Source organism: Bradyrhizobium sp. JR3.5 (assembly GCF_054057015.1).
The window spans coordinates 3022021-3134453 of record NZ_JBSRYV010000002.1; the positions used below are offsets into that span (position 1 = coordinate 3022021).

The following is a 112433-nucleotide window of genomic DNA, read 5'->3' on the forward strand; positions in this document are numbered from 1 at the left end:
TGACCGGCTGCGACGTGGTCGATTCGTCGTCGGCGGAGGAATTGCTGAAGAAGGTCTCGAAGTTCAACGACGCGGTGCAGGCCTGGATGTTCAATCCGGATGCGCTGGCGCCGACCTTCCCCGAGAGCATGATCACCAAGCCGTTCCCGTTCAACGCCTATTACGATCTCGACGATGCGCCGGAGATTGCAGGCGCGGACTGGAAGCTCGAGGTGCGCGGGCTGGTCGAGAACAAGAAATCGTGGACGCTCGACGAATTGTACAAGCTGCCGCAGGTCAAGCAGGTGACGCGTCACATCTGCGTCGAAGGCTGGAGCGCGATCGGCAGCTGGACCGGCACGCCGCTGCGCGATTTCCTCAAGCTGGTCGGCGCCGACACGCGCGCCAAATATGTCTGGTTCCAGTGCGCCGACAAGGACGGCTATAATTCGCCGCTCGACATGCGCACGGCGCTGCATCCGCAGACCCAGATGACCTTCAGATTCGGCGACGAGATCCTGCCGCGCGCCTACGGCTTCCCGATGAAGATCCGGGTGCCGACCAAGCTCGGCTTCAAGAACCCGAAATACGTGCTCTCGATGGAAGTCACCAACGACTACAAGGGCGGTTACTGGGAAGACCAGGGCTACAACTCGTTCAGCGGGAGCTGACGCGAAGCGTCATTCCGGGATGGTCTGAAGGACCAGACCCGGAATCTCGAGATTCCGGGTTCGATGCTAACGTATCGCCCCGGAATGACTCAGGGAGTCACCTTCCTCTGAAACGCCGCCAGCACCGCTCCGAGCGCCAGCATCGCGGCCGAGACGTTCAGCGCAAATGACAGGCTGCCGACGGCGTCGGTGATGGCGCCGACCACGATCGGGCCGAGCGTCTGGCCGATGCCGAAGGCGATGGTCATCGCCGCAATCGCGGTCGGCCAGGCTTCCGGCGGGTAGTTGAGACGCACGAAGGCGGTGGTTGACCCCACGACGGCGAAGAACGCGACGCCGAACACCAGCGCCGAGATCGCGAGCAGCAGCGGCGAATGCCCGAAGATCGGGAGAGCCGCGCCGAGCGCGTTGACGCCGAGGATGATGGTGGTGGCGAGCCCGCCGCGGTCGAGCGCCAAAACCCGCCGCCAGACCCAAGGCGTGACGAACGCGCTGACGCCGATCAGGCTCCAGAACGCGCTCTGTGCAACCGCGCCGCCACCACGGTCGCGGACATAGGCGATCATGAAGGTCATGTAGGCGATGTAACCGGCGCCGAACAGGAAATAGGCGGCGAGGTAGATCAGGACCGGCGTGATCGCGAACTTGGTCCGCACGATGCCGCCCGCGGCAGTATTGGCGTGGAATGGCGCAAGCATCAGCGGCACGGTCATGATCGCGGAGAGCAGCGTCATCGCCCACCACACGATCCACCATGAGCCGGCGCCAAAACCCTGCAGCACGAACGGCGCGATCAGGCCGGATGCCAGGATGCCGACGCCCGGCCCGGCATAGAACAGGCTGAGCAGGAAGTTGGCGCGCTCCGGTCGCGATTGGGCGATGGTTGCCGCCAGCGCGCCGCCGCCGACGAAGCCGATCGCGGCGGCGAAGCCGACCAGCAGGCGGGCGAAACTCAGCACGGCGAAATTGCCCGAGATCGCGCACAGCGCCAGCGACAGCGCACAGGCCACCGTCGACCAGCGCACCGAGGTGGCCAGCCCGAAGCGCTGGATCAGGCGCGAGGCGAACAGCGCGCCGAACAGGTAGCCGGCGGCGTTGATCGTGTTCATGAAGCCGGCGGCCGAATAGGACCAGGCCAGCGAGTCGCGCATGTCGGGCAGCACCAGCGAATAGGCGAAACGGCCGATGCCGAGACCGACCGTCGGTGCGAGCGACAAAATAAGGATCAGCCGCGCGGGATGCGGGTAGGACGGGGCGGGGGCTCTCACAATTCACTCCGGCAACGCAGGCATTGTGGCAGGCCGCGCCGGTCCTGCCCAGCGCCACAGGCAGCAACACTGTCTTGCGTATCGGGCAATCAGGCGATCAGGACCAGCGCGACGCCGGCGACGGTCAGCAGGGTTCCGGCGACGATCCGCGCGGTGATCTCGACATGCTTGAGCATCATCGCGCTCATCGCCACGGTCACCAGCGGGTAGATCGCGGCGAGCGGCGCCACCAATGTGATGGGGCCATTGCGGACCGCGGCGAACAGGCTGAGCGCGCTGAGCCCGTTGCTGATCCCGGTCATTGCAAACCAGAACCGGCCGTCGCGCGGCGCCTGCACCATGAAGCTGCCCTTGCGGATCCGCTGCACGGTCAGCACCACCAGCGAGGACGTGACATAGCCGATCAGGCAGGCCCATAGCGGGCTCGGCCAGATCGCCAGCCCGAGCTTGGCAATCGGTGGCACGATGCCGCGCACCAGCGCGCTGGTGAGCGGCAGCAGCAGGGCCCAGCTCCGCCAATGACCGAGGTCGCGGGGCCGGGTCACGGTAATGATCGCGGCACCGGCCACCGCGACCACGAGCCCGATCAGTTGTTGCGGCGCGAGCGGCTCATGCAGCAGCACCACGGCGGCGGTGACCGCAAACAGCGGCGCCAGATTGCCCAGCGTCGAGGTGATCACCGGCCCAAGCGCATGGTTCGATGCGAATGTCAGGAGCGTCAGCGAGGCCGGGAAGAACAGGCCGATCGCGATGAAGATCGGCAGGCCGCGCCAGACCACCGGCTCGCCATGCAGGATCAGCGGCGACAGCACCAGGAACAGCAGGGTGAAGGACGGCACGCTGATCGCGGCGCCCGACAGCGGCTCGACCGTGCGCAGGCCAAGCTGCGCCAGCACGACGCCGGCGCCGAGGAAAATGGCCGAGGCGAAGGCGTAGGCGATGGCTGCGGTCATGAGGTCCGTCTTGTTGGCTTCTTTTGGGGCGCGGTTGGCTCTTTGCGGGTCATTTTGGCCTCGTCCGAGGCGCCTTGCCAATCCGCCCGGGGCGTTTTAGCACTCCGGCCGGATTTTCCTCCGCTCGTCATGCCCGGGCTCGACCCGGGCATCCATCTACCTTGTAAGGGCTTCTTCGAAGCGGGATGGATTGCCGGGTCAAGCCCGGCAATGACGACAAACAGCTACCTAGAGGTAATGACCATGGCGACCCATAAACTGCTGCTTCTCCCCGGCGACGGCATCGGCCCCGAAGTGATGGCCGAGGTCCAGCGCGTGATCGACTGGCTGAATGCGCAAGGCATCGCGAAGTTCGAGACCGAGCAGGGCCTGGTCGGCGGCTCGGCCTATGACGCGCACAAGGTGTCGATCTCCGAGGGCGACATGGCCAAGGCCAATGCGGCCGATGCCGTGATCTTCGGCGCGGTCGGCGGTCCGAAGTGGGACAGCGTGCCCTACGAGGTGCGCCCGGAGGCCGGCCTGCTGCGGCTGCGCAAGGATCTCGGCCTGTTCGCCAATCTGCGTCCCGCGGTGTGCTACCCGGCGCTCGCGGATGCCTCCAGCCTCAAGCGCGAGGTGGTCGAAGGCCTCGACATCATGATCGTGCGCGAGCTCACCGGCGGCGTCTATTTCGGCGAGCCGAAGACCATCACCGATCTCGGCAACGGCCAGAAGCGCGCGATCGACACCCAAGTCTACGACACCTTCGAGATCGAGCGCATCGGCCGCGTCGCCTTCGATCTGGCGCGCAAGCGCAAGAACAAGGTGACCTCGATGGAAAAGCGCAACGTCATGAAGTCGGGCGTGCTCTGGAACGAGGTCATAACCCAGGTCCATGCGCGCGAATACAAGGACGTCACGCTGGAGCACCAGCTCGCCGATTCCGGCGGCATGAACCTCGTCAAGACGCCGAAGCAGTTCGACGTCATCGTGACCGACAATCTGTTCGGCGACATGCTGTCCGACATCGCGGCGATGCTCACGGGGTCGCTCGGCCTGCTGCCGTCGGCTTCGCTGGGCAAGGAGGACGCCAAGACCAAGGAGCGCAAGGCATTGTATGAGCCGGTGCACGGCTCGGCGCCCGATATCGCCGGCAAGGGCCTCGCCAATCCGATCGCGATGATCGCCTCGTTCGGCATGGCGCTGCGCTATTCCTTCGGCATGGGCGATCTCGCCGACAAGGTCGATGCCGCGATCGCGGCCGTGCTCGCCGGCGGCTTGCGCACCGCCGACATCAAGTCACAGGGCACCACGTCCGTCAGCACCGCGCAGATGGGCGAAGCGATCCTGAAGGAATTGCAGAAGCTGCACGCGTAAGGCTGCATCGTCGCGCCGGGGCATGCGCCGCATCGCCCCGGAATGACAGCAAAACAAAAATGCCCGGCCGGAGCCGGGCATTTTCATATCGGCTGTTCGCCGAAATTCTCAGTACAGCGGGAAGCTCCGCGGATAGCCGCCGAGATCGGCCGGCGGGCTGAGCGGCTGGCGGTCGATCGGACGGTTGTTGTTCTCTCGCGCGAACGACGGGTAGCCGACATCCGGCGGATAGGCGTAGTCGTTGAACTTGCGGTCGCCCGGCAGCACTTCGGTGCCGGCGTCGAGCCACGAGCGCGTGGTGACATAGACGCGGGTGCGCGGCCCCTGCTGATAGACCCGGTTCGGACCCTGCGCGCCGTAGTACCGGCGGCCGTCGCGGTCATACTGCTCTTGCTGCTTGCGCTTGTTGGGGCTCTGCTGCGCGCTGGCCGCAGTCATGCCGAACGCGGTTGCGGTGACGGCAGCCGCGGCAAGCAACACCACGAGCTTGTTCGCGGCAGGGAATTTCAAGGTCATCGCATCCTCGTCATTACGGCCCCCATCGGGGGCTGGCGTGTCAGCCAAAATCACTCGGAACACATTGTAGCCATGGAGGGTGGGGCGTCACTAGGTCAATTGCGCCACACCATCAGAGATAATGCGTGTCCAAGCGCAAAAGTTTCATGAAAAACCAGTGCCTTGCCACGGTCTCGCCACTAAAGCGCGCCGCGCAGAAGCGGGTTCTCGCTGCCCATCACCCAGTCGGCCGACAGAGCGGGCGGGCCGGAGGTAACGCAGTCGGTGCGCCGCAGCTCGGCATGCGCGAACAGTGCGGCGAGCCGCGGGTCGTTGCCCGCCGCCAGAAGGGTCAGCCGGTTCAGCATGCAAACGATCGCGGCGCGCTGGGCCGGCAGGCTGGCGCCCTGGCAAGTCCAGCCGGACATCCGCAGGTCGGGCGCGTCAGCCTGTTTGAGGAAGCCGAGGCAGGCGCGGCTGCCGTCCTGTCGCGCCGGGCGCAGCAGGGTGACGCCGCCGAACTTGCTGTCGACGATGCCGGCGGCCTCGAGCTCGCGGACGCCGCCGGGGTCGAGCCGCCCGGCAATCTCAGTGCCTGCGGATCCCATCGCCTCGCCGCCGGGGCGGTAGATTTCCAGCTCGGCCGCCGGCGCGCCATTGGCGTCGGCCCAGCGGAAGACGTCCTTGCGGCCGCCTTCGGGATGCCGGAGGATTTCGTAAGTATCTGTTTTATCTCGAAGATCGATCTTGCTGATGGCGAAAGCCGGCGCCGAGCGGCCGGCTACGCTCCAGCCTGCAGCAGGAGGTGCTGCCATCGCGGTTGCTTGCGACAGCTGCCTCCATAGATAGGTGCCGAGCACGACGAACAGCGCGAGCACGGCGACATAGGCGAACAGCCGGGAGAGCGTGGCGTACACCTCATCGACGAAACTCGTCAGCGCTGACGGATTTCCCGTATGATGGGGCGAGGCCGGATCGGCCCGGAATAAACGCATCAAAATGCTCAAAAGCTGCGCAACGTTGTCTTGATGGGGTTTCTCGCATAGAAGCGCTGCCTCTTCCCTTTCCGCAGCTTGCGGGGGAACGGGCATTTTTCGTCGGAGAGTGAACGATGGGTTACAAAGTCGCGGTGGTCGGAGCGACCGGCAATGTCGGGCGCGAAATGCTCAACATTCTCGACGAGCGCAAATTCCCCGCCGACGAGGTCGTCGTGCTGGCCTCGCGCCGCAGCGTCGGCGTCGAGGTCTCCTATGGCGACCGCACCCTGAAGGTGAAGGCGCTCGAGCACTATGACTTCTCCGACGTCGACATCTGCCTGATGTCGGCCGGCGGTTCGGTTTCCAAGGAATGGTCGCCCAAGATCGGCGCCGCCGGCGCGGTCGTGATCGACAATTCCTCGGCCTGGCGCATGGACCCCGACGTGCCGCTGATCGTGCCGGAGGTGAACGCCGATGCGGCCGCCGGTTTCACCAAGAAGAACATCATCGCCAACCCGAACTGCTCGACCGCGCAGCTCGTCGTGGCGCTGAAGCCGCTGCACGACAAGGCGACGATCACGCGCGTCGTGGTCGCGACCTATCAATCGGTGTCGGGCGCCGGCAAGGATGCGATGGACGAGCTGTTCTCGCAGACCAAGGCCGTCTACACCAATGACGAGCTGATCAATAAGAACGTTTCCGAAGCGCATCGCCTTCAACATCATTCCGCAGATCGACGTCTTTATGGAAGACGGCTACACCAAGGAAGAGTGGAAGATGATGGCGGAGACCAAGAAGATCCTTGATCCCAAGATCAAGCTGACCGCGACCTGCGTGCGCGTGCCGGTCTTCGTCAGTCACTCCGAGGCCGTGAACGTCGAGTTCGCCAACCCGATCACGGCGGACGAGGCGCGCAATATCCTGCGCAACGCGCCGGGCTGCCTCGTGATCGACAAGCACGAGCCCGGCGGCTACGTCACGCCGTATGAGGCGGCCGGCGAGGACGCGACCTATATCAGCCGCATCCGCGAGGATGCGACGGTGGAGAACGGCCTGTCGTTCTGGTGCGTGTCGGACAATCTGCGCAAGGGTGCCGCGCTGAACGCGATCCAGATCGCGGAAGTCCTGATCAACCGCAAGCTGATCACCGCGAAGAAGAAAGCGGCCTAAAGGCGGGGACCAACGGGGGGCGCAACCATGTCGGAACAGCTGGCTCCCACCCCATCGAGCCCCCCGACGCCGCGCATCATGCGCGGCTTCGAATATGTGCTGTTCAACAGTCGCTGGCTGATGGCGCCGTTCTATGTCGGCCTGGTGGTGGCGCTTGCCGTGCTGCTGCTGAAATTCGCGCGCATGCTCTGGGAATTCGTCCTGCATGCGTCCGGCTACAAATCGACGGAAGTCATCCTCGATGCGCTGGCGCTGATCGACGTCACGCTGGTCGCCAACCTCATTCTGATCGTGGTCTTTTCGGGCTACGAGAACTTCGTCTCGCGCATCGACACGTCGGGCAATCCGAACTGGCCGATCTGGATCACCAAGATCGATTTTGCCGGGCTGAAGCAGAAGCTGCTGGCGTCGATCGTCGCGATCTCCGCGATCCACGTGCTGGAAGCGTTCCTGAACATCGATGCCGCCTTCGACGCCACGCGGATGACCTGGCTCGTCGCCGTGCACCTGGTGTTCGTGATCTCAGCGCTTTTGCTTGCGCTCTCGGATCGCCTGGGCGGCGATCACGGTGATGGCTAGCGGTAGCTACGCGCCGGCCTTCACGGCATCGGCGACGCTGATGAACTCCTTCGCGACCCGGTCGAGCACGAACAGCGAGCCCTCGGCGACACCGAAATAGGCGCCGTGCAATTGCATCTCGCCGCTCTCGACGCGCTCACGCACGAACGGGAAGGTCATCAGGTTCTCCAGCGAGCGGAACACCGCGGCCTTCTCGATGCGGGTGACGAAGTCCTGCATGCTCTCATGGTCGCGCTGCTCGACGATCTCGCCGGGCTTGATGAACATCTGCATCCATTTGCCGATGAAGTCGCCCGGCGTGAGCGGCTTGATCTTGTCGACAAAGGCGCGGATGCCGCCGCACTGGGCATGGCCCAGCACCACGATGTTCTTCACCTTCAGCACGGTCACGGCATATTCCAGCGCGGCCGAGACGCCGTGCGCATTGCTGTCGGGCTGATAGACCGGAACCAAATTGGCGATGTTGCGGACCACGAACAACTCGCCGGGGCCGGCATCGAAGATCACTTCCGGCGAAACGCGGGAATCGCAACAGCCGATCACCATGGTCTCGGGGAACTGGCCGCGCTCCGACAGGTCCCGGTATCGCGACTGTTCGGTCGGCAACCGCTGGGTCGCGAAGGTCCGGTAGCCGTCGATCAACTGCTTCGGAAAGAATTTCATGGCCTCTGGCTAACCACATGCCGGTGACGGGAACAAGACTTTCGGCGTGCATCCTGAGATGATACGGCAGCGTTGAAAGATGGTTCCGCCCAATGCCCAAACAATGGACAGTGGCGGAGCCCGAGCCCCCAGGAGAATGCCGATGACCCGTCCGCGCCGCAGCCTGTTGTTCATGCCAGGATCGAATGCACGGGCGCTGGAGAAGGCCCGCACGCTGGCGGCGGACGGTATCATCCTCGACCTTGAGGATTCCGTTGCCCCCGACGCCAAGGCCACAGCGCGCGAGCAGATTGCCAAGGCGGTCGCCGCCAGGGGCTTCGGCAAGCGCGAGGTTCTGATCCGCATCAACGCGCTCGACAGCCCGTGGTGGGTCGACGACATCGGCATGGCCGGCAAGGTGCAGCCGGACGGGATCCTGGTTCCGAAGATTTCCACGGTCGACGATCTCAACGCAGTCGCCGATCGCCTCAGCGACATCAATGCCCCTGCCTCGATCCGGGTCTGGGCGATGATCGAGACCGCACGCGCCGTGCTCGACGCCGACAAGCTTGCCGCGGCATCGCAGGACTCCGAGGTCCGGCTCGCCGGCTTCGTGTTCGGGCCGAACGACATCGCGCGCGAAACCCGGATCCGAATGAAGCCGGGCCGCGCCGCGATGATCCCGCTGATCACGCATTGCATCCTGGCGACCCGCGCGCACGGGCTGGAGATCCTCGACGGCCCCTATGGCGACATCAGCAATATCGACGGCTTCGCGGAAGAATGCGCGCAGGGCCGCGATCTCGGCTTCGACGGCAAGACGCTGATCCATCCGAGCCACATCGACGCCTGCAACGCGATCTTCACGCCGCCCGAGGCCGAGGTTGCCGAGGCCCGCAGGATCATCGCCGCCTTCGAACAGCCGGAGAGCGCCGCGCGCGGCGCGATCCAGCTCGACGGCCGCATGGTGGAGCGCTTGCATGCCGAGATGGCGAAGCGCACGATCGCGATCGCGGATGCGATCGCTGCGATGGGGCATTGACGATCATCGGTCGTGACATGCGCGCTAAAGCATGATCCGGAAAGGTGCGAAGCGGGTTTCCGAAAAGATCATGCGCAAACAAGAAGCTAGAGCGCGATGACGATTCAACCTGATCGCATCGGGCTTTAGTCGCGCTTCAGGCTCATAATGTAATTCGCGAGATCATCGGCCTCGCTCGGCCCGACAATGATGTTCGGCATTGTCGGGTGGCTCGTCTTCAGGAACACCTTCAGCCAAAGCGTGGTGGTGGAGGGCCGGTTGGCGATGGCGATGAAGTCCGGCGGCACTTTCTTCACGCCCGTGGCAATCGGGCCGACAACGTGGCATTCCATGCACCATGCCTCTGCCAGCCGGTGCCCGGCAGTAATGCTCTCTGAAGGCTGCCCAGCGCCATTGGCCTGATGCAGGCGTAGCAGAAAGAGCGCAGCCATCGCGATCACGACGATCGGCAATGCACGGCGCCAGACGATGTGCTGATTCAGCATCGACGCACCATCACGACGCCGGCTTGCGACCTGCAGCCTCATCCAGCGCATCGATCGTCGCGGCGTTCAGGCAGTATTGATGATAGTGCGCGCTGGACGTGCCGGCGGCGAGATCATGGTCGCACTGTCGCTTGTGATTGCACAAGCTGCAGACCCGCTCCATGTCGCGCAGCACCAAGTACTCGGTGCGTGCCAGCTTCTGTTGATCGATTCCGAGTGCCATGAGCAGCTTGGGCAATTCGTCGGCGCTGTGCGGCCCTTGGCGCACCAACGCCGTGAGGTCGTCAGGGCTGACCCGCAGGTCGCTTGCGATCTGCTTGAAACTCGCATCGTCCAGTTCGCGCAGCTCGCCAAGCTCCCGCCGGTGCTTCAGCCAGTCGCCGAACACATCGATCAGATACTCGACGACAGGGTACATCCGAGCTTCGGTGGTCATGGGTGCCTCCAACATAGAGTGGCCGTCCCATATGAGACCTTCTACGCAGCCTGACCTTGCGGCAGATCAAATCGGCTCAAGTTCGCCCAAACCTCTCCGTCGCCCAAGCATAGAGGCTGCCGGGGATCGGCGCCTCCTTGCCGCGTCCCTTTGGCGAGATGTGCAGGCCGATGATTTCGGGATCATCAAGGTAGCGCGAAAAATCCGACGGCTCGAAGAACAGTCTTGGCTCGGCATGCACCGCGTAGAACGAGCGCTTCGGCAGTGCGTACTGCAACTCGCCTTCGCGGCGCGCGAGCGCGGTCAGCGCCGCCGGGCCGTAGATCGCGACTCTGATATCGGCAAGGCGGTTCGACTTGCCGCGCAGCCGGCGCATTGCAAAGGTCAGGCGGTGACGCAGCGCCAGCCAGTCCGGGATGAGCTCGTCCTGTTTCATCAGCGCCTCGAAGGCGCGGACGATCGGATCGTCAGGCGGCAGGTACAGCACGGAATTGCCGAGCTGCCGCGGCCGTTCCCAGGCGAAATAGGGCTTTGCCGGATCGATCACGACCGGCTTCAGCAGCAGCACATCGGCGTCGAGCCAGAGCCCGGCGCGCTGCGTCATCAGCCGCATCCGGAAGAAATCGCTGAATTGCAGGATGGTCCAGTCGCGCCACGAACCGTCGCGCTCGGCCGGACGCAGCTTCTCGGCAAACGCATGCGGCAGCACCGCTTCGGCCTCGGCATTGCCGACGCCGTCGGGCAGGCCGGGAATCGGATCGAAGCTGTAGACGGTCACCTTGTGCCCGGCCGCCACCTGCGAACGCAGGCAGGTCCGGCGCAGCGCGTCCATTGAGCCGTGCCAGAAGGTGACGATGTCAGGCAGCATGCGCGTCAGCTATCAGCTGGTCTGCGAAGAGGCAAAGGAAAACCCCGGCGCCTGAAGGTGCCGGGGTGCGATGATACGCCGAGCCTCAGGCCCAGGCGCGCTCCTTCAGCTTGGCCTCGTAGGTGTCAATCGACGACTTCTTCTCCATCGTCAGGCCGATGTCGTCGAGGCCGTTGATCAGGCAGTGCTTGCGGAACGGATCGATCTCGAACTTCACCGTGCCGCCGTCGGGGCCGCGGATCTCCTGGTTAGGGAGATCGATGGTCAGCGTCGCATTGGCGCCGCGCTCGGCATCGTCGAACAGCTTGTCGAGGTCCTCCTGCGACACGCGGATCGGCAGGATGCCGTTCTTGAAACAGTTGTTGTAGAAGATGTCGCCGAACGAGGTCGAGATCACGCAGCGGATGCCGAAGTCGAGCAGCGCCCACGGCGCGTGCTCGCGGCTCGAGCCGCAGCCGAAATTGTCGCCGGCGACCAGCACCTTCGCATTGCGATAGGCGGACTGGTTGAGGACGAAATCGGGGTTCTCGCTGCCGTCATCCTTGTAGCGCTGCTCGGAGAAAAGCCCCTTGCCAAGGCCGGTGCGCTTGATGGTCTTGAGGTACTGCTTCGGAATGATCATGTCGGTGTCGACATTGATGATCTTCAGCGGTGCCGCGACGCCTTCCAGCGTGGTGAACTTGTCCATCGGTGCTTTTCCCGGGCAAAAATAGGGGATAGGGGCCGGATCTTTATCGCGAATGTGACAGCGGTAAAAGGGCCATTTCTGCAAAGCTAGCCCGCATCGGCCTCAATCGCCTCCATATCGGCGTCCGAGAGGCCGAAATGATGCCCAATCTCGTGGACCAGCACGTGGCGGACGATGTGGCCGAGGGTCTCGTCGTGCTCCGCCCAGTAATCCAGGATCGGCCGCCGGTAGAGCCAGACCAGGTTGGGCAGCCGGGCCACATCGCCATAGCTCTGCTGCGGCAGGCCGATGCCGTGAAACAGGCCGAGCAGGTCGAACTCGCTCTCGGCGTCCATCTCGTCGAGCACCTCGTTGGTCGGGAAGTCGTCGACACGGATGATCAGGCCCTCGCAGAGGGCCCGGAACGTCGGAGGCAGGCGCTCGAAGATCTCGTGCGCCATGGCCTCCATCTCGGCGAGCGAGGGGGCTTTGGCTGTGGTCCACATGACACTCCTTTAGCGCGAGTGGCTTAGCCGGCGCCAGCGCAGTTGACCTTGGCGGTGCAATGGGAGACCGTGCGGCCCAAGATTGAGGCTCAAGAATGGGGCTTGGGTGGCGTGATGAAACGGATCGTGGCGGCAACGCTGTTGGCGGTAGCAGTCGGGCTTTCGCTTCCGGCCGGAGAGGCGCGGGCACAGAGCGCGGCGGCCGAAGCACGCATCGGTGAGACGGCGCCGGTCGTGCGCGAGCGGGTCGTCGAGCACCGCCGGCTGAAGCGGGTGCCGATCTACCGGTCGCGGCCCGATCATTGGGAACCGGATGTCATCCCGCGCTACAATCCCGGTCCGAACGCCGTGCGCGATTGCACCGCGACGTATGTGCAGGAGCACCGGCCGAGCGGCACCGTGATCACGCCGCGCATGAATTGCTTCTGGCGCCCGGGCTAGAGCGGCTGCGAGCGACGCGGAAGCTAGCGCAAATGACGGCGCGCTGCGCCGATCAGTCCGGCAGCGGCGACCGCTCCTACCGTTCCATAGACCGCGAGCGCCATCAGCATTTGTGTGAGATGGCTCGCCGTTCCTGTGCTGCCGCGCGGTCCTTGCGAGGCGAGTGCGACATCGGCGTTCATGATTGAACCGCTGAATGTCGCAATTGCAGTACGAAGCAACCGCCGGCGTGTGCCTGTCTGTGTCACGGCAATCTCCTGCAACAGAGGACACGCAAGATGCGACCATAGTCTATGCCGGGTTTTGCTCATCATCGCGAAAAATCGCGCGCCGTGTCGGAACCTGCGTGCGCCAGCGGCATTCACAATCGTGGCGCAGTCATTCACATCCCATTCACGTCGTCCGCATTCTGCTTGCGATCTGCGTCGCGGCAACGGGGGTCGATTCGAACCCGAGTCGTCGTTGCAAGACGTGACATCAAGGGATCAAGGAGAAGACGCATGAAGGTGATGAAAGTTCTGGGGCTTGCGGCCGTCGGTGCCGTGCTGGTTTTTGCGGCGCCGGCCGAGCGCGCGAACGCGATGTCGCTTGCGACGCCGGGCACCGCCGCAACGGTTCAGGACAACGCGAACCAGACGACCACGCAGGTACGCTATGGTCATGGTCATGGCTGGCACCGTGGCTGGGGTCGCGGGCATCACCGTGGCTGGGGCCATCGTCGCCACTGGCGCCGCTGATCGCGCGGCGTATCAGCGCAGTTGAGACACAGGCCCGTGAGCAGCGGGCCTGTTGTCGTTTCCAGCCATCAAACCGGCAGATTCGCGCGCCCGAGATGATATCAATCGCAATCTGCAGGAGGTTGATCATGATGAAATGGATCGGTGTTGCCGCGGTCGCTTGTGCATTCGCATTGACGGCACCGGCATCGGCAAGTGCCGCGACATCAGCCAAGCCGCAGGCCGCAGCACAGCAGCGGCAGGCGGGCAAGGCGACGGACTTCAGCGCGCAGCGCCATCATCGCCATTACCATCGTCACCACTATCACCGCGGCTACCGGCTCCATTACCGGCCGTACTACCAGCCCTATTCCTATTACCGGCCGTACGGCTCCTATTATTACGGGCGGCCTTACTACTATCGGCCGTATCCATACGCGGTGCCGGCACCGTTCACCTTTGGCTTCGGGTTCGGCCCGTTCTGGTGATGTAGCCGGCCGCGCTGCGCGCGTCGTCGACATTCCCGCTCGGACTTTTCGTCGCACGGTTTCGCGCGTTCATGACGCATTCACTCGGGGCTTTCAGCGTCCTGCCGGGAGCGACTGCAATGAACGCATGAGGCCGGCTGCCATGCAGCGCGGTTCTCAGCGCTGTTGTCAGGGAGGTTCCGAGATGAGGGAGAGCTCTTTGCGGCGTGGACTGCTGCGCCGTCTCGGTGTTGCGGCGGCTGCGGTCTTCGCATTGTCGATCGCCTCGCAGCAACGCGCCGAAGCGCTGTCGCTGCGAGGCCAGGCACCGTGCCTGCGGCAAAGTCCGCGGCCGATGCCATGACGACCCAGGTTCGGCATGGCGGTGGCGGCGGCCACGGCCACGGGGGCGGAGGTTTTCATGGCGGCGGTTTTCGTGGCTTCCATGGCGGCGGTTTCCGCGCCGCGCCGGTGTTCCACGGCGGCTATCGCTATGGCGGCTTCCATCGCCACTACGGCGGGTACCACCGCTTCTATGGCGGCGGTTACCGCTACGGCTACCGCCGGCACTTCCATCACCGGCGCTACTTCTACGGATCGTCCTACTTATTACCCGGCCTACTACCATCACCGCCGCTGCCGGGTGGTCTGGACCTATTACGGACCGCGCCGGATCTGCCGGCCGTATTGGCATCACCGCCATTACTGGCGGCCGTACGGGGTCTATTGGTAAGGGCTGAAACGACAGCGGGCGCCTCACGGCGCCCGTCTTTTTCAGCCTAGTCCCAGTTCTTAAGCTTCCAGGACTTTATCTTCCACGGCGTCAGGTTTTCCATCCGCCATTGCGTCCAGCGCTCCGGCGGCCAGTGGCTGAGGCGCGAGGTTTCCTTCACCTCGGGAAGCGGATCGATGATGCGCGGCGCGGCGCGGCGTCGCTTCTGCCGCGTCGCCTCACTGATCATGTCGACGAATTCGCTCTTGTCGGCCACGTCCGGCTCCCCATGAAGCTTGTGTTCGCAAGGAGCCAGTGTGCGTGCGCCCCGTTAACGAGCCGTTTCCGAAACGGCTCGAGCTTGAGGCGAAAACCGCGCTTACCTTACCGCCACTCCCGGACGTCGACGAAGTGGCCGGCGATCGCGGCCGCCGCGGCCATCGCGGGCGACACCAGATGGGTGCGGCCCTTGAAGCCCTGGCGGCCCTCGAAGTTGCGGTTCGAGGTCGAGGCGCAGCGCTCTTCCGGCTTCAGCTTGTCCGGGTTCATCGCCAGGCACATCGAGCAACCCGGCTCGCGCCATTCGAAGCCGGCCGCAACGAAGATCTTGTCGAGGCCTTCGGCTTCCGCCTGCTCCTTCACGATGCCCGAGCCCGGCACGATCATCGCGTTGACGTTGGCGTTGACGGTCTTGCCCTCGGCGACCTTCGCGGCGGCACGCAGGTCTTCGATGCGGCCGTTGGTGCAGGAGCCGATGAAGACGCGGTCGAGCTTGATGTCAGTGATCTTGGTGCCGGCGGTCAGGCCCATATATTTCAGCGCACGATGCTTGGAGAGCCGCTTCGCCTCATCCGCGATCTTGTCGGGATCGGGCACGAAGCCGGTCACCGAGATGACGTCCTCAGGGCTCGTGCCCCAGGTGACGATCGGCGGCAGCTTTGCGGCGTCGAGCCGGAGCTCGTGGTCGAAATGCGCGCCCTCGTCGGAGCGCAGCGTCTCCCAGTAGCGCATCGCGGCATCCCAGGCCGCGCCCTTCGGCGCCTTCGGGCGGTCGCGCAGGAAGTCGAACGCCTTCTGGTCGGGCGCAACCAGGCCGGCGCGCGCGCCGCCTTCGATCGACATGTTGCAGACCGTCATGCGGCCTTCCATCGAAAGCGCACGGATCGCCTCGCCGGCATATTCCAGCACATAGCCGGTGCCGCCGGCGGTGCCGATCTCGCCGATGATCGCCAGGATGATGTCCTTGCCGGTCACGCCGTCCGGCAACTTGCCGTCGACGATCGCGCGCATGTTCTTGGCCTTCTTCTGGATCAGCGTCTGCGTCGCCAGCACGTGCTCGACCTCGGAGGTGCCGATGCCGTGCGCGAGCGCGCCGAACGCGCCATGCGTCGAGGTGTGGCTGTCACCGCAGACGATGGTGGTGCCCGGCAGCGTAAAGCCCTGCTCCGGGCCGATGACGTGGACGATGCCCTGACGCTTGTCGAACTCGTTGTAATATTCGATGCCGAATTCCTTGGCGTTCTCCGCCATCACCCGCATCTGCTCGATGCTTTCCGGATCGGGGTTCGGCTTCGAGCGGTCGGTGGTCGGGATGTTGTGGTCGACGACGGCGAGCGTCTTCTCGGGCGCGTGCACCTTGCGGCCCGCGGCGCGCAGGCCTTCGAACGCCTGCGGCGAGGTCACCTCGTGCACCAGGTGGCGATCGATATAGAGCAGGCAGGTGCCGTCCTCGGCCTCGTGAACCAGATGGTCGTTCCAGATCTTGTCGTACAGCGTGGTCGGTTTGGACATGAGCTTCAGCTCCAGAAGAAATTCAGTGGTGAATGACGTTAAGCGCGTCTCGGCGCGCGAGCAGGCGACAGCGTCCAGGCAGCGTTACACTGCGCGCGTAAGCTCTGATGTTGCCGACGTCGCAAAGCGTCCGAAGAAGCGGCCGGGCAGCCGCGAGCGATCGTCGATCACGACGCGCTTGCAGGTCTGACTTGGGCAGCGCTGGCATGCTTGATCCGGAACCATTCTAAATTTCTAACACAGCGCTTGCGCCCGCGACAATCGATCGATGCGCGGGCCTGTCCATCAGATAGGTATGCCGCAACGAAAAAGCGCGGGGCAGGCCCCGCGCTTTTGGTCACATCCCCTGAAGGGAAACGTTACTCGCCAACGGCGGTCTGGCGGTCCTGCTTCTCGACGATGCGGGCCGACTTGCCGCGCAGGTTGCGCAGGTAATAGAGCTTGGCGCGACGCACCTTGCCGCGACGCACGACCTTGATCGAGTCGATCATCGGCGACATCACCGGGAAAACGCGCTCGACGCCTTCGCCGTAGGAGATCTTGCGCACGGTGAAGCTCTCGTTGAGGCCATGGCCGGAACGGCCGATGCAGACGCCTTCATAGGCCTGCACGCGGGTGCGTTCGCCTTCGACCACCTTCACGTTGACGATGACGGTATCGCCGGGTCCGAATTCCGGGATGGTCTTGGTGGCGGCGAGCTTGTCGAACTGCTCTTTTTCGAGCTGCTGAATCAGGTTCATCGAAATCTCCATCGGCGGCGCGCCCAGCCTGTGCGGGCTGCGCAAACGTCCATCTATCCTGCGCGTGTGCGGATTAGGCCGTGCCTATAAGGCAAAGCGCAGGGTTTGTCACCCGTCTGTCGTGTTTTTTGTCCCCCTCGGAGCGGCTTTTTGGCCGGCCTTCCGGGCCAAGAGATCGGGCCGCCGGGCCGCCGTCAGGGCCTCGGATTGGGCCAGCCGCCAGGCCGCCACCTTGGCGTGATCGCCGGAAATCAGGATTTCCGGGATCTGGCGGCCCTCGAACTCCTGCGGACGGGTGTATTGGGGGTATTCCAGTAGTCCCTCAGAGAAGCTCTCCTCGGTTCCCGAGGCCAGCTTCCCCATCACCCCCGGCAACAGGCGAACGCAGGCGTCGATCAGCGCCATCGCGGCGATTTCGCCGCCGGACAGCACATAATCGCCGATCGAGACCTCCTCGAGCCGGCGCGCCTCGATCACCCGCTGGTCGATGCCCTCGAAGCGGCCGCAGACGATCAGGGGCCCGGGCCCGGCCGCGAGCTCCGCGACGTGGGTCTGGGTCAATGGCCGACCCCGCGGACTCATCAGCAGGCGCGGGCGGTCGGGTGCGATGGCCGCAGCATCGATCGCTGCCGCCAGCACGTCGGCCCGCAGCACCATGCCTGGACCGCCGCCGGCCGGCGTGTCGTCGACACTGCGGTGCCTGTCGGTCGCCGACGCCCGGATGTCGCGCGCCTCCAGCGCCCAGAGACCTGTTGCAAGCGCCTTGCCGGCCAGGCTGACGCCGAGCGGTCCCGGAAACATGTCCGGGAACAGGGTCAGCACGGTGGCGCGCCATGGGATCGCTTGGGATGGGGTCTCTTGCGATGTCATGGCCTCTGGTTACGGCACCACAGCCGTGAGGTCGAGGCTCTGCATCATCGCGGCCGCGTCGACTGCACGGCGGAAGTCGGCGAGCTTGAACGTCGCGACGTTGATCTTGCGCAGATCCAGCAGGCCCTCGGCGGCAAGGCCGGCGAGTTGGCCGGGCGCGGTGCGGTCGTACATGAACTGCCCGACCACCTCCCAGTCGTTGGCCAGCATCTCGCGGAACGACAGCTCGAGCGGCACCTCGGCGCTGCCCATCAGCACCATCCGGCCGCCACGCCGGAGCGTGCGCAGGCAGGACAGCGTGGTCGAGGTGCTCTTGGCGGCGCCAAGCAGGTCGAGCGCGACATCGGCGCTGCCGCCGGCGGCGTGGCGGATGATCGAAAGATCGGCGGCGGCATCGCCGGTCACGACAGCGGGAATGACGCGCGGGCCGAATGCATCGCGCAGCTGCTCGAGCGCGGCCTGCTTGCGTCCGACCGCAACGACGCGGCCCGCACCCATCGCGACCGCGAGCATCACGCCGCCCGAACCGAAATAGCCGGTCGCGCCGTTGACGATGATGGTCTGTCCGCCGCGCAGGCCGGAGCGCTGCAATCCGCCGAACGGCACGATCAGTTTTGCCAACCCGATCAGCTCGGTCGCCGGCTTGTCGTCGAGATTGGCAAGTGGCGTGACGCAGGCGGCCGGCCAATGCGCGATTTCCGCGAACACGCCGTCGCGCCAGCGTGCCTGCAATGCGAGAGCCTCCGGCGTCGTCACCGTGGCGGTGAGGCCGATCAGGATCTGCGGCGGATCGCGATCCGGCACGTCGCCGCGCAGATGCGGGCTGAGGAACACGCGGTCGCCCTCCCGAACGTGCGTGACGTTCTCGCCGGTGGCGACGACGCGCGCGATCGCGTTGGTGCCCGGCACGAACGGCATCGGCGGCAAGCTGTAGGGCAGCGCGCCCGACAGCAGCTTGTTGGTATAGGACAGCACCATGCCGGCTTCGACCCGGACCACGACGCCATCGGGCGCAGGCCGGGGCGTTGCGACATCCTCGAAGCGGAGATCATTGTGGGCGTGCAGCCGCCAGGCCTTGTGCGTGCTTGTCATTGGGATGCTCCGTGACACCATTGCTTAAGTAGCCCGGATGGAGCGAAGCGCAATCCGGGAATCATGCAAGCAACGAGGAGCGGCCCCGGATTTCGCGGAGCCTGTCATCGGGCGCGCATTCGCGCGACCCGTTGGCTTCATCCGGACTACGGACTTCACGCCGTCGTTGGGTCGTCGGCCAGATGCCGCGCGAGCGCCCCTGCAAGCGGGCAGATCGCCAGCGCCGTGAGCGCGGTCGCCGTGGTCGCGAGCGTCGGGCCGAGCGCGTCACCGAGCAAGCCGTAGAGCACCGGCGCGATCGCGCCCGATCCGATCGTCCCCGTATAGAACAGCGCGAAGGCGCGCTCGGCCTGATGCGGCGGCGTGAGCTCGGGCACCGTGCCATAGAGCACCGAGGAGGTGCCGTTGAGCATCACGCCGAGCAGCGGTAGCAGCACGATGGCGGGTGCCAGCGGTAACGCCAGCACCGCAAGGATCAGCGCCGCCGTGCCGCCTTCGGTGATGAGCACGGTGCGCAGCGTGCCGACGCGTTCGCCGAGCCAGCCACAGGTGAATTTTCCCGCGGCGCCGCCGATGAAGACCAGCGCCAGCGCGAGGCCGTTGGTCGGCAGCGAGGCACCCTTGTCGCGCAACAGGAACGGCAGGAAGGTGAGAAAACCCATCCTGACCGCGGTGTCGAGAATACCGATCGCGAGCAGCCAGTGAAAACCGTCGCCGGCGCCTTCGCGACGCGACGCGGCGGTTGCCTTGTGCTCAGCGCCCTTGCCGACCGAGGGCATCCAGAGTGCGATGCAGATCGCGACGAGCAAGCCTGCAAGCGCGAGCACGAGCAGCGTGTGCCGCCACGACATGATCACGAGCAGGATCGAGGTCAACGCCGGGATCGCGGCCTTGCCGAGATCGCCGGAGAAATTGTAGATGCCGAGCGGGCCGCGCGCTGTCGCGCCATAGGCGCGCGACACAGCGGCCGATGCGATCGGATGCTGCGTGCTCGAACCCGCGCCGGAGAGCGCGAGCGCCAGGCCAAGTCCGATGACGCCGCCGGAGAGCCCGGCGAATACATAGCCGAGCGCCGACAGCGCCGTGCCCGCGATCAGGATGACCTTGCCGTCGATCCGCTCTGCGATGCGCCCGACTGGAATCTGCAGCCCGGCCATGGCGCCGGCATAGAGCCCGCGCAGCAGCGCCAACAGCCCGTAGCTCAGCGCGAACTCCGCCTGCCAGACCGGCAGCAGCACGTAGATCAGGTCGGTGTAGCCGTCATGGAGGGCGTGGGTGAGGCCGGTCACGGACAGCGTTCGCGTCGCCCGGGCATGGCCAAGACGGGACGTGCCGGCTTCGGCGGATACGCTCATCGTTGCCATCCAGAGCAAGAAAATCTAACGGTGGAGCGGCTGCGCATCGGAGGGGGCCCTCGAAAAGAGGAGATATGTAAGTAGCTTGCTGCGCAATATGCGCCCGAACGGCCGCTGTCACAAATCAGCAATAATCGGGCTATGCGTTAGAAAATCTGGTATTGAGCAGTCATGTTCGTCCCGCGCCGCAGTCTGCCGCCGCTCAATGCGGTCCGCGCCTTCGAGGCCGCCGCGCGGCTCGGCAGCTTCAAGGAAGCGGCCGCCGAGCTCAGCGTGACCCATGGCGCCGTCAGCCAGCAGATCCGGCTGCTCGAGGAGTGGCTCGGCGCGCCGGCGCTGTTCCGGCGATCGGTGCGGCGCGTGGTGCTGACGCCGGCTGGCGCGGCGTTGCTCGCGGAATTCGCTCCGGCGCTCGACCGGATTTCCGCCGCCGTGCAGCAGCATCGCGAGCGGCGCGGCGATGCCGCCGTGGCGGTGTTGCGCGTCAACGCGCTCGCGACCTTCAGCCTGCGCTGGCTGCTGCCGCGGATGAGCCGGTTTCGCGCCGAGCATCCTGATATCGAGGTGCGCTTGAGCACGTCGAACGATCCGGTGGACGCGTTGCCGGAATCATTCGACGTCGTGATCCGCGGTGGTCCCGACACGTTTCATGGCTTTTCGTCGCGCTTCCTGGTGTCGGAGCGGAGATTGCCGGTGTGCAGTCCGTCGCTGCTCGAACGACTGCCGCTGCACGAGATCGCGGATCTCTCCAAGCATACGCTGCTGCATGTCACGTCGATGCCGCGGCTATGGCGCGACTGGCTGACCGAGGCCGGGCAGTCCGCGCTGGAGCCGGCGGCCGCGCTGACCTTCGATCATTTCTATCTGACGATCCAGGCCGCGCTCGATGGTCTCGGCGTTGCGATGGGCCCGACTGCGCTGATATCGGACGATCTCGCGGCCGGGCGCCTGGTGACGCCGTTCCCCGCGATCAGCCTGCCGGCGCGGAGCTATTTCGCCTATTTTCCGGCGGGCCGCAGCAACGATCCGCACAGCGCGGTGTTCTGCGACTGGCTCGAGCAGCAGGGCCGGATGACGAGCTGAAGAATGTCTTGATCAGGATCAGGCTGCCGACGGATCGTCGCCGTCGATTTCCTGCGGCAGGTCGATCACGACGCGGCCGCCGTCGAGATCGACTGATGGCACCACGGCATTGGTGAAGGGCAGCAGCATGGTCGCGCCCTGCGGCGGGGCGATCTCGATGATGTCGCCGGCGCCGAAATTATGGATCGCGATCACCTTGCCGAGCGGCTGACCTGATGGCGTCACCGCGGCGAGGCCGATCAGATCGGTGTGGTAGTATTCGCCGTCGTCGGTTTCCGGCAGCCGGTCGCGCGGAACGTAGAGCTCGAGCCCATTGAGCCGTTCGGCATCATCGCGGCTGGCGACGCCCTTCAGCGTCACCACCAGATGGTCCTTGGCCTCGCGCGCATGCGTGACCTCGAACTGGCGCGTGCCGTCCTTGGTCATCAGCGGGCCGTAGTCCTTCACGGCCAGCGGGTCTTCGGTGAAGGTCCATAGCCTGACGGCGCCGCGCACACCGTGCGCAGCGCCGATACGGGCGACACAGACCGGTGCAGTCACCGTGGTCGCCGATCAGCTTTAGGCCTTGGCGGCGGCTTCAGCCTGCGCCTTGCGCTCCTTGCGCGGCACGGCCTTTTCCGGGTTGTTGCGCGCGGTGCGCTTCACGACGCCGGCAGCGTCGAGGAAGCGGGTCACGCGATCCGACGGCTGCGCGCCCTTGGCGAGCCAGGCCTTGACCTTGTCCATGTCGAGCTTCAGGCGGGCCTCGTTGTCCTTCGGCAGCAGCGGGTTGAAGTGGCCGAGACGCTCGATGAAGCGCCCATCGCGCGGGAAGCGCGAGTCGGCGACGACGACGTGATAGACCGGACGCTTCTTGGTGCCTGCGCGGGCGAGGCGGATAACAACGGACATTTAGTTCTCCTTCAAAGGTCGATGTGTTCGATTGATTGGCATTCCGCGTCGCGCCGGCCGCATGTGAGCCGTCGCGACGAATTCCTCATTTCTTCTTGCCCGGGAAGCCGCCGAGGCCCGGCAGTGTCGGCTTGCCGCTGAGGCCGGTCAGGCCCGGCACATTGGGCAGGCCGCCGCGCAGCCCAACGGGTAAATCCTTCGGCAAATTGGGCAGGCCGCCGCCGGCACCGCCCTGCATCTTCTCGGCGAGCGCCTTCATCTCCTCGGCCGAGGGCGGCTTCATGCCGCCGCCAAAGCCCATCGCCTGCGCGATGCCGGCGAGCGGGCCGCGCTTGCCGCTTCCCATGGCCTTCATCATGTCGGCCATGTTCCGGTGCATCTTCAAGAGCTTGTTGACCTGCTCGACGCTCTGGCCGGCGCCTGCCGCGATGCGCTTCTTGCGGCTCGCCTTCAGGATGTCCGGATTCTTGCGCTCCTGCCGCGTCATCGAATCGATCACCGCGACCTGGCGCTTGATGATCTTGTCGTCGATACCGGCCGCCGCGATCTGGTTCTTCATCTTGGCGATGCCGGGCATCATGCCCATCAGGCCGCCGATGCCGCCCATATTCGCCATCTGTTGCAGCTGTTCGCGCATGTCGTTGAGATCGAACTGACCCTTGCGCATGCGCTCGGCGGTGCGCGCGGCTTTTTCGGCGTCGATATTGGCTGCGGCCTTCTCGACCAGCGAGACGACGTCGCCCATGCCGAGGATGCGGCCGGCGATGCGGTTCGGGTGGAAGTCTTCCAGCGCGTCGGTCTTTTCGCCGGTACCGAGCAGCTTGATCGGCTTGCCGGTCACCGCGCGCATCGACAGCGCAGCGCCGCCGCGGCCGTCGCCGTCGACGCGCGTCAGCACGATGCCGGTGAGGCCGACGCGCTCATCGAATGCGCGCGCGAGGTTGACTGCGTCCTGGCCGGTGAGGGAGTCGGCGACCAGCAGCACCTCATGCGGATTGGCGGCGGCTTTGATCTCGGCCGCCTCCTTCATCATGTCTTCGTCGAGCGTGGTGCGGCCGGCGGTGTCGAGCAGCACGACGTCATAGCCGCCGAGCTTGCCGGCCTCGAGCGCGCGCCGGGCGATCTGCGGCGGCATCTGGCCGGCGACGATCGGCAAGGTCGGGATGTCGAGGTCGCGGCCGAGCACCGCGAGCTGCTCCATCGCCGCCGGGCGGTAGACGTCGAGCGAGGCCATCAGCACCTTGCGCTTGTCGCGCTGGACCATGCGGCGCGCGAGCTTTGCGGTGGTGGTGGTCTTGCCGGAGCCCTGCAGACCGACCATCATGATCGGCACCGGCGGCACGGAATTGATGTCGATGGTCTGGCCGTCGGAACCGAGCGTGGCGACGAGCTCGTCGTGGACGATCTTCACCACCATCTGGCCCGGCGTCACCGACTTGACGACGGTGGCGCCGATCGCCTGCTCGCGGACCCGGTCGATGAAGCTGCGGACGACCTCGAGCGCGACGTCGGCTTCGAGCAGCGCGCGGCGCACCTCGCGCATCGCGGCATCGACGTCCTTTTCGGTCAGCGCACCGCGCCCCGTCAGACGATCGAGAATGCCACCAAGCCGTTCCGACAGATTGTCGAACAATGCCGTTGTCCTGCTTTGAACCTCGCCCCGCTTGCGGGGAGAGGTCGGATCGCCTCGGCGATCCGGGTGAGGGGGTACAGGGCTAACCGCACGCCTCATGCGCGGAGAGAGCCCCTCACCCCGACCCTCTCCCCGCAAGAGCGGGGCGAGGGAGAACGAAAATCCAAACACTTTCGCGCCCGAGGGCGCATCGCGCTGTCGGGCGTTGGCCTCTGGCCTCCAGGGCCAGTCGGCGGGTCGAAAAGACGGATCTTTCCGAGAAAGTGGCGGCGTTAAACGCTGCCGGGCGAAGAAAGTCAAGGAAAGTTTCGTCGCAATTCGCTCGGCTGAGACCCTAAGGCATTGAAATTGCGTCAATTTGCCATGTTGGTTCCAAATTCGTCGCTATCGCCCATATAAGCGGAGCCTGCCTCCTGTTTGGGAACCCGCGTGCCCATCATCACTCGCCGCCGCCTTCTTGCAACCTTGACCGGAGCCGCTGCCGCGCTCGGCGTGCCCTCGATCTGGATGTCCCTGATGAAAACCTATGACGGCCCCGTCTCCGATCATTTCGACGGCCTGCACTTCTTCGATCCGGACGGCGCGCCGCCGAAATCGCTTGGCGAGGTGTTGCGCTGGCAGTTCGGGGGCAGGCGGCAGCGCGCGGTCTGGCCGGAATGGGCGCCGAGCCCCTATGCCGATACGCCGCCGCCGCGCGTCGACGGCGACAAGGTGCGGCTCTGCTTCGTCGGCCATGCCAGCTGGCTGATCCAGACCGTAGGCCTCAACATCCTGGTCGATCCCGTCTGGTCGATGCGGGCCTCGCCGTTCGGCTTCGCAGGGCCCAAGCGGCACAACGATCCCGGCATTGCTTTCGAGAAGCTGCCCAGGATCGACGTCGTGCTGGTGTCGCACGGCCATTACGATCATCTCGATGTCGCGACGCTGTCGAAGCTGACTGCGGCGTTTGCGCCGCGCGTGATCACGCCGCTCGGCAACGACGTCACGATGCGCGCCTCCGATGCCGCGATCAAAGCCGAGGCGTTCGACTGGCATCAGCGCGTCGAGCTCGGGGGCGGCGTTGCCGTGACGCTGGTGCCGACGCGGCACTGGTCGGCGCGCGGCCTGTTCGATCGCAACAAGGCACTGTGGGCGAGCTTCGTGCTGGAGACGCCCGCCGGCAAGCTCTATATCGTCTGCGATTCCGGCTATGGCGACGGCCGGCACTTCCGCCGGGTGGCCGAGGCGCACGGTCCGTTGCGGCTCGCGATCCTGCCGATCGGCGCTTACGAGCCGCGCTGGTTCATGCAAGACCAGCACATGAACCCGGAGGATGCGGTGCAGGCGCTGGCCGATTGCGGCGCGACCCAGGCGCTGGCGCATCACCACGGCACATTCCAATTGACCGACGAGGCGATCGACGCACCGGCGATCGCGCTCGGCGAAGCGCTCGATGCGGCCAGGGTGCCGCGCGAGAAATTTGCGACGTTGAAGCCGGGTCAGGTGTTCGAGATTTAGAAGCTGTCGTCCCTGCTTTCGCAGGGACGACAATCACTGCTACTTCTCCTTGATCGCCCAGGAGACGGTCACATTGACGGTGAGCGTTTCCTCGCCCTGGGCGACCGGCGTGGGGGCGGCGAATCCAGCCGTCGCCATCTTGGCGCGGAACATCGGGACCGGCGCCGAGCCGACTTCCGCGATGTTCAAGGGCGCGCCGAGCGTGACGCCAGCGGCCTTGGCGTAGATCTCCGCCTTGCGGCGGGCGTCGGCAATCGCCCGTTCGCGGGCGTCATCGAGCAGCTTCGACGCCTGCGACACCGAGAAATTGAGCCCGCCGATATCGTTGGCGCCGGCGCCCACCAGCACGTCGATGACACCAGCGACCTTGCTCACATCGTGCAGCTTGATCGTGACGCGATTGCTCGCGTGATAGCCGACGATGCTGGGCGGGGCGTTCGGCGACGACGGCGTACGGTTGGCGAATTGCGGCGACAGCGACAGCCGCGAGGTCTGATAATCCTTTTCCGCGAGGCCGGCGCCCTTCAGCGCGGCCAGCACCTTGCCCATCGTCACATTGTTGGCTTCGGCGGCTTCGCGTGCGGTCTTGGCATCGGTGGTGACGCCGGCATCGAGCTGCGCCTCGTCGGGCGCCGCCGATACGGTCGCCTCGCCGGTGACCGAGATCGCCGGTGGAAAGTCGCTGTCGGCGAGTGCGGGCGCAGCCAGCAGCGTGGTTGCGATAAGGGTGGCAGCGATGGGGAGGCCGAGGGGGAGGCGACGGGTCATCTGGCTCACTTCAGGGGTACGTAGACGTTGATCACAAGCTTGTCTTCGGCGGTCTTCAGCGGATCGGTGATGTATTCCTCGATAAAGGTGTCCTTGGCTTCGAGCTTCTTGTCGTCGAGGTGATTGGTGATCGCCTCATAGGTATTGTCCATGTTGTCGTAGGACCCGCGATGGACGAATTTCAGCGCCTTGCCATCGGGCGAATTGCCCAAGCTCATGTTCTTGCCGAGGTTCTTGACGTCCTGGTCGACCGGGATTTCGGCGATGAAGGTGAAGCCGGTGTCGTCGGTCGAGGTGTAGACGATCATCGGATTGCCCGCTGCCTTGACGCCGTCCTTATCGAGCAGCGCGGTGAGCTGCTTGAACGCTTCGATCAGCGCGTCGAAGGCCGAATCCCAGTTGGCCGTGCCCTTCAGCATCACAACCTTCTTCGGTTCCAGCGTGAACGGCTCGCCGAACGGGTCGGCGGTCTGCACCGGGGCGGCCGGCGGCGGCGCCGGGGTCTGCGATGCGGCCGGGCTGTCGGCCGGTGACTTGGTCTCGGCCGGCGGGGGCACCGGTGTTGCCGATGGCGCAGGCGCGGGCGTTGGGCTCGGGCTTGCCGCCGGAGCGGGCGAGGCTGACGGCGACTGGGCAGGCGCCGGGCTTGCCAGGGTGATCGCGGCCAAAGGGAGCAGCGCGACCAGGGCCGCGCGGAGCGTGTTGATACGGTTCATTCGGTATTTCTCCATCCCCTTCCTCAAACGGCCGCTCGATCTGTCCCGGCGCGCGCGGTCCCTGAGGTGCGATATTCCTAACACGCGAGTTCTGCATTCGTCCCATGACAGATGTGTCATAGGGCCATTCTGACTGGCCATCTGGCCACCACTCGCCATATAACCGGGCGGAATTTAGGAAAATCGATGAGCGCGCTCGCCAATCACGCATTCGCCAAGATGAACGGCATCGGCAACGAGATCGTCGTCGTCGACCTGCGCGATTCCAAAGCACAGGTTTCGGCTGATGAGGCGCGCGCCGTGGCATCGCCGGCCGGCGGCGTGCCCTATGACCAGCTGATGGTGCTGCAGCCGCCGCGGCTCGATGGCACGGAAGCGTTCATCTCGATCTACAACAATGACGGCTCGGAGGCCGGGGCCTGCGGCAACGGCATGCGGTGCGTGGTGCGGCGGATCTTCGAGAAGACCGGCCAGACATCCGCGACGTTCCAGACCCGCGCCGGCCTGCTCAATTGCTGGCAGGGGCCGGCGCCCGATCTCTACACCGTCGACATGGGCGCGCCGAAGTTTGGCTGGCAGGACATTCCGCTGGCTGAGGAATTTCGCGACACCCGCTACATCGAGCTGCAGGTCGGGCCGATCGACAATCCGGTGCTGCATTCGCCCTCGGTGGTCTCGATGGGCAATCCGCACGCGGTCTTCTGGGTCGATGACGTCAATGCCTACGACCTCGAACGGTTCGGGCCGCTCCTGGAAAACCATCCGATCTTCCCGGAGCGCGCCAACATCACGCTCGCTCATATCGTCGATCGCGACCACATCACGATCCGCACCTGGGAGCGCGGCGCCGGCCTCACCAGGGCGTGCGGCTCGGCGGCCTGCGCGACGGCGGTTGCGGCGGCGCGGCTGAAGCGCGCCAACCGGATGGTCGAGATCACGCTGCCCGGCGGCAAGCTCGGCATCGAGTGGCGCGAGCGCGACGACCACGTGCTGATGACCGGCACGGCCGATTTCGAATATGAGGGCCGCTTCGATCCGGCGCTGTTTGCCAACGTCGCATAGCCGGGCATGAAGGCGGTCTTGGGATCGGTTATGAGCGTCGAAATCGTCACCTTTGGCTGCCGCCTCAACGCATTCGAATCCGAGGTGATCAGGCGCGAGGCCGAGCAGGCGGGGCTCACTGAGACCATCGTCATCAACAGCTGCGCCGTCACCAATGAGGCGGTGGCGCAGGCCCGGCAGTCGATCCGCAAGTTGAAGCGCGAACGCCCCGCGGCGCGCATCGTCGTCACCGGCTGCGCGGCGCAGACGCGAGCCGACATGTTTGCAGAGATGGCCGAGGTCGATCGCGTCGTCGGCAATGACGAGAAGATGCGCGGCGACGCCTGGCAGGCGACGCGCGCAGCTTTCGACATCGGCGCAAGCGAGAAGGTCGCGGTCGCCGACATCATGGCTGTGACGGAGATGGCGCCGCATCTGCTCGACGGCTTCGAGCGCGGCCTGCCGCGGGTGTTCGTGCAGGTGGCAGAACGGCTGCGATCATCGCTGCACCTTCTGCATCATCCCCTACGGCCGCGGCAATTCGCGCTCGGTGCCGATGGGTGCGGTGGTCGATCAGGTTCGCACGCTGGTCGAGCGTGGCCATGCCGAGATCGTGCTGACCGGCGTCGATCTCACGAGCTATGGCGGCGATCTCCCGGGTACGCCGAAGCTCGGCCAGTTGACCCGGCAGATCCTGCGCCATGTGCCCGAGCTGAAGCGGCTGCGCATCTCCTCGATCGATTCGATCGAGGCCGATCGCGACCTGCTCGATGTCATCGCCGACGACGCGCGGCTGATGCCGCATCTGCATCTGTCGTTGCAGTCCGGCGACGACTTGATCCTGAAGCGGATGAAACGCCGGCATTCACGCCGGGACGCGATCGATTTCTGCGCGCAGGTCCGCCGGCTGCGGCCGGACATCGCGCTCGGCGCCGACATCATCGCGGGCTTCCCGACCGAGTCTGAGGAGATGTTTGCGCGCTCGCTCGATCTGGTCGCGGAATGCGATCTCACCTTCCTGCACGTGTTTCCCTATTCGAAGCGTCCGGGCACGCCGGCCGCACGAATGCCGCAGGTCGAGGGCGGGGCGATCAGGGAGCGCGCCAAGCGACTGCGCGCAGCCGGCGAAGCCGCGCTGGTGCGGCGGCTTGCTGCGGAAGTCGGCGCGACGCGCGAGGTGCTGATCGAGAGCAACAGGCAGGGCCGCACCGAGCACTTCCTGCCGGTTGCGATCGATGACGATGCGCCGGGTATGGTGCGTGCGATGTCCATCAGCGGACATGACGGCGCGCGCCTCACTGCATCGGTCGGCGACGTCCGTTGAGACGACGCCCTGCGCGTTATTTCGGGACGACGCGCCTCACCATTCTCTCGTCATTCCGGGGCGGTGCGCAGCACCGAACCCGGAGTCCATTGAGCCGCATAACTCGTGGAAGAATGGATTCCGAGGCGCGGATAGAAAGTTTGACTCATCGCCGCGCCAACAACCTCGATGTCGTCCCTGCGAAAGCAGGGACCCATGACCACGAATGGTTGTTGTTGGGCGATGCCGGAACGAGTCCCGTTCACAATATCCGCTGCGGAGTACGGGTCCCTGCTTTCGCAGGGACGACATCGGGAGTAAGCCGTGGCCTCTCGGCTCGAACACCGACGTCTCTAAAATACTGGATCACCCGCATACGCATAGGCGGGTGATGACACCGAACCAGCTGTTTGACAGGTTGAAATCAGAATCCGTCGCGCCATCGCGCATGACGCACTCAGTGCGCGCGGCCGCCGGGCTTTGGCGGCTGCGACGCGCGAACCTGCCAGAACCGCAACAGGCGGTCGGCGTCGCCGCGGGTCATTTTCGTGAACTGGTTCTTCGCATGGGCGAGCTCAACGGCGCCCATCGAGCCGGTCGCATAGCGGCATTCCATCACCGCGGCGGTGGTCGCCCAGCTCAGGCCTGCCGCCCGGCACGGCACCAAAAGGCCTTCACTGCGCACGCTTTGCATCAGGGAGCGGATCACCTCGATGTTCGACTGCGCAAGATCCGCCAGCGCAACGACGGTTTCTTCATATCTTCGCTGCCTGGCGAAGCCGAGCAGGGCGGCCTCGTCGAGCTCGCCGCTGTCCTTCAGCTTCGCGACGTGGCGCTTGGCTGCGGTGAAATCCCGGACCTGCGACATGTCGCGCTCGACGCCGGCGGCGACTGCGGCGATCGCGTGGCGGATTTCCTCGTACAGATACGGCGGGGCGCGTTCCAGCAAACGGCCGCGAACCTCTTCCGTTGCCTGGCGCAGGAGCTTAAGACGGAGCTCCGCTGGCAGGTCCGCGCGGATGCCGGTCTCGATTGCGAGGGTCGGATCGTGCTCGGCCTGTGCGAGGATGACGGCAAATCCGCCAGGCGATACTTTGGCGCCGGGATTGGTGACGAGGCGGTGGCTCACGCTCGCAAAGCGACGAGCCAGAAGCGCGTCGGTGACGACGTCCTTCAGCCACCAGCGGCCGGCGACGGCGAGCAGGTGCTGCTCGCTCTTGGTCTGCGCGATCTCGACCAGATCCTCGGCACTGAGGCGCGAGGATTCCTGCAGCATCGGCCGCGCGATCCGGATCTCGTCGTTTTTGGCGAGGCGGCGAACGATCGCGGGCGGTGCCTGCGCGACCGGGGCGAGCTGCTCGCTGATCTCGGCAAGCGCCATCCGGGCGCTGATCTCGGCGAGCGCGCGCAGCTCGATGGTCTTGACCAGCCGTTCGAGCACATTGTCGAACAGTTCGATCTGCTCGCTGTTGATGCTGCCGGCAGAGTGGAGGAAGAGATCAGTGACGCGCTTCGCCGTCGCTATGCATTTTTCGGCGGAGCCGGCGCGTATCGCAGCCTCGACCTCGTCGACAATTGCCTGCCCGGCAGTCAGCATTGCTCGTCCTGAGCCCGTCCCGATTGCTTGTTCTAAGCCGGCTTGCAGCTTTATCGGGCGGACCTGAACGTTTCGTAAGGATAATGATCAGTAGAATCCCGGAGGAAGCTCTACATTTTGACGCGTTTCTTTACGCGAGCCGGTATCCACTTCGCTGGAAAACGCTCTATTCGCCGTTCCAGCCGCAGGCCTTGAGCCGCTCCTGCATATGCGCCGGCGCCGGCGCGACGACATGCACCGGCTCCTTGTTCCTGGAGATCGGGATGCCGATTTCGCGGGAATGCAGATGCAGGGTCGGCTCGCCGAAGCGCGGGCCATTCCCATAGATGTTGTCGCCGACGATCGGCCAGCCCATCGCCGCCGAATGCACCCGGAGCTGATGGGTGCGGCCGGTGACCGGCTCCATCGCGAGCCAGGCAAGGCCGTCGCCGCGTCCCAGCACCTTCCAGTTGGTGATGGCCTTCTGGCCATCCGGATCCGGCTTCTGCCACCAGCCGCGCTCGGCGTTGAGCCGGCCGAGCGGCATGTCGATGGTGCCTTCGTCCTCAGTGGGGCCGCCCTCGACCACGGTCCAATAGGTCTTTTGCGATCTTGCTGTGCTTGAACAACAGCCCGAGCGAGGCGGTCGCCTTGCGATGGCGTCCCAGGACGAGGCAGCCGGAGGTGTCCTTGTCCAGCCGATGCGCCAGCACCGGCGGCCGCGGCAGGCCGAACCGCAACGCGTCGAACGAGGCCTCCAGATTGGGGCCGCCCTTGGGGCCGCGATGCACCGGCAGGCCCGCCGGCTTGTCGATGACCAGCATCAGCCCGTCGCGGTGGAGCACCCGGCCTAAGATTTCTTCCGCGGTCAATTGGGGAACATCGATCAATTCGTCGAGACTTTCGTTTATGGGCCGAAACGGCTAACACGTCCGCGCCATGAACGATACCACTGCAGGAACTCCAAAACAGAGCTGGTGGCAGCGGCTGAAAGGCGGCCTCAAGCGCACCTCGGGCGCCCTCGGCACGGCCGTCGCCGATCTCGTCACCAAGCGCAAGCTCGACCGAGCCATGCTCGATGATATCGAGGACGTGCTGCTGCGCGCCGACCTCGGTACCGAGGTCTCGGTGCGGATCGCGGAGGCGGTCGGCAAGGGCCGCTACGACAAGGCGATCTCGGCCGACGAGGTCAAGGACGTGGTTGCGACCGAGGTCGAGAAGGTGCTGGCGCCGGTGGCAAAGCCACTGGAGATCGATGCGACGCTGAAGCCGTTCGTGATCCTCGTGGTCGGCGTCAACGGCTCCGGCAAGACCACGACGATCGGCAAGCTGGCTGCGAAATTCTCCGCCGAGGGCCGCAAGGTCATGCTGGCCGCAGGCGACACCTTCCGCGCCGCGGCGATCGAGCAGCTCAAGGTCTGGGGCGAGCGCACCAAGTCGCCGGTCATTGCCGGGGCCCAGGGCTCGGATTCGGCAAGCCTCGCCTTCAGCGCGCTGACCGCGGCAAGGGAGCAGGCGCGCGACGTGCTGCTGATCGACACCGCCGGCCGGCTGCAGAACAAGTCCGAGCTGATGAACGAGCTCGAAAAGGTCGTGCGCGTCATCAAGAAGGTCGATGCGTCGGCGCCGCATGCGGTGCTGCTCGTGCTCGACGCCACGGTGGGACAAAATGCGCTGTCGCAGGTCGAGGCGTTTCATCGTACGGCAGGTGTCACCGGCCTCGTGATGACCAAGCTTGACGGCACTGCACGCGGCGGCATCCTTGTCGCGCTGTCGGAGAAGCACAAGCTGCCGGTGCATTTCGTCGGCGTCGGCGAAGGCGTCGAGGACCTCGCGCCCTTCACGGCGAAGGATTTTGCCAAGGCGATTGCCGGGATCGAATAATTCATCCTTCGAGACGCGCGCTAGTGCGCGCATCCTCAGGATGGCGGTGGGATACGAAAGGTCGTCATCCTGAGGAGGCGCGGAGCGCCGTCTCGATGGATGGCCAAGACACGAATTCAATGGACTGAATTGATGGACAAGACCCAGCCACATCCGCTGTTCAAGCTTGCGACCGAGCTCGGGCCGCTGCTCGTGTTCTTCATCGCGAACGCCAAATACCATTTATTCTTCGCGACAGGCGCGTTCATGGTCGCGATCGTAGCTGCCATGATCGCATCCTATGTGGTGACCAGGCACGTGCCGATCATGGCGCTGGTGACCGGCGCGGTCGTGCTGGTGTTCGGCACCCTGACCTTGGTGCTGCACGACGAAACCTTCATCAAGGTCAAGCCGACCATCATCTACGGCCTGTTCGCGGCCGTGCTCGGCGGCGGACTGCTGTTCGGCCGCTCCTTCATCGCCGTCATGTTCGACCAGATGTTCAATCTGACGCCGCAGGGCTGGCGCATCCTCACCATGCGCTGGGCGCTGTTCTTCGCCGGCATGGCTATTCTCAACGAGATCGTCTGGCGGACGCAGACCACGGATTTCTGGGTGAACTTCAAGGTGTTCGGCGTGACGCCGCTGACCATGGTGTTTGCCATCGCCCAGATGCCGCTGACCAAGCGCTATCATCTGGAGCCGGTCTCGCTGGAAACCAGCGAGGCGGAAGCCGGCGATCTAAGAAAGTAATCCGGACGCAGCGCGGGCGATTGCGCCGCGCTGCGTCCGACGCTTCGGAGATCAACTCTTCAGAGCTCAGCTCTTCTGCTTGGCGACGATCTTGTCCTTGATCTTGTTGTAGGTCGCCTGCGGCAGGATGTTCTTCTGCACCAGTTCATCCTTGCCCTTGTACGGGCGGCCCTTGATGATCGCGGCCGAATAGGCCTTGCCGACACCAGGCAGCGCGTCGAGCTGGTCGGGGCTGGCGCTGTTGATGTCGAGCAGGTCGTCTTTCGCCATTCCCGTCGTCTTCAAGTCAGGGGTGGCGGCTTTCGGGGCAGGAGCCATCTTGCTCTCCGACTTCGCGGCGGGCGCAGCCGGCTGCGGAGTCTGGGCCATCGACGGCGATGCCGTGATCATGCCGAGTGTGAGCGCGGTGGCGAGAAGTGAAGCGAGCGTGGTCTTGCGCATATGTCCCCTCCTGAGGAACGTTGATGTCAACGCTGCTGAGTTGGGGGTTGCGTTCGTGGCGTTGCCGTGGCCGCGAAATGAACCGCAGATAAACGTGTCGAATTATTTTGTCGCAGGTTTGCGCGCGATCTGTTCGCGCTTCGCGTGTGGGTGACGCGATTACTTGTCCGCGCGCAGCGCCTTCTCGATCTCGGCCTTGAGCACGGTGTTGACATTGTCAGGCGTCACCGGGCCGACCAGCTTGTAGACGATCTTGCCCTCGCGCCCGACCAGGAAGGTCTCGGGCACGCCGTAGACGCCCCACTCGATCGAGGCGCGGCCGTTGCCGTCGACGCCGACGATGCCGAACGGATTGCCGTAGCGGCCGAGGAAGCGCCGCGCGTTCTCGGGCGAGTCCTTGTAGTTGATGCCGATGATCTGGAAGCGCTTGTCCTTGCCGAGCTCGGTCAGCAGCGGCGCTTCGTCATGGCAGGGCACGCACCAGGACGCCCAGACGTTGACGATTGAGACCTTGCCCTTGAAGGCCGCGGGATCGAGACCGGGGACAGGCGCGCCATCCTTCACGAGGCCGTCGAGCGCGGGCAGCGCGGTCTGCGGCGCCGGCCGGCCGATCAGTGCTGACGGAATTTTGGAGGGATCGCCGCCATAGAGCCGCAGCAGGAAAAGCCCGGCAAGACCGAGGAAAACCATCAGCGGCAGCACCACCAGCAGGCGGCGGGCTTGCGGCGGGCTGTTGGTCGTCTGATCGCTCATCTTATATCCGCCGCGCTGCGGCCGGAGCGGCGCGTGATGCCGCTGGCCTCGATCTCCTTGAGGTGCGCCTGCTGGCGGCGATAGTCGGCAATGATCCAGACGATCAAGAGCAGCACGACCGCCGCGACCAGCGCATAGGACGTCACGATGAAAGAGGCGTAGGGACCAAGCGACATCGTGTCACGCCGCTCCAATTTCTTGTGACGCGTTTCCGTCACGCGAACCGGTGCCCACTTCGCTCGTAAACGCGACGCGGTTCGCTTGCATCATCTGCAAGCTGCGCACGCGCCGGCGCAGGATCTCGTTGCGCATTGCCGCCAGGTGCAAGGTGATGAAGAGCAGCGAAAACGCGATCGCCATCACCAGCAGCGGCCACAGGAACGCCTTGTCGAGTGTCGATCCGCCCATCCGGAGCACCGAGGCCGGCTGATGCAACGTATTCCACCAGTCGACCGAGAACTTGATGATCGGGATGTTGATGGCGCCGACCAGGGTCAGGACCGCTGCCGCCCGCGCCGCGCGCGAAGGGTCTTCCACCGCGCGCCACAGCGCCATCAGGCCGAGATACATCAGGAACAGGATCAGCACCGAGGTCAGGCGCGCGTCCCACTCCCAATAGGTGCCCCACATCGGCCGTCCCCACAGCGAGCCGGTGACCAGCGCGAGAAACGTGAAGGCGGCGCCGATCGGAGCTGCGGCTTTCGCGGCGACGTCGGCGAGCGGATGCCGCCACACCAGGGTGCCGAGCGCGGCCACGCTCATGACGCCCCAGACGAACATCGACAGCCACGCATTCGGCACGTGGATGAACATGATCTTGACCGTGGCGCCCTGCTGGTAATCGTCGGGCGCCATTGCCGACTGGTAGAGCCCGATCGCGAGCAGGATCGCGGTCACGCCCGCCAGCCACGGCAGGATCCGCGCGGTCAGCGCCAGGAACTTGGTCGGGTTGGCGAGGTCGGTCAGCGTCATGGCACCGTGATAGTCGTCCGATGTGTCGCAGGCAATTGGCCGAATTTCTCTCGGCGAGATTTGATCGGGCTCATATTGCCGGCCAATTTCAGTCCAGCCCGTGCCGCAGGCTCGCGGCGGCGGCAAACGGGCCGATCACGAGGCTGGCAAGTGACAGCGCGCAGAGGATCGAGAACGGTGTTCCAAAGGGCAGGGACCCCGATATCGCCGCCTGCGAGGCCGCGACGCCGAAGATCAGCACCGGGATCGACAGCGGCAGCACCAGCACCGCGAGCAGCAGCCCGCCGCGATGCAGCGTCACCGCCAGGGCCGCGCCGATCATGCCGGTGAAGGTCAGCGCCGGAGTTCCCGCCAGCAAGGTCGCCGCAACCGCAAGCGTCGCCGTGCCGTCGAGATTGAGCAGCAGGCCGAGCACCGGCGTCGCGATGATCAGCGGCAGCCCCGCGGCGATCCAATGCGCCAGCGCCTTGGCCGCGCAGGCGAGTTCCAGCGGCGTCCGGCTCATCACGATCAGGTCGAGCGAGCCGTCCTCGTGATCGGCCGTGAACAGCCGGTCGAGGGTGAGCAGGCTCGCCAGCAGCGCGCCGAGCCAGAGGATGGCGGGGCCAAGTCGCGACAGCAGCGCCAGATCGGGCCCGACCGCGAACGGCATCAGCACCGTGACGGTGAGGAAGAACAGCACGCCGATCAACGCCCCGCCGCCGACGCGCAGCGCGATCTTGATGTCGCGGCGGATCAATGCGGCCAGCGCGCTCATGCTGTGCCTCCCATCCGCAAATCGCGCGCATCGATGCCGAGCGGCAGATGGGTCGCGGCGACGATCAGGCCGCCGCTCGCGAGATGGTCGCGCATCAGGCCGACGAAGAGCGCCTGTCCGGCCGCATCGAGCGCCGATGTCGGCTCGTCCAGCAGCCACACCGGCCGCCGCACCGAGAGCAGGCGCGCGATCGACAGGCGGCGGCGCTGGCCGGCGGAGAGGTAGGCCGCCGGCAGATGCGCGGCATGGTCGAGCGCCACGGCGGCTAGGCAGCGGCCGGCATCCTCCGTCTCGCCGCCGAGGAATTCCCGCCAGAAGGAAAGATTTTCCGTGACGCTCAGCGCCGGCTTCAGCGCGTCGCGGTGGCCGAGATAGTGGGCCTGTTCGGGCAGGCTGAGCTCGGCGTCGCCGCCTTCGAGCACCATCGACCCCTCGGCGGGAACCAAGAGCCCGGCGAGGACGCGCAGCAACGAGGTCTTGCCCGCGCCGTTGGGCCCGGTGACGGCAAGCGCCTCACCGGCCGTCGCCGACAGATCGAGGCTGGAGAACACCTCGCGTCCGCCGCGCACGCATTTCAGATTTCGTCCCGAGAGCCGCATGGTTCGTCTTGTCACAGCCCTCTGAAATCTTTCGCTACCGCGTGAGAATTTTTGGGTCGCGCAACGCTGTCGCACGCTTGTCGGTGTGGCGGTGCTTCTAGAAAGGTTCTATAAGCCCGGAACTTGATGCAGCACACACAATCGGCGGCCGCAAGCCATCCAGGCCATCCCCTTGGCCCGTGTCGATCGCCGGTGTTTAGTTACCCTTGCTGGGTATAACTGAAAATTGGGATTCCTCGCATGACCTCGCTCGACAGCTTCAAATGCCGCAAGACCATGAAGGTCGGCGGCAAGTCCTACGTCTATTACAGCCTGCCCCAGGCAGAGAAGAACGGACTGAAGGGTATTTCGAAGCTGCCGTATTCGATGAAGGTTCTGCTCGAGAACCTGCTGCGCAACGAGGACGGCCGCACGGTCAAGAAGGAAGACATCGTTGCGGTGTCGAAGTGGCTGAAGAAGCGCCAGCTCGAGCACGAAATCGCGTTCCGCCCGGCGCGCGTCCTGATGCAGGATTTCACCGGCGTTCCGGCCGTGGTCGATCTTGCGGCGATGCGCAACGCGATGCAGAACCTCGGCGGCGACGCCGAGAAGATCAACCCGCTGGTGCCGGTCGATCTCGTCATCGACCACTCGGTGATCGTCAACTTCTTCGGTGACAACAAGGCGTTCGCGAAGAACGTCACCGAGGAATACAAGCAGAACCAGGAGCGCTACGAGTTCCTGAAGTGGGGCCAGAAGGCGTTCTCGAACTTCTCAGTGGTGCCGCCCGGCACCGGCATCTGCCACCAGGTCAATCTCGAATACCTCGCGCAGACGGTGTGGACCAAGAAGGAGAAGATGACGGTCGGCAAGAAGACCGGCACCTTCGAGGTCGCCTATCCGGACTCGCTCGTCGGCACCGACTCGCACACCACGATGGTCAACGGCCTCGCCGTGCTTGGCTGGGGCGTCGGCGGCATCGAGGCGGAAGCCTGCATGCTCGGCCAGCCGCTGTCGATGCTGCTGCCGGAAGTGGTCGGCTTCAAGCTCAAGGGCCAGCTCAAGGAAGGCGTCACCGCGACCGACCTGGTGCTGACCGTCACCCAGATGCTGCGCAAGCTCGGCGTGGTCGGCAAGTTCGTCGAGTTCTTCGGCCCGGGTCTCGATTTCCTGTCGGTCGCGGACAAGGCGACCATCGGCAACATGGCGCCCGAATACGGCGCGACCTGCGGGTTCTTCCCGGTCGACGCCGCGACCATCGATTACCTGAAGACCTCGGGCCGCAAGGCCGATCGCGTCAAGCTGGTGCAGGCCTATGCCAAGGCGCAGGGCCTGTTCCGCACCGCCAAGTCGGCCGATCCGGTGTTCACCACCACGCTGACGCTCGACCTCGCCGACGTGGTGCCGTCGATGGCCGGACCGAAGCGCCCCGAAGGCCGCATCGCGCTGCCGGCGGTCTCGACCGGTTTCGCGACCGCGCTGGTCAACGAGTACAAGAAGCCCGATGGTGAGCAGAAGCGCTTCGCGGTCGAGGGCCGTAATTTCGACCTCGGCCATGGCGACGTCGTGATTGCCGCGATCACCTCCTGCACCAACACCTCGAACCCGAGCGTGCTGATCGGCGCCGGCCTCCTGGCGCGCAAGGCGGCCGCCAAGGGCCTGAAGGCCAAGCCGTGGGTGAAGACCTCACTCGCGCCGGGCAGCCAGGTGGTGGCGGAATATCTCGCCAATTCCGGCCTGCAGGCCGATCTCGACAAGGTTGGCTTCAACCTGGTCGGCTTCGGCTGCACGACCTGCATCGGCAATTCCGGTCCGCTGCCGGAAGACATCTCGAAGTCGATCAACGACAACGGCATCGTTGCTGCCGCCGTGCTCTCGGGCAACCGCAACTTCGAAGGCCGCGTCTCGCCGGACGTGCAGGCGAACTACCTCGCCTCGCCGCCGCTGGTGGTCGCGCATGCGCTCGCCGGCACCGTGACCAAGGATCTCGCGGTCGAGCCGATCGGCATCGGCAAGGACGGCAAGCCGGTGTTCCTCAAGGACATCTGGCCGACCACCAAGGAGATCAACGCCTTCATGAAGAAGTACGTCACCGCGACGATCTTCAAGAAGAAGTACGCCGACGTATTCAAGGGCGACACCAACTGGCGCAAGATCAAGACCACGGAAAGCGAGACCTATCGCTGGAACATGAGCTCGACCTATGTGCAGAACCCGCCCTATTTCGAAGGCATGAAGAAGCAGCCGGAGCCGATCGTCGACGTGGTCGACGCGCGGATCCTCGCGATGTTCGGCGACAAGATCACCACCGACCACATCTCGCCAGCCGGTTCGATCAAGCTGACTTCGCCCGCCGGCAAGTTCCTCAGCGAGCACCAGGTGCGCCCCGCCGACTTCAACCAGTACGGCACGCGGCGCGGCAACCATGAAGTGATGATGCGCGGCACCTTTGCCAACATCCGCATCAAGAACTTCATGCTGAAGGGCGCCGACGGCAATATCCCGGAAGGCGGTCTGACCAAGCACTGGCCCGACGGCGCGCAGATGTCGATCTACGACGCGGCGATGAAGTACCAGCAGGAGAACGTGCCGCTGGTGGTGTTCGCCGGCGCCGAATACGGCAACGGCTCGTCGCGCGACTGGGCCGCGAAGGGCACCCGCCTGCTCGGCGTGCGTGCGGTGATCTGCCAGAGCTTCGAGCGCATCCATCGCTCCAACCTGGTCGGCATGGGTGTGCTTCCGCTCACCTTCCAGGACGGCACGTCGTGGTCCTCGCTCGGCCTCAAGGGCGACGAGAAGGTCACGATCCGCGGGTTGCAGGGCGATTTGAAGCCGCGCCAGACGCTGACGGCCGAGATCGTCTCCGCTGACGGCGGCAAGCGGGACGTCCCGCTGCTCTGCCGCATCGATACGCTGGACGAGCTCGACTACTATCGCAACGGCGGCATCCTGCATTACGTGCTGCGCAAGCTCGCGGCCTAGCGCGCGGATTTGTGATCAGTGCCTCACTGCTTAGTGAGTAGCGGCTAAAAAGAAGGCGGCCTATGACAAGGCCGCCTTCCGGCGTTCTGGGGCACGCAAGTTCAAGGGACAACTTCATGCTCCGTAAAATTACGGATAGAAATCATCACGACTGGTTCGCAGTATGACAGCGATGATGGCCTATAATTCTATCTCGCGATGGTCCAGCGCCCTTGGTTTCTGCGCGATCGTTGCGATCATCCGCCCCGCTCACGCCGATCCGCGTGCTGTCGTCGAACTCTTCACCTCGCAGGGATGCTCGTCCTGTCCGCCCGCGGACAAGATCATCGGAGACCTCGCGAAGGACCCCAACGTCATCGCGCTGAGCATGCCGATCGACTATTGGGACTATCTCGGCTGGAAGGACACGCTGGCCGATTCCCGTTTCAGCGCGCGCCAGAAAGCCTATTCGCATATGCGCGGCGACCGCGACGTCTACACGCCGCAGGCCGTGATCAACGGCTCCGCCCATGTGATCGGCAGCGACCGCGCCAGCATCGAGGACGCTATTAAGGACACCGAGAAGAGCGGCAGCGTGATGTCGGTGCCGGTGATGATGACGCTGACCGGCAAGCAGATCAACGTTTCAGTGGCCGCATCGAAATCGCCCGCGGTGTCGCGCGGCGAAGTCTGGATCTGCTCGATCTCGAAGTCGGTACCGATCTCGATCGCGCGCGGCGAGAACCGCGGCCGCGAGATCACCTACCACAACGTGGTGCGCAATCTCCTGAAGGTCGGTGACTGGAACGGCTCGTCCGGGAGCTGGACCGTGCCGCTCGAGAACATCACGCGCGATGGCGTCGATGCTGCGGCCGTCTACGTCCAGGACGGCAATCGCGACAAGCCGGGCCCGATGCTGGGCGCCGCATTCACCTCGCTTCACTAGAGCCTTTCGGTTCGGATTGATCAGAACCGAAGCTCTGGATTCTTGTTTGACGCGTTTTCTTCGCGCGAACCGGTGTCCACTTCGCTCGAAAACGCTCTAACGCTGCGCGGCTAGCTCCTGCCAATCGCGTCGTTGGGCCGCACGCATGTAGTCGTGCGACTCCGTGCGGCGGCAAGCGTGCATCCAGTGATCTGCTGAGAGGGAAGCGCCGAGGCTTTGCGGGTCTTGATCGCGCGTAATCGAGCAGGGCCCCAAAAACAAAAAGGACCAACTTTCGTTGGCCCAGTGTGTTGGGATTTGACTCCCCTGCGAACAGGCCCGATCCCGACGGCCCCGGGGGGCTGGGGGCTGAGGAATCCGGAACCGAAAGGACCGGGCCAACGCAGGATTTTCTTTTCGCAGGGCAGCGGGGCGGGCGATGGGCGGAAGTGGGGCAGCAATATGATTCCTCTAACGTTCCCGTGACTCTTCGGTTTTCCGGACAATCCGTCGCGCCTGACCGTGGTTAAGGGCTGGTTGCACTGTGAATGGCCCCTTGCAGGCTCCGTCGCTTAGCGCAATCATGTCACTCTCGTGACGATCCCGAAGTGGGGGCACCGGCCTTCGGATCCCGATCGTCACCGGGATGACAGGAGGCGCTCGATGAGTTTGATCTCGGAGGATAGTGATCCGAGTGGGAATCGTGCCGCGGCGCGTCCCGCCGCCGCGACCCTTCAGCCCAACCGCGTGACATTCAATCGACTTGAGCTCAACCGCATTCTCAATCTCTACGGCCGCATGGTCGCCGATGGCGAGTGGCGCGATTATGCGATCGACTTCCTGAAGGACCGTGCCGTGTTCTCGGTGTTCCGGCGCGCATCCGAAATGCCGATTTACCGGATCGAGAAGGATCCCCGGCTGGCGCGCAAGCAGGGCATGTACAGCGTGATTTCGGCGACCGGCCTGATCCTGCGCCGCGGCCACGAACTCGAACGGGTGCTGTTCGTGATCGATCGCAAGCTGTCGCTGGTATAGGCGCGGCAAATTCAGCAGACCGTAGCCCGGATGAAGCGAAGCGCAATCCGGCACAAGTTCATCTGCGGTTTCGGCGGCCCCGGATTGCGCTGCGCTGCATCCGGGCTACGGACTGTAGCTCAGTCCGCTGGCGCCCTCGCCGAGCGCGCGCTGCATCATCACGGTGTCGAGCCAGCGGCCGAACTTCAGGCCGACCTTCGGGTGCGTCCCGATCATCTGAAATCCGCAGCGGCGGTGCAGCCCGATCGAGCCGGCATTGGCCGAGTCCCCGATCACCGCGATCATCTGCCGGAAGCCACGTCCGTCGCATTCGGCGATCAGGCGCTCCATCAGCCGGACGCCGATGCCGCGGCGATGGACCGCAGGGTCCAGATAGACCGAGTTCTCGACCGTGAAGCGATAGGCCGGCCGCGGCCGGTAGGGACCGGCATAGGCATAGCCGGCGACGTGGCCGTCGAGCACGGCGACGAAATAAGGGAAGCCGCCATCGATCAGCGCGCTGTACCGGCGGGTCATCTCGGCAAGGTCGGGCGGGATCAGCTCGAAGGTTGCGGTGCCGAAGCGCACCGCGTGCTCGTAGATCGCCGTGATCGAGGGCAGGTCCGCCTCGACGGTTAGCCTGATTTCCGGATTGGACCCCGCAGGATTGGACATGGGTGCGACAGTATTTTTGCCCTGCGCAAAAGAAAAGCCCCGGCCGCAAGGCCGGGGCTTGGATTGGATCGATCGTCTCGCTCGAGGCGCTTAGTCGCGCTGGCCGAGCAGCTGCAGCAGCAGCGTGAACAGGTTGATGAAGTTCAGGTAGAGCGACAGCGCACCAGTGATTGCCGCACGCTCTGCCATCACGCCACCCTGCGAGGCGTAGCCGTAGATGTAGTCGTTCTTCAGCCGCTGGGTATCCCAGGCGGTGAGGCCCGCGAACACCAGCACGCCGACCACCGACACGATGAACTGCAGCGCCGAGCTCGCCAAGAACAGGTTGACCAGGCTCGCGATGATGATGCCGATCAGGCCCATGAACAGGAACGAGCCCATGCCGCTCATGTCACGCTTGGTGGTGTAGCCGTAGAGGCTCAGCGCACCGAACGTCGCCGCGGTGATGAAGAACACGCGCACGATCGAGGTGTGCGTGTACACCAGGAAGATCGACGACAGCGACAGGCCCATCAGTGCCGAGAACACCCAGAACAGCAGCTGGGCGGTCGCGGGCTGCAGGCGGTTGATGCCGGCAGAAATGACGAACACCATCGCCAGAGGGGCGAGGATGAACAGCCACTTCAGCGGGCTCACGAACATCGCGTAGCCGAACTGCGTCAGATAGGCGTTGCCAAACTTGGCGACGGCGGCGGACTGGTCGCTGGTCACCGCACCCATGTAGACACCGAGCGCGGCCAAGCCTGTGATGGCGAGGCCGATGCTCATGTAGTTGTAGATGCGCAGCATGTAGGCGCGCAGACCGGCGTCGACGGCCGCAGCGTCAATGCGCCCGGCGGCCCGGCCGAAAGGAGAAGCGTAGTTGCGGTCTAGGTCCGACATGGTCGAATTCCCGTGGTTGGTCCCGGTGGAGCGCAAGGGATTTGCGGCGCCGGTTCTAAATCTATCTCAGATGGCTCGGTTTGCGGAACATTAATTGCGTGTCATTCAAACCGACTATCCGACCCGAGTGGTATGTGGGAAATTAACACATCCGACGCAAGCTTCCACGCGCGGCCGAATGTCGCTCTAGCCTAGCATTTATAGGCAAAACGGCGCTGCCGCCGCTACAAATTGTCACAAATTCCGCAACACCGAGGCCGGCTTCTGGTTCAGCGCGAGCAGCGTTCCGGCCAGCCCCAATCCGACCGTGACGACCAGCGCGGCGACCACGACCAGCGCGGCGCTGCCGGCCTGCCAGATGAAACTCAGCGTCATCAGCCGCGTCACGATCAGCCAGGCCGCGACCGAACCGGCGATCACCCCGAATATTGCGGTTGCAAAGCCGATCATCAGATACTCCAGCGCGTAGGCGCCGAGCAATCGCACCCGCGTGGCGCCGAGCGTCTTGAGGATCACGGCGTCATAGACGCGGTGGCGGTGCCCGGCGGCGAGCGCGCCGCCCAGCACCAGGATCGCCGAGATCAGCGTCACGGCGCTGGCGCCGCGGATCGCCAGCACCAGGTTGCTGACGACGGTGCCGACCGTCTCCAGCGCCTCGCGGACGCGGACGCTGGTCACCATCGGGAACGCGTCGGCGACCTGCTTGATAATGCGCGCATCATCGGTGGTGTCGGCATGGGGTTCCGTCAGGGTCGCGACGTGGCTATGCGGGGCGCCCTTGAAGGCATTCGGCGAGAACACCAACACGAAGTTGATGCCGAGGCCCTGCCAGTCGATGTTGCGCAGATTGGCGATCTTGGCCGGCACGTCGCGGCCGAGCACGTTGACCACGATCTCGTCGCCGATCTTCAAGGACAGGCCGTCGGCGATCTTCTTCTCCATCGAGACCAGCGGAGGTCCGCTGTAGTCCGGTCCCCACCATTCGCCCTCGACGATCTTTGAGCCCTTGGGAACTTCGCCGGTGTAGGTCAGGCCGCGGTCGCTTTGCAGTACCCATTCCGAATCGACTGACGGCTTGAGCTGGTCGGCCTTGACGCCGCGGGCGGCGACGATGCGCCCGCGCAGCATCGGCACGTCCTCGACGGTCGAGCCGGCAGCGATCTGCGCCAGGAAGGCGGCAAAGCGGTCGGCTTCGGTGGAGGGGATGTCGATGAAAAAGAACGACGGCGCCCGCTCCGGCAATGCGGCCAGGAATTGCCGGCGCAGATTGCCGTCGATCTGGGTGATGGTGACGAGCACCGCGAGGCCAAGGCCCAGCGACAGCACGACCGATGGCGTCAGCGCGCCCGGCCGGTGGATGTTGGCGATTGCCAGCCGCAGCATGGTCATGCGGCTGCGCGGCAGCCGCCGCGCCACCGCCATCAGGATCTCGGCGATCCCGCGCAGCAGCAGGAACACCGCGATCGACGAGGCGACGAACACCGCGGCGACCCGCTTGTCATAGGCAAGCCCGATCGCAACCCCGATCAGGAGCGCGACCACCACCGCCATCAGCGCGAGATAGCTCCAGCGCGGGCGGTGCCATTCGCTGGCGACGGTCTCGCGGAACAACGCGGCGACCGGCACGTCGTGGACCCGGCCGAGCGGCCACAGTCCGAACGCCAGCGCGGTAAGCTGGCCGTAGAGGAAGGAGAGCGCGAGCTCGTCGGGATGCAGGGCCGGCACCACCGGCAGCGGCAGCAGCTTGCCGAACAGGCCGACGATGACGAAGGGCAGCGCGGCACCGAGCACCAGCCCGATCACCGAACCGATCCCGGCCAGCACCACCACCTGCGTGCAGTAGATCGTGAAGACGTCGCGGCCGGTGGCGCCGAGCGCCTTGAACGAGGCGATGACGTCGCGGCGCCGGTCGATATGGCTCTTCACCGCATTGGCGACGCCGACGCCGCCGACCAGCAGCGCGGCGAGGCCGACGAGGGTCAGGAACTGGGTGAAGCGGTTGATGGTGCGTTCGAGCTGCGGCGAGGCGTTGTTGCGGCTGCGGACTTCCCAGCCGGCCTCCGGCGCGGCAGCCCGTGCGCCGTCGATCAACGCAGTGGTGGCGCGATCGTCGTTGGCGCCGTCGGGCAGCTTCACCCGGTAGATCCAGCGCACCAGGCTGCCCGGCTGCAACAGGTCGGTGGCGCGCAGGCTGGCTTCGCTGATCAGGAAGCGCGGGCCGAGGCCGACGCCGCCGGCAAGCTTGTCGGGCTCGGCCGCCACCACGCTGCGGATCTGGTAGGTCGCGCTGCCGATGCTGACGCGGTCGCCGAGCTTCAGGTCGAGCCGCGCCAACAGCGTTGAATCGGCGGCCGCGCCATAGGCGCCGTCGCGTTCGGCGAGCAGATCGGCGACCGGCATGTTCGGCTCGAGCGTCAGCTCGCCGAGCATCGGATATTTGTCGTCGACCGCCTTGAGCTCGACCAGCGCCAGCTTGCCGTCGCCGCTGCGGGCCATCGCGCGCAGCGTGGCTGCCACCGAAACCTCACCGCGGGTGCGCAGATACGCGACCTCGTCGGGCTTGGCCTCGCGCGAGATCAGCGAGAATGCGACGTCGCCGCCGAGCAGCGTGCGGCCCTCGCGCGACAGGCCGTCGCCGAGGCTCGCGGCGACCGAGCCGACGCCGGCAATCGCCATCACGCCGAGCGCGATGCAGGCGATGAACACGTAGAAGCCGCGCAGGCCGCCGCGCAATTCGCGCAGTGCGTAACGGAAGGCAAGCGACGACGCGCGGCCCTGCACCGCGACTTCGGACGCAATGCTCATGTGGTGGATTGTCCGTCGATGCGGCCGGAGCGCAGCCGCACCACACGATCGCAGCGCTGTGCGAGCGAAAGGTCGTGCGTCACCAGCACCAGCGTCATGCCGCGCTCGGTGTGCTTGGTGAAGAGCAGGTCGATGATCTGCTTTCCCGTCGTCTCGTCGAGATTTCCGGTCGGCTCGTCGGCGACCAGGATCGCAGGATCGGGCGCGAGCGCACGCGCTATCGCGACGCGCTGCTGCTCGCCGCCGGACAGCTGCGTCGGATAGTGGTGCAGCCGTTCGCCGAGTCCGACCGATTGCAGCTCCTGCGCGGCGCGCGCGGCGGCATCGGGATTACCGGCGAGCTCGAGCGGCACGGCGACGTTCTCCAGCGCCGTCATGGTCGGGATCAGATGGAACGACTGGAAGACGATGCCGACCTGGCGGCCGCGGAAGCGCGCCAGCGCATCTTCATCGAGGGCATTGAACGACGTGCCGTCGACGACCACTTCTCCGCTGTCAGGACGTTCAAGCCCCGCCATCACCATCAGCAAGGTCGACTTGCCCGAACCCGACGGGCCGATCAGGCCGATGGCCTCACCCGCTGCCACACGAAGGCTGATATCCTTGAGGATATGGACCCGTGCCGCGCCGGTGCCGAGCGAGAGATTGACGTTCCTGACGGCAATGGTGTCCGGCTCGACGTCGGTCAGTGAAGAGGATTCGATGAGACTGTCCATGGTTCGGTCATATGGCACTTCCGCTGCTGCGGTCGAGGGCCGGTTGAGAATCTTCGTGCACATACTCGTGTTGCTTATGGGCTTGATGACGGCGGCAAGCGCGCAGACGCCAGGACCGGAGAATGGCCCGGCGAAACCGATCAAGATGGTGGTTCTGGGCGATTCCCTGAGCGCCGGTTACGGCCTTCCGGCCGCGGCGGCATTCCCGGTCCGGCTGCAAAAAGCCTTGGAAACCAAGGGGGTAAAGGTCAATATGACCAATGCCGGGGTGTCCGGCGACACCGCCTCAGGGGGGCGCGAGCGGCTCGACTGGTCGGTGGCTGACGGAACTGACGCCGTGATCGTCGAACTCGGCGCCAACGATGCGCTGCGCGGCATCGATCCCGCGGTCACGCGTGCCGCGCTGTCCGACATCATCACAAAGTTGCAGTCGCGCAAGATCGCCGTGCTCTTGTGCGGCATGCTCGCGCCACCGAACTATGGCAGTGAGTATGCAGCGAAGTTCAACGCGATCTATCCGGATCTCTCGAAGTCGCTGGGCGTGCCGCTCTATCCGTTCTTCCTTGACGGCGTTGCTGCCGATGCCAAGCTCAATCAGGCTGACGGCATGCATCCGACGGCGGAAGGTGTGGACATCGTCGTGAAGAACATGCTGCCCACGGTGGAGGCATTTCTCGGCGCATTATCAGGGCAACGCAGTTGAAATGCAGGCAGCGCGCCGAGTTGTGCCCGTAGGTTTACGAGCTGTTAACGGGTCATGCTTCGCAGAGTCACATATCTCGGGTACAAATAGGCATCGGTGATTCGTCGCCGGGCTTGTTACAGGGGCGGGCTCCCAAAACCCGCGCCAAGCATCGAGGATTATTGCGATGCCGCGTCTGTTCACTGGTCTGGAAATTCCGGCCGATATCGGCCAAACCCTCTCCAGCTTGCGTGGCGGCCTTCCCGGCGCACGCTGGATCGATCCCGAAAATTATCACGTCACTCTGCGCTTCATCGGCGACATCGATGGCCTCTGGGCCAACGAGATCGCGACGATGCTGTTTCGGGTAAATCGAAAACCGTTCGAGGTCAAGCTGCAGGGCCTGTCGAGCTTCGGTGGACGCAAGCCGCGCGCGGTGGTTGCCGCCGTCGAGCCCAGTCGGCCGCTGATCGAACTGCAGGCCGAGCTCGAGCGGATGATGCAGCGGATGGGGTTCGATCCCGAGGGCAGGAAATTCACGCCCCATGTCACGCTCGCGCGCCTGCATGACGCATCGAGCCAGGACGTCGCGGATTATCTGTCGGTGCGCGGCTACTTCCCGAGCCGCAGCTTCATGGCGGACCGCTTCGTGCTGTTCTCGTCGCGCGCGTCGACAGGCGGCGGCCCCTACGTGGTCGAGGATTCCTACGCGCTCTGCGCGTGAGGTTTTCTTAGGATCGCGGCTTGAGGTGTCAGGCAGCGGTCGGTGCGGTCGGCCGTGGTATGCAAGGGCTTGCGCTTGCATACCCCATTGGCGCAATTCACCGGCTTGCAATTTTCCGCGCACTAGGGCCGTAAGGTGGGCTCATGCTGTCCACCTCGCCCAGTTCCTTTCTCGAGCACTACAAGTCCCTGGTCGCCTCCGGCGCGATCGAGGCCGATCCGGCGCAGGCGCAAGCCGCCGAGGCGTTCGGCGCGCTGGAGGAGCGGCTCGCGAGCTACAAGCCGCAGCGCAAGCAGAGCCTGCTCGGACGGCTGTTCGGCGGCGACAAGGACGACACGCCGCCGCGCGGCCTCTATGTCCATGGCGAGGTCGGCCGCGGCAAGACCATGCTGATGGACCTGTTCTTCCAGCAGAGCCCGGTCGAGCACAAGCGCCGCGCCCATTTCCACGAATTCATGGCCGAGGCGCATGAGCGCATCTATGGCTACCGCCAGCAGATCGCGCGCGGCGAGATCGCGGACGGCGACGTGATCGCGCTCACCGCGCAGGCGATCTTCGACGAGGCCTGGCTGCTCTGCTTCGACGAATTCCACGTCACCGACATCGCGGATGCGATGATCCTCGGGCGGCTGTTCGCAAAGCTGTTCGATCTCGGCACCGTCGTGGTCGCGACCTCGAACGTCGCGCCTGACGATCTCTACAAGGGCGGTCTCAATCGCGCGCTGTTCCTGCCGTTCATCGCGCAGATTTCCGACCACATGGATGTGCTGCGGCTCGATGCACGCACCGACTTCCGGCTCGAGAAGCTCGTCGGCGTGAAGATGTGGCTCGTGCCCGCGGATGACGCGGCTCGCGATGTGCTCAATGCGGCGTGGCGCAAGATGACCGGCAACGCGCCGTGCAAGGCGCGCCTTATCGAGATCAAAAAGCGTTTGCTGACTGTGCCGTGCTCGTCGCATGGCGTCGCGCGCTTCAGCTTCGCCGATCTCTGCGAGAAGCCGCTTGCCGCGTCCGATTACCTCAGGCTCGCGCACGACTACCACACGATCCTGATCGACCATATTCCGGTGATGGATTACGCCGAGCGCAACGCCGCCAAGCGCTTCATCTCGCTGATCGACACGCTCTATGACAATGCCGTGAAGCTGATGGCCTCGGCCGATGCCGATCCGGTGTCGCTGTACCTTGCGACCGACGGCATCGAGGCGATGGAGTTCAAGCGCACGTCCTCGCGCCTGATCGAGATGAGCTCGGAATCCTATCTGGCGCTCCCGCACGGCCGCAAGGACTCCGCGGCCAGCGGCTCGTCGACCGGCCTGGTCGAGACCTGAAACTCAGTCTTGAAATTCAGCCTCGAAATTCGGTCTTGCGCGCGGTCCGGTTCGGAGCAACTTTTCGTGTCTCCCGGCGGATGTTGCTGGCATGCCTGATCGAATTCCAGGCAAGGCCTCCAATCGGGCAGGCCGCGACTTGAATGGATCATTCGAAAGGGATAACCACCCTTGCAACCGACTTCCCTCCCTCCTGCACCAGTTCAAAGGACTGATTTCCCATGGCACGCGACAAGATTGCACTGATTGGCTCCGGACAGATCGGCGGAACGCTGGCGCACCTCGTTGGCCTCAAGGAACTCGGAGACGTCGTGCTGTTCGATATCGCCGAGGGTGTGCCGCAGGGCAAAGCGCTCGACATCGCGCAGTCGTCGCCGGTTGACGGCTTCGACTCCAACCTGGTCGGCGCCAACTCCTATGAAGCGCTCGACGGCGCCAAGGTCTGCATCGTCACCGCGGGCGTGCCGCGCAAGCCCGGCATGAGCCGCGACGATCTGCTGTCGATCAACCTCAAGGTCATGGAGCAGGTCGGCGCCGGCATCAAGAAGTACGCGCCCGACGCCTTCGTCATCTGCATCACCAACCCGCTGGATGCGATGGTCTGGGCGCTGCAGAAGGCCTCGGGCCTGCCGCACAAGAAGGTGGTCGGCATGGCCGGCGTGCTCGACTCCGCGCGCTTCCGCTATTTCCTGGCCGACGAGTTCAACGTCTCGGTCGAAGACGTCACTGCCTTCGTGCTCGGTGGCCACGGCGACACCATGGTGCCGCTGACCCGCTACTCGACCGTTGCCGGCATTCCGCTGCCCGACCTGGTCAAGATGGGCTGGACCTCGCAGGCCCGTATCGACGAGATCGTCGACCGCACCCGCAATGGCGGCGCCGAGATCGTCAACCTGCTCAAGACCGGCTCGGCCTTCTACGCGCCGGCGGCGTCCGCGATCCAGATGGCCGAGAGCTATCTGAGGGACAAGAAGCGCGTGCTGCCTTGCGCCGCCTATCTCAACGGCGAGTACGGCGTGAAGGACATGTATGTCGGCGTGCCGACCGTGATCGGCTCCAAGGGCGTCGAGCGCATCGTCGAGATCGAACTCGCCGGCAAGGACCGTGAGGCCTTCGACAAGTCGGTCGGCGCGGTGCAGGGCCTGGTCGACGCCTGCAAGAAGATCGCGCCTGATCTGCTCGGCAAGTAATCTCGATCGGCAATGGCCCGATAGGCGATTTCAATCGCCTGTCGGGTACAAGGTGATGAAATTCCGGCGGATTTTGTAGTTGCGCGAGCTTTGGTATATGGTATGCCAGCGTCAAGGCTGACTTGAAGTTCGCCGCACGAGGGTTTGGAGCGTCTTTCCATGAATATCCACGAATACCAGGCCAAGGCTCTACTGCATGAATTCGGCGTGCCGATCTCGCGCGGCGTGCCGGTGCTGAAGCCGGAAGATGCCGATGCGGCGGCCAAGCAGCTTCCCGGCCCGATCTGGGTGGTGAAGAGCCAGATCCATGCCGGCGGCCGCGGCAAGGGCAAGTTCAAGGAGGCATCCGCCGGCGCCAAGGGCGGTGTCCGCATCGCCAAGTCGGTTGCCGAGGTCGACGAATTCGCCAAGCAGATGCTCGGTGCGACGCTGGTCACGGTGCAGACCGGCCCGCACGGCAAGCAGGTCAACCGCCTCTACATCGAGGAAGGCTCCGACATCGACAAGGAGTTCTATCTCTCGATCCTGGTCAATCGCGAGACCTCCGAGATTTCTTTCGTGGTGTCGACCGAGGGCGGCGTCAACATCGAGGACGTCGCGCATTCGACGCCGGAAAAGATCGTCTCGTTCTCGGTCGATCCCGCCACCGGCATCATGCCTCACCACGGCCGCACGGTTGCCGAGGCGCTGAAGCTGAAGGGCGATCTCGCCAAGCAGGCCGAGAAGCTGACCGGTCAGCTCTATGCAGCGTTCGCCGCCAAGGACATGGCGATGCTCGAGATCAATCCGCTCGTCGTCACCAAGCAGGGCCAGCTTCGCGTGCTCGACGCCAAGGTATCGTTCGACAGCAACGCGCTCTACCGTCACCCCGACGTGGTCGCGCTGCGCGACGAGTCCGAGGAGGACGCCAAGGAGATCGAGGCGTCGAAATATGACCTCAACTATGTCGCGCTCGACGGCACGATCGGGTGCATGGTCAACGGCGCCGGCCTCGCCATGGCGACGATGGACATCATCAAGCTCTACGGCATGGAGCCGGCGAACTTCCTCGACGTCGGCGGCGGCGCCAGCGCGGAGAAGGTTGCGGCTGCCTTCAAGATCATCACCGCCGATCCGAACGTGAGGGGCATCCTGGTCAACATCTTCGGCGGCATCATGAAGTGCGACGTGATTGCCGAGGGCGTGGTCGCCGCGGTGAAGCAGGTCGGCCTCAAGGTGCCGCTCGTGGTGCGCCTCGAAGGCACCAATGTCGAGCAGGGCAAGAAGATCATCCGCGACAGTGGCCTCAACGTGGTGCCCGCCGACAATCTCGATGACGCCGCACAGAAGATCGTGAAAGCCGTCAAGGGAGGCTAACGATGGCCGATCATCTCGACGCTCCGACCCCGCTGGACGAACACCGCAAGCTCGCGGTTTTCGCGGGCGAGTGGAGCGGCGACGAGATGGTCTATCCGTCGCGCTGGACCGCAGGCGGTCGGGCCACCTCGCACGTCGTTGCGCGCATCGCGCTCAACGGGTTCTACCTGATCCAGGACTGCGTGCAGACCCGTGACGGCAAGGAGAGCTTCGCCACCCACGGCGTCTTCACCTACGACCGCGAGGATCGGGCCTACCGATTGTTCTGGCACGATTCACTCGGCTACTACCCGCCGTCGCCGGCGTCCGGCGGCTGGGCGGGCAAGTCGCTGATCCTGGTGCGCGGCTCGCTGCGCGGCAATGCCCGTCACGTCTACGAGGTCGTCGACGACAACACCTACAACATGAAGATCCAATTCTCGCCTGACGCGGAAGGGTGGGCCGACGTGCTCACCGGCGTGTACCGGCGTATCCACTAAACCCTTCACCGACCGTCTCGCGAAAGCATCTCGAACCATGTCCATTCTGATCGACAAGAACACCAAGGTCATCTGCCAGGGCTTCACCGGCAAGAACGGCACGTTCCATTCGGAAGCGGCGATCGCTTACGGCACCAAGATGGTCGGCGGCGTGGCGCCGGGCAAAGGCGGCTCGACCCATCTCAACCTGCCGGTGTTCGACACCGTTGCGGACGCGCGCGCCAAGACCGGCGCCGACGCCAGCGTGGTCTATGTCCCGCCGCCGGGTGCGGCGGACGCGATCTGCGAGGCGATCGATGCGGAGATCCCGCTGATCGTCTGCATCACCGAGGGCATTCCGGTGCTCGACATGGTGCGCGTCAAGCGCTCGCTGTCGGGTTCGAAGTCGCGGCTGATCGGGCCGAACTGCCCCGGCGTGATGACCGCCGGCGAATGCAAGATCGGCATCATGCCGGCCAACATCTTCAAGCCCGGCTCGGTCGGCATCGTCTCCCGCTCCGGCACCCTGACTTATGAAGCGGTGTTCCAGACCACCCAGGAGGGCCTCGGCCAGACCACCGCGGTCGGCATCGGCGGCGATCCGGTCAAGGGCACCGAGTTCATCGACGTGCTGGAGATGTTCCTGGCCGACGAGAAGACCAAGTCGATCGTCATGATCGGCGAAATCGGCGGCTCCGCCGAGGAAGACGCCGCGCAGTTCCTCAAGGACGAGGCCAAGCGCGGCCGCAAGAAGCCGATGGTCGGCTTCATCGCCGGTGTCACCGCACCTCCCGGCCGCCGCATGGGTCATGCCGGCGCGATCATCTCCGGCGGCAAGGGCGATGCCGGTTCCAAGACCGCTGCGATGGAAGCCGCCGGCATCAAGGTGTCGCCGTCCCCGGCGCGGCTCGGGCACACGCTCGCGGAGATGCTCAAGTAACCTCCGTCAGGCCAAGTTCCCCTCGAGCTTTGGCGTGGTTTTGGGCGGGTTCTCATTGGAGAACCCGCCCTTTTTATTGCGTTTTGCCGCCAGAATGCCGATCAATAAAATATGAAAATAAGTTCATTTCTTGGTTCTTTTAGGCAGGAATATCTGTCCTAGATAGGGTAAAGGGTATCGATCCAGCCGGCGCACTTCCAGACCGGCACCAGCGCCGTCTCCTACGCGCGAACCGAAAAAAATCACCAGGACTGCCCCATGTCTCGCCAAGACGCGAATGCTGCTTTTGCTCTCTCATCATTCCTGCAAGGCACCAACGCCACCTACATCGACGATCTCTATGCCCGCTACGAGCAGGACCCATCGTCGGTCGACGCAGAATGGCAGGATTTCTTCAAGAGCCTGAAGGACGCTCCGGCCGACGTCCAGAAGAACGCCGAGGGTGCCTCGTGGGGCCGCGCCAACTGGCCGGTGACGCCGCGTGACGAGCTGACTTCGGCGCTCGACGGCAACTGGGCCCAGGTCGAGAAGGCGGTCGGCACCAAGCTCGCCGCCAAGGCCCAGGCCAAGGGCGCCGAGCTGTCCGACGCCGACGTGCATCAGGCCACCCGCGATTCGGTTCGCGCCCTGATGCTGATCCGCGCCTATCGCATGCGCGGCCATTTCCACGCCAAGCTCGATCCGCTCGGCATCGAGGCGCCGCGCGACCGCGAGGAGCTCGATCCGCGCTCCTACGGCTTCACCGAGGCCGATTTCGACCGCAAGATCTTCCTCGACCACGTGCTCGGCCTCGAATACGGCACGCTGCGCGAGATCGTCCAGATCTGCGAGCGCACCTACTGCCAGACACTCGGCGTCGAGTTCATGCACATCTCCAATGCCGCGCAGAAGGCGTGGATCCAGGAGCGCATCGAAGGTCCGGACAAGGAGATCAGCTTCACGCCCGAGGGACGCCGCGCGATCCTCAACAAGCTGATCGAGGCCGACGGCTTCGAGAAGTTCTGCGACACCAAGTTCACCGGCACCAAGCGCTTCGGCCTCGACGGCGGCGAATCGCTGATCCCGGCGCTCGAACAGATCATCAAGCGCGGCGGCAATCTCGGCGTGAAGGAGATCGTGGTCGGCATGCCACATCGCGGCCGCCTCAACGTGCTGACCCAGGTGATGGGCAAGCCGCACCGCGCGCTGTTCCATGAATTCAAGGGTGGTTCGGCCAACCCGGACTCGGTCGAAGGCTCCGGCGACGTCAAGTATCATCTCGGCGCGTCATCGGACCGCGAGTTCGACGGCAACAACATCCATCTGTCGCTGACCGCAAATCCGTCGCATCTCGAGATCGTCGATCCGGTCGTGATGGGCAAGGTGCGCGCCAAGCAGGATCAGCACGGCGATCCGCCGGACATGCGCATCTCGGTCCTGCCGCTCCTGATGCACGGCGACGCGGCGTTCGCGGGCCAAGGCGTGGTGGCGGAATGCTTCAGCCTGTCCGACCTGAAGGGTTACCGCACCGGCGGCTCGCTGCACTTCATCGTCAATAACCAGATCGGCTTCACCACCTATCCGCGCTACTCGCGCTCGTCGCCCTATCCGTCCGACGTCGCGAAGATGATCGACGCGCCGATCTTCCACGTCAATGGCGACGATCCGGAGGCCGTGGTGTTCGCGGCCAAGGTCGCGATCGAGTTCCGGCAGAAATTCCACAAGCCGGTCGTCATCGACATGTTCTGCTACCGGCGCCACGGCCACAACGAGGGCGACGAGCCGGCGTTCACCCAGCCGGTGATGTACAAGAAGATCGCCTCTCACCCGTCGACGCTGGAGATCTACGCCAAGCGGCTGGTCGCCGACGGCGTGTTGACCGAGCGCGAGGTCGAGAAGGCCAAGGCCGACTGGCGCGCGCGGCTCGATGCCGAGCTCGAAGCCGGCTCGGGCTACAAGCCGAACAAGGCCGACTGGCTCGACGGCAAATGGGCCGGCTTCAAGTCGGCCGATCAGGAAGAAGACGCCCGCCGCGGCGTCACCGGTGTCGATGTCGCCGTGCTCAAGGAGATCGGCCGCAAGATCACCAAGGTGCCGGACGGCTTCCGCGCCCACCGCACCATTCAGCGCTTCCTCGACAATCGCGCCAAGGCGATCGACACCGGTGTCGGCATCGACTGGGCGACCGGCGAGGCGCTGGCGTTCTGCACGCTGCTGCAGGAGGGCCATCATGTGCGCCTGTCCGGCCAGGATTCCGAGCGCGGCACCTTCTCGCAGCGCCATTCGGTCCTGATCGACCAGGAGGACGAAAGCCGCTACACGCCGTTCAACCATCTCGGTGGCGAAGATACCGGCCATTACGAGGTCATCAACTCGCTGCTGTCGGAAGAGGCGGTGCTCGGCTTCGAGTACGGCTACTCGCTGGCCGAGCCGAATGCGCTGGCGCTCTGGGAAGCCCAGTTCGGCGACTTCGCCAATGGTGCGCAGGTGGTGTTCGACCAGTTCATCTCCTCGGGCGAACGCAAATGGCTGCGCATGTCGGGCCTCGTCTGCCTGCTGCCGCATGGCTATGAGGGGCAGGGACCGGAGCACTCCTCCGCACGCCTCGAGCGTTATTTGCAGATGTGCGCCGAGGACAACATGCAGGTGGTCAATCCGACCACGCCGGCAAACTACTTCCACGTGCTGCGGCGCCAGCTGCATCGCGAAATCCGCAAGCCGCTGATCCTGATGACGCCGAAGTCGCTGCTGCGTCACAAGCGCGCCGTGTCGCGGCTCGACGAGCTCGGCAAGAACGCCACGTTCCATCGCATCCTGTACGATGACGCGCAGATGCTGCCGGACGAGAAGATCAAGCTGGTGCCGGACGACAAGATCCGTCGCGTCGTGCTGTGCTCCGGCAAGGTCTACTACGACCTGTACGAGGAGCGCGAGAAGCGCGGCGTTGACGACATCTATCTGATGCGCATCGAGCAGCTGTATCCGGTGCCGCTGAAGGCGCTGGTGCAGGAGCTCGGCCGCTTCAAGGGCGCCGAGGTGGTCTGGTGCCAGGAAGAGCCCCGCAACATGGGCTCCTGGCACTTCATCGAGCCCTATCTGGAATGGGTGCTCAATCAGACCAACGCAGCCAACAAGCGTCCGCGCTATGCCGGCCGTCCGGCATCGGCGGCGACCGCCACCGGTTTGATGTCGAAACATCTCGCGCAGCTCAAGGCGCTGCTCGACGACGCTCTGAACTAACGACCTTCACTGAAGCCATGCCCCGCCTTGTGCGCAATTGCGCACTGGAGCGGGGCATCCGGTATCCCGGGTCATCCAGCCTCACCGCTGTCGTCACGGAGTACCGGGTCGTCCGCTTTGGCGGACGGTGGCTGGACCAATTTTTCGACCGCAAGGTTATCGAGGAAAAGATCATGACTGAAATTCGCGTTCCAACGCTCGGCGAATCCGTAACCGAGGCCACGATCGGCCGCTGGTTCAAGAAGGCCGGCGAGGCCGTCGCGGTGGACGAGCCGTTGGTGGAGCTGGAGACCGACAAGGTCACCATCGAGGTGCCCGCGCCGGTCGCCGGCACGCTCGGCGAGATCATCGCCAAGGATGGCGAGACCGTCGCCGTCGGCGCGCTGCTCGGCCAGATCAATGACGGCGCTGCCCCGGCCAAGTCCGCGGCTGCCGCAGTCCCCGCCAAGGCCGCCGCGCCTGCGCCGGCCGCTGCTCCCACATCAGCTCCTGCCGCTGCGCAGAAGGCGCCACCGGTGGATGCGCCGCTGGCACCCTCGGTGCGCAGGCTGTCCGTCGAAAGCGGCGTCGACGCCTCCACCGTTCCGGGCTCGGGCAAGGATGGCCGCTCGTGACCAAGGGCGACATGCTGGCCGCGATCGAGAAGGCCGCCTCGGCGCCGACCCCGGTCAACCAGCCGGCCGCCGCCGTGCAGGTCCGTGCGCCGTCGCCGGCGGACGATGCCGCGCGCGAGGAGCGCGTGAAGATGACCCGGCTGCGCCAGACCATCGCACGCCGCCTCAAGGACGTGCAGAACACCGCCGCGATGCTGACGACCTTCAACGAGGTCGACATGACCGAGGTGATGAAGCTGCGTGCGCTCTACAAGGATACGTTCGAGAAGAAGCACGGCTCGAAGCTCGGCTTCATGGGCTTCTTCACGAAGGCGGTGGTGCAGGGGCTGAAGGACATTCCGGCCGTCAACGCCGAGATCGACGGCTCTGACCTGATCTACAAGAACTACTACCACATCGGCGTTGCGGTCGGCACCGACCGCGGTCTGGTGGTGCCGGTGGTGCGCGACTGCGACCACAAGTCGATCGCCGAGATCGAGAAGTCGATCGCCGATTACGGCCGTCGCGCCCGCGACGGTCAGCTCAAGATCGACGAGATGCAGGGCGGCACCTTCACCATCACCAATGGCGGCATCTACGGCTCGCTGATGTCGACGCCGATCCTGAACGCGCCGCAGTCCGGCATCCTCGGCATGCACAAGATCCAGGAGCGGCCGATGGTGGTCGGCGGCAAGATCGAGGTGCGGCCGATGATGTATCTGGCGCTGTCCTACGATCACCGCGTCATCGACGGCAAGGAAGCGGTCACCTTCCTGGTGCGCGTCAAGGAAAGCCTGGAAGATCCGGCCCGCCTGGTGCTGGACCTCTAAGGTCATATCGCGCGCGGCGCCCGATCGGTTCGGGCGCCGCGATTTGTTGGGTGCTCACGTTTGGGGATCAATGTGACGGACAAGGTCGTTGTCATCACCGGCGGCAGCCGCGGCATCGGCCGCGCTACCGCACTTGCAGCTGCCGCGCGCGGCTATCGCGTCGTGGTCGGCTACGCTACAAACCAGGCTGCGGCCATCGAAGTCGTCGCCGCGATCGAGGCCAGCAACGGCAAGGCGATCGCGGTGAAGTGCGACGTCGGCAGCGAGCAGGATATCCTGGCGCTGTTCAAGGCGGCCGACGGGTTCGGCACGCTCGGCGCGCTGGTCAACAATGCCGGCATCGTCGGCAAGAGCGGCGTGCGTGTGGACGAGATGTCGGCCGAGCGCATCCAGCAGATGATGGCAGTCAACGTCACCGGCAGCATCCTGTGCGCGCGCGAGGCGGTGAAGCGCATGTCGACCAGGCACGGCGGCCAGGGCGGCGTCATCGTCAACCTCTCCTCGGTCGCGGCAAGGCTCGGCGCGCCCAACACCTATGTCGACTATGCCGCCTCCAAGGGCGCGATCGATTCCTTCACGGTCGGCCTCGGCTACGAAGTCGCGGGTGAAGGCATCCGCGTCGCCGGCATCCGGCCGGGCCTGATCGACACCGACATCCACGCCGCGGGCGGCGAGCCCGATCGCGCGCATCGGCTTGCCCATATGGTGCCGATGAAGCGTGTCGGCACCGCGGACGAGATCGCCAACGCCATCGTCTGGCTGATCTCGGACGAAGCCTCCTACGTCACCAGCGCGATCCTCGACGTGTCGGGCGGTCGCTAGAACACGATCAAGCAGCGGGAAGCGGCCTTCCGATCGGACCGCGCCCGCCCAACTGTCACAGAGTTTAGCTACAGGACCTCAATCATGGCTTCTTACGATCTCGTCGTCATCGGCACTGGCCCCGGCGGTTACGTCTGCGCGATCCGCGCGGCGCAGCTCGGCATGAAGGTTGCCGTCGTCGAGAAGAACGCGACGCTGGGCGGCACCTGTCTCAATGTCGGCTGCATGCCGTCGAAGGCGCTGCTGCACGCCTCCGAGATGTTCGAGGAAGCCGCGCACTCCTTCGCCAAGATGGGCGTCAGCGTCCCCGCGCCGAAGCTCGATCTGCCCGCGATGATGGACTTCAAGCAGCAGGGCATCGACGGCAACGTCAAGGGCGTCGAGTTCCTGATGAAGAAGAACAAGATCGACGTCCTCAAGGGTACCGGCAAGATCATCAGTGCCGGCAAGGTCGAGGTCTCCGGCGGCGGCAAGTCTGAGACCGTCGAGACCAAGAACATCGTGATCGCCACCGGTTCCGACATCGCGCGGTTGAAGGGCATCGACATCGACGAGAAGCGCATCGTGTCGTCGACCGGCGCGCTATCTCTGGAGAAGGTGCCGTCAAGCCTGCTGATCGTCGGCGCCGGCGTGATCGGGCTCGAGCTCGGCTCGGTCTGGCATCGTCTCGGTGCCAAGGTCACCGTGGTGGAATTCCTCGACCGCATCCTGCCCGGCATGGATGGCGAGGTGGCGAAGCAATTCCAGCGCATCCTGGAAAAGCAGGGCTTTGCCTTCAGGCTCGGCGCCAAGGTCACCGCGGTCGACACCTCGGGCAAGACGCTCCAGGTCAAGGTCGAGCCGGCCGCGGGCGGTGCTGCGGAAACCATCGAAGCCGACGTGGTGCTGGTGTGCATCGGCCGCGTGCCCTACACCGAGGGCCTCGGGCTGAAGGAAGCCGGCGTTGCGCTCGACAATCGCGGCCGCGTCGAAATCGACACGCACTTCTCGACCAATGTGAAGGGCATCTACGCGATCGGCGATGTCGTGGCCGGGCCGATGCTGGCGCACAAGGCGGAAGACGAGGGTGTTGCCTGCGCGGAGATCATCGCGGGCCAGGCCGGCCATGTGAACTACGACGTCATTCCAGGTGTTGTGTATACCACGCCGGAAGTGTCGTCGGTCGGCAAGACCGAGGAAGACCTCAAGCAAGCCGGCGTCGCTTATACCGTCGGCAAATTCCCGTTCACCGCGAACGGCCGCTCCAAGGTCAACCAGACCACCGACGGGTTCGTGAAGGTTCTCGCAGATGCGAAGACCGATCGGGTGCTCGGCGTGCACATTGTCGGCCGGGAAGCCGGCGAAATGATCCACGAAGCCTGCGTCCTGATGGAATTCGGCGGCTCGGCCGAGGATCTGGCGCGCACCTGCCACGCACATCCGACCCGTTCCGAAGCGATCAAGGAAGCCGCGCTTGCGGTGGGCAAGCGCGCCATCCATATGTGATCGAACATCCCGGCGCGAGCCGGGTAGAGATCATAGTGATGTTGCGCCGCCTGCTTCAGCCGTTCTGGGTCCTGCTTGCGATCATCTTCCTGATCGAGGCCTGGCTATGGGATCACGTCGAGCCGATCGTGGCCCGGGTGGTGGCGTGGATCCCGCTGCGCGCGCTCAAGCAATGGCTTGCCGACCGGGTCGATTCGCTGTCGCCGGCGATGACGCTGATCGTCTTCGTCGTGCCGCTGATCCCGCTGTTTCCGCTCAAGCTGGTCGGACTCTGGCTCCTGGCGAACCAATACTGGTTCAGCGCGGTCTCGCTGATCCTGTTCGCCAAGATCGTCGGCGTCGGCGTCACCGCTTTCCTGTTCGACGTGACGCGATCGAAACTGCTGGAGATGCCCTGGTTCGAGGCGCTCTATAATTTCGTGATGGCGCTGCGCGCCAAGGCCACCGAGCTGGTCGAGCCGGTCAAGCGGCGCATCCTCGAGATGGTCAGTGGCGATGGTGACGGCTGGACCGCGCGCACGCTTCGCCTGATCGCGCGCTTCCGCAAAAGCGTTCACCAGACCAGCAAGGTGCTCTAGGCAACGACCCTTTCCCCGTCATCCTGAGGCGCGAGCGGAGCGAGCCTCGAAGGATCGACGGCCACCAGCCGGGCCGTTCATCCTTCGAGACGCGCGCAATGCGCACTCCTCAGGATGACGGAGGGAAGGCGGAGCCCCGCCGCTTCAATGCAAGGGCAGCAGATGCGGCTGGAACAGGCCGAACAAGGTCATCACGACGCCGGCGAGCGTCACCAGGCCGGACACCCAGGCCAACGCGGCGATGCCGGTGATGATGGTCGCGGACGCCAGAACGATGGCGATCTGGAAGGCGGCAGAGGCAAGCTCGAAGTGATGATATTTCGCGGTGGCCTCGTCGCGCTCATGCTCGGCGTGCTTGGCGCGTTCGGAGAGTTGCTCTGACCCCTCGCCGGTCTCCGGCTCCGAGCGGTAGCGTGCCGCGGTCTTCTGCCAGTCGTCGATCTGCTTCTGCAGCGCGGCCTTGGCCGCCTCGTCGGCGGTGGTGGCGAGATTCAGCTTGCCCTGTTCGGCCGCGGTCTGCACCGCGGTGCGGCGGATGCTCTTGGCCTGGAAGAAGGCCCAGAGGTTGGAGGCTTCGACGTTCTTGCTGATCGATTCGGTCTGGGCTCCCTTGCCGAGCGTTTCCGACAGCGCCAGGCAGAGCGCGATCACGGCGATCAGGAGGGCGATCTTCTTGTTTTCGCCCGACGCATGCTCGGCATGCTCCGCTTGCTCCATACTTTCATGCGCGCTCATGATTCCCCCATCCGGATGAGACCGCGCCACGATTGCTGAATGCGGCGCACAAGGCAAGTGCCGAGCGATTTGTGGCAGCCGTATGAATATGAACGGCGCAAGATGAAACGGCGCATCGGTGCCGGCCCGGCGTCGTATTTTGAACTCAGGTCCGGGCGCTCAGCCGCGCGGGTGCGCGGAGCGATAGACTTCCAGCAGGCGCTCGCTGTCGATGCCGGTGTAGATCTGCGTGGTCGACAGCGATGCGTGGCCGAGCAATTCCTGGATCGCGCGCAGGTCGCCGCCGCGGCTGAGCAGATGGGTGGCGAAGGAGTGCCGCAGCGCATGCGGCGTTGCGCTGTCGGGCAGGCCGAGCGCGCCGCGCAGCCGCTCCATGGTAAGCTGGATGATGCGCGGGCTTAAGGGTCCACCGCGCGCACCCACGAACATCGGCCCGGTCGGGCTGAGCTGATGCGGACAGATCGCCGCATAGTCAGCGATCAATTGCAGCACGTTGTGCAGCACCGGCACCATGCGGGTCTTGTTGCCCTTGCCGGTGACGACCAGCACGTCGCCTTCGCCCGGCTTCGGCACGTCGCGGCGCTTCAGCCCCAGCGCCTCGGAGATGCGCAGACCGGAGCCATAGAGCAGCGCCATCACGGCGGCGTCACGCACCAGGATCCAGGTCTCGCGGGTTTCGCCGGCGCGCTCGTCGGCATCGGCGAAGCGTTTCGCCGCTTCCATATGGATCGGCTTCGGCAGGCTCTTCGCCACCTTGGGGGCGCGGATCGCCGAGAGCGCACCGACCTTGCCCTTGCCTTCGCGTTCCAGGAAGCGTCCGAACGAGCGCAGGCCCGCCAGCGCCCGCATCAGCGATCGGCCGCCGATCTCCTCGGCACGGCGCATCGCCATGAAGGCGCGGACGTCGCTGGCCTCGAGCGCGGAAAATGCCGCAAGCGTCACGCGCGCGCCCCAGTGCCCGGCCAGGAAGGCCAGGCATTGACGCACATCGCGGGCGTAGGCCTCGAGCGTCTTCGGCGACAGCCGCCGCTCGGCGCGCAGATGCGACAGCCAGCGCGTCATCTCCTGCGTGACCGACACGTCGGCGCAGTCGAGCTCGAGCGGTTGCATGGGCTGATCGGTCCGGGCCATGTCTTGAGCGGGCATCTCTTGAGCGGGCACGTCCTTAAGGGCTATTGGCGCTGCTAATCTCCTGATTATATCGCACTGCCTTCGTTTACGGTTCGCTAAGACCGCGCAGCGGTGCTAGCCCGGCTCAAAGCTCTGATTCAATGGACCACACCACACGCCCCAGCCCAGCTCCCGCATCGACGACCCGCGTCGTCGACGTGCTGGTGCCTGTCGCGCTGAACCAGACCTATTCCTACCGCGTGCCGCGCGGCATGGAGCTTGCGCCCGGCGATGTGATCTGCGTGCCGCTGGGGCCGCGCGAGGTCGTGGCGGTGGTGTGGGCCGAGAATGCCAAGCCGGATCCGCGGCTGCACAACCGGCTCAAGGACGTCAGCGAGAAGCTTGATGTTCCGCCGCTCAGGGCCGAGCTGCGCCAGCTCGTCGACTGGGTCTCCACTTACACTTTGTCGGCGCGCGGCATGGTGCTGCGGATGACGCTGCGGATGGGCGAGAACCTTGGACCGGAGCGGACGCGGCTCGGGGTGCGGCTCGTGGGTGAGCCGCCACGGCGCCTGACACCGGCGCGTCGGCGGCTGATCGAGGTGCTGTCGGATGGCTTGCTGCACGGCAAGTCAGAGGCGGCGCGGGAGGCCGGCGTCAGCTCGGGCGTGGTCGACGGCCTGGTCGACGAGGGCACGCTGACGGTCGAGGCGATGCCGCCGCCTGCACCGCCACCCATTCCCGATCCCTCTTATGCGCAGCCGGATTTCTCGCGCGAGCAGCGCAGCGCGGTCGACGTGATGCGGACGCTGGCCGCGAGCGGCAGCTTTCACGTCGCACTGCTCGACGGCGTCACCGGCTCCGGCAAGACCGAGGTCTATTTCGAGGCGATCGCGGAGAATATCCGCCGCGGCAAGCAGACCCTGATCCTGATGCCGGAAATCGCGCTGACCGGCCAATTCCTCGACCGTTTCGCGCAGCGCTTCGGCGTGCGGCCGCTGGAATGGCATTCGGAGCTCACGCCGCGCACGCGGGCGCGAAACTGGGCGGCGATCTCCGAGGGCAAGGCGCCGGTCGTGGTCGGCGCCCGCTCCGCGCTGTTCCTGCCCTATGCCGATCTCGGCCTGATCATCGTCGATGAGGAACACGACCAGGCCTACAAGCAGGACGAGGGCGCGCATTATCATGCGCGCGACATGGCGGTGGTCCGGGCGCATATCGCCAAGATTCCGATCGTGCTGGCGTCGGCGACGCCCTCGGTCGAGAGCGAGGTCAATGCGCGCAAGGGGCGCTACCAGCGCGTCGCGCTGCCGTCGCGGTTCGGCGGCCAGCACATGCCGCACATCGAGGCGATCGACATGCGCCGCGCGCCGCCGCCGCGCGGGCGCTTCATCTCGCCGGTTCTGGCCGAGCAAATTCGCCATGCGATCGAGCGCCGCGAGCAGGCGCTGCTGTTCCTCAACCGTCGTGGCTATGCGCCGCTGACGCTCTGCCGTGCCTGCGGCCACCGCTTCGCCTGCACGATCTGCGACGCATGGCTGGTCGATCATCGCTTCCGGCAGCGGCTGGTCTGCCATCACTGCGGCTTCTCGATGTCGCGTCCGAACATCTGCCCGCATTGTGCGGCCGAGGAATCGCTGGCCGCCGTCGGTCCCGGCGTCGAGCGCCTGCAGGAGGAGGCCGCTCACATTTTTCCCGAGGCCCGCACCATGGTGCTTTCGAGCGATCTCATCACCTCGATCGAGACCATGCGCAGCGAGCTCAACGAGATCGCCGAGGGCCGCGTCGACATCATCATCGGCACCCAGCTGGTGGCCAAGGGGCACAACTTCCCGCGGCTCAATCTGGTCGGGGTCATCGATGCCGATCTCGGCTTGAGCAATGGCGATCCGCGCGCCGCCGAGCGGACGTTCCAGTTGCTGAACCAGGTGGTCGGCCGTGCCGGCCGCGAGCAGGGGCCGTGGCGTCGGCTATCTGCAGACCCACCAGCCGGAACATCCGGTCATCAAGGCCTTGATCGCGAACGATCGCGAGGCGTTCTACGCCAGCGAGATCGATATCCGCGAGCGCACCGGCTATCCGCCGTTCGGCCGGCTGGCGAGCCTGATCGTCTCCGCCGGCGACCGACCGACAGCAGAAGGATTTGCCCGCAAGCTCGCCGCGATGGCGCCGCTCGACGAGCGGATCCAGGTGCTCGGCCCCGCCGAGGCCCCGCTTGCCGTCATCAAGGGCCGCTACCGCTTCCGCCTGCTGGTGAAGTCGCTGCGCAATGTCGACCTGTCGCAATATCTGCGCGAATGGCTCGAGGCCGGTCCGAAGACCAAGGGCAATCTGAAGCTCGAGGTCGACGTCGATCCGCAGAGTTTCTTGTAGGGATGCCTGTAAAGAAAAAGCCTGCCGTCATTCGCGACGGCAGGCCTTTTGGCGCGAAGCAGGCCTCGCGGCCGTTACGCAACGCAACGCTTACTGAAGCGCTTACGAGACGACCTCGGCGGTGACGCGGCCGACGCCGGCACCGGTCAGGCCGATGGCGCGGGCTGCGCCGGTTGAGAGGTCGAGCACGCGGCCGCGGATGAACGGGCCACGATCGTTGACGGTGACGACGACGCTGCGGCCGCCGTGGGTGACACGGAGCCTGGTGCCGAACGGCAGCGAGCGGTGGGCGGCAGTCATGGCGTTCTGGTTGAAGCGCTGGCCGGAAGCGGTGCGGCTGCCCGACTCATTGCCGTAGAACGAGGCCATCCCCGAGAACGTGTGGCCGCCGGAGGGCTGGATCGATGCATTGGCGTCGCGCCAGGACGAACCTTCAGCGCGGGCCTGGTGATGATGGTGGTGGCGATGATGGTGGTGCCTGGACTTCGCGGACGCCTCCGTCACGCTGCCCCCGACCAGGATAGTTGCGGCGACAAACGCGAGCGCCGTACGCGAGCGGGTTATATTGCCCGCCGCCTTCTTGATATTCAGCATTGATAAGACCCTCAGACAGTATTGCCACTAACGCGGCAAGTGGAACCCCCGTCCCTTCGTTGACCAAAGCCGTTTGGTTTCGCAATGAGGCACGAATTGGGCAGTAATTCCCTATTATCTCGGGCTGAAATATCTTGTTACCGCTTTGGGGTATTCAATCGAGGTTCCGTAACCTTGGCCTTTAACGAATATTTAACCAATAATATACTTATGAATACTGATTAGTAGGCCGGCGGTAAGTTTTCGGTAAGTAATCGCCAAATGAAACGGCGGCCCGTTTTGGGTTCCCTGCGCACTCGGCCATGGGCCCATGCAAATTTCGATGGAACAAATCCGCGTGGTGCGAATCGGGGGCCGCGCGCTGAATTTCCGCGCGCCGAATTTTTCTGATTCGAGCGCCGGCTGCGGTCGCCAAAAACCGCATGCGACAAGGCGGCTCGCACGATGCCGTCATGTTGCACCTGCGCGATTGCTATGTTAGCAAAGCCGCGATTTTAACGATCCCGGCATGTCCTGTGCCGGTCGAAAATCGAAGTCCCGCTTGAATTCCAAGGGCTTGGATCGCTAGGCGCTGCTTTGGTGGCGACGGTTTTTCCCTTGCGAATTTGACAGCAAAAAAGAGCGAGCTCGTGGCTGCTGAAGATCCGTCCGTTTCGGGAGTGTCCGGTCGTTACGCAACGGCCCTGTTCGAGTTGGCGCGCGACGAGCAATCCGTCGATCAAGTCAGGGCCGATCTCGACAAGTTCGAAGGCATGCTCAACGAGAGCGCCGATCTCAAGCGCCTCGTCCGCAGCCCGGTATTTGCCGCGGACGCCCAGCTGAAGGCGCTGACCGCGGTGCTCGACAAGGCCGGTATCGCCGGCACGTCGGCGAAATTCCTCAAGGTGCTCACCGCCAATCGCCGGCTGTTTGCCGTGGCCGATGTGATCCGCGCCTATCGCGCGCTGGTGGCGAAGTTCAAGGGCGAGGCGACTGCGGAAGTCACCGTCCGCCGAGCAGCTCAGTGACAAGAATCTCGACGGGCTGAAGGCCGCACTGAAATCAGTGACGGGCAAGGACGTCGCGCTCAACGTGAAGGTCGATCCCTCCATTATTGGTGGCCTGGTGGTCAAGCTCGGCAGCCGCATGGTGGATAGTTCGCTTCGCACCAAACTCAATTCGATCAAGAACGCGATGAAAGAGGCAGGCTGATGGACATCCGCGCCGCAGAAATTTCTGCGATCCTCAAGGACCAGATCAAGAATTTCGGCCAGGAAGCCGAAGTCACCGAAGTTGGCCAGGTGCTGTCGGTCGGTGACGGTATCGCTCGCGTCTACGGTCTCGACAACGTCCAGGCCGGTGAAATGGTCGAGTTCGAGAACGGCACGCGCGGCATGGCGCTCAACCTTGAAACCGATAACGTCGGTATCGTGATTTTCGGCGCCGACCGCGAGATCAAGGAAGGCCAGACCGTCAAGCGCACCCGCGCGATCGTGGACGCCCCGATCGGCAAGGGCCTGCTCGGCCGCGTCGTCGACGCGCTCGGCAACCCGATCGACGGCAAGGGCCCGATCCAGGCCACCGAACGCAAGCGCGTCGACGTCAAGGCGCCCGGCATCATTCCGCGCAAGTCGGTGAACGAGCCGATGGCCACCGGCCTGAAGGCGATCGATGCGCTGATTCCGATCGGTCGCGGCCAGCGCGAGCTGATCATCGGTGACCGTCAGACCGGCAAGACCGCGATCGCGCTCGATACCATCCTGAACCAGAAGCCGCTGAACGCCCAGCCGGACGAGAACCTCAAGCTGTATTGCGTCTACGTCGCGATCGGCCAGAAGCGCTCCACCGTCGCGCAGTTCGTCAAGGTGCTCGAAGAGCAGGGCGCGCTGGAATACTCGATCATCGTCGCGGCCACCGCGTCCGATCCGGCGCCGATGCAGTACATCGCGCCGTTCACCGCCTGCACCATGGGCGAGTACTTCCGCGACAACGGCATGCACGCCGTGATCATCTATGACGACTTGTCCAAGCAGGCCGTCGCCTATCGCCAGATGTCGCTGCTGCTGCGCCGCCCGCCGGGCCGCGAGGCCTATCCGGGCGACGTGTTCTACCTGCATTCCCGCCTGCTCGAGCGCGCCGCCAAGCTCAACAAGGAGCATGGCTTGGGCTCGCTGACGGCGCTGCCGGTCATCGAAACCCAGGCCAACGACGTGTCGGCCTACATTCCGACCAACGTGATCTCGATCACCGACGGCCAGATCTTCCTGGAAACCGACCTGTTCTTCCAGGGTATCCGTCCCGCGGTGAACGTCGGTCTGTCGGTGTCGCGCGTCGGTTCGTCGGCGCAGACCAAGGCAACCAAGAAGGTCGCCGGCAAGATCAAGGGCGAGCTCGCGCAGTACCGCGAAATGGCGGCGTTCGCGCAGTTCGGCTCGGACCTCGACGCCTCGACCCAGCGCCTGCTCAACCGCGGCTCGCGCCTGACCGAACTCCTGAAGCAGCCGCAGTTCTCGCCGCTGAAGATGGAAGAGCAGGTCTGCGTGATCTGGGCCGGCACCAACGGCTACCTCGATCCGCTGCCGCTCAACAAGGTGAAGGCGTTCGAGGACGGCCTGCTCTCGCTGCTGCGCGGCAAGAACGTCGAGATCCTCGACGCGATCCGCACCAGCCGCGATCTGTCCGACGACACCGCCGCCAAGCTCAAGACGGTGGTCGAGGGCTTCGCCAAGACGTTTGCGTAAGAAGACGTTTGCGTAAGAAGAACTTCGCACAAGGGCATCGCCTGGCCGTTGGCCGGGCGATAGGAACAGAGAGGCTTGCGATCTGACCGTTGCGGTCGGATTGCCGGGGTGGACGAAGAATGGCGTCACTGAAAGACATGCGGGTCCGCATCGCCTCGACCAAGGCGACGCAGAAGATCACCAAGGCCATGCAGATGGTCGCAGCCTCGAAGCTGCGCCGCGCGCAGAACGCCGCCGAGGCGGCGCGGCCCTATGCCACCAAGATGGATCTGCGGTGATTTCCAACATCGCCGCCGCGGCCAACGGCTCGCCCGGCGCGCCGGCGCTGCTGGCGGGCACCGGCAACGACCAGGTGCACCTGCTTCTGGTCTGCACCGGCGAGCGCGGCCTGTCCGGCGCTTTCAACTCCGCCATCGTGCGTCTGGCGCGCGAGCGGGCGAACGCGCTGCTCGCGCAAGGCAAGGAAGTCAAATTCTTCTGCGTCGGCCGCAAGGGCTACGAGCAGCTGCGGCGGACGTTCGAGAAGCGGATTGTCGAGCACCTCGACCTGCGTTCGGTCCGGCAGATCGGCTTCGTCAACGCCGAGGACATCGCAAACAAGGTGCTGGCGCGATTCGAGGCCGGCGAATTCGATGTTTGCACGCTGTTCTATTCGCGCTTCCAGTCGGTGATCGCGCAGATCCCGACCGCGCAGCAGATCATCCCGCTCGAGGTGGTTGCACCCTCGGCCAGCGTGGCTCCCGCGACCTCGTACGAATACGAGCCGGAAGAGGACCAGATTCTCGGCAGCCTGCTGCCGCGCAACCTTGCGGTGCAGGTCTTCCGCGCGCTGCTGGAGAACAACGCCTCGTTCTACGGCGCGCAGATGAGCGCGATGGACAGCGCGACGCGCAACGCCGGCGAGATGATCCGTAAGCAAACCCTGATTTACAACCGAACCCGTCAGGCCCAGATCACGAAGGAGCTGATCGAGATCATCTCCGGCGCTGAGGCGGTCTAAGGCAGATTTTCGAAGGAGAATAGTCCATGGCTACAGCAGCCAATCAGATCGGTCGCGTTACCCAGGTCACGGGCGCCGTGGTCGACGTGCAGTTCGAAGGCCACCTTCCGGCGATTCTGAATGCGCTCGAGACCAAGAACGGCGGCAACCGCCTGGTGCTCGAAGTCGCGCAGCATCTCGGTGAATCGACCGTCCGCACCATCGCGATGGATATCACTGAAGGTCTGGTGCGCGGCCAGGAAGTCACCGACACCGGTGAGCCGATCCGGGGTGCCGGTCGGCGAAGGCACGCTCGGCCGCATCATCAACGTCATCGGCGAGCCGATCGACGAAGCCGGTCCGATCAAGTCCGAAGGCCTGCGCGCCATCCACCAGGAAGCGCCGAGCTACACCGACCAGTCGACCGAAGCGGAAATTCTCGTCACCGGCATCAAGGTCGTCGACCTTCTCGCTCCGTATGCCAAGGGTGGCAAGATCGGCCTGTTCGGCGGCGCCGGCGTCGGCAAGACCGTGCTGATTCAGGAACTGATCAACAACGTCGCGAAGGCGCACGGTGGTTACTCCGTGTTCGCCGGCGTCGGCGAGCGGACCCGTGAAGGCAACGACCTCTATCACGAGTTCATCGAATCGAAGGTCAACGCCGATCCGCACAATCCGGATCCGAGCGTGAAGTCGAAGTGCGCGCTGGTGTTCGGCCAGATGAACGAACCGCCGGGCGCCCGCGCCCGCGTCGGTCTGACCGGTCTGACGGTCGCCGAGCACTTCCGCGACCAGGGCCAGGACGTGCTGTTCTTCGTCGACAACATCTTCCGCTTCACCCAGGCGGGTTCGGAAGTGTCGGCGCTGCTCGGCCGTATTCCTTCGGCGGTGGGTTATCAGCCGACGCTCGCGACCGACATGGGCGCGCTGCAGGAGCGCATCACCACCACCCAGAAGGGCTCGATCACCTCGGTGCAGGCGATCTACGTGCCGGCCGACGACTTGACCGACCCGGCGCCCGCCACCTCGTTCGCGCACTTGGACGCCACCACGGTGCTGTCGCGCGCGATCTCGGAAAAGGGCATTTATCCGGCGGTGGACCCGCTCGACTCGACCTCGCGCATGCTGTCGGCGCTGGTCGTCGGCGAGGAGCACTACAACACCGCGCGTATGGTCCAGCAGATCCTGCAGCGCTACAAGTCGCTGCAGGACATCATCGCCATTCTCGGCATGGACGAATTGTCTGAAGAGGACAAGCTGACGGTCGCCCGCGCCCGCAAGGTCGAGCGCTTCCTATCGCAGCCGTTCCACGTCGCCGAAGTCTTCACCGGCTCGCCGGGCAAGTTCGTCGACCTCGCCGACACCATCAAGGGCTTCCGCGATCTCTGCCAGGGCAAGTACGACCATCTGCCGGAAGCGGCGTTCTACATGGTCGGCACGATCGAAGAAGCCGTCGAGAAGGGCAAGAAGCTCGCCGCCGAAGCGGCCTAAGCTTTGGGGTGTCGTCATCGCCGGACGTGATCCGGCGATCCATCGAACGAGAAGTATTTTGACTGATGGACCCGCGGGTCGAGCCCGCGGGTGATAGCGCAAAGAACGGAAAGACCATGGCCACCTTCCACTTCGATCTCGTCTCTCCCGAAAAGCTCGCCTTCTCCGGCGAGGTCGATCAGGTTGACGTCCCCGGTGTGGAGGGTGATTTCGGTGTGCTCGCCGGACACGCTCCGGTCGTCGCCACGATTCGTCCGGGTATCCTGACGATCACGACCGCGGGCAAGCGCGAGAAGGTGATCGTGCTCGGCGGCCTTGCCGAGGTGTCGGACAAGGGCCTCACCGTGCTCGCCGACGTCGCCACCACGATTGCGGATCTCGATCGCGCGAAGTTCGCCGAGACGATCAACGAAATGCAGGAGAAGCTCTCCGAGAAGGAAGGCTCCGAACTCGATCACGAGATCGAGCGGCTCGATCACTTCAAGAGCATCCAGCACGAGCTCAACGCGACGGCTATGCACTAAGGCGCGATTGCCGACCAGCGATCGCGCCATAGCGTCGAGTGAGCCGGCTCTCTTTGTGAAATCGCTCACACTTTTCCAGTCATCGTCTGCCAAGACCTGAACAATTCAACGCTCGCCGTACCCTGCTTGCGCGCGGACGCTTGCGGCCTCGCCAGGATGAGGTCCGTGCCGCGCTGCATGCCGGCTACCTCCATGCCGCGCGAGAATTCCTGCTGCGCGATCTGCATCGCGCCTCTCTCACGCCGGCCGCGGTCGCCACCGAACTTGGCATTTCGCTGCGGCAATTGCATGCGCTGTTTGAGCCGACCGGCCTGTCATTTGCGCGAACGCTGACGGCAACAAGATTGAAGGAGGCGAGGCGGCTTCTCTCATCGATGCAGGAACGCGGCATCGACGAGATCGCCTTCTCATGCGGCTTCGACAGCATCGCGACCTTCTATCGCGTGTTCCGCGCGACCTACGGCATGACGCCGGGCGATGCGCGGCGCCTTCCGCCGCAGGATCAGCCGGCGAATTCCGCGAACCGGATCGCGACCGCGCGATAGACCTCGCGGCGGAACGGCACCACCAGATCGGCGACGCGATCGAGACGCTCCCAGCGCCATTGATCGAACTCGGCGGGCTGGCCGTTGCGCGGGGTCAATGGATCGATCTCCTCGTCGCGCCCGGTGAAGCGCAGCGCAAACCATTTCTGCCGCTGGCCGCGGAATTTGGCCAGCCGATGCGATGCCGGCCCGTCATAGGCCGGGAATTCGTAGGTCATCCAGTCGGTCTCGCCCGAGATAGTCGGCGTTGACCGCCCCGGTCTCTTCCCACAATTCGCGCATCACGGCCTGGCGCGGGTCCTCGCCATCGTCGATGCCGCCCTGCGGCATCTGCCATTCGAGGCCGGGCAGCACGATCTCCGGGCCGTCGTCCTTGATCCGGTGGCCGATCAGCACGCGTCCGTCGCCGTTGAACAGCGCGATGCCCACATTGGGGCGATAGGGCTTATCTGATGACATCTCGACCGGTGCCGCCGCGCGTTTGTCTGGCCGATCATATGGCCGTCTATTTGGCCGCCAGACCGGCGAATTCCTTCACGACGCGCTCATAGACCGGACGCTTGAACGGCACAATCAGCTCCGGCAGATTCTTCATCGGCTCCCAGCGCCAGGTGATGAACTCGGCCTTGTGGCCGCCGCCGGGGTGGGCGACGTTGATCTCGTTCTCGTCGCCGGTGAAGCGCAACGCGAACCACTTTTGCCGCTGGCCGCGGTAGCGACCCTTCCAGGCGCGGCCTGCGACCGTGCGCGGGATATCGTAGATCAGCCAGTCCGAGACCTCGCCGAGCTTCTCCACCGACTTGACGCTGGTCTCTTCATAGAGCTCGCGCCGTGCGGCCTGAAACGTATCCTCGCCGGGATCGACGCCGCCTTGCGGCATCTGCCAGACATGCGCGTCGTCGACATGCTCGATGCCGCCGGCGCGGCGTCCGATGAAGACCAGTCCCGCCGTATTCAGCAGCATGATGCCGACGCAGGTTCGATAGGGCAGGTCTTCATAACGTGCCATGCCGCCGCTACCTCGCACAGTTCCTGGCGCCGCCTGACCCGGCCCCCCGGCAAGGTCTTAGGTTGCACCAACAGATTGATCTCTAGCCCGATTTTGATTTCAGCATCGCCGTTGTCAATGGCACAAGCATGATGCCCTTGGAGTCCAGTGTCTTGAGCCAGGCGCCGAGCCGCTCGATCGAGACCGGCAGCGCCGAGGCGACGCCCACGGCCGTGCCGCGTTCCTTGGCGATCGTTTCCAGCTTGACCAGCGCGCGGTCGATTTCCGCCGATGTCGGCACCACGTCGATGGCGAAATCGGCCTTGGCGAACGGCAACGATTGGCCGGCCGAGAGGCTCTGCGCGACGCTGCGCGGGGTGGAACCGTCGTCGAAAAAGCTCAGGCCGCGCTTGGCCGCCTCGCGCACGATGGGCTGCATCACGGGATCGGTTGCGACGAACCGGGCTCCCATGAAATTGGCGATCCCGGCATATCCCTGCAGGCGGCTGAGGTGCCAATAGAGACGGTCGAGATTCTGCTCGCTGCTCAATGTGGTCAGCAGGGTCTGCGGGCCCGGATCGTTGTCGGGATAGTCGAACGGCTCCATCGGGATCTGCAGCAGGATCTCGTGGCGCTGCGTCCGGGCGCGTTCCGCGAGCTTGCCGGGGTCGGCGCCGTAGGGCGTGAAGGCCAGCGTCACCGCCGGCGGCAGCTTCATGATGGCGTCAGTGGTCTTGGCGGCGCCCGACCCCGAGGCCGGCGACCACGATGGCGACCACGGGCATCCGGGCCGCCTTGGCGCGGTCGGCTTCGGCCGCATAGACCGTGAACGGCTTCAGGCCATCGGCGACCGCCGGGATCATGCCGTAGCGCGATTTTTCCAGCAGGCGCGGGTCGATCCCGGTCATCGCGAGCGGCGGTGCATCGCCATCCGTCGTCTTTTCGGCCGGATCGCCGGCGCCGATCACCACGTCCTGGCGCTTGCCGCTGGAGCCGTCGATGATGGTGACGGTCTTGGCGTCGCTCGCTCCGGCCGGCGCCTTGGCGGCGGATTTGACCACCGGTTCGGCCGGGGCGTGTTTATCGTCGGCAGCTGCCGGCGCGGGATTACGGAGCGTGATGCGGGCAATCGGTTCGCCGGCGAGCGGATTGTCGTTGAACAGCGCGACGCCGGCGAAGCCGACCAGCACGAGCCCCAGCAGCACGGCGAGCGCCTGCATCGCCGTGAATGGCAAGCGGACACGGCGCGTCCTGCCCGCGGTGTTCTGCCCAAGCGGCGTGCTCAGTTCGTCGGCCGCTTCTGCCATGACCCTCCCCGAATCAACAGCGCGAACGATAGCACGATGCGGTGCATTCCCGCGCGCCGGCCTCCCCGTCAAAGCACGGCAGGCGGTGGACGGCGAAAGCAGAAAGGGCGGCCCGAGGGCCGCCCTGTTCGCCTAAACCATTGGATGGGATCAGTTCGCGGCCTTGTTGCCAGGCTTGTCGACCGCGGCCTTGTCGCCGGGCGCTGCCGGTGCCGGCGTCGCGCTCGAGGTCGACTTGATGCCGTGCAGCAGGTCGTCGGCCATCTTCAGCGCCTTGTCGTCCTTGGCGTCCGGCGGGACGTAGGACTGCGAGCCGGTCTTCTCGTCGCCGTCGTTCTTCAGATGGCCGCGCAGCGAGGCCTCGCCCTTGGTGTCGGTGCGCGCCTTCAGCTCTTCCGGCACGTCCTGCAGCACCTCGATGTCGGGCACGATGCCCTTGGCCTGGATCGACTTGCCCGACGGCGTGTAATAGCGCGCGGTGGTCAGGCGCAGCGCGCCGTTGCCCGAGCCGAGCGGGATGATGGTCTGCACCGAACCCTTGCCGAACGAGCGGGTGCCGACCAGCGTCGCGCGCTTGTGGTCCTGCAGCGCGCCGGCGACGATTTCGGAGGCCGATGCCGAGCCGCCATTGATCAGCACGATGACCGGCTTGCCCTTGGTCAGGTCGCCGGGGTGCGCGGCGCGGCGCTGGGTTTCCTCGGCATTGCGTCCGCGGGTCGAGACGATCTCGCCGCGCTCCAGGAAGGAGTCGGACACCGTGACGGCCTCTTCGAGCAGGCCGCCGGGGTTGTTTCTGAGATCGATGATGTAGCCCTTCAGCTTGTCGCCGATCTGGCTCTGCAGGTTGGCGACTTCCTTCTTCAGGCCTTCGGTGGTCTGCTCGTTGAAGGTGGTGATGCGGATATAGGCGATGTCGTCGGCCTCGACGCGCGCCCGTACCGAGCGAACGCGGATGTTGTCGCGCACCAGCGTGACGTCGATCGGATTGTCCTGGCCCTTGCGGATGATCTTGAGCTTGATCTTGGTGTTGACCGGACCGCGCATCTTCTCGACGGCCTGGTTCAGCGTCAGGCCCTGCACAGCTTCGTCGTCGAGATTGGTGATGATGTCGTTGGCCATGATGCCGGCCTTCGAGGCCGGGGTGTCGTCGATCGGCGAGACGACCTTGATCAGGCCGTCTTCCATCGTGACCTCGATGCCGAGACCGCCGAACTCGCCGCGGGTCTGCACCTGCATGTCGCGGAAGCTCTTGGCATCCATGTAGCTCGAGTGCGGATCGAGTCCGGACAGCATGCCCGAGATCGCGGACTCGACCAGCTTGCTGTCATCCGGCTTCTCGACATAGTCGCTGCGCACCCGTTCGAACACGTCGCCGAACAGATTGAGCTGGCGGTAGGTGTCCGACGTCGCGGCGCGCGCGCTCGATCCCATCAGCACAGCGCGGGGCTGCGTGACGAAAAGCGTCAGGGCCGCGCCGGTGGCGGCGCTAAGGAGAATTACCGAAGTCTTGCGCATCATCCGCGAACCTTTTCGCCTTCATTTGCGGCCCACCATGGACCTGGATCGATTGGAGTGCCGTCTTTCCGGAACTCGACATAGAGCACTGGCTGGCTCGCATTGGTCGCGAGAATGGATGCAACCTGGGACGTCGACCCCATGGTCGCAACCGGCTCCCCCGTTAGCACAAACTGGCCGATGTTTACCGAAATACGCTCCATCCCGGCGATCAGGACATGATACCCGCCCCCGGCATTGAGGATCAAGAGTTGTCCGTAGCTGCGGAAAGGACCAGCGTAAACAACCCAGCCGTCACACGGGGTTGTGACCTGCGCGCCCGGTTTGGCGGCCAAGGAAATGCCTTTTTGTACGCCCCCCGCGCCGTCGGAACCGCCAAATTCGCGAATCTTGGTGCCGTTCACGGGATAGGAGAACAGGCCTTTGGCCGAGGCGAAGGCGACTGCCGGGCTCATGCGGGCCGGGTCCTTGAGCGCCCCCAGATTGGGCTTGCCGTTCACGGTCGCGGGGGCCCCCTGGAGGCTGGCCGTGGCGGCGGCCTTGGCCGCGCTCTTGAGATCCTGCTCCATCTTGGCGATCAGGCTCTGCAGATCGGCGGCCTGCTTCGACAGCGCGATGGCGCGAGCGCCTTCGGCCTCCATGTCCTTTTCGGCCGCGCTCTGCTGGCGCTGCCGTTCGTCGACCAGCGCCGCCAGGCGGGTCTGGTCTTCCCTCAGTTTGTCGCGGTCGGTCGCCAGCGCATCGCGCTCGGTCGAGATGGTCTTGCGCAGCGCCACCAGTTCGCCGAGATCGGCCGCAAGCTTTTCGGCGCGGACGCGCAATTCCGGCACCACCGCGCCGAGCAGCATCGCGGTGCGCAGCGATTGCAGCGCGTCCTCGGGCCGCACCAGCAGCGCCGGCGGCGTGCGCCGCCCGGCGCGCTGCAACGCGGCCAGCACCTCGATCACTTCGGAGCGGCGTGAATCGAGCGAGCCGCGGATTTCGCGCTCGCGGCCGTCGAGCGGCTGCAGGCGCGCCTCGGCGTCGGCGATCCGCGTCTCGACGCCGCGCACCTGGCCGGCAATGTCGATCAGCTGTTGATTGAGCTTGCTGCGGTCCTGGCCGATGGCGGCGATGTCGGCCTTCAACTTCTCCTGCAACTCGGTGGCCTTGCGCTGCTGTTCGCGCGCAGCCTCGAGCTCCTGCTCGCGCTGCTTGATGGCGTCGGGCGACGTCTCCGCTGTTGCGGCCTGCTGTGCCGGCGGGGCGGACTGTTGCGCGGGTGGTGTCGCCTGCGCATGCGCCGCGGTCAGCGGATACGCGGCGAGCATAGCGATCGACAGAGGCAGGGATGCCGGCAACCAGCGGCGGCGCGCGGTGCCGAGATGCGAATCCGAAGCTGTGTCCCGCTTGTGCTGCATTCGCGTGCGTTCAGCGCTTTCGACTGTCCGTCACCGCGCCTCAGACGCGATGGTAGGGGTGGCCGGCCAAAATGGTCGCGGCCCGATAAATCTGTTCCAGAAGCATGACGCGGACCATTTGGTGCGGCCAGGTCGCGGAGCCGAATGCAATACGCAACGAAGCCTTGCGCTGCAATTCAGGCGAAAGTCCGTCCGCGCCGCCGATCACGAAGACAGCATGTGCTGCCCCCTCGTCGCGCCAGCGGCCGAGCTGCTGCGCAAAGCTTGCGCTGTCGATGCTCTTGCCGCGTTCGTCGAGCGCGACCAGCATGTGCTTTTCCGGCAGCAGCGCCGCGATCGCCGCGGCCTCCTCGGCGATGCGCGCGGCCGTATCGCGCGCGCGGCTCTCCGCAATCTCATGGATGTCGAGGCCGCGAAAGCCGAGCTTGCGGCCGATATCCTCGAAGCGTTCGCGGTAACGCTCGGCGAGCTCCCGTTCAGGGCCCTGTTTCAGGCGGCCGATGCAGATCACGACAAGGCGCATTAAGAGCGTTTTCCGGCAAAGTGGAAGCCGGTTTGCCGCAGAAAACGCGTCAAATTCACGGCTCGCGCGCTGGAAGCGCGCGTGCAAGCTATATGCGCTGCAGCCGATTCGCATCGGCTTCGATACGCCTTAGACCGCCGCGACCGCCGGGTTCTGAGTCCACAACCGCTCGAGGTTGTAGAACTCGCGCACCTCAGGCCTGAACACGTGCACGATCACTTCGCCGGAATCGATCAGCACCCAGTCGCAATTGGGCAAGCCCTCGACATGGATGTTCTTGATCCCGTTTTCCTTGAGGCTCTTCGTCACATTTTCCGCGATCGCGCCAACGTGCCGGTTAACCCGGCCGGTGGTGACGATCATGTAGTCGGAATATGCGGATTTGCCGCGAAGGTCGATGGTGACCGTCTCTTCCGCTTTCATGTCGTCGAGGCGGGAGAGGATCAGGCTCAGCGTCTTGTCGGCATCCGGTTTGTCGGCATCCGGTTGCGCCTGCAAGGCCGCGGTTTTCGTCGATGTTTTACGCGCAGTCTTGGGACCTGAAGTCTTGGGAACCTTGGGTAAAACAGACTTTGACAATACAGATGTGGCCAGGGACCATTCCTTTCACTGTATCGCGGGTGCCGAATCCTCGGCCCCACGCGCCATATTACGCATGTGGGGTTAATGGTTTCAATATTCCAGTAACCCTTTTGCGCCTCACGCCGTTCTCCAGCTCCCGTCCGGGTTCCGCAGTCCGGTCGAAGACAGATTGGATTTCATTCCTGTCAGGAAGACCCAGGCCGGCGCCTGCTGATCGGCCAGCCGTGTCGCCTGATTTTCGGGCAAGCGATAGCGCATGAGCGCCTGCGCCGCCGGTGCGGCTAGGGCGCGGAAACTCTGGGGCGGACGGTCGATCACGGCAATCGGCACATCGGACGCGATGCGCCGCCAATCTTTCCAGCGATGAAATTGCGCGAGATTGTCAGCGCCCATGATCCAGACGAAGTGCACGCCGGAGACACGGCGGCGCAAGTGGATGATCGTGTCGACAGTGTAGCGGACACCGATGACAGCTTCGAGACAGCTGATGTCGATGCGCGGATCGTCGGCAACGCGACGCGCGGCCGCGGCACGCTCGTTGAGCGCATGCAGGCCATCATGGTTCTTCAGCGGATTGCCCGGCGTCAGCAGCCACCATACGCGGTCGAGCTGCAAACGCTTGAGCGCGAACTGGCTGATGGCGCGATGCGCGGCGTGCGGCGGATTGAACGAGCCGCCGAGCAATCCGATGCGCATGCCGTTGGTATAGAACGGAAGCGCCTGGGCTGGGGACAACGGCACGGTGGAAGCTTGTTGCAAGGGTCTACCGTGCGCGTGCGACAATGATCACGGCCGTGTCTGCCCGGTGCCGTGGACGCGGTACTTGAAGCTCGTCAGCTGCTCGGCGCCGACCGGCCCACGGGCGTGGAATTTGCCGGTGGCAATTCCGATCTCGGCGCCGAAGCCGAACTCGCCGCCATCGGCGAACTGGGTCGAGGCATTGTGCAGCACAATCGCCGAATCGACCTCGTTGAGAAATCTCTGCGCGGCAGCGGCATCCTCCGTCACGATCGCATCGGTGTGATGCGAGCCATGATTCTGAATATGCGCGATCGCTTCATCGAGACTGCCGACGATCTTCGCCGAGATGATCGCGTCCTCATATTCGGTGTCCCAGTCCTCGTCGGATGCGGGCTTCACCCTGGCATCGGCGCCTTGCACGATGTCGTCGCCGCGCACCTCGCAACCGGCATCGATCAACAACTCGACCAGCGGTTTCAGCTTCGTCGCAGCAGCGTTGCGATCGATCAGCAGGGTCTCGACCGCGCCGCAGACGCCGGGACGGCGCATCTTGGCGTTCAGCACGACCTCCTTGGCCATATCGAGTCTTGCGCTGGCATCGACATAGATGTGGTTGACGCCCTCCAGATGCGCGAACACCGGCACGCGCGCCTCCGCCTCGACACGCGCGACCAGGCTCTTGCCGCCGCGCGGCACGATCACGTCGATGCCGCCGTTCAATCCCGTCAGCATCAGGCCGACGGCCGCGCGGTCACGGGTCGGCACCAAGGTGATCGCGGCCTCAGGCAGACCGGCTTCACGCAGGCCTTGCACGAGACAATCATGGATCGCGCGGCAGGATCGGAAGCTGTCTGAGCCACCGCGCAGCATCACGGCGTTGCCGGATTTCAGGCACAGCACGCCGGCGTCGGCGGCGACGTTGGGGCGGCTCTCGAAGATCACGCCGATCACGCCCAGCGGCACGCGGACGCGCTCGATGGTCATGCCGTTGGGTCGCTGCCAGCTCTCGGTGACGGCGCCGACCGGATCAACAATCTCGCGCACGGTGGCAACGCCATCGGCCATGCCGGCGACGCGCGCCGGCGTCAGTGTCAGACGGTCGACGAAGGCAGCGGTCATGCCGGCAGCGCGCGCTTCGGCGACATCCTCGGCATTGGCGGCGAGAATGGCCGGCGCATTGGCCCGGATCGCGCGCTCGATCGCGGCGAGCGCCCGGTTCTTCTGCTCCGGCGGCGCCAGCGCCAGCACGCGCGCGGCAGCGCGGGCCTTGGCGGCGAGGTCGGTCATCAGGGCGGCGAGATCGGCGTTGCCGTCGATCGCCTTCAGGGGCGCGCTCATGGAAGTCCCGGCTTTGGATTAAGGCCATGTTCTAGCATGGCAATTGAGGGGTGGCGAGGCGCGGAACCGGCATGGCAGGTGGGCGGCCGCGCCCCGGGCCGTCCGCCCTGTCGGTTATTTGGGCCTACTTGGCCGGGATCGCGCCGGCCGGGCCGATCACGAGGTCGTCGCGGTGGATCATCTCGGAGCGGCCGCTGATGCCCAGAATGGCCATCACGTCCGGCGAGGAGCGGCCCTTGATCTTCTCGGCATTCTCGGCGTCGTAGGCGACCAGGCCGCGGCCGATCTCATGGGTGTCGGGGCCGCGCACCACCACGGCGTCGCCGCGGGCGAACTGGCCGTCGACCCTGACGACGCCGGCCGGCAGCAGGCTCTTGCCGGCGCGCAGCGCCGCCACCGCGCCGGCATCGATCGTCAGCGTGCCCTTCGGCTCGAGCGAGCCCGCGATCCAGCGCTTTCGCGCGGTGACGGGATTGGCCGGGGTCAGGAACCAGGTGCAACGGCCGCCGTCGGCGATCGCCTGCAAGGGATGCTCGATCTTGCCGGAGGCGATCAGCATATGGGTGCCGGCGGTGGTCGCGATCTTCGCCGCCTCGATCTTGGTGGTCATGCCGCCGCGCGACAGTTCGGAGCCGGCCGAGCCGGCCATCCCCTCGATCTCCGAGGTGATGCTTTCGACCACCGGGATCAGCTTCGCGTCGGGATCGACCGCGGGCGGCGCGGTGTAGAGGCCGTCGATATCGGACAGCAGGATCAACAGGTCCGCGCTCGCCATGGTGGCGACGCGGGCGGCGAGGCGATCATTGTCGCCGTAGCGGATCTCGGTGGTCGCGACCGTGTCGTTCTCGTTGATGACGGGCACCGCGCGCCATTCCAGCAGCTTGGCGATGGTCGAGCGCGCATTGAGATAGCGGCGGCGCTCCTCGGTATCCTGCAACGTCACGAGGATCTGTCCGGCGCCGATGCCGTGATGGCCGAGCACCTCCGACCAGATCCGCGCCAGCGCGATCTGGCCGACTGCCGCGGCGGCCTGGCTCTCTTCGAGCTTCAGCGGGCCGCGTGGCAGCTTCAGGCGGCTGCGGCCGAGCGCGATCGAGCCCGACGACACCACCATGACCTCGCAGCCTCGCTTGTGCAGCTTTGCGATATCGTCGACCAGCGCGGCGAGCCAGGACGCGCGGACCTCGCCGGCCTGCGAGTCGACCAGCAGCGACGAGCCGACCTTGACGACGATACGGCGAAAGTTCTTGAGCGAGGGGCGTTTCATGGGTTTGGTCTGGCAGGAAGCTGGAAGCAAGAGGCGCCACGAGGTGGCCTAGAAGTAAGGTGGCTTGGGAGATTCGATGTGCCGCTCAACCCTGCGGCACCGGCACAGCCCACGGCTCCGTCTGGCCCTTGGCCTTGTTGGACACCGGCGCCTCGCCGATCACCTCGACCAGCGCGCGCAGCGCGTCCTGAACGCCTTCGCCGGTCACGCCGGAGAGCAACAGCGGCGTCTTCTTCGCCGCCCGCTTGAGGCGATCCTTCTGCTTCTTCAGCTCGTCCGGCTCCACCGCGTCGATCTTGTTGAGCGCGACGATCTCGATCTTGTCGGCGAGCTGGCCTTCATAGGCTTCGAGCTCGGTGCGCACCGTCTTGTAGGCCTTGCCGGCGTGTTCGCTGGTCGCATCGACCAGATGCAGCAGCACGCGGCAGCGCTCGACATGACCGAGGAAACGGTCGCCGAGGCCGGCACCTTCATGCGCGCCCTCGATCAGGCCGGGGATGTCGGCGAGCACGAATTCGCGGCCACCGTAATTCACGACGCCGAGCTGCGGATGCAGCGTGGTGAAGGGATAGTCGGCGATCTTCGGCCGTGCCGCGCTGACCACCGACAGGAAGGTCGATTTGCCGGCGTTGGGCAGGCCGACCAGACCGGCATCGGCGATCAGCTTCAGCCGCAGCCAGATCCAGCGTTCCTCACCCGGCGCGCCGGGATTGGCGTTGCGCGGCGCGCGGTTGGTGGAGGATTTGAAATGCGCATTGCCGAAGCCGCCATTGCCGCCTTTGGCGAGCACGAAGGTCTCGCCGAGCTCGGTGAAGTCGTGCAGCAGCGTCTCGCGGTCCTCGTCGAACACCTGGGTGCCGACTGGCACTTTCAGCACGATCGACTTGCCGTTGGCGCCATGGCGGTCCTTGCCCATGCCATTGCCGCCCTTCTGCGCCTTGAAGTGCTGCTGGTAGCGGTAGTCGATCAGCGTGTTCAGTCCGTCGACGGACTCGATGATGACCTCGCCGCCGCGGCCGCCATTGCCGCCGGAGGGACCACCGAACTCGATGAACTTCTCGCGCCGGAACGCGACGCAGCCGTTGCCGCCGTCGCCGGAGCGAATATAGACCTTGGCTTCATCGAGGAATTTCATGATCCGTACTAGTTAGGGCAGGCCGGTCCCTGCGGCAACCCGCAAGCGCGCCGACTTCGGCGAAAAGCCTTAATTTTCGGGCCTTTTTGCGGCCCTTGGCGGCTAAACAGGGCGTCGGCGCACCAGGAATTTCTGCATCCCCTCCAGCACCAGCTCGCGGCGTTGGTTGTGCACGGTCGAGCGCAGTGTCACGACGCCCGTGGTCCGGCCGGGTGCGAGCTCGACCACCTCCAGCGCGGGGTAGATGGTATCGCCGGCATAGACCGGTTTCAGGAACTTGCTCGACTGTTCCAGGAAGCCGACCAGCGACTCCTCCACGACATAGGGAAACAGCCCGGCGCCGGGCGCGGTGTGCACCAGGGTCTGGAAGCCGTGCGCGAGCAGGTCCGGCATGCCCCGCGTGCGGCAATATTCGACGTCGTAATGGATCGGATGGGTGTCGCCGCTCGCGGTCTGGAACGCCGCAAAAACGGCCGAGGTCTGGGTCCGGCTCGGAATCACGAAGCGCTCGCCGAGCACGAAATCCTCGAACCACCGCTGCGCGGGGACCATGCGATGCTGGGTGGGGTCGAATTCGCTCATGCGGCGTTTCCTGCTCTGCTTCTTGAATGGCTGCCCTACCGGTAGCGCAGGCGCCGCACTGCGACAATTGGTTCGATCTGCCGCCGCCGGGGTTGTCCTGCGCAACGACGTCGGTAAAACCGGCGACAGGACCGGCCCGACTCAGAGGCGGCGACAACAAGAGAACAATGAGCCTGTTCGCAAAACTGTCCTCCTACGACGATCGATCGGCGCGGCTCGCCGGCATCGGACTGATGCTGCTGTCGATCTTCATGTTCTCGTTCGGCGATGCGATGGGCAAATTCATCGTCGCCACCTATTCGGTCGGGCAATTGCTATGGCTGCGCGCCTGCGCGGCGCTGCTCGTGCTGCTACCGATCGTGTGGCAGCGGCGCGCGGATTTCCTGCATCTGGAGCGTCCGTGGCTGCAATTGCTGCGCGTCACGCTGTCGACGCTGGAGGTCGCGGCGTTCTTCCTGGCGACCGTCTATCTGCCGCTCGCCGACGTCATCACCTACTATTTGGCCGGACCGATCTTCGTCACCGCGATGTCGGGTCTCGTGCTCGGCGAGCATATCGGCTGGCGGCGCTGGACCGCCATCCTGGTCGGCTTCTGCGGGGTGCTGATTGCGCTGCGGCCATCGGCGCAGACCATCAGCTGGCCGGCGATGATCGCGCTCGGCGGCAGCCTGTCGTTTGCGGTGCTGATGCTGATCACGCGCTCGCTGCGCGCGACGCCCGATATCGTGCTCGCGACATCGCAATTCGGCGGCACGTTCGTCCTGGGTCTCGTGCTCTCGCCGTTCGGCTGGGTGACGCCGACCCCCGGCAGCCTCGTGCTGTTCTTCACCGCCGGCATCATCTCGGTCGCGGCGCTGCTGTGCGTGAATCGGTCGCTAAAACTTGCGCCGGCGAGCGTTGTGGTGCCGTACCAGTATTCGATGATAGTCTGGGCGGTGATCTTCGGCTTCGTGGTGTTCGGCGACGTGCCGTCCTGGGCCACGATCATCGGCGCCGCCATCATCATCGCGGCCGGCCTCTACATCTTCGTGCGCGAACAGCAGCTCGGGCGCCCGGATTCCGCGATCAATCCGCCGGCATGATTCTTACCCTCCCCTGGAGGGGGAGGGTCGACGCGAATGCAATGAGCGGCGGGGTGGGGTGAAGGTCTCTCCTCATCCGACAGCGCCAGATGGGAGAGATCACCCCACCCCGTTGCGCCTTCGCTGCGCTCCACGCGCAACGACCCTCCCCCTCCAGGGGAGGGTGAAATCAGGGAGGGTGAGGACTCAGCTCTCCCGCCGGGTCGAGTTGTTCCAGCTCTTCAGCGAGGCCCAGACGCCGCGCGACAGCCGGAAGGCGTCGACCGGGCTCGATGAGCCCAGCGCCTCGAAGCGGTGCAGCTCGACGCCGCTCCACTGAAAGCCGCACTTCTCGAGGATGTTGCGCGACGACGGGTTGACGACGCGGGCGCCCGCGATCAGCTGGTCGAGATCGAATTCCTCGAAGAAGTAGTCGATCACCGCGCGCGCGGCCTCGGTGCCGAAACCCTGGCCCCAATGGTCGACGCCGAGCCAGTAGCCGAGTTCGGCCGCGGCTTCCTCGCGCCAGTCGATGCCGACCATGCCGATCGGCGTGTGATTGTTCTCGATCAGGAAGACGGTTTCGCGTCCGCCGGCGCCGAGCGCGCGCACGAAGTCGATGGCGTCGTCCTGGGTATAGGGATGCGGCAGGCGGCGGGTGTTCTCCGCGATGCGGCGGTCATTGGCGAGGCGTGCAATGGCTTTTACGTCCGCGAGCGTCGGCTTGCGCAATGTCAGCCGTTCGGTCTCGAGGACGCAAGCTCTTGCCTCGCGCAAGGTCGGCGTCGGGATGTCCTGCAACATGTCGAGCTCCTGTGATGCGACAATCGGTACGCAACGCTTGGAACGTTGCGCGCGGTCGAAGTCGAACGCGCGCAACAAAAAGGGGAGGCCGGTCATCCCGCCTCCCCTTGGAGCCCTTGTGCTGCTCCGCCGGTTCAACAGGACCCGGCGGACTCATGTGTGTCCACCGTCTACTCGGCCGCCTCTGCCATCGGAATAACCGAGATGAATGTGCGGCCATTGGCTTTGGCACGGAACTCGACATGACCCTCGACCTTGGCGAAGAGAGTATGATCGGTGCCCATGCCGACATTAAGGCCAGGATGCCAGGTGGTGCCGCGCTGACGCGCGATAATGTTTCCGGGGATCACGCGCTCGCCACCGAACGCCTTGATGCCAAGGCGCTTGCCCTTGGAATCACGTCCGTTGCGCGATGAACCGCCTGCTTTTTTATGAGCCATAGCTCGTCTCCGACTTCGCTTTGATCTCTAGATCAATTCCTTGACGGAATCATTTCACGTTTTGTCACGCTTCAAATCTGAAAACGCGACGATCACTTCTCCTTAAGCCTTGGCCGCGGCCTTCTTGGCCGGAGCCTTTTTCGCGGCCGGCGCCTTTGCGGGCGCCTTCTTCTTGGCCGCCTTCGGTGCTGCGTCCTCGCCATCATCGGCGGGCGCTGCGACCTTTTCCTTCTTCGGCCGCGGGCCGACAGTCGGCTTGGCGTTATCGGCGAGGATCTCGGTGATGCGAAGCACCGTGAGCTCGTCGCGATAGCCGCGCTTGCGGCGTGAATTCTTGCGGCGACGCTTCTTGAACGCGATCACCTTGGCGCCGCGCTTGTGCTGCAGCACTTCGGCCGCAACGGTGGCGCCTGCCACGGTGGGCGTTCCCAGCACCGGCGTGTCACCGCCGAGCACCAGAACTTCGCCTAGCTGCACGATCGTGCCGACATCGCCGGCGATCTTGCCAATCTCGAGTACATCATTCGGAACGACACGGTACTGCCGGCCGGCCGGTTTTGATGACTGCGAACATCGTTTGATTCCTTCGTGTTCAGTTCCGGCCTCGGACGGTTAGCCCGGGTCGGCTTTTTGTTCAGTCGCTATGGGTTATGTGTTTCGCGCGAAGGGAATGAATTCCCAAGCTGGATCGCACAAAAACAATCGGCGCGAGAAAACTGCGCGCCGGATGGGCGGACTTATAGCTGCTGACGACGCGGAGTCAAGGTAAAGCAGGGCAAAAACCGGCCAAAAATGAAGGGTTTGGCGTATTTTCGGCCCGCATTGACCCTCAAGCGGCGGTCTTTGCCGCGGCCCGCGCGTGCCGGCGGATGGTCTGGGGCGGTTGGCCCAGCACCCGCAAGAACGCCCGCCGCATCCGTTCCCGATCGGCAAAGCCGGTCTCACCGGCAATTTCGTCCATCGAATGGCGGCCGTCGCCGATCAATTCTCTGGCAGCCTCGACCCGGAGCTGCTCGATTGCCTTGGCCGGCGACTGGCCGGTCTCGGCGCGGAAGGCGCGGCTGAACTGGCGCGGACTGAGCCGTGCCACCTCGGCCAATTCCTCGACCGAGAGCTCGTTGCGCAGATGCGCCTTGGCGTAGTGGAGCGCGTTCTGGATGCGGTCGGATTTCGGGTCGAGTTCGAGCAGCGCCGAGAACTGCGACTGTCCGCCGGTGCGGCGGTGATAGACGACGAGCTTGCGCGCCACCGAGCGGGCGACCTCGACGCCCAAATCATGCTCGATCATCGCCAGCGCCAGATCGATCGTCGCGGTCATGCCGGCCGAGGTCCAGATCGGCCCGTCGACGATGTAGATGCGGTCCTGCTCGACCTTCAGCCCGGGAAATCGGGCCTGCAATTCCGGGGCGAACTGCCAGTGCGTGGAGACGCGCCGGCCGTCGAGCAGGCCGGCTTCAGCCAGCGAGAAGGCGCCGATACAGGGCGCGGCGATCCGCTGCGATGTCGTCATGGCGCGCCGCATATAGTCGATCAGCTTCGCCGATGCCGGATGAAGCTCGTGGCCGGCGCCGATGAACAGCGTGTCGAAGCTCCGATCGCCGAAGGCTTCGGTTTCGACATTGAAGCCGGCGGAGCATCGCACCGGGCCGCCATTCTCCGACAGCAGCGTGATCTCATAGAAGGGCGCGCCCGCAATCAGGTTGGCGACCTCGAAGGCGGTGATGGCGGTGAACCCCATCACCTGGAACTCCGGGAAGACGACGAAGCCGATCTCCTGCATGGAACCCTCTGACGGCAATCTGTGTCCTAAAAAGCTGTATATATGACATTTGAGACATGCAAGGTGGCTTGTAAAACCTGAGCGGCGGCCAAAACCGGCCGTTCGGGTCAAACAGGAGACCAACATGACCAAGTCAGCCAAAGGAACGGCGCTCGTTACCGGTGCGTCGTCCGGGATCGGTGCCATCTATGCGGACCGGCTCGCACGGCGTGGCTACGATCTGATCCTCGTCGCACGCAACCGCGAGCGCCTCGATGGGCTTGCCAAGCGTCTTTCGCAGGAGACAGGCCGATCGATCGAGATCGTTGCCGCCGACCTCGCCAAGCGCGGCGATGTCGCACGGATCGAATCCATTCTGCGCAGCAACGAAGGCATCAGCGTGCTGGTGAACAACGCCGGCGTCGGCGCCACCGCCCCGCTGCTCGCATCAGATGTCGACAAGATGAGCGACATGATCGCGCTCAATGTCGACGCGCTGATGCGCCTGACCTATGCGGCGGTGCCGGGATTCGTCGCGCGCGGCGGCGGCACCATCATCAACATCGCCTCGGTCGTCGGTGTCCAGCCGGAGCTGCTCAACGGCGTCTACGGCGGCAGCAAGGCCTTCGTGTTGGCGCTGACCCACTCGCTGCAGCACGAGTTGAAGGACAAGAACATTCGCGTCCAGGCCGTGCTGCCGGGGGCCACGGCCACCGAGTTCTGGGACATCGCCGGCACGCCGGTCGAGCATCTGCCCGGCGAGATCGTGATGAAGGCCGAGGACATGGTGAACGCCGCGCTGGTCGGCCTCGACCAGGGCGAGGTCTTCACCGTACCGTCGCTGCCGGATGCCGCGGATTGGCAGGCCTATGAGAGCGCGCGCCAGAAGCTGATGCCGAACCTGTCGCGCAGCACGCCTGCGGCGCGCTACGGGGTGAAGGCCGCCTGACGCCGCTGCGAAGGTTGCGTCCCGCGCAGGCCGAGCGCCAGAGCGCGGGACGCAACCATTTGAGTTCCCCGTCGTTAATGCAGGGAATCTCAAGCGGGCAGGGCGAATGGCCGAAGACACTGGACTAACCACCGGAATCGCGCACCACGGCGCTGCGCGGCTGCCATCCGTCGACATCGACAGCTTCAACATCGAGCTGAAGGACGACGAGGGTTTTCTCGGCGATCGCGCCTCCAAGGGCGCTTTCCGCAAGATCCTCGACCGCTGGCGCAAGCCGCTGCGCAAATCGGAGGAGGATCCGTTCGGCGACGAGCCCTCGGACCAGATCAGCAAGAAGAAGCTCGACGAGTTGCTGATCGGCGAGGACACCGAGGCCTCCGCGGTCGTGCACAGCGCGATCGAGGAGTTTGCGCAGGAGCTCGCCTATGTGACGCGGCGCTTCCTCGGCACCAAGGCCTGGGCCAAGACCGAGCGCATCGTGGTCGGCGGCGGCTTTCGCGACAGCCGGCTCGGCGAACTCGCCATCGCGCGCACCGACATCATCCTGAAGTCGGAGGATTTCAAGGTCGATCTGGTGCCGATCCGCTTTCATCCCGATGATGCCGGCCTGATCGGCACGCTGCATCTGGCGCCGTCGTGGATTTTCGAGGCCCATGACGGCGTGCTCGCCGTCGATATCGGTGGCACCAATATCCGCTGCGGCGTCGTCGAGACGCGCTGGAAGAAGGCGCCCGATCTTTCCAAGGCCACGGTCTGGAAATCCGAGCTGTGGCGACATGCCGATGACGAGCCGACGCGCGAAGGCGCGGTGAAGCGGCTGGTGAAGATGCTGAAGGATCTGATTGCCGCGGCCGGGAAGGAGAACCTCAGGCTCGCGCCGTTCATCGGCATCGCCTGTCCCGGCGTCATCAACGAGGACGGCTCGATCGAGAAGGGCGCACAGAATTTGCCGGGCAATTGGGAGAGCAGCAAATTCAACCTGCCGGCGAGCCTGGTCGAGGCGATCCCGCAGATCGGCGATCATGACACCGCGATCGTGATGCACAATGACGGCGTGGCGCAGGGGCTGGCCGAGGTCCCGTTCATGCAGGACGTCGCGCGCTGGGGCGTGCTGACGATCGGAACCGGCCTCGGCAATGCGCGCTACACCAACCGCAAGAAAGGCAACGGCAAGGACGAGAAGAAGGCCGAGAAAAAGGACAAGGACGACGAGGAGAGCGAGAAAAAGGCCAAGAAAGCCAGGAAAGCCGATGCCTGAGCGGCCTAGAGCGAGATGGGATCAGGTTTGTCTGGAGCGGCGGCGGAAGTTCGCCTCTCCCTTGGGAGAGGTCGGCGCGTAGCGCCGGGTGAGGGATCACGGTCTCTCAGTAGAACTGCGGCTCCTCACCCGATTTGCTACGCAAATCGACCTCTCCCCGCCGCGGAGAGGTGAACCGCATTCGTGGCCAAACCGATTCAACTTACTTCATCCCGCTTTAGGCGCCGGCCTTTTGCCCGGTAAGGTTGATCGGTTAGGTTAAGATCGTGTTCGCGTTGCCGTTTGGCTGCCGGCCGCTACCGTGGAGGCGTCGCTCCCGCCGACCGGCGAAGCCGCACTTCCCGGCCAGCAATATTGAGAAGCGGCACGGGACCGCCAGTTTTTGTCGCGTCCTGGCGGTCCCACCACTTTCTACTTCCAATTGATCCGCCCGAAGAAGCCGGCGATCTCGGCGGCGGCGCGGTCGGGGTCCTCGCGATGCGGGAAGTGCCCGACATCGGGAAACATCTTCAGGTCCAGATCCGAGAAGGTCTCGCCCAGCCGGTCGGTCCAGGCATAGGGAAACAGCGGGTCGTGCTCGGCCCAGCGGATGCAGGTCGGCACCGTGATCGGTGGCAGTACGGGCGCTTCGCCCTGCATCATCTTCACGCGCCCCGCATGCGACGCGCGATAATGCGCGAAGCCGCCGGCGAGATTGCCGGGTTTGAAGAAGTTATCGGCGAAGTCCTCGATCACGTCGTCGAACGCGGCCTTGCGATGCGTCCAGTTGTGCAGGAAATGGCCGACATACGTGCGGCAGGTCTCTCTATTAGCGCCGACCAGCGCGGGCGCCATCTCCATCTGGTGGAACGACTGGTACCAGATGTGGTTCAGCCGGTCCGGCGCGGCCATCCGCGCCCCGATGCCGGGATAGACGAAATCGAAGAAGAACAGCCCGGCGATGTGCTCGGGCGCCCTGCGGGCGAGCGGCTGCATCACCGCGCCGCCGACGTCGTGGCCGACCACGCCGGCCTTGTCGATCCCGAGCGCATCCAGCAGCGCCAGCATGTCGTCGGTATGCTGATCGGGGCCGTAGGGGCCTTGTCGGCTTGTCGCTGTCGCCGAAGCCGCGCAGGTCGGGCGCGATCAGGGTGTAGCGGTCGGCCAGGCGCGCCATGACAGGCTTCCAAGTCAGCCAGAATTCCGGCCAGCCGTGCAACAGCAGCAGCGGCCTACCGCTCCCGGTCCGCGCGACGTGGAACGCCGCGCCATTGGCTCGAATCGTCACATGCTCCATCGGCCGCTCCTGCTGCTTTTGCTTCGCCCGCGCGCCGATCGAACCAGAGCCATCCCGCTAGGGCTTTGTTTCCGCGCACTTTCTTGCATCACCCCGGTGCTTCGATGGGGCGAGGCCCCCGGTGACGGAAATATTATTGCAGCGCCTTGTCTGGCCCGCCATCCTCGCCTAGAACACGCCCCGACCGCGGGTGGCGCAAATCACCCGGGCCATCGGAGAGGTGGCAGAGTGGTTGAATGCACCGCACTCGAAATGCGGCATAGGTGCAAGCCTATCGGGGGTTCGAATCCCTCCCTCTCCGCCAGAAATCCGCCCGCGGTCGGGTCAAAGGCCGCCTTGTCTAATTCGACAGGTTTTGGACCCGAGGCGGGACATCGTCGAACGTCTTCTCGGAGGCCGCGTCGGTTGGCCTTGCGCTCACGGAGATGTCGAATTCGATCACGTAGTTCAGAGGTCCGCTTGTTCCACCGGAAATGGGCGCTTGACCCGAGATTCGACCGGAACCCGCAATCCCTTCGAGACGTAAGCATTGGTTCGATAGTGACCGGCGAGCAAGAGCAACTGCAAAATTGCTTCATCGGAGAAAACGGCTTGCATGTCTTCCCAGAGTGCATCGCTGATCGTCGCCGTATCATGGAGTTCGTCGGCGAGGCGGATGAGGCTGCAGTCATCGGATTGCCAACAGCTATCGTCCGCACTGCCGTGAACCGACGCGTGGAGTTGCTCCTCGGTTAACCCGGCATCGTCGGCGAAATAGTGAACGCGCAGGGTCCACTCAAAGGCGTTTTGACCACGCCCCGTAACACGCAGAAGGAACACCTCGCGCTGGCGCACAGTGATGTGGCTGGGATCGAGATATGCGACTGATCCAAGGCGATAAGCGCGAAGAAGCCGCGGGTCGCGGCCGAGAAGGCCGTAATGCTGGAACGGAGGTTGCCATGATCGCGGCAGCAGGTCGACCTCTGCCTGAACCTCGGCGGAATATGGGGGAATCAAAGGCTGGATTCGCATCGCTAGCTTCTCTGTGCGGGGAACGGCCGACCGACCACTGGTTCGAGCGGAAGCTTCAGCCCGTTTGCGACATAGGCGACCGTGCGATAGTAGCCTGCCATCATCAAGAGCTGCATGATCGCCTCGTCGGAAAAGCTCTCTTTCAGATCGGTCCAGAGCTGGCCGCTGACGTCGACAGTGTCGTGCAGTTCGTCAGCGAGACGAATAAGCACCATATCGGTCGCTGACCAGTCTGCGTCGGTGTGATCGCCATAGACTGTCGCGTAGATCTGATCGTCACTCAGATCGGCTTGGCCGGCGAAGTAATGAACGCGCATGCCCCACTCGTAGGCACATCGGCATCGGGCGGTGACGCGCAGTAGCAATACTTCGCGCTGCCGAACAGTTAGGTGACTGGGCTCAAGGTAACTCACAGCTCCCCGCGTCCAGCGCAACAGCATTCGCTCATCGCGGGCAAGGACGGTAAAGAGCTTGAATGGAGGCGACCACGAGGCAGGCATTCGGTCGAATAGCGCTTGCACGTTTGGTGCGTAGGGGGCCGTGACTGGTTCAATTCGCATGCGCCGTCCTCCAAGCGAAAAAGGAATAGCAGCGAGACAGGAATTATTCCAATGCATGTGCTGGATGAATTACATTCTCGGTATGAATGTCGAGCACTTCGATCTGAATTTGCTCCGGGTGTTGGACGCACTGCTGACCGAGCGTGCAGTCGGGCGGCGGTGCGGCTCGGTCGCTGCTATCGTCGCCCCGAGCTATCTCCAGGCGCTGCACATTGCTGCCGAAACCGACCTTGTCGCGTTTGTCCCGAGCAGGCTCGCAAGCCTGCTGGTTCATCGTCTGAATCTGATGATCGTCAAGCCGCCGTTCAATCCCGGAGTTGATGAGCAATTCCTCTTCTATCCGGCCACGGCGCAGCGCGACCGGGGCTCGCTTTGGTTTCGCTCTTTGATGATGAAGATATCGAAACCAGATCGGCCAGACAGACCGCGACGGTAAATCTCCGGCTCACACGAAGGAAAGTCCGCGATCGACGTTGCGGGTGCCCTTATTTGCCTGTGAGCAGATGAGTTCGCCGATCGACCGTGCTTTTCACCGCAATGCGCGCGCGATGGACAGACGCGGTCACGCCTGCCGGCGGCGGGCCGGGCGCACGCCGGCAAGGCTAATCCCGCAATTTTTGAGGTCAAATATGGACAGTACTTGCGGTCGAAGCGACTGATCGCACTGCTACGTCCGTCCGAGGGCGCTGACTCAACCCGAGAAAACCGCTACCCGGCCTCTCGACAGTAATGCAACCTGCCGTTCGCGGCCGTCCATCGAGAGGGCGCCCTCGATGCCGAACGTTGCGGCAAGTCTTCTAACGCCAGCAGGCGTCACGACGAGCGCGCGGCTATCCCGGACATGCTCAACCCATTCGTGCTCAAGAGCGTGATGAAGGATAGCAGCGCCGAGCGCCCCGGCCAGATGCGGCCGGCGCTCGCTCCAGTCGAGACAGGGGCGACAGAACACTCGGCGCTTGGAGGCAAGGCGAAGATCAACGCCGAACTCATCGAAGAATGACCGACCGGCATCGGTCAGTTGTCCGCCATCCTCGTCGAGCAGAATAAACGACTGCTGGACAAGCCGGTCGGCGATCGCGACGGCAATGCGGCCGGCCATGTGGTCATAGCACGTGCGCGCATGTCGGAGCGTTTCTCCGCCGCGCCAGAGATCGCGCCGGGCGGGCCCTTCCTGGGCCACGACCATGAGACCTTCCAGCACGCGCGCGACGTGCGGAGAGGCCAAGCGAAAATATCGTCGTCTGCCCCGCTTTGCGAGCGCAAGCAGTCCGGCGTCGCTGAGTTTCGCAAGATGGCCACTCGCAGTCTGCGGCGCCACGCCCGACACATAGGCGAGCTCCGAGGCGGTCAACGTTCGACCATCCATCAGCGCACTGAGCATGTTGGCGCGCGCCGGATCGCCGATGAGTGCAGCGACTTGGGCGATCTTGGGTCCCGTATCCATGTCTTTCTCCTACGCCGATGAGGACGCAGTGCCAAGCACGAATACTTCGGCCAAGACCGTAGTGTTTCTGCAAGACCGATTCAATCACGGGACATAGGTTGTCTGGACACCACTAAGCCCAGCGAAAGGCATCGCCGCGACGGGACGAAAGATCGTCTCGCGGCTCCAAGTATTCGATTGGCATCGAATGACAATCGAAAAACGGGCTGGTCTGAGCCATCAAAATCTCACGGACAACCGAGTGTGATCAATGCAAACAACTTCGCTCAACACAAGGCAGCCGGAACAAGCCGGCTCTGACAGCGCGTCATCCCGTTCGCCTCTCCCCGCGGCGCTGGCGCTTGCCGCCACGAGCCTCGGCCTCGGCGTCGTGCAGCTGGACATCACCATCGTTAATACAGCGCTGAGCAGCATCAGCACCTCGCTCGGCGGCAGCGTGGCCGAGCTGCAATGGGTGGTGACCGCCTATACCATCGCATTCGCTGCCTTCATTTTGACCGCTGGTGCGCTCGGTGATCGCGTTGGCGCCAAGCGGATATTCATAGGGGGCTTTGCAATCTTCACGTTGGCTTCGCTCGCCTGCGCATTGGCTCCGTCGGCGATGTTCCTGATCGTTGCTCGCTCCGTGCAGGGCCTGGCGGCGGCAATCCTGGTGCCGAACTCGCTGACGCTACTCAATCACGCCTATACCGATCCGAAGGCGCGCGGCCGCGCGGTCGGTTTCTGGGCCGCAGGTGCGAGCGTCGCACTGACTGCGGGGCCGCTAGTTGGCGGCGCGCTGATCGCGCTGGTCGGCTGGCGCGCGATCTTTCTTGTCAACTTGCCGATTGGCGCCGCGGGCCTCTGGCTCGCCTGGCGTTACGCCAAGGAGACGCCGCGGCTCGCGCAGCGCGAGATTGATCTGCCGGGGCAGATCGCGGCGATCACAGCACTCGGTGGGCTGGCCGGCGCCCTGATAGAGGGCGGCGTGCTCGGCTGGAGCCATCCGCTCGTCATCACTGGCTTCGCCGGGGCGGCCGTAATCGGACTCCTGTTCGTATGGCGCGAGGCGCGCGCGCTGCAACCAATGCTGCCGCTGTCGCTGTTCCGCCATCGCATGTTCGCGCTGACTGCTCTGGTCGGGCTCCTCTTCAACATCGCCTTCTACGGCCTGATCTTCGTGCTCAGTCTCTACTTCCAGAACGTCAATGGCTGGTCGCCGTTCGCAACGGGCCTCGCCTTCGTGCCCATGATGGCCATGGTGCTCCCCGCCAACCTGATCGCCGCGTCGGTCAGCGAGCGCCTTGGCGCGCCGCAAGCCATCGCGCTGGCTTGTATGATCACCGCCGCGGGCTGCGTTGCGCTGCTGCCTATGACCTCAGGCACCAGCTACTGGGCGATCGGCGCTCAGCTCATCATCCTCGGCGGCGGGCTCGGCCTGCTCGTGCCGGCTTTGACTTCGACGTTGCTCGGTAGTGTCGAGAAATCGCGATCCGGCATCGCCGCGGGTGTATTGAACGCGACGCGGCAGACCGGCAGCGTGCTTGGCGTTGCCCTGTTCGGTTCGCTGGTCGGAGGGAACAACACGTTCATGGCAGGCGCGCATGCCTCGCTCGTGATATCGGCCACTGTGTTGCTCGCAGGTGCGGTCGCGATCTGGCACGGCCGAGCAAAGGAGGGACGATGAAAGGGGGCAGGTCGAGCTTATGTGGTACCCCCGCCGCCGCGGCAACATCCTCCGCTCCGACTACCTTTGCACGTGAGCGATCGTAATTGTCCCGAGCAAGTTTCGTGTTGTTATACCTGCGTGCCGCCGTCGCGATGCTGGCGCCACCATCGTCGGCAGATCGGCGCCAACGACTCCGGCTACGATTAAAAAAGTCGTTATCGCGCCGTTCGTCGCGCCATACATCCAATCACGGAGATCAATGCCGCAGCGACTCCGTTCCAGGATTGCGCGGATTATGGGAACTTGCCTACGCTCGCGGTCGTCTCGTACACCAATAGCTCCATAACGGTGCCGTCGGAGCGTTGCACCCTTGCTATCATCCGGCGCCGCTTCCAATACAGTCTAATTCGCACTTCGCTAATCACTACCATTGATTTCGGTCAAATCAGGGTACTTGATTTGGCGCCAATATTTGCATGCGATCTCGCTCTATCCTCCGGGGACACACTTGGATGTCGGGGCTACTGACTGAAAGGATGTTTCGACGAGCATTGATTGCGATAGCGCTTGGCGGGCTCGCTTTTGGAGTTGTGGCCTGGGCCAATGGGCGGAGCGATGTTGCAAATTGGTGTTGGGGCGCCGGCACTTTTCCGGTGGTACTAGGTCTATTGATTTCTATGATCCGCGACTTCTTGGCGGGTCGTATTGGGGTGGATTCGGTCGCCTTCGTCTCAATGTCGGGCGCGCTCGTGCTCGGTCAGAATTTGGCCGGCATCGTCGTCGCCATCATGTACGCGGGCGGAAATCTGCTTGAGGACTTTGCGGTCGCACGGGCTGAGCGTGATCTTAGGTCGTTAATTGATAGAGCACCAAGAATTGCCCATCGTTGCATCGACTCGATTATCGATGACGTGCCTATCGAGCAAGTCGTAGTAGGTGATTACATTCTCGTTCGCGCGGGCGAAGTCATACCTGTCGATGGGTTCATAACCAGCCAGCTGGCCACGATCGATGAGGCGGCACTTACCGGGGAGCCGATTCCGGTTCCCCGTCAAGCTGGTGAACTCGCTCGAAGCGGCTCGCTTAACGCTGGAGATACATTCGAACTCCGCGCATCCGCCCCGGCAAGCGAAAGTACCTATGCGGGCATTGTCCGCATGGTCAGTGCGGCGCAGACGGCAAAGTCGCCATTCATACGCTTGGCAGACCGCTTCGCGCTGCTGCTCTTGCCGATCACGCTGGCAATTGCTGGCGGCGCCTGGTTCTTCTCTGACGATCCTGTCCGCGGACTTGCCGTGCTGGTCGTAGCAACGCCATGCCCGCTTATTCTGGCGGCGCCGGTCGCCTTCATCTCGGGGGTCGCACAGGCCGCAAAGCGCGGAATTCTCATCAAAGGCAGTGGGCCGCTCGAAGCGCTCGCTCGCACTCATACGGTGATGTTCGATAAGACGGGTACGCTGACGGTCGGCGGGGCGCGGCTCGTTGCAATTGAGGTCGCTCCCGCCCAAAGCGCTGACGAAGTTCTGCGGATCGCAGGTTCCTTGGAACAGGCCTCACATCATGTAGTCGCTGCGGCGATCGTCGAAGCGGCCATGGAGAAGGGGCTCAAGCTCACTATTCCATCCGAAGTCCGAGAGACCATGGGCTCTGGTTTGGAAGGTGTGGTTGAGGGGCAGACTGTTCGAGTGGGCTCGTATCAAATGGTCCATGGGGCTCGCAAGCCGGAGACCTGGGCGTCTCGGGCCCTGAGACGTGCGACATGGCGCTCCGCGCTGAGTGTATTTGTCGCCGTAGGTGGACGCACAATCGGCGCAGTATTGCTCGCTGACGAGCTTCGACGCGAGACGCCGCGCGCCGTACAATCGCTGCGAGCGGCCGGAGTTGCGCGGATCGTCATGGTGACGGGCGATCGAGCGGACGCCGCTGAGACGATCGGCGCCGCGCTTGATCTCGATGCGGTTCTTGCTGAACGGGAGCCGGCCGACAAGGTCGATGCCGTCGCAACCGAGCAGCGCCAAAGCCCCACCGTGATGGTCGGTGACGGTATCAATGATGCGCCAGCGTTGGCGGCAGCTAACGTCGGCATCGCCATGGGGGCCCGCGGTGCAAGTGCTTCGTCGGAAGCGGCCGATGTTGTAATTCTCGTCGATCGTCTCGATCGAGTTTCCGATGCCGTCGCCATCGCACGGCGTACCCGCGGCATCGCGCTGCAGAGCATAGTCTGCGGAATGGCACTCTCTGGATTGGCAATGTGCTTTGCCGCCGTCGGCCTGTTGCCGCCAATCGCAGGTGCCTTGACGCAGGAAGCCATCGATGTTGCCGTGATCCTCAATGCGTTGCGCGCGTTGACTTCCGGCCACAAGTTTGGTCATAAAAAAATGCCAGCGGCTGCAGCTACAGCGCTGCGTCAGGACCACGAGCGAATGGAGCCGACGCTCGACCGGCTGAGAGAAATTGCGGACGCGCTTGATGCCGTTGAGGGAGCGGGAGCGGTGACGCTGATTTCCGAAGCTGACGATATCGTTTCGAGGCAGATCGCCGAACATGAGCGCGACGATGAAAGTGTCGTGTATCCGCGCGTCGCTAAATTTTTGGGAAATCGCCACGGGCTAGGGGCAATGAGCCGAGCGCACCGCGAGATTATACACATGGCGCGACTTCTGCGTCGGCTCACCGATGGCCTCACTCCCCCGGATACGGACCATTACCTGATTAGGGACGCGCAGCGCGTCATTGAGGGGATTGAAGCGCTTGTGCGTATCCATAATGCCCAGGAGGAAGATATCTACGAGCAAGCCATTGGAGCTTAGTTGCGAGCACGATAAGTGAAGATATTTCCTGGACACGTCAGGCGGCTCTCGTGTGGGTCCAATGACCTCTAATGGAATAATCCAGCCGTGCTCCCGCCCTGCCAGTAAGAGAAACTGGCATGCGGCGTTGCTCCAATTGACCGCCGCTCAGGCTGGAGCGGTGGCCGCGGGCTACTTTGCATGGGGTTGTTTTCGATATTTTGCTGGGAGCCGCGGCCGCCGGGGGCGATCGACCCTTGCCGGCGCGCCGGTAACCTTAATTTTTCGTTTCGATTGTCGATAAAGTTTTATCGATTATCTTGGTGACACTTGAGCGGTGTGACGAACCGCACGACGAGGGGAAACAGCCGAGTGGCTTGACGACCTCTCTGGAATCGAAGGGTGGGCAGAGCGCAGTGCCAGCCACCTTTCGGGCTGTCCGGCTGCGGCCGGCGGGGCAAATCAATTCTGAAGTGCATTTGATTGCCAGGTTGCGGTGCATGTCGCGCCGCATGATGCTTCTCAATTGGGATTTCCAAGATGACGTTCGCGCATTTCTTGATCGCGGCCGGTGGCGGCTTTTTGCTGCTGGCAGGCTTCGTCGCATTTGCCCTCTGGAGAAACGCACTCCATTCGACGGCGCGGATTTAGCAACAGGCGAGATTTAGTTCCGACGGCCTCGCTCTGGGGACGAGCGAAGCCGGCGGGATGGCCGCACCGCCGCGCGGCCTGACAGCCGAGCACCGCGCCTACATCCTGCCCCTGGCGACGCGTGCTCGGCTGTTCACTTTCCGACCAGCCTTCGCTGTTCGAAACATGAATGGCGTGAACGCAATTCCTTCGGTTCGCCGCATGACCTCCACTAGGAGAGATCGAACCTGCGGGTGATAGCGATGGCTTCGAGGAAGGCCTCATCGTGGCTGACGACCAGCAGCGCGCCGTCATAGGCGCGTAGTCCGGCCTCGACCGCTTCCATCGATTCGATGTCGAGATGGTTGGTGGGCTCGTCGAGGATCAGGAGCGGCGGTGGGTTCACACCACCCAGAACGCAGGCCAGACCGGCGCGGAGCAACTGGCCGCCGCTGAGGCTGGAGACAGTCTGCAGAGCGGCATCGGCGCGAAACATGAAACGCGCCAGCGCGGCGCGACAGGCGTTCTCATCGGCATCCGGATTGATGCGCCGGAAATTATCCAGGATGGAGGCTGAGGCATCGAGCAGGCTGACCGCCTGATCGAACATCGCAAAGCGGGTCATCATCTCGACTCTGCCGCGCGCCGCGGTCAGGTCGCCGCTGACGAGCTTGAGCAGCGTCGTCTTGCCGGCGCCGTTCGGGCCCGTGATCGCGACACGCTCCGGACCCGACATTGAGAAGGTGAGATCACGCAGGATCGGCGCCTCCGCCGTGTAGCCGGCGTCAGCGGCTTCGATCCGCAGCACCATCCGGCCCGCCGGCAGCTGCGTCGACGGCAGCTGCACCGAGAACGGTTGCAGCACCTCGATGCGCTGGCGCGCCGCGGTGGCCAATTCGAGCGCTTGCGTCCGCCGCCGCTCGGCAAGGCGGGCGTTCTCGCCGCCGGTGTCCTCGCTGCGATCCTTGCGCAGCCCGGCGGCGATGCGCGGCAGATCGCCCCTGGCGCGCTTCTTCGCGCCGGCGCCGTCCTTACGCGCCTGCCGTTCGGACGTTTCCCTCGCCTTGCGGTCGATCTCGGCGACGCGCTTCTCGGCATCGGCCAGATCGTGTCGTGCTGCCGACAGCTCGACGGCCTTGCGGGCGCGGTACTCGCTCCAATTGCCGCCGTAGCGTCGGGCTTCCAGCGAGGTCAGTTCGACGATCGCATCCATGATCTCGAGCAACTCGCGGTCGTGGCTGACGACGATGGCGCCATGCCGCCAGTCGGCGAGCAGGTCGATGACCACCTGGCGTCCCGCGCGGTCGAGATTGTTGGTGGGTTCATCCAGCAGCAGAAAGTCAGGTCGCGCGAAGGTCAGTGCGGCGAGGCGCGCCCTGGTGGCCTGTCCGCCGGACAGCGTCGCCAGCGGGGCTTCGAGAACATCGCTCAGTCCCACGCGCGCCAGCGCCGACGCGATGCGCGTGTCGAGCGTCCAGTCGATATCCGCAAGCTCTTCAGTGCTCGCCAGGCCCTGTTCGGCCCGGCGCAACGCGGCCAGCGCACCGCGCGCGTCGAACAGATCGATCACGCATTCGTCCGGCTGCACCTGAACCGTCTGATGCAGCATCGCGACGCGTCCCTGAACCGCGATGGTGCCGGATTGCGGCGTGCGCGCGCCTGCGATCAGGCCGAGCAGCGTCGTCTTCCCGACGCCGTTCCTGCCCACAAGGCCGGTCCGTTCGGGTCCGAAACTGAGATCGATATCGGAGAGGAGAACCCGGCCGTCAGGCGCGGACAGGGTCAGATGGGAGAGCGTGATCGATGCTGGCATGGCAATGGATATCCCCGTGGGCAAGGCTGATGGGCGTTGCGGTCAGGGTGAAATCCATGGCTGTCGGCATCCTCTCGAATTGATGAAGTAAGATTATCTAGTCGCGTATCGGGCCGGGATCAAGGCACGACGCTCTTCGTCACGCCGCTTCGGCGAAGGTCCAGCGGTCGGGATCAGGGGTGCGGCCGATCAGCGCGAGGCCATAGGCGATCGATTCGAATTGATCCGCCGAGGTCAGCCGCGCTTCGCCGAAGCGGTCGGCGAACAGGCGCTGCACCGCCGGCACGAACGAGGTGCCGCCGGTCAGGAACACCTTCTCCACGTCGCGCGCGGTAATGCCGGATTTCGCCAGCGCCTCGTCGACGGTCGCGCCCAGCCGCTCGATGTCGTCGGCGATCCAGGATTCGAAATCGTCGCGCGTTACGGTCGCGCCGATATCGATGCCTTGGCGGGCAAAGCGGAACTCGACGCGGTCGCGGCTCGACAATGCGACCTTGGTGTCGGACACGGCGCGGTACAGCGCAAAGCCGAGATCGTGGTCGACGATGGTGATGAAATCGTGCAGCGGCGCCGGATCGATCGCGGTGCGCGCGAGCTGCTGCAACTCGCGCAAGTCGCCATTGCCTCTCATCATCGCGAGCTGATGCCAGCGCGCGAGGCTCGAATAATAGTGATTGGGGATCGGCAGCACCTTGTCGAACGAGCGGTAGTTGGTGCCATTGCCGAGCCGCGGCGAGACGATGTGGTCGACGATGCGGTAGTCGAAGGTGTCGCCGGCGATGCCGATGCCGGAATGTCCCAGCGGCTCGGCGCGCAGCACGCCGCCCTTGCGCGAGAAGCGCATCACGGAGAAGTCGCTGGTGCCGCCGCCGAAATCGGCGACCAGCACGGTCGCATCGTGATCGAGGCTGCGCGCAAAGGAGAACGCCGCGCCGACCGGCTCGTAGACATAGCGCGCGTGGCCGGCGCCGAGCCGCTCGAACGCGGCCCGGTAGCGTTGCATGGCGAGCTCGTCATTGGGGTTGCCGCCGGCAAACTTCACCGGGCGGCCGACCATGATGGTCGGTGCGCCCAAGTCGAAGCCCTCGCCGGCGTGCCGCGTCAGCGTGCGCAGGAACGCCGCGAGCAAATCCTCGAACTTGTAGCGCTGCCGGAAGATCTGGGTGGTGTTGAACGCCGAGCTTGCCGCAAAGGTCTTGAACGACTGGATGAAGCGATGGATCGTCCGGCCTTCGAGGAACTGCTCGATCGCCCACGGGCCACCCTCGGCGCGCGGATGCAGGCCGGCGCCCGGCCGGTCCTCCCAGAAGCACAGCGCGGAGACATAGACGCTATGCGTGCGGCCGCCATGGTCGAAGCGGATCGCCTCGACGCGGCCGTCGGCATCGGACAGCGCGACCACGGTGTTGCTGGTGCCAAAATCGACGCCAATCGAGACGGCGGGCGGGGCGCTCGTCATGTCATGCTCGGATTGTCTGTGAAAGGGGGCGGACCTTTAGCGGCTTTGGCCGGTCTTGCCAACCCGTCCGGACGCCGCAAAGTTCACGATGAAGTTAGGTTGAGCCGGTGCGGCGGCAGACTCGCTTCACCTCTCCCGCTTGCGGGGGAGGTCGACGCGCGTAGCGCGGCGGGTGGGGGCTCGCTCCACGATGTGACTCGTGGATAGAGCCCCCACCCCGACCCTCCCCCGCAGGCGGCAGAGGGAGGACACCTCGTTCGTGGCTGGATCGCGTTGCGCTCGGGTGTCAGAAGTTCGCGACCGTCTTCAGGCCGAACACCAACGCGTTTGCGTTCCTGCTGGTGCCACCGGGGTCGATCACGTACTGGATGTTCGGTCGCACCTGCAGGCCGGCGAGTGGCCGGTAGGTGTAGTAGAGTTCCATGACGTATTCGTTGCCCTGGACGGCCACGGGTACCGAGGCCGGCCAGATTTTGCAGCTCTTCCGACCAGGCGATGCGGCCGTTGACATGGGTGGTGCCGACTGCAAATCCGATATCGTCCTCGGGCCGCAACTGGAATGGTCCGGTATAGATCAGGCCGCCCGCGATTTGATAATCGGTGGTGGCCGTGCGGCGGTCGGCCATGGTCGCGTTGAAGAACAGGCTGAGCATGCCCGCGGAGCTGGCTTGCGATGGGCGGATCACCTGCTGAACGAAGCTGGCATAGGCACCGTAGCGTCCGCGGCTCTGCAACAGTGGTTGCCCGCTGAGGACTGCCGGGTTGCCGTTGACGTCGGTGACCACATCAGGAGCAGTCGATGTATCGTACCAGCCGCCGAACTTGTAGCTGCCCTGCAGATTACCGAACTTCGGCAGCCAGGCGAGCTCGGCCGGGATGAGCAGGCCGGTAGATCCCGAGTAGAACACCGGAAGCGCCGACTGCGACACGTTCAGATAATTGGGGTTGGCGTCATCCACACGCCGAACTGAAAATAGCCGAAGCCTTGCAGGTTGAATTTCAGCCGGGTGGCCCAGTAGCTAACTGGCCAGTTGTAGATGTAATTGCCGACGAGGTTGCCGGGCTGCGCGCCGCAGAAGGTCAGGTTCTGGAAGTCGCACGCGAACGATGCGAAATCCTCGCCGAAGGTGATCCGCCCGATCTTCCAGTCGACCAGGCCGTCGACGAACTTCTGGTCGTACCAGAATTGGGTGAGCCGCAGCGTCTGGCCGCGTCCGAATAGCTCCTGTACCTGCTGCAGCGTGCCGAGGCGCGCGTCATCGCTCAGATTGCTGCCGTTGCGGTCGGTCCATGTGACCTGGATCGTGCCGCCGGGCACGACTCCGAGCTTCGCAAGATCGAACGTGGTGCCGAAGGTCCATTGATCGGTGTAGGCGACCTGCTGTCGCTGACCGCCCGTTGCGTTGCCGGCGAGTTCGCTGGTGTAACCGAATTGAAAATCGATGCCGGCATTCAACAGCCGGGTTCGTGCGCCGTCCCAATCGCCGAGCAGCCAGGGAACCGGAGCAGGGACCGGATCGGCCGCGGTGCCGGAAAGCGTCAGATCGGCAGCTTGTGCGACATGGCCGACGGCGCAGACCGATATCGCCGCGAGACCCAGCCAGAGACAGAACGCTGTCGGATACTTCGTTCGGTCGCCGGATGACGCAAGCATGACGACGCTCCCGGATTCAATGCCTCAACGACTTCAATCCTTCAATGCATAGGCGATGACGTAGTCGCCGCGCTTGGTGCCGAACGAGCCGTGTCCGCCGGCCGCGGTGACGACGTATTGCTTGCCGCCGGCCTCGTAGCTCATCGGCGTCGATTGCGCGCCGGCGGGCAGGCGATCTTCCCAGAGCACCTTGCCGTTGCGCACGTCGTAAGCCCGGATCGTGTACTCATAGGTCCCGGTGTAGAACGCGACGCCGCCGGCGGTGGTGATCGGGCCGCCGAGCATTGGCACGCCCATCTTGAACGGAAGCGGTATTGGCGTGGTGTCCCTGATCGTGCCGTTCGGATGCTGCCAGACGATCTTCATCGTCCTGAGATCGATGGCGGCCATCGAACCCCATGGCGGTCGGTAGCACGGCACGGAGAGCGGCGAGAGGAAGCTCGAGATATCCACCCCGAACGGCGTGCCGTACATCGGCTGCACCCCGACCTCGCTGCCGACCGGCTTCTCGGCGGTCGGCGCCGGAGGATTCTGCGGGCCGCGCGGAATAAGTCTTGAGACGAAAGGCAGCGACATCGGATTGGCGATGGCGATCTGCCTGACAGGATCGACCGCGATGCCGCCCCATTCGAACATGCCGAGATTGCCCGGGAAGACCAGCGTGCCCTGCAACGAGGGCGGCGTGAACGTGCCCTCGTAGCGCAAGCGGTGGAACATGATCCGGCACAGCAGCTGGTCGAAGATCGTGCCGCCCCACATGTCGGCGCCGGTCAGCTTTGCTTCCGGCCGGAATGGTCAGTTCGGAAAACGGCTGGGTTGGTGCGGAGCGGTCGCCGGGCGCGGGGCCCTGCGGCACCGGACGTTCCGGCGCCGGCACGATCAGTTCGCCGGTCCTGCGGTCGAGCACGAAGATGTTGCCCACCTTGGTCGGCTGGATGATCGCGGGGACGACGCCCTTGGCCGTCGTCACATCGACCAGGCTCGGTTGCGAAGGAACGTCCATGTCCCAGAGATCGTGATGCACGGTCTGGTACGACCAGGCGCGCTTGCCGGTGTTGACATCCAGCGCGACGATCGAGCTGGAATAGCGCTCGACGAGCGCATCGCGATTGCCGCCCCAGATGTCGGGCCCGTTGTTGCCGGTCGGGATGTAGACCAGATTCAGTTTCGGATCGAACGAGGCCGTGATCCAGGAATTCGGCGAGCCGTTGGTGTAATGGCGCGTCGGCGACGGCAACGCGTTCTCGTCGGCCGCGGCGGAGTCCCAGGCCCAGACCAGTTTGCCGGTGTAGACATCGAAGCCGCGGATCACGCCCGAAGGCACTTCGACGGCGTAATTGTCGATCACCGCGGCGGCGACGACCAGGATCCTGTCACTGACGACAGGCGGTGACGTCGGCTCGAAGAAGCCGGCGGTCTTGATCCCCATCCCCTGCTGCAGGTCGAGGATGCCGTGATCGGCAAAGCCATCGCAGAGTTTGCCGCTGTCCGCATCGAGCGCGATCATGCGGCCGTCATTGACCGGCAGGAAGATCCGACGCGGGCATTCGGCCGGCGCCGGACTGCCGCCGCTGTCGACGGCGCCCTGCGCGGTCTCGTGATAGGAGACGCCGCGGCAGGTCATGTGCTGGAACGTCTTGTTGTGCACAAGCTTGGGATCGTATCGCCAGCGCTCCGTGCCGGTCTTGGCATCGAGCGCGAACAGCACTTGGTGCTGCGAGCAGAGATAGAGCGTGTCGCGCACCTTGATTGGGGTGACCTCGAACGTGGTCTCGCCCGAATCCTCCGGCGTCGGCACGTCGCCGGTGCGAAAGGTCCAGGCGACCTTGAGGTTGCCGACATTGTCGGGCGTGATCTGCTTCAGCGGTGAATAGCGCTGTCCGAATTGCGTGCGTCCATAGGCGCGCCAATCGCCGTCCGGTTGCGGATCGGCCTCGCTTTGCTGCACGGCAGGCCCGGCTTCCGCAATCGTGCCGTTGATGTCGTGATAGCTCGACAGCAGCCCGGCCATGAGGACGGCCGCAGCCGCCACGACGCCGACCCAGAGTGGTGCGGTCGCACGTGTGTAAGACACCGGCTCGTTTCGCTGCAGCCCGCGAACGATCACGGGCGTCAGCAGCCAGAGCGCCATCGGGAAGATGATGTCGCCGCGCGCCGCAAGCGGCCACCAGTCGAATTTCACCTCATAGACGGCCCACGCCAGCGTGCCGACCAGCACGATCGCAAACAGCCAAAGTGCCGAACGGTGCTGCGCCAGCAAGAGCGCAGCCGTAGCAAGAATGCCGACGCCGATGACAATGTAGGAGATGGATCCTCCCAGCGCGGCGAGCCAGATGCCGCCGCCCGCGAGGACCAAGCCGATCAAGGCGTAGACGATACCCGTGACAAAGACGGCCCTGGATCGCTGCATGGCTGCACCGGTGCGGAAGAGGCACCGGGCTTGTCCTGCGCAAGCGCAACAGACCGCGTCCGCTTTCAAGAACTGTGGTTCAATCAACAGCAACTTGCAACCGGGAACTGCGACGTTGATGCAACACAAGCGTGCAAAGTTGCGATATCAGTTCTTGCCGAAGCAGGATCATTCAAACTGCGCGCACTTTGTTCAACAAGGAGCAACGCCAGGCGCCTGGCACTGACGCAGAGGTGACGGGCCCTCAGCAAATCTTGAATCGACGCGCTCTTCCAGTTCTGCGCCAGCGCTGCTTTATACTGTTCCGCAGATCTCATCGCAGATGCCCGGCTCGCAGGAGAAGCACGAATGACATTGAACCCTACAGCCAGGAATTATCGTGTCGCGGTCGCCGCCTACGAGGCGGGCCGGCCCAGTTATCCGGCGGAGATCGTCGCCGCGCTGCCGCTGCAGGCCGCGCGCTGTGTCGTCGATCTCGGAGCCGGTACCGGCAAGTTCACCCGCCTGCTGCTCCCGCATTTGTCCGAGACGGCGCGTCTGGTCGCGATCGAGCCGGTCGCCGAGATGTCGGCGAAACTCGCGAACGAAGCAGGGATCGAGGTCATCAACACCCGCGCCGATGCGATCGGCCTCGAAACCGGCAGCGTCGATCTCGTGACCTGCGCGCAGGCGTTCCACTGGTTCGGCAACGAGGCGTCGGTCGCCGAGATCGCGCGCCTCCTGCATCCCGGCGGTACGCTGGCGCTGGTCTGGAACAACAGGGATGACCGCGCACCGTGGGTCGACGCCTTGTCCGTCATGATCGAAGGCTACGCCGGAGATACGCCTCGGCAGCGGACAGGACGCTGGCGCTGGATATTGAAAGACCCTCGCTTCGCGCTCGAGAAGGAAATCATGCAGGACCATCCGCATCGGATGGCGCGCCAGGGTGTCTATGAGCGCGTCGTGTCGACGAGCTATGTCGCCAATCTTCCCGACGCCGAAAAGGCGGTCCTTCGCGACAAGACCGATGCCATCCTGCGTGAGGCCGGCCTCGGTGATGCCGACGAAGTGGTGTTTCCTTATGTCACGCAGCTCTTCTTGCTGAAGCGGACCTAGCGCGCGCTATTGCGCGGCGCGTCCTTGCTCGACGGCCTGCTTCAGGCGCGGCAGCGCCATGCGCCAGTAGAACGCGACATGCCTGGCGCCGGAGTCGGCGCCGATTTCCCAACCGTCCCCGCGTCGAATTGGCGATGGTGGCACCTGCTGGGCGACGGTCAGCAGCGTCTCTCCGCTGTCAGCCGCGAGCGTCATCGTGATCGTCGCATAGGATTGCGGAACATCCGGCAGGCCGGAGACCTGCGACCAGTAGGAATATTCGAGCCGTGACGCCGGTTCGACACGGAGGACGCGGCCCTTGTCGCGGTAGCGCTTCGCGCCGATCTCGGCCTCGATCTCGATCGACGCGCCGATCTGCCAATCGGTGTTGAAATGCGCGTTACGCCATATTTCGCCGGCCCTGGGATCCCTGATCGCGTCCCACACCTGTTCTGGCTGCGCGGCGATTCGGTAACAGCCTGCAAGGCCAGCGGCTCATCCGTCATCGCATGCTCACTTGTCGCTCACGACTTTCCATTTTCCGTCCGCGCCGCGCCGCAGCGCCGGATCGCCGATGCGGATGTGTTGCGCGAGAAAATCGATGAAGGCGCGGACCCGCGCCGGCAGCGGGCCGGCGTGGCCGACATAGACCGCATGGATGTCCTCGCGATCGCCGGGATTGAGATTTTGCAGTACCGGCACGAGGCGCCCGGCTTCGATATCGGGGCCGATGTGGAACAGCGCCAGCCGTCCGAGCCCGATGCCGCCGAGCGTGAGTTGGCGCGCGGCTTCGCCGTCGCTGACGCGGGCAACCGGGGGCGGCAGCGCCTCCTCGATTTTTTCAGCGCGGCGGAACGGCCAGCCGCGGATGCTGCGCGGAAAAGTCCAGCCGATGCCGCGATGGGCGGCGAGGTCCGCCGGGGTCTTCGGCGTGCCGAAGCGCGCGAGATAGGACGGTGCGGCGACCACCACCATGCGGCTGGTGCCGAGCTTGCGCGCGATCAGCCGCGAGGCGCCGAGCGGGCCGACCCGGATCGCGACGTCGGCGCGTGCCTGCATCAGATCGACCAGCGTGTCGGTCAGCACGATGTCGAGCGTGATGTCCGGATGCTCGCGCAGGAAGCGCGGCAGCAGCGGCATCACCTGCAGCATGCCGAACGGGATGTTGCTGTTCACGGTGAGATGGCCGCGCGGCACGCATGAGGCGGCCTCGCGTTCGGCCTCGTCGATGTCGGCGAGGATGCGCTGGGCGCGCTGATAGAACGCCTGGCCCTCCTCGGTCAGCTGCAGCTTGCGGGTGGTGCGGTTGACCAGCCGCGTGCCGAGCCGCGTCTCGAGCCGGGAGACCAGCTTGCTGACGCCCGACGGCGTCTGGCGCAGGCTGTTCGCGGCAGCCGTGAAGCCGCCGAGATCGACGACGCGGACGAATACGTCCATCTCGCCGGAGCGGTTGGTGTCTGTTCGGGACATCTTGAATTCACGTCACAAATGATTGGATTGCGGCCATTCTAATCCTTCCTCGTCCGGACCGCTATCTCGCATTGCGGAATCCTTCCCTCCGGAGCGACACATGCCTGCTGCAGTTCTTGCCTTGACCGCCGGTGCTTTCGGCATCGGCACCACCGAATTCCTCATCATGGGGCTGTTGCTGCAGGTCGCCGCCGACATGCACGTGTCGGTCTCCGCGGCGGGGCTGTTGATTTCCGGCTACGCGCTCGGCGTGTTCGTCGGCGCGCCGATTCTGACGCTGGCCACGCGGCGGATGCCGCGCAAGGCGGTGCTGCTGGCGCTGATGGCGATCTTCACGCTCGGCAACGCGGCCTGCGCGCTGGCGCCGAACTACGAACTGCTGATGGCGGCGCGCATCCTCACGTCACTGGCGCACGGCACCTTCTTCGGCGTCGGTTCGGTGGTCGCGACAAGCCTTGTGCCCGAGGACAAGCGCGCGTCGGCGATCGCCACGATGTTCATCGGGCTGACGGTCGCGACTTTGCTCGGCGTTCCCTTCGGCGCCTGGTTCGGCCTGATGCTCGGCTGGCGTGCGGCGTTCTGGGCGGTGGCCGTGATCGGCGTGATCGCTTTCGTCGTGTTGGCCGTGCTGGTCCCCGGTCATGTCGGAGCCAAGGACAAGCCGGCGCCGCTGCGCGACGAGCTCGCCGTGCTGGGCCGCCCGCAGGTCCTGCTCGGGCTTGCCATGACGGTGTTCGGCTTCGGCGGGCTATTCGCGGTCTTCACCTATGTGCAGCCGATCCTGACGCGCCTCACCGGATTTTCCGACGCCGCGGTGTCGCCGATCCTGCTGGTGTTCGGTGCCGGCCTTGCGATCGGCAATGTCGCCGGCGGACGCCTCGCCGACAAGGGAGTCGCGCGTGCGCTGCTGGTGTCGCTCGGCGCCCTTGCCGCGGTCCTCGTCGCGCTGGCGGCGGTGATCTCGATCAAGGTGTTGGCAGTCGTGCTCTTGTTCGTGCTCGGCATCGCCGCGTTCGCGACCGTCGCGCCGTTGCAGCTTCGCGTGCTCGAAGCCGCCGGCGTGGAAGGGCGGACGCTGGCCTCCAGCCTGAATATCGCGGCCTTCAATCTCGGCAACGCGCTCGGCGCCTGGGCCGGCGGCGTCACCATCGATCGTGGCTTCGGTCTCGGCGGGCTGCCGCTGGTCGCTGCCGTCATCACCGCGGTCGGGCTGCTGCTCGCACTGTGGAGCCTGCGCCTCGACCGGCCGGTCGTCCTCGCCACGCAATGCCCGGCCGAATGAATCGGATCATAGGAGTATGACGATGGAATACCGCAATCTCGGTGCGTCCGGCCTGAAGGTCCCGGTGCTCAGCTTCGGCACCGGCACCTTCGGCGGCCAGGGACCCTTGTTCTCGGCCTGGGGCCGCAGCGGCGTCGACGAAGCGCGGCGGCTGATCGACATCTGCCTCGAGGCCGGCGTCAATTTGTTCGATACCGCCGATGTCTATTCGAACGGCGCATCGGAGGGGATCCTCGGCGCCGCGCTCAAGGGCCGCCGCGACAAGGTCTTGATCTCGACCAAGACCGGTCTGCCGATGGGCGACGGCCCGCTCGATGCCGGCACGTCGCGATACCGCCTCGTCGCCGCGGTCGACGCCGCGTTGCGCCGGCTCGACACCGACTACATCGACCTCCTGCAGCTTCATGCCTTCGACGCCTTCACGCCGATCGACGAGGTGCTGTCGACCCTCGATGCGCTCGTGCGGGCCGGCAAGCTGCGCTATGTCGGCGCCTCGAATTTTTCAGGCTGGCACTTGATGAAATCGCTCGCCGTTGCCGAGCGGCACGGCTGGCCGCGCTACGTGGCGCACCAGGTCTATTATTCGCTGGTCGGCCGCGACTATGAATCCGAGCTGATGCCGCTCGCGCTCGACCAGGGCGTCGGCGCGCTGGTCTGGAGTCCGCTCGGCTGGGGTCGCCTCACCGGCAAGATCAGGCGCGGGCAGCCCTTGCCGGCGAACAGCCGACTGCACGAGACCGCGCAGTTCGGGCCGCCGGTCGACGACGAGAAGCTTTACGCGATCGTCGACGCGCTGGACGTCGTCGCCACAGAGACCGGCCGTAGCGTGCCGCAGGTTGCGATTGCCTGGCTGCTCACGCGTCCCGGCGTGTCCTCGATCATCATCGGCGCGCGCGATGAAGCGCAGCTTCGCGACAACCTCGGCGCAGTCGGATGGTCGCTTTCGGCGGACCAGATCGCGCGTCTCGACCGAGCGAGCGCAGTGATGCCGGCTTATCCGTACTACCCGTACCGTATTCAAGAAGGCTTCGCGCGGCTGAACCCGCCGCCGGTGTGAGCCGGCCGCGGGCCCGCCGGCGTCATGGTCTCACGCTTGCGCGGAATGTTTGCAGACCTGCCGGCGATATTCCGCCGGCGTGACGTTCATGTGCTGCCGGAACACGCGATTGAGGTGGCTTTGATCGGCAAAGCCGCTCAGCAGCGCGATCTCCTTCAGCGCAACGCGGTCCTTGCGCAGATGCTGGCACGCGTGCTCCACCTTGCGCCGCAGGACATAGGCATGCGGCCGCGTGCCGTAATGCACGCGGAACTTGCGGGCGAACTGGATCGGCGTGCAATTGCAGATATTCGCGAGCTCTTCCAGCGTGATGTTCCGGAAGATGTTCTGCTCGATATAGTCCTCGATCAAGCGAGCATGCGCCGGGCGAAAGCGTCCTTGCGCGCACGGCATCTTGAATTCGATCGCCGCATACTTCCGCAGGATGTGCACGCTCGCCTGCAGCGCCAGTGCGTCATAGCAGAGGCGTCCGCCCGGACCGCCTGCGGCAACCTCCTGAACCATCTGGTCGTTGATCCAGGTCAGCATCGGGTCTTCGGCCTTGAGCAGGTCGTGAAGCTCGATCGCCTCGGCGTCGCGGTCGAAGGCATCGCTCGCGGTCTTCATCATGAGCGCTGGAGCGATATAGAAATGGGTGACTTCGATGTCGTTCTTCCAGTGCCAGCTTGATGGCTCGGCGCGGGTCAGCAACGACGTGACGCCGCGACCGACGTGGTCCTGCTTCCACGCGCCGGTGACGCGGCGGTTCATCGACGTCACGCCGTCGCGATACAGTACGAGCAGGAAGTTTTCCGACGGAGGAACCCAGATATCCGATGGCTCATAGCGGAAAATCCGCAGCCGGAAGTCGCTCCTCCCGACTGAGGCGCTGTCCAGCTTCAGTTCACCGGGCGCATAGCGCGGCAGCTCTTCGACCGTGATCAATTGGCCCATCGCGCGAGCCTCCTCCGTGGAATCCGTGGCGCGGTTGACCGCTTCTTCTTGGCCGAACGTTTGAGCGCAGGATAGGCCGCTTTCGCGGTTTGCCAAGCCGACCAACGGCCG

General features: G+C 64.7%; 98 protein-coding genes, 1 tRNA gene and 13 pseudogenes (1 of these 112 running past the window's edge). 47 read left to right on the top strand and 65 right to left on the bottom strand.

Annotated features, from left to right (window positions below; genetic code table 11):
- Positions 1-650 carry the 3' portion of a molybdopterin-binding protein gene (locus ACVWW1_RS31405; RefSeq protein WP_456658546.1) on the top strand. Its footprint begins 136 nt before the window's first position, so the window shows 650 of its 786 coding nt (coding positions 137-786); the start codon falls outside the window, past its left edge; it ends in the stop codon at positions 648-650.
- Positions 651-739: 89 nt separating this feature from the next.
- On the opposite strand, the gene ACVWW1_RS31410 is transcribed toward ACVWW1_RS31405, so the two are convergent.
- Both ACVWW1_RS31410 and ACVWW1_RS31415 read right to left on the bottom strand, forming a co-directional pair.
- Entirely contained in the window at positions 740-1918 is a 1179-nt protein-coding gene (locus ACVWW1_RS31410; RefSeq protein WP_456658547.1) for a YbfB/YjiJ family MFS transporter, read from the bottom strand.
- Between the two features lie 89 nt (positions 1919-2007).
- Positions 2008-2871, bottom strand: a complete 864-nt coding sequence (locus tag ACVWW1_RS31415) for an EamA family transporter (RefSeq protein WP_456658548.1) — start codon at positions 2869-2871, stop codon at positions 2008-2010.
- Between the two features lie 243 nt (positions 2872-3114).
- On the opposite strand from ACVWW1_RS31415, the gene leuB reads away from it, so the two are divergent.
- Positions 3115-4227, top strand: coding sequence for a 3-isopropylmalate dehydrogenase (gene leuB / locus ACVWW1_RS31420; RefSeq protein ID WP_456658549.1), 1113 nt, complete (start codon positions 3115-3117; stop codon positions 4225-4227).
- 108 nt (positions 4228-4335) lie between these two features.
- On the opposite strand, the gene ACVWW1_RS31425 is transcribed toward leuB, so the two are convergent.
- Both ACVWW1_RS31425 and ACVWW1_RS31430 read right to left on the bottom strand, forming a co-directional pair.
- Positions 4336-4743, bottom strand: a complete 408-nt coding sequence (locus tag ACVWW1_RS31425) for a hypothetical protein (protein WP_456658550.1) — start codon at positions 4741-4743, stop codon at positions 4336-4338.
- Positions 4744-4922: 179 nt separating this feature from the next.
- The gene (locus ACVWW1_RS31430) at positions 4923-5717 is read right to left on the bottom strand and encodes a hypothetical protein (RefSeq protein WP_456658551.1); all 795 of its coding nucleotides are present in this window, start codon (positions 5715-5717) and stop codon (positions 4923-4925) included.
- A 116-nt stretch (positions 5718-5833) separates the two neighbouring features.
- On the opposite strand from ACVWW1_RS31430, the pseudogene ACVWW1_RS31435 reads away from it, so the two are divergent.
- Positions 5834-6869, top strand: a pseudogene (locus tag ACVWW1_RS31435) (aspartate-semialdehyde dehydrogenase).
- Between the two features lie 27 nt (positions 6870-6896).
- Positions 6897-7448: a TIGR00645 family protein gene (locus ACVWW1_RS31440; protein WP_176534393.1), complete on the top strand. Its 552-nt coding sequence runs from the start codon at positions 6897-6899 to the stop codon at positions 7446-7448.
- A gap of 6 nt (positions 7449-7454) precedes the next feature.
- Here the strand turns inward: ACVWW1_RS31440 and ACVWW1_RS31445 are convergent, their stop codons facing one another.
- Positions 7455-8111, bottom strand: a complete 657-nt coding sequence (locus ACVWW1_RS31445) for a carbonic anhydrase (RefSeq protein WP_456658552.1) — start codon at positions 8109-8111, stop codon at positions 7455-7457.
- A 142-nt stretch (positions 8112-8253) separates the two neighbouring features.
- Here ACVWW1_RS31445 and ACVWW1_RS31450 point away from each other — a divergent pair, with 142 nt between their 5' ends.
- Positions 8254-9132, top strand: a complete 879-nt coding sequence (locus ACVWW1_RS31450) for an HpcH/HpaI aldolase/citrate lyase family protein (RefSeq protein WP_456658553.1) — start codon at positions 8254-8256, stop codon at positions 9130-9132.
- 125 nt (positions 9133-9257) lie between these two features.
- On the opposite strand, the gene ACVWW1_RS31455 is transcribed toward ACVWW1_RS31450, so the two are convergent.
- The 5 genes from ACVWW1_RS31455 to ACVWW1_RS31475 form a co-directional block, all read right to left on the bottom strand.
- Positions 9258-9659 carry a c-type cytochrome gene (locus ACVWW1_RS31455; RefSeq protein ID WP_456658554.1) on the bottom strand — a complete coding sequence of 134 codons (402 nt, stop codon included), beginning with the start codon at positions 9657-9659 and terminating at the stop codon, positions 9258-9260.
- On the bottom strand, positions 9628-10053 hold the full coding sequence (locus tag ACVWW1_RS31460; RefSeq protein WP_456658555.1) for a hypothetical protein: 426 nt from the start codon (positions 10051-10053) through the stop codon (positions 9628-9630). The genes ACVWW1_RS31455 and ACVWW1_RS31460 overlap by 32 nt, the downstream gene beginning before the upstream one ends.
- Before the next feature lie 76 nt (positions 10054-10129).
- Positions 10130-10921: a hypothetical protein gene (locus tag ACVWW1_RS31465; protein WP_456658556.1), complete on the bottom strand. Its 792-nt coding sequence runs from the start codon at positions 10919-10921 to the stop codon at positions 10130-10132.
- Between the two features lie 85 nt (positions 10922-11006).
- Positions 11007-11609, bottom strand: a complete 603-nt coding sequence (gene leuD / locus ACVWW1_RS31470) for a 3-isopropylmalate dehydratase small subunit (protein ID WP_223977644.1) — start codon at positions 11607-11609, stop codon at positions 11007-11009.
- 86 nt (positions 11610-11695) lie between these two features.
- On the bottom strand, positions 11696-12094 hold the full coding sequence (locus ACVWW1_RS31475) for a metallopeptidase family protein (RefSeq protein ID WP_456658557.1): 399 nt from the start codon (positions 12092-12094) through the stop codon (positions 11696-11698).
- Between the two features lie 114 nt (positions 12095-12208).
- Between ACVWW1_RS31475 and ACVWW1_RS31480 the strand changes: the two genes are divergently transcribed.
- Entirely contained in the window at positions 12209-12535 is a 327-nt protein-coding gene (locus tag ACVWW1_RS31480) for a hypothetical protein (RefSeq protein WP_456658558.1), read from the top strand.
- Positions 12536-12558: 23 nt separating this feature from the next.
- Here ACVWW1_RS31480 and ACVWW1_RS31485 read toward each other — a convergent pair whose 3' ends face one another.
- On the bottom strand, positions 12559-12717 hold the full coding sequence (locus ACVWW1_RS31485) for a hypothetical protein (protein WP_456658559.1): 159 nt from the start codon (positions 12715-12717) through the stop codon (positions 12559-12561).
- Positions 12718-13035: 318 nt separating this feature from the next.
- Between ACVWW1_RS31485 and ACVWW1_RS31490 the strand changes: the two genes are divergently transcribed.
- From ACVWW1_RS31490 to ACVWW1_RS31500, 3 genes are all read left to right on the top strand, one after another.
- On the top strand, positions 13036-13272 hold the full coding sequence (locus tag ACVWW1_RS31490) for a hypothetical protein (protein ID WP_456658560.1): 237 nt from the start codon (positions 13036-13038) through the stop codon (positions 13270-13272).
- A gap of 128 nt (positions 13273-13400) precedes the next feature.
- Positions 13401-13739 (top strand): hypothetical protein, encoded by a 339-nt coding sequence (locus tag ACVWW1_RS31495; RefSeq protein WP_456658561.1) that lies wholly within the window; start codon positions 13401-13403, stop codon positions 13737-13739.
- Positions 13740-14078: 339 nt separating this feature from the next.
- A complete protein-coding gene (locus ACVWW1_RS31500; RefSeq protein WP_456658562.1) occupies positions 14079-14501 on the top strand; it encodes a hypothetical protein in 423 nt (140 codons plus the stop codon).
- Here ACVWW1_RS31500 and ACVWW1_RS31505 read toward each other — a convergent pair.
- The 6 genes from ACVWW1_RS31505 to ACVWW1_RS31530 all read right to left on the bottom strand — a co-directional run bounded on the left by ACVWW1_RS31505 (position 14498) and on the right by ACVWW1_RS31530 (position 20278).
- A complete protein-coding gene (locus ACVWW1_RS31505; protein ID WP_092121493.1) occupies positions 14498-14707 on the bottom strand; it encodes a hypothetical protein in 210 nt (69 codons plus the stop codon). The genes ACVWW1_RS31500 and ACVWW1_RS31505 overlap by 4 nt on opposite strands.
- 107 nt (positions 14708-14814) lie before the next feature.
- Positions 14815-16221, bottom strand: a complete 1407-nt coding sequence (leuC, locus tag ACVWW1_RS31510) for a 3-isopropylmalate dehydratase large subunit (protein ID WP_456658563.1) — start codon at positions 16219-16221, stop codon at positions 14815-14817.
- 359 nt (positions 16222-16580) lie between these two features.
- Complete coding sequence (gene rplS, locus ACVWW1_RS31515; RefSeq protein ID WP_050402537.1) at positions 16581-16961, bottom strand: 50S ribosomal protein L19; 381 nt, start codon at positions 16959-16961, stop codon at positions 16581-16583.
- Positions 16962-17069: 108 nt separating this feature from the next.
- Positions 17070-17831, bottom strand: a complete 762-nt coding sequence (gene trmD / locus ACVWW1_RS31520) for a tRNA (guanosine(37)-N1)-methyltransferase TrmD (protein WP_207834014.1) — start codon at positions 17829-17831, stop codon at positions 17070-17072.
- Positions 17832-17840: 9 nt separating this feature from the next.
- Complete coding sequence (locus ACVWW1_RS31525) at positions 17841-18923, bottom strand: zinc-binding dehydrogenase (RefSeq protein ID WP_456658564.1); 1083 nt, start codon at positions 18921-18923, stop codon at positions 17841-17843.
- 155 nt (positions 18924-19078) lie between these two features.
- Positions 19079-20278, bottom strand: a complete 1200-nt coding sequence (locus ACVWW1_RS31530) for an MFS transporter (RefSeq protein ID WP_456658565.1) — start codon at positions 20276-20278, stop codon at positions 19079-19081.
- 171 nt (positions 20279-20449) lie between these two features.
- On the opposite strand from ACVWW1_RS31530, the gene gcvA reads away from it, so the two are divergent.
- Positions 20450-21361 carry a transcriptional regulator GcvA gene (gene gcvA / locus ACVWW1_RS31535; protein WP_456658566.1) on the top strand — a complete coding sequence of 304 codons (912 nt, stop codon included), beginning with the start codon at positions 20450-20452 and terminating at the stop codon, positions 21359-21361.
- An 18-nt stretch (positions 21362-21379) separates the two neighbouring features.
- Here gcvA and rimM read toward each other — a convergent pair whose 3' ends face one another.
- From rimM to ffh, 3 genes are all read right to left on the bottom strand, one after another.
- Positions 21380-21901 carry a ribosome maturation factor RimM gene (gene rimM, locus ACVWW1_RS31540; RefSeq protein ID WP_176534376.1) on the bottom strand — a complete coding sequence of 174 codons (522 nt, stop codon included), beginning with the start codon at positions 21899-21901 and terminating at the stop codon, positions 21380-21382.
- 18 nt (positions 21902-21919) lie between these two features.
- Positions 21920-22252 (bottom strand): 30S ribosomal protein S16, encoded by a 333-nt coding sequence (gene rpsP / locus ACVWW1_RS31545; RefSeq protein WP_029081296.1) that lies wholly within the window; start codon positions 22250-22252, stop codon positions 21920-21922.
- An 85-nt stretch (positions 22253-22337) separates the two neighbouring features.
- Entirely contained in the window at positions 22338-23885 is a 1548-nt protein-coding gene (ffh, locus tag ACVWW1_RS31550) for a signal recognition particle protein (protein ID WP_176534375.1), read from the bottom strand.
- Positions 23886-24401: 516 nt separating this feature from the next.
- On the opposite strand from ffh, the gene ACVWW1_RS31555 reads away from it, so the two are divergent.
- A complete protein-coding gene (locus tag ACVWW1_RS31555; protein WP_456660719.1) occupies positions 24402-25382 on the top strand; it encodes an MBL fold metallo-hydrolase in 981 nt (326 codons plus the stop codon).
- Positions 25383-25421: 39 nt separating this feature from the next.
- On the opposite strand, the gene ACVWW1_RS31560 is transcribed toward ACVWW1_RS31555, so the two are convergent.
- Entirely contained in the window at positions 25422-26150 is a 729-nt protein-coding gene (locus tag ACVWW1_RS31560; protein ID WP_173639656.1) for an SIMPL domain-containing protein, read from the bottom strand.
- A 5-nt stretch (positions 26151-26155) separates the two neighbouring features.
- Positions 26156-26866, bottom strand: coding sequence for a GyrI-like domain-containing protein (locus ACVWW1_RS31565; protein WP_456658567.1), 711 nt, complete (start codon positions 26864-26866; stop codon positions 26156-26158).
- A gap of 186 nt (positions 26867-27052) precedes the next feature.
- Here ACVWW1_RS31565 and dapF point away from each other — a divergent pair, with 186 nt between their 5' ends.
- Together dapF and mtaB are read left to right on the top strand one after the other, a co-directional pair.
- Positions 27053-27928 carry a diaminopimelate epimerase gene (dapF, locus tag ACVWW1_RS31570; protein ID WP_456658568.1) on the top strand — a complete coding sequence of 292 codons (876 nt, stop codon included), beginning with the start codon at positions 27053-27055 and terminating at the stop codon, positions 27926-27928.
- Positions 27929-27958: 30 nt separating this feature from the next.
- Positions 27959-29231 (top strand): annotated as a pseudogene (mtaB, locus tag ACVWW1_RS31575) (tRNA (N(6)-L-threonylcarbamoyladenosine(37)-C(2))-methylthiotransferase MtaB).
- A 436-nt stretch (positions 29232-29667) separates the two neighbouring features.
- On the opposite strand, the gene ACVWW1_RS31580 reads toward mtaB, so the two are convergent.
- Complete coding sequence (locus tag ACVWW1_RS31580; protein WP_456658569.1) at positions 29668-30807, bottom strand: DUF2336 domain-containing protein; 1140 nt, start codon at positions 30805-30807, stop codon at positions 29668-29670.
- Between the two features lie 166 nt (positions 30808-30973).
- Positions 30974-31676: pseudogene (locus tag ACVWW1_RS31585) on the bottom strand (RluA family pseudouridine synthase).
- 49 nt (positions 31677-31725) lie between these two features.
- Here ACVWW1_RS31585 and ftsY point away from each other — a divergent pair.
- Together ftsY and ACVWW1_RS31595 are read left to right on the top strand one after the other, a co-directional pair.
- On the top strand, positions 31726-32670 hold the full coding sequence (gene ftsY / locus ACVWW1_RS31590; RefSeq protein WP_456658570.1) for a signal recognition particle-docking protein FtsY: 945 nt from the start codon (positions 31726-31728) through the stop codon (positions 32668-32670).
- A 132-nt stretch (positions 32671-32802) separates the two neighbouring features.
- Entirely contained in the window at positions 32803-33402 is a 600-nt protein-coding gene (locus ACVWW1_RS31595) for a septation protein A (protein WP_176534367.1), read from the top strand.
- Between the two features lie 66 nt (positions 33403-33468).
- Here the strand turns inward: ACVWW1_RS31595 and ACVWW1_RS31600 are convergent, their stop codons facing one another.
- From ACVWW1_RS31600 to ccmA, 6 genes are all read right to left on the bottom strand, one after another.
- Positions 33469-33843, bottom strand: coding sequence for a ComEA family DNA-binding protein (locus ACVWW1_RS31600; RefSeq protein WP_456658571.1), 375 nt, complete (start codon positions 33841-33843; stop codon positions 33469-33471).
- Positions 33844-34002: 159 nt separating this feature from the next.
- Positions 34003-34596 (bottom strand): DsbE family thiol:disulfide interchange protein, encoded by a 594-nt coding sequence (locus ACVWW1_RS31605; protein WP_456658572.1) that lies wholly within the window; start codon positions 34594-34596, stop codon positions 34003-34005.
- Positions 34593-34772, bottom strand: a complete 180-nt coding sequence (gene ccmD, locus ACVWW1_RS31610) for a heme exporter protein CcmD (RefSeq protein ID WP_173639646.1) — start codon at positions 34770-34772, stop codon at positions 34593-34595. The genes ACVWW1_RS31605 and ccmD overlap by 4 nt, the downstream gene beginning before the upstream one ends.
- Positions 34773-34776: 4 nt before the next feature.
- Entirely contained in the window at positions 34777-35568 is a 792-nt protein-coding gene (locus tag ACVWW1_RS31615) for a heme ABC transporter permease (RefSeq protein WP_173639645.1), read from the bottom strand.
- An 88-nt stretch (positions 35569-35656) separates the two neighbouring features.
- The gene (ccmB, locus tag ACVWW1_RS31620) at positions 35657-36325 is read right to left on the bottom strand and encodes a heme exporter protein CcmB (RefSeq protein WP_173639644.1); all 669 of its coding nucleotides are present in this window, start codon (positions 36323-36325) and stop codon (positions 35657-35659) included.
- Complete coding sequence (ccmA, locus tag ACVWW1_RS31625; RefSeq protein WP_456658573.1) at positions 36322-36924, bottom strand: heme ABC exporter ATP-binding protein CcmA; 603 nt, start codon at positions 36922-36924, stop codon at positions 36322-36324. The genes ccmB and ccmA overlap by 4 nt, the downstream gene beginning before the upstream one ends.
- Positions 36925-37164: 240 nt before the next feature.
- Between ccmA and acnA the strand changes: the two genes are divergently transcribed.
- From acnA to ACVWW1_RS31640, 3 genes are all read left to right on the top strand, one after another.
- A complete protein-coding gene (gene acnA, locus ACVWW1_RS31630; RefSeq protein WP_207833993.1) occupies positions 37165-39885 on the top strand; it encodes an aconitate hydratase AcnA in 2721 nt (906 codons plus the stop codon).
- Between the two features lie 163 nt (positions 39886-40048).
- The gene (locus ACVWW1_RS31635; protein ID WP_456658574.1) at positions 40049-40810 is read left to right on the top strand and encodes a DUF1223 domain-containing protein; all 762 of its coding nucleotides are present in this window, start codon (positions 40049-40051) and stop codon (positions 40808-40810) included.
- A 642-nt stretch (positions 40811-41452) separates the two neighbouring features.
- A complete protein-coding gene (locus ACVWW1_RS31640; protein ID WP_176534359.1) occupies positions 41453-41824 on the top strand; it encodes a DUF2794 domain-containing protein in 372 nt (123 codons plus the stop codon).
- Between the two features lie 105 nt (positions 41825-41929).
- Here ACVWW1_RS31640 and ACVWW1_RS31645 read toward each other — a convergent pair whose 3' ends face one another.
- From ACVWW1_RS31645 to ACVWW1_RS31660, 4 genes are all read right to left on the bottom strand, one after another.
- On the bottom strand, positions 41930-42478 hold the full coding sequence (locus tag ACVWW1_RS31645; protein WP_456658575.1) for an N-acetyltransferase family protein: 549 nt from the start codon (positions 42476-42478) through the stop codon (positions 41930-41932).
- A gap of 90 nt (positions 42479-42568) precedes the next feature.
- The gene (locus tag ACVWW1_RS31650; protein WP_029081319.1) at positions 42569-43360 is read right to left on the bottom strand and encodes a Bax inhibitor-1/YccA family protein; all 792 of its coding nucleotides are present in this window, start codon (positions 43358-43360) and stop codon (positions 42569-42571) included.
- Positions 43361-43594: 234 nt separating this feature from the next.
- On the bottom strand, positions 43595-46165 hold the full coding sequence (locus ACVWW1_RS31655) for an ABC transporter permease (RefSeq protein ID WP_456658576.1): 2571 nt from the start codon (positions 46163-46165) through the stop codon (positions 43595-43597).
- A complete protein-coding gene (locus ACVWW1_RS31660) occupies positions 46162-46881 on the bottom strand; it encodes an ABC transporter ATP-binding protein (protein ID WP_176534356.1) in 720 nt (239 codons plus the stop codon). Before ACVWW1_RS31660 ends, ACVWW1_RS31655 begins: the two co-directional genes overlap by 4 nt.
- 55 nt (positions 46882-46936) lie before the next feature.
- Between ACVWW1_RS31660 and ACVWW1_RS31665 the strand changes: the two genes are divergently transcribed.
- The 12 genes and pseudogenes from ACVWW1_RS31665 (at position 46937) to ACVWW1_RS31720 (ending at position 61089) form a co-directional block, all read left to right on the top strand.
- Positions 46937-47584, top strand: coding sequence for an arylesterase (locus ACVWW1_RS31665; protein WP_456660720.1), 648 nt, complete (start codon positions 46937-46939; stop codon positions 47582-47584).
- A gap of 166 nt (positions 47585-47750) precedes the next feature.
- Complete coding sequence (gene thpR / locus ACVWW1_RS31670; protein WP_207833988.1) at positions 47751-48287, top strand: RNA 2',3'-cyclic phosphodiesterase; 537 nt, start codon at positions 47751-47753, stop codon at positions 48285-48287.
- Between the two features lie 143 nt (positions 48288-48430).
- Positions 48431-49618, top strand: a complete 1188-nt coding sequence (gene zapE / locus ACVWW1_RS31675; RefSeq protein WP_456658577.1) for a cell division protein ZapE — start codon at positions 48431-48433, stop codon at positions 49616-49618.
- Positions 49619-49839: 221 nt separating this feature from the next.
- A complete protein-coding gene (gene mdh, locus ACVWW1_RS31680; RefSeq protein WP_092121604.1) occupies positions 49840-50808 on the top strand; it encodes a malate dehydrogenase in 969 nt (322 codons plus the stop codon).
- A gap of 159 nt (positions 50809-50967) precedes the next feature.
- Positions 50968-52164 carry an ADP-forming succinate--CoA ligase subunit beta gene (gene sucC / locus ACVWW1_RS31685; RefSeq protein ID WP_456658578.1) on the top strand — a complete coding sequence of 399 codons (1197 nt, stop codon included), beginning with the start codon at positions 50968-50970 and terminating at the stop codon, positions 52162-52164.
- A gap of 2 nt (positions 52165-52166) precedes the next feature.
- The gene (locus ACVWW1_RS31690) at positions 52167-52643 is read left to right on the top strand and encodes a DUF1579 family protein (RefSeq protein ID WP_456658579.1); all 477 of its coding nucleotides are present in this window, start codon (positions 52167-52169) and stop codon (positions 52641-52643) included.
- A 37-nt stretch (positions 52644-52680) separates the two neighbouring features.
- Positions 52681-53562, top strand: a complete 882-nt coding sequence (sucD, locus tag ACVWW1_RS31695; protein ID WP_092121610.1) for a succinate--CoA ligase subunit alpha — start codon at positions 52681-52683, stop codon at positions 53560-53562.
- Positions 53563-53820: 258 nt separating this feature from the next.
- Complete coding sequence (locus ACVWW1_RS31700) at positions 53821-56781, top strand: 2-oxoglutarate dehydrogenase E1 component (protein WP_456658580.1); 2961 nt, start codon at positions 53821-53823, stop codon at positions 56779-56781.
- Between the two features lie 173 nt (positions 56782-56954).
- Positions 56955-58204 (top strand): annotated as a pseudogene (gene odhB / locus ACVWW1_RS31705) (2-oxoglutarate dehydrogenase complex dihydrolipoyllysine-residue succinyltransferase).
- A gap of 72 nt (positions 58205-58276) precedes the next feature.
- Complete coding sequence (locus tag ACVWW1_RS31710; protein WP_456658581.1) at positions 58277-59026, top strand: SDR family oxidoreductase; 750 nt, start codon at positions 58277-58279, stop codon at positions 59024-59026.
- Positions 59027-59110: 84 nt separating this feature from the next.
- Positions 59111-60511: a dihydrolipoyl dehydrogenase gene (gene lpdA / locus ACVWW1_RS31715; RefSeq protein WP_456658582.1), complete on the top strand. Its 1401-nt coding sequence runs from the start codon at positions 59111-59113 to the stop codon at positions 60509-60511.
- Between the two features lie 38 nt (positions 60512-60549).
- Positions 60550-61089: a hypothetical protein gene (locus ACVWW1_RS31720; RefSeq protein ID WP_456658583.1), complete on the top strand. Its 540-nt coding sequence runs from the start codon at positions 60550-60552 to the stop codon at positions 61087-61089.
- A 144-nt stretch (positions 61090-61233) separates the two neighbouring features.
- On the opposite strand, the gene ACVWW1_RS31725 is transcribed toward ACVWW1_RS31720, so the two are convergent.
- Positions 61234-61824, bottom strand: coding sequence for a DUF4337 domain-containing protein (locus ACVWW1_RS31725; RefSeq protein WP_176534346.1), 591 nt, complete (start codon positions 61822-61824; stop codon positions 61234-61236).
- A gap of 159 nt (positions 61825-61983) precedes the next feature.
- A complete protein-coding gene (locus ACVWW1_RS31730; RefSeq protein WP_420831856.1) occupies positions 61984-62934 on the bottom strand; it encodes a tyrosine recombinase XerC in 951 nt (316 codons plus the stop codon).
- Between the two features lie 161 nt (positions 62935-63095).
- On the opposite strand from ACVWW1_RS31730, the pseudogene ACVWW1_RS31735 reads away from it, so the two are divergent.
- Positions 63096-65307: pseudogene (locus ACVWW1_RS31735) on the top strand (primosomal protein N').
- A gap of 102 nt (positions 65308-65409) precedes the next feature.
- Here ACVWW1_RS31735 and ACVWW1_RS31740 read toward each other — a convergent pair.
- Positions 65410-65901: a septal ring lytic transglycosylase RlpA family protein gene (locus ACVWW1_RS31740; protein WP_176534343.1), complete on the bottom strand. Its 492-nt coding sequence runs from the start codon at positions 65899-65901 to the stop codon at positions 65410-65412.
- Between the two features lie 629 nt (positions 65902-66530).
- Between ACVWW1_RS31740 and ACVWW1_RS31745 the strand changes: the two are divergent.
- The 6 genes and pseudogenes from ACVWW1_RS31745 to ACVWW1_RS31770 all read left to right on the top strand — a co-directional run bounded on the left by ACVWW1_RS31745 (position 66531) and on the right by ACVWW1_RS31770 (position 72160).
- Positions 66531-67092 (top strand): annotated as a pseudogene (locus tag ACVWW1_RS31745) (F0F1 ATP synthase subunit delta).
- Positions 67092-68621: a F0F1 ATP synthase subunit alpha gene (atpA, locus tag ACVWW1_RS31750; RefSeq protein ID WP_092121635.1), complete on the top strand. Its 1530-nt coding sequence runs from the start codon at positions 67092-67094 to the stop codon at positions 68619-68621. The pseudogene ACVWW1_RS31745 and the gene atpA overlap by 1 nt, the downstream one beginning before the upstream one ends.
- Positions 68622-68740: 119 nt before the next feature.
- Positions 68741-69621: pseudogene (locus ACVWW1_RS31755) on the top strand (F0F1 ATP synthase subunit gamma).
- A 26-nt stretch (positions 69622-69647) separates the two neighbouring features.
- Positions 69648-71091 (top strand): annotated as a pseudogene (atpD, locus tag ACVWW1_RS31760) (F0F1 ATP synthase subunit beta).
- 116 nt (positions 71092-71207) lie between these two features.
- The gene (locus tag ACVWW1_RS31765; protein ID WP_173639622.1) at positions 71208-71615 is read left to right on the top strand and encodes a F0F1 ATP synthase subunit epsilon; all 408 of its coding nucleotides are present in this window, start codon (positions 71208-71210) and stop codon (positions 71613-71615) included.
- A 140-nt stretch (positions 71616-71755) separates the two neighbouring features.
- Positions 71756-72160 carry a helix-turn-helix transcriptional regulator gene (locus ACVWW1_RS31770; protein ID WP_456658584.1) on the top strand — a complete coding sequence of 135 codons (405 nt, stop codon included), beginning with the start codon at positions 71756-71758 and terminating at the stop codon, positions 72158-72160.
- On the opposite strand, the pseudogene ACVWW1_RS31775 reads toward ACVWW1_RS31770, so the two are convergent.
- The 12 genes and pseudogenes from ACVWW1_RS31775 to ACVWW1_RS31830 form a co-directional block, all read right to left on the bottom strand.
- A pseudogene (locus ACVWW1_RS31775) lies at positions 72118-72619 on the bottom strand (RNA pyrophosphohydrolase). The gene ACVWW1_RS31770 and the pseudogene ACVWW1_RS31775 overlap by 43 nt on opposite strands.
- Positions 72620-72665: 46 nt before the next feature.
- Complete coding sequence (locus tag ACVWW1_RS31780) at positions 72666-73169, bottom strand: RNA pyrophosphohydrolase (RefSeq protein ID WP_092121642.1); 504 nt, start codon at positions 73167-73169, stop codon at positions 72666-72668.
- A gap of 82 nt (positions 73170-73251) precedes the next feature.
- Positions 73252-74455: pseudogene (locus ACVWW1_RS31785) on the bottom strand (divergent polysaccharide deacetylase family protein).
- Between the two features lie 150 nt (positions 74456-74605).
- Positions 74606-75973, bottom strand: a complete 1368-nt coding sequence (locus ACVWW1_RS31790; RefSeq protein WP_207833969.1) for a S41 family peptidase — start codon at positions 75971-75973, stop codon at positions 74606-74608.
- Positions 75970-77370 (bottom strand): murein hydrolase activator EnvC family protein, encoded by a 1401-nt coding sequence (locus ACVWW1_RS31795; protein ID WP_456658585.1) that lies wholly within the window; start codon positions 77368-77370, stop codon positions 75970-75972. The genes ACVWW1_RS31790 and ACVWW1_RS31795 overlap by 4 nt, the downstream gene beginning before the upstream one ends.
- 40 nt (positions 77371-77410) lie before the next feature.
- Positions 77411-77893, bottom strand: coding sequence for a 23S rRNA (pseudouridine(1915)-N(3))-methyltransferase RlmH (gene rlmH, locus ACVWW1_RS31800; RefSeq protein WP_456660721.1), 483 nt, complete (start codon positions 77891-77893; stop codon positions 77411-77413).
- Between the two features lie 129 nt (positions 77894-78022).
- On the bottom strand, positions 78023-78391 hold the full coding sequence (gene rsfS / locus ACVWW1_RS31805) for a ribosome silencing factor (protein WP_456658586.1): 369 nt from the start codon (positions 78389-78391) through the stop codon (positions 78023-78025).
- Positions 78392-78592: 201 nt separating this feature from the next.
- Positions 78593-79216, bottom strand: a complete 624-nt coding sequence (locus tag ACVWW1_RS31810; RefSeq protein ID WP_176534335.1) for a nicotinate-nucleotide adenylyltransferase — start codon at positions 79214-79216, stop codon at positions 78593-78595.
- Between the two features lie 45 nt (positions 79217-79261).
- The gene (locus tag ACVWW1_RS31815) at positions 79262-80554 is read right to left on the bottom strand and encodes a glutamate-5-semialdehyde dehydrogenase (protein ID WP_456658587.1); all 1293 of its coding nucleotides are present in this window, start codon (positions 80552-80554) and stop codon (positions 79262-79264) included.
- A 124-nt stretch (positions 80555-80678) separates the two neighbouring features.
- Complete coding sequence (gene proB, locus ACVWW1_RS31820; protein WP_456658588.1) at positions 80679-81821, bottom strand: glutamate 5-kinase; 1143 nt, start codon at positions 81819-81821, stop codon at positions 80679-80681.
- 85 nt (positions 81822-81906) lie between these two features.
- Positions 81907-82956, bottom strand: a complete 1050-nt coding sequence (gene obgE, locus ACVWW1_RS31825) for a GTPase ObgE (RefSeq protein ID WP_456658589.1) — start codon at positions 82954-82956, stop codon at positions 81907-81909.
- Positions 82957-83058: 102 nt separating this feature from the next.
- Entirely contained in the window at positions 83059-83538 is a 480-nt protein-coding gene (locus tag ACVWW1_RS31830) for a MaoC family dehydratase (RefSeq protein WP_456658590.1), read from the bottom strand.
- Between the two features lie 167 nt (positions 83539-83705).
- On the opposite strand from ACVWW1_RS31830, the gene ACVWW1_RS31835 reads away from it, so the two are divergent.
- Entirely contained in the window at positions 83706-84620 is a 915-nt protein-coding gene (locus ACVWW1_RS31835; RefSeq protein ID WP_456658591.1) for a DMT family transporter, read from the top strand.
- 186 nt (positions 84621-84806) lie between these two features.
- On the opposite strand, the gene ACVWW1_RS31840 is transcribed toward ACVWW1_RS31835, so the two are convergent.
- The 4 genes and pseudogenes from ACVWW1_RS31840 to ACVWW1_RS31855 all read right to left on the bottom strand — a co-directional run bounded on the left by ACVWW1_RS31840 (position 84807) and on the right by ACVWW1_RS31855 (position 87623).
- A complete protein-coding gene (locus ACVWW1_RS31840; protein ID WP_176535288.1) occupies positions 84807-85403 on the bottom strand; it encodes a GNAT family N-acetyltransferase in 597 nt (198 codons plus the stop codon).
- 170 nt (positions 85404-85573) lie between these two features.
- Entirely contained in the window at positions 85574-85843 is a 270-nt protein-coding gene (gene rpmA, locus ACVWW1_RS31845; RefSeq protein ID WP_024583287.1) for a 50S ribosomal protein L27, read from the bottom strand.
- A 102-nt stretch (positions 85844-85945) separates the two neighbouring features.
- Positions 85946-86417 (bottom strand): annotated as a pseudogene (rplU, locus tag ACVWW1_RS31850) (50S ribosomal protein L21).
- A 255-nt stretch (positions 86418-86672) separates the two neighbouring features.
- Positions 86673-87623: a GlxA family transcriptional regulator gene (locus ACVWW1_RS31855; RefSeq protein ID WP_456658592.1), complete on the bottom strand. Its 951-nt coding sequence runs from the start codon at positions 87621-87623 to the stop codon at positions 86673-86675.
- A 124-nt stretch (positions 87624-87747) separates the two neighbouring features.
- Here ACVWW1_RS31855 and ACVWW1_RS31860 point away from each other — a divergent pair, with 124 nt between their 5' ends.
- Complete coding sequence (locus ACVWW1_RS31860) at positions 87748-88551, top strand: SDR family NAD(P)-dependent oxidoreductase (RefSeq protein ID WP_456658593.1); 804 nt, start codon at positions 87748-87750, stop codon at positions 88549-88551.
- Positions 88552-88657: 106 nt separating this feature from the next.
- Positions 88658-89809, top strand: a complete 1152-nt coding sequence (locus tag ACVWW1_RS31865; protein ID WP_456658594.1) for an ROK family protein — start codon at positions 88658-88660, stop codon at positions 89807-89809.
- Positions 89810-90220: 411 nt separating this feature from the next.
- Here the strand turns inward: ACVWW1_RS31865 and ACVWW1_RS31870 are convergent.
- Positions 90221-91085: pseudogene (locus ACVWW1_RS31870) on the bottom strand (alpha/beta fold hydrolase).
- 214 nt (positions 91086-91299) lie between these two features.
- Here ACVWW1_RS31870 and ACVWW1_RS31875 point away from each other — a divergent pair.
- Positions 91300-91389, top strand: a tRNA-Ser gene (locus ACVWW1_RS31875).
- 143 nt (positions 91390-91532) lie between these two features.
- Here ACVWW1_RS31875 and ACVWW1_RS31880 read toward each other — a convergent pair.
- Both ACVWW1_RS31880 and ACVWW1_RS31885 read right to left on the bottom strand, forming a co-directional pair.
- On the bottom strand, positions 91533-92096 hold the full coding sequence (locus tag ACVWW1_RS31880) for a carboxymuconolactone decarboxylase family protein (RefSeq protein WP_456658595.1): 564 nt from the start codon (positions 92094-92096) through the stop codon (positions 91533-91535).
- Positions 92097-92098: 2 nt separating this feature from the next.
- On the bottom strand, positions 92099-92413 hold the full coding sequence (locus tag ACVWW1_RS31885) for a hypothetical protein (protein WP_456658596.1): 315 nt from the start codon (positions 92411-92413) through the stop codon (positions 92099-92101).
- A gap of 307 nt (positions 92414-92720) precedes the next feature.
- Here ACVWW1_RS31885 and ACVWW1_RS31890 point away from each other — a divergent pair, with 307 nt between their 5' ends.
- Entirely contained in the window at positions 92721-93092 is a 372-nt protein-coding gene (locus ACVWW1_RS31890) for a type 2 periplasmic-binding domain-containing protein (protein ID WP_207833950.1), read from the top strand.
- 255 nt (positions 93093-93347) lie between these two features.
- On the opposite strand, the gene ACVWW1_RS31895 is transcribed toward ACVWW1_RS31890, so the two are convergent.
- Positions 93348-94100, bottom strand: a complete 753-nt coding sequence (locus ACVWW1_RS31895; protein ID WP_456658597.1) for an ArsR/SmtB family transcription factor — start codon at positions 94098-94100, stop codon at positions 93348-93350.
- Between the two features lie 250 nt (positions 94101-94350).
- Between ACVWW1_RS31895 and ACVWW1_RS31900 the strand changes: the two genes are divergently transcribed.
- Positions 94351-95766: an MFS transporter gene (locus tag ACVWW1_RS31900; protein ID WP_456658598.1), complete on the top strand. Its 1416-nt coding sequence runs from the start codon at positions 94351-94353 to the stop codon at positions 95764-95766.
- A 494-nt stretch (positions 95767-96260) separates the two neighbouring features.
- The gene (locus ACVWW1_RS31905; protein WP_456658599.1) at positions 96261-98558 is read left to right on the top strand and encodes a heavy metal translocating P-type ATPase; all 2298 of its coding nucleotides are present in this window, start codon (positions 96261-96263) and stop codon (positions 98556-98558) included.
- Positions 98559-99399: 841 nt separating this feature from the next.
- Here ACVWW1_RS31905 and ACVWW1_RS31910 read toward each other — a convergent pair.
- The 5 genes and pseudogenes from ACVWW1_RS31910 to ACVWW1_RS31930 all read right to left on the bottom strand — a co-directional run bounded on the left by ACVWW1_RS31910 (position 99400) and on the right by ACVWW1_RS31930 (position 106503).
- Complete coding sequence (locus ACVWW1_RS31910) at positions 99400-100980, bottom strand: ABC-F family ATP-binding cassette domain-containing protein (RefSeq protein WP_456658600.1); 1581 nt, start codon at positions 100978-100980, stop codon at positions 99400-99402.
- Positions 100981-101119: 139 nt separating this feature from the next.
- A complete protein-coding gene (locus ACVWW1_RS31915; RefSeq protein WP_456658601.1) occupies positions 101120-102439 on the bottom strand; it encodes an Hsp70 family protein in 1320 nt (439 codons plus the stop codon).
- Between the two features lie 83 nt (positions 102440-102522).
- Complete coding sequence (locus tag ACVWW1_RS31920) at positions 102523-103398, bottom strand: carbohydrate porin (RefSeq protein WP_456658602.1); 876 nt, start codon at positions 103396-103398, stop codon at positions 102523-102525.
- The gene (locus ACVWW1_RS31925; protein WP_456658603.1) at positions 103371-104093 is read right to left on the bottom strand and encodes a carbohydrate porin; all 723 of its coding nucleotides are present in this window, start codon (positions 104091-104093) and stop codon (positions 103371-103373) included. The genes ACVWW1_RS31920 and ACVWW1_RS31925 overlap by 28 nt, the downstream gene beginning before the upstream one ends.
- Before the next feature lie 33 nt (positions 104094-104126).
- Positions 104127-106503: pseudogene (locus ACVWW1_RS31930) on the bottom strand (glucose/quinate/shikimate family membrane-bound PQQ-dependent dehydrogenase).
- A gap of 348 nt (positions 106504-106851) precedes the next feature.
- On the opposite strand from ACVWW1_RS31930, the gene ACVWW1_RS31935 reads away from it, so the two are divergent.
- A complete protein-coding gene (locus ACVWW1_RS31935; RefSeq protein ID WP_456658604.1) occupies positions 106852-107601 on the top strand; it encodes a class I SAM-dependent methyltransferase in 750 nt (249 codons plus the stop codon).
- Between the two features lie 6 nt (positions 107602-107607).
- Here the strand turns inward: ACVWW1_RS31935 and ACVWW1_RS31940 are convergent, their stop codons facing one another.
- Both ACVWW1_RS31940 and ACVWW1_RS31945 read right to left on the bottom strand, forming a co-directional pair.
- The gene (locus ACVWW1_RS31940; RefSeq protein ID WP_456658605.1) at positions 107608-108027 is read right to left on the bottom strand and encodes an SRPBCC family protein; all 420 of its coding nucleotides are present in this window, start codon (positions 108025-108027) and stop codon (positions 107608-107610) included.
- A gap of 66 nt (positions 108028-108093) precedes the next feature.
- Positions 108094-109050 (bottom strand): LysR family transcriptional regulator, encoded by a 957-nt coding sequence (locus ACVWW1_RS31945; protein ID WP_456658606.1) that lies wholly within the window; start codon positions 109048-109050, stop codon positions 108094-108096.
- Between the two features lie 100 nt (positions 109051-109150).
- Between ACVWW1_RS31945 and ACVWW1_RS31950 the strand changes: the two genes are divergently transcribed.
- Together ACVWW1_RS31950 and ACVWW1_RS31955 are read left to right on the top strand one after the other, a co-directional pair.
- Complete coding sequence (locus ACVWW1_RS31950) at positions 109151-110332, top strand: MFS transporter (RefSeq protein ID WP_456658607.1); 1182 nt, start codon at positions 109151-109153, stop codon at positions 110330-110332.
- Positions 110333-110354: 22 nt separating this feature from the next.
- A complete protein-coding gene (locus ACVWW1_RS31955; RefSeq protein ID WP_456658608.1) occupies positions 110355-111389 on the top strand; it encodes an aldo/keto reductase in 1035 nt (344 codons plus the stop codon).
- A gap of 30 nt (positions 111390-111419) precedes the next feature.
- On the opposite strand, the gene ACVWW1_RS31960 is transcribed toward ACVWW1_RS31955, so the two are convergent.
- Positions 111420-112322 carry a helix-turn-helix transcriptional regulator gene (locus tag ACVWW1_RS31960; RefSeq protein WP_176534312.1) on the bottom strand — a complete coding sequence of 301 codons (903 nt, stop codon included), beginning with the start codon at positions 112320-112322 and terminating at the stop codon, positions 111420-111422.
- Between the last annotated feature and the right edge of the window lie 111 nt (positions 112323-112433).

What these genes read in the sequence shown, in the direction of transcription:
- ACVWW1_RS31415 (WP_456658548.1), bottom strand. Translation starts at nt 2,871, where the DNA reads ATGACCGCAGCCATCGCCTACGCCTTCGCCTCGGCCATTTTCCTCGGC.
- ACVWW1_RS31885 (WP_456658596.1), bottom strand. Translation starts at nt 92,413, where the DNA reads ATGCGCGTTCATTACTTCGCCGGCCAAGCCGATCTGAGTGACGATCAG.
- ACVWW1_RS31835 (WP_456658591.1), top strand. Translation starts at nt 83,706, where the DNA reads ATGAGCCTGTTCGCAAAACTGTCCTCCTACGACGATCGATCGGCGCGG.
- trmD (WP_207834014.1), bottom strand. Translation starts at nt 17,831, where the DNA reads ATGACATCGCAAGAGACCCCATCCCAAGCGATCCCATGGCGCGCCACC.
- ACVWW1_RS31765 (WP_173639622.1), top strand. Translation starts at nt 71,208, where the DNA reads ATGGCCACCTTCCACTTCGATCTCGTCTCTCCCGAAAAGCTCGCCTTC.
- ACVWW1_RS31955 (WP_456658608.1), top strand. Translation starts at nt 110,355, where the DNA reads ATGGAATACCGCAATCTCGGTGCGTCCGGCCTGAAGGTCCCGGTGCTC.
- atpA (WP_092121635.1), top strand. Translation starts at nt 67,092, where the DNA reads ATGGACATCCGCGCCGCAGAAATTTCTGCGATCCTCAAGGACCAGATC.
- rplS (WP_050402537.1), bottom strand. Translation starts at nt 16,961, where the DNA reads ATGAACCTGATTCAGCAGCTCGAAAAAGAGCAGTTCGACAAGCTCGCC.
- ACVWW1_RS31635 (WP_456658574.1), top strand. Translation starts at nt 40,049, where the DNA reads ATGACAGCGATGATGGCCTATAATTCTATCTCGCGATGGTCCAGCGCC.
- ACVWW1_RS31700 (WP_456658580.1), top strand. Translation starts at nt 53,821, where the DNA reads ATGTCTCGCCAAGACGCGAATGCTGCTTTTGCTCTCTCATCATTCCTG.
- ccmA (WP_456658573.1), bottom strand. Translation starts at nt 36,924, where the DNA reads ATGCGGCTCTCGGGACGAAATCTGAAATGCGTGCGCGGCGGACGCGAG.
- ACVWW1_RS31600 (WP_456658571.1), bottom strand. Translation starts at nt 33,843, where the DNA reads ATGCGCAAGACCACGCTCGCTTCACTTCTCGCCACCGCGCTCACACTC.
- dapF (WP_456658568.1), top strand. Translation starts at nt 27,053, where the DNA reads ATGAGCGCGCTCGCCAATCACGCATTCGCCAAGATGAACGGCATCGGC.
- zapE (WP_456658577.1), top strand. Translation starts at nt 48,431, where the DNA reads ATGCTGTCCACCTCGCCCAGTTCCTTTCTCGAGCACTACAAGTCCCTG.
- ACVWW1_RS31595 (WP_176534367.1), top strand. Translation starts at nt 32,803, where the DNA reads ATGGACAAGACCCAGCCACATCCGCTGTTCAAGCTTGCGACCGAGCTC.
- sucD (WP_092121610.1), top strand. Translation starts at nt 52,681, where the DNA reads ATGTCCATTCTGATCGACAAGAACACCAAGGTCATCTGCCAGGGCTTC.
- ACVWW1_RS31640 (WP_176534359.1), top strand. Translation starts at nt 41,453, where the DNA reads ATGAGTTTGATCTCGGAGGATAGTGATCCGAGTGGGAATCGTGCCGCG.
- ACVWW1_RS31860 (WP_456658593.1), top strand. Translation starts at nt 87,748, where the DNA reads ATGACCAAGTCAGCCAAAGGAACGGCGCTCGTTACCGGTGCGTCGTCC.
- ACVWW1_RS31445 (WP_456658552.1), bottom strand. Translation starts at nt 8,111, where the DNA reads ATGAAATTCTTTCCGAAGCAGTTGATCGACGGCTACCGGACCTTCGCG.
- ACVWW1_RS31865 (WP_456658594.1), top strand. Translation starts at nt 88,658, where the DNA reads ATGGCCGAAGACACTGGACTAACCACCGGAATCGCGCACCACGGCGCT.
- leuC (WP_456658563.1), bottom strand. Translation starts at nt 16,221, where the DNA reads ATGTCCAAACCGACCACGCTGTACGACAAGATCTGGAACGACCATCTG.
- thpR (WP_207833988.1), top strand. Translation starts at nt 47,751, where the DNA reads ATGCCGCGTCTGTTCACTGGTCTGGAAATTCCGGCCGATATCGGCCAA.
- ACVWW1_RS31830 (WP_456658590.1), bottom strand. Translation starts at nt 83,538, where the DNA reads ATGAGCGAATTCGACCCCACCCAGCATCGCATGGTCCCCGCGCAGCGG.
- ccmB (WP_173639644.1), bottom strand. Translation starts at nt 36,325, where the DNA reads ATGAGCGCGCTGGCCGCATTGATCCGCCGCGACATCAAGATCGCGCTG.
- ACVWW1_RS31795 (WP_456658585.1), bottom strand. Translation starts at nt 77,370, where the DNA reads ATGCAGCACAAGCGGGACACAGCTTCGGATTCGCATCTCGGCACCGCG.
- ACVWW1_RS31790 (WP_207833969.1), bottom strand. Translation starts at nt 75,973, where the DNA reads ATGATGCGCAAGACTTCGGTAATTCTCCTTAGCGCCGCCACCGGCGCG.
- ACVWW1_RS31475 (WP_456658557.1), bottom strand. Translation starts at nt 12,094, where the DNA reads ATGTGGACCACAGCCAAAGCCCCCTCGCTCGCCGAGATGGAGGCCATG.
- ACVWW1_RS31650 (WP_029081319.1), bottom strand. Translation starts at nt 43,360, where the DNA reads ATGTCGGACCTAGACCGCAACTACGCTTCTCCTTTCGGCCGGGCCGCC.
- sucC (WP_456658578.1), top strand. Translation starts at nt 50,968, where the DNA reads ATGAATATCCACGAATACCAGGCCAAGGCTCTACTGCATGAATTCGGC.
- ACVWW1_RS31900 (WP_456658598.1), top strand. Translation starts at nt 94,351, where the DNA reads ATGCAAACAACTTCGCTCAACACAAGGCAGCCGGAACAAGCCGGCTCT.
- ACVWW1_RS31725 (WP_176534346.1), bottom strand. Translation starts at nt 61,824, where the DNA reads ATGAGCGCGCATGAAAGTATGGAGCAAGCGGAGCATGCCGAGCATGCG.
- ACVWW1_RS31915 (WP_456658601.1), bottom strand. Translation starts at nt 102,439, where the DNA reads ATGACGAGCGCCCCGCCCGCCGTCTCGATTGGCGTCGATTTTGGCACC.
- ACVWW1_RS31950 (WP_456658607.1), top strand. Translation starts at nt 109,151, where the DNA reads ATGCCTGCTGCAGTTCTTGCCTTGACCGCCGGTGCTTTCGGCATCGGC.
- ACVWW1_RS31815 (WP_456658587.1), bottom strand. Translation starts at nt 80,554, where the DNA reads ATGAGCGCGCCCCTGAAGGCGATCGACGGCAACGCCGATCTCGCCGCC.
- leuD (WP_223977644.1), bottom strand. Translation starts at nt 11,609, where the DNA reads ATGGACAAGTTCACCACGCTGGAAGGCGTCGCGGCACCGCTGAAGATC.
- ACVWW1_RS31480 (WP_456658558.1), top strand. Translation starts at nt 12,209, where the DNA reads ATGAAACGGATCGTGGCGGCAACGCTGTTGGCGGTAGCAGTCGGGCTT.
- rpmA (WP_024583287.1), bottom strand. Translation starts at nt 85,843, where the DNA reads ATGGCTCATAAAAAAGCAGGCGGTTCATCGCGCAACGGACGTGATTCC.
- ACVWW1_RS31465 (WP_456658556.1), bottom strand. Translation starts at nt 10,921, where the DNA reads ATGCTGCCTGACATCGTCACCTTCTGGCACGGCTCAATGGACGCGCTG.
- leuB (WP_456658549.1), top strand. Translation starts at nt 3,115, where the DNA reads ATGGCGACCCATAAACTGCTGCTTCTCCCCGGCGACGGCATCGGCCCC.
- ACVWW1_RS31880 (WP_456658595.1), bottom strand. Translation starts at nt 92,096, where the DNA reads ATGCGAATCCAGCCTTTGATTCCCCCATATTCCGCCGAGGTTCAGGCA.
- ACVWW1_RS31935 (WP_456658604.1), top strand. Translation starts at nt 106,852, where the DNA reads ATGACATTGAACCCTACAGCCAGGAATTATCGTGTCGCGGTCGCCGCC.
- ACVWW1_RS31895 (WP_456658597.1), bottom strand. Translation starts at nt 94,100, where the DNA reads ATGGATACGGGACCCAAGATCGCCCAAGTCGCTGCACTCATCGGCGAT.
- ACVWW1_RS31565 (WP_456658567.1), bottom strand. Translation starts at nt 26,866, where the DNA reads ATGAACCGTATCAACACGCTCCGCGCGGCCCTGGTCGCGCTGCTCCCT.
- ACVWW1_RS31490 (WP_456658560.1), top strand. Translation starts at nt 13,036, where the DNA reads ATGAAGGTGATGAAAGTTCTGGGGCTTGCGGCCGTCGGTGCCGTGCTG.
- ACVWW1_RS31555 (WP_456660719.1), top strand. Translation starts at nt 24,402, where the DNA reads ATGAAAACCTATGACGGCCCCGTCTCCGATCATTTCGACGGCCTGCAC.
- ACVWW1_RS31580 (WP_456658569.1), bottom strand. Translation starts at nt 30,807, where the DNA reads ATGCTGACTGCCGGGCAGGCAATTGTCGACGAGGTCGAGGCTGCGATA.
- ACVWW1_RS31855 (WP_456658592.1), bottom strand. Translation starts at nt 87,623, where the DNA reads ATGCAGGAGATCGGCTTCGTCGTCTTCCCGGAGTTCCAGGTGATGGGG.
- ACVWW1_RS31690 (WP_456658579.1), top strand. Translation starts at nt 52,167, where the DNA reads ATGGCCGATCATCTCGACGCTCCGACCCCGCTGGACGAACACCGCAAG.
- ACVWW1_RS31615 (WP_173639645.1), bottom strand. Translation starts at nt 35,568, where the DNA reads ATGACGCTGACCGACCTCGCCAACCCGACCAAGTTCCTGGCGCTGACC.
- mdh (WP_092121604.1), top strand. Translation starts at nt 49,840, where the DNA reads ATGGCACGCGACAAGATTGCACTGATTGGCTCCGGACAGATCGGCGGA.
- ACVWW1_RS31730 (WP_420831856.1), bottom strand. Translation starts at nt 62,934, where the DNA reads ATGCAACCGCTCGAGCTCGACTGCGCCGACGTGTCGGTCACGCAGGAG.
- ccmD (WP_173639646.1), bottom strand. Translation starts at nt 34,772, where the DNA reads ATGTCGCTTGGTCCCTACGCCTCTTTCATCGTGACGTCCTATGCGCTG.
- ACVWW1_RS31430 (WP_456658551.1), bottom strand. Translation starts at nt 5,717, where the DNA reads ATGCGTTTATTCCGGGCCGATCCGGCCTCGCCCCATCATACGGGAAAT.
- ACVWW1_RS31660 (WP_176534356.1), bottom strand. Translation starts at nt 46,881, where the DNA reads ATGGACAGTCTCATCGAATCCTCTTCACTGACCGACGTCGAGCCGGAC.
- ACVWW1_RS31925 (WP_456658603.1), bottom strand. Translation starts at nt 104,093, where the DNA reads ATGCTTGCGTCATCCGGCGACCGAACGAAGTATCCGACAGCGTTCTGT.
- ACVWW1_RS31905 (WP_456658599.1), top strand. Translation starts at nt 96,261, where the DNA reads ATGTCGGGGCTACTGACTGAAAGGATGTTTCGACGAGCATTGATTGCG.
- ACVWW1_RS31425 (WP_456658550.1), bottom strand. Translation starts at nt 4,743, where the DNA reads ATGACCTTGAAATTCCCTGCCGCGAACAAGCTCGTGGTGTTGCTTGCC.
- rlmH (WP_456660721.1), bottom strand. Translation starts at nt 77,893, where the DNA reads ATGCGCCTTGTCGTGATCTGCATCGGCCGCCTGAAACAGGGCCCTGAA.
- ACVWW1_RS31645 (WP_456658575.1), bottom strand. Translation starts at nt 42,478, where the DNA reads ATGTCCAATCCTGCGGGGTCCAATCCGGAAATCAGGCTAACCGTCGAG.
- ACVWW1_RS31500 (WP_456658562.1), top strand. Translation starts at nt 14,079, where the DNA reads ATGACGACCCAGGTTCGGCATGGCGGTGGCGGCGGCCACGGCCACGGG.
- lpdA (WP_456658582.1), top strand. Translation starts at nt 59,111, where the DNA reads ATGGCTTCTTACGATCTCGTCGTCATCGGCACTGGCCCCGGCGGTTAC.
- acnA (WP_207833993.1), top strand. Translation starts at nt 37,165, where the DNA reads ATGACCTCGCTCGACAGCTTCAAATGCCGCAAGACCATGAAGGTCGGC.
- ACVWW1_RS31605 (WP_456658572.1), bottom strand. Translation starts at nt 34,596, where the DNA reads ATGAGCGATCAGACGACCAACAGCCCGCCGCAAGCCCGCCGCCTGCTG.
- ACVWW1_RS31780 (WP_092121642.1), bottom strand. Translation starts at nt 73,169, where the DNA reads ATGGCACGTTATGAAGACCTGCCCTATCGAACCTGCGTCGGCATCATG.
- ACVWW1_RS31440 (WP_176534393.1), top strand. Translation starts at nt 6,897, where the DNA reads ATGTCGGAACAGCTGGCTCCCACCCCATCGAGCCCCCCGACGCCGCGC.
- ACVWW1_RS31525 (WP_456658564.1), bottom strand. Translation starts at nt 18,923, where the DNA reads ATGACAAGCACGCACAAGGCCTGGCGGCTGCACGCCCACAATGATCTC.
- ftsY (WP_456658570.1), top strand. Translation starts at nt 31,726, where the DNA reads ATGAACGATACCACTGCAGGAACTCCAAAACAGAGCTGGTGGCAGCGG.
- ACVWW1_RS31960 (WP_176534312.1), bottom strand. Translation starts at nt 112,322, where the DNA reads ATGGGCCAATTGATCACGGTCGAAGAGCTGCCGCGCTATGCGCCCGGT.
- proB (WP_456658588.1), bottom strand. Translation starts at nt 81,821, where the DNA reads ATGAAACGCCCCTCGCTCAAGAACTTTCGCCGTATCGTCGTCAAGGTC.
- ACVWW1_RS31945 (WP_456658606.1), bottom strand. Translation starts at nt 109,050, where the DNA reads ATGTCCCGAACAGACACCAACCGCTCCGGCGAGATGGACGTATTCGTC.
- obgE (WP_456658589.1), bottom strand. Translation starts at nt 82,956, where the DNA reads ATGAAATTCCTCGATGAAGCCAAGGTCTATATTCGCTCCGGCGACGGC.
- ACVWW1_RS31655 (WP_456658576.1), bottom strand. Translation starts at nt 46,165, where the DNA reads ATGAGCATTGCGTCCGAAGTCGCGGTGCAGGGCCGCGCGTCGTCGCTT.
- ACVWW1_RS31460 (WP_456658555.1), bottom strand. Translation starts at nt 10,053, where the DNA reads ATGACCACCGAAGCTCGGATGTACCCTGTCGTCGAGTATCTGATCGAT.
- ACVWW1_RS31485 (WP_456658559.1), bottom strand. Translation starts at nt 12,717, where the DNA reads ATGAACGCCGATGTCGCACTCGCCTCGCAAGGACCGCGCGGCAGCACA.
- ACVWW1_RS31910 (WP_456658600.1), bottom strand. Translation starts at nt 100,980, where the DNA reads ATGCCAGCATCGATCACGCTCTCCCATCTGACCCTGTCCGCGCCTGAC.
- ACVWW1_RS31740 (WP_176534343.1), bottom strand. Translation starts at nt 65,901, where the DNA reads ATGCTGAATATCAAGAAGGCGGCGGGCAATATAACCCGCTCGCGTACG.
- ACVWW1_RS31720 (WP_456658583.1), top strand. Translation starts at nt 60,550, where the DNA reads ATGTTGCGCCGCCTGCTTCAGCCGTTCTGGGTCCTGCTTGCGATCATC.
- gcvA (WP_456658566.1), top strand. Translation starts at nt 20,450, where the DNA reads ATGTTCGTCCCGCGCCGCAGTCTGCCGCCGCTCAATGCGGTCCGCGCC.
- ACVWW1_RS31450 (WP_456658553.1), top strand. Translation starts at nt 8,254, where the DNA reads ATGACCCGTCCGCGCCGCAGCCTGTTGTTCATGCCAGGATCGAATGCA.
- ACVWW1_RS31560 (WP_173639656.1), bottom strand. Translation starts at nt 26,150, where the DNA reads ATGACCCGTCGCCTCCCCCTCGGCCTCCCCATCGCTGCCACCCTTATC.
- ACVWW1_RS31890 (WP_207833950.1), top strand. Translation starts at nt 92,721, where the DNA reads ATGAATTACATTCTCGGTATGAATGTCGAGCACTTCGATCTGAATTTG.
- ACVWW1_RS31530 (WP_456658565.1), bottom strand. Translation starts at nt 20,278, where the DNA reads ATGAGCGTATCCGCCGAAGCCGGCACGTCCCGTCTTGGCCATGCCCGG.
- rpsP (WP_029081296.1), bottom strand. Translation starts at nt 22,252, where the DNA reads ATGTCCGTTGTTATCCGCCTCGCCCGCGCAGGCACCAAGAAGCGTCCG.
- ACVWW1_RS31455 (WP_456658554.1), bottom strand. Translation starts at nt 9,659, where the DNA reads ATGAGGCTGCAGGTCGCAAGCCGGCGTCGTGATGGTGCGTCGATGCTG.
- ACVWW1_RS31495 (WP_456658561.1), top strand. Translation starts at nt 13,401, where the DNA reads ATGATGAAATGGATCGGTGTTGCCGCGGTCGCTTGTGCATTCGCATTG.
- ACVWW1_RS31840 (WP_176535288.1), bottom strand. Translation starts at nt 85,403, where the DNA reads ATGTTGCAGGACATCCCGACGCCGACCTTGCGCGAGGCAAGAGCTTGC.